At 70.5% G+C, this 112,143-nt stretch carries 111 protein-coding genes and 1 tRNA gene (2 of these 112 running past the window's edge); 67 read left to right on the top strand and 45 right to left on the bottom strand.

Annotation, left to right across the window (positions count from 1 at the left end; translation table 11 throughout):
- Positions 1-924, top strand: partial view of a GH1 family beta-glucosidase gene (locus tag CI785_RS16300; RefSeq protein ID WP_105033110.1) — the 3' portion only. Its footprint begins 543 nt before the window's first position; 924 of the gene's 1,467 nt are visible here — the last part of the coding sequence; the start codon falls outside the window, past its left edge; its stop codon occupies positions 922-924.
- A complete protein-coding gene (locus CI785_RS16295) occupies positions 924-2,003 on the top strand; it encodes a LacI family DNA-binding transcriptional regulator (protein ID WP_105033109.1) in 1,080 nt (359 codons plus the stop codon). Before CI785_RS16300 ends, CI785_RS16295 begins: the two co-directional genes overlap by 1 nt.
- On the opposite strand, the gene CI785_RS16290 is transcribed toward CI785_RS16295, so the two are convergent.
- Entirely contained in the window at positions 1,934-4,129 is a 2,196-nt protein-coding gene (locus CI785_RS16290; protein WP_105033108.1) for a S9 family peptidase, read from the bottom strand. The genes CI785_RS16295 and CI785_RS16290 overlap by 70 nt on opposite strands.
- A gap of 187 nt (positions 4,130-4,316) precedes the next feature.
- On the opposite strand from CI785_RS16290, the gene CI785_RS16285 reads away from it, so the two are divergent.
- The 4 genes from CI785_RS16285 to paaZ are packed head-to-tail and all read left to right on the top strand — an operon-like array spanning position 4,317 to position 9,294.
- A complete protein-coding gene (locus CI785_RS16285) occupies positions 4,317-5,525 on the top strand; it encodes a thiolase family protein (protein WP_105033107.1) in 1,209 nt (402 codons plus the stop codon).
- A complete protein-coding gene (locus CI785_RS16280) occupies positions 5,525-6,271 on the top strand; it encodes an enoyl-CoA hydratase/isomerase family protein (RefSeq protein WP_105033106.1) in 747 nt (248 codons plus the stop codon). Before CI785_RS16285 ends, CI785_RS16280 begins: the two co-directional genes overlap by 1 nt.
- A complete protein-coding gene (locus CI785_RS16275; RefSeq protein WP_105033105.1) occupies positions 6,268-7,155 on the top strand; it encodes a 3-hydroxyacyl-CoA dehydrogenase family protein in 888 nt (295 codons plus the stop codon). The genes CI785_RS16280 and CI785_RS16275 overlap by 4 nt, the downstream gene beginning before the upstream one ends.
- Before the next feature lie 51 nt (positions 7,156-7,206).
- Entirely contained in the window at positions 7,207-9,294 is a 2,088-nt protein-coding gene (gene paaZ / locus CI785_RS16270) for a phenylacetic acid degradation bifunctional protein PaaZ (RefSeq protein WP_105033104.1), read from the top strand.
- A 26-nt stretch (positions 9,295-9,320) separates the two neighbouring features.
- On the opposite strand, the gene CI785_RS16265 is transcribed toward paaZ, so the two are convergent.
- Positions 9,321-9,932, bottom strand: coding sequence for a TetR/AcrR family transcriptional regulator (locus CI785_RS16265; RefSeq protein WP_105033103.1), 612 nt, complete (start codon positions 9,930-9,932; stop codon positions 9,321-9,323).
- Between the two features lie 119 nt (positions 9,933-10,051).
- On the opposite strand from CI785_RS16265, the gene paaA reads away from it, so the two are divergent.
- The 6 genes from paaA to CI785_RS16235 are packed head-to-tail and all read left to right on the top strand — an operon-like array spanning position 10,052 to position 14,671.
- Entirely contained in the window at positions 10,052-11,029 is a 978-nt protein-coding gene (gene paaA, locus CI785_RS16260) for a 1,2-phenylacetyl-CoA epoxidase subunit PaaA (RefSeq protein WP_105033102.1), read from the top strand.
- Positions 11,030-11,083: 54 nt separating this feature from the next.
- Positions 11,084-11,377 carry a 1,2-phenylacetyl-CoA epoxidase subunit PaaB gene (gene paaB, locus CI785_RS16255; RefSeq protein WP_105033248.1) on the top strand — a complete coding sequence of 98 codons (294 nt, stop codon included), beginning with the start codon at positions 11,084-11,086 and terminating at the stop codon, positions 11,375-11,377.
- On the top strand, positions 11,374-12,198 hold the full coding sequence (paaC, locus tag CI785_RS16250) for a 1,2-phenylacetyl-CoA epoxidase subunit PaaC (protein WP_105033101.1): 825 nt from the start codon (positions 11,374-11,376) through the stop codon (positions 12,196-12,198). Before paaB ends, paaC begins: the two co-directional genes overlap by 4 nt.
- Positions 12,198-12,704, top strand: coding sequence for a 1,2-phenylacetyl-CoA epoxidase subunit PaaD (paaD, locus tag CI785_RS16245; RefSeq protein ID WP_105033100.1), 507 nt, complete (start codon positions 12,198-12,200; stop codon positions 12,702-12,704). The genes paaC and paaD overlap by 1 nt, the downstream gene beginning before the upstream one ends.
- Positions 12,704-13,834, top strand: coding sequence for a 1,2-phenylacetyl-CoA epoxidase subunit PaaE (paaE, locus tag CI785_RS16240; protein WP_105033099.1), 1,131 nt, complete (start codon positions 12,704-12,706; stop codon positions 13,832-13,834). Before paaD ends, paaE begins: the two co-directional genes overlap by 1 nt.
- A 57-nt stretch (positions 13,835-13,891) precedes the next feature.
- Positions 13,892-14,671 (top strand): enoyl-CoA hydratase/isomerase family protein, encoded by a 780-nt coding sequence (locus CI785_RS16235; protein WP_105033247.1) that lies wholly within the window; start codon positions 13,892-13,894, stop codon positions 14,669-14,671.
- A 33-nt stretch (positions 14,672-14,704) separates the two neighbouring features.
- On the opposite strand, the gene CI785_RS16230 is transcribed toward CI785_RS16235, so the two are convergent.
- On the bottom strand, positions 14,705-15,148 hold the full coding sequence (locus tag CI785_RS16230; protein ID WP_240615249.1) for an Lrp/AsnC family transcriptional regulator: 444 nt from the start codon (positions 15,146-15,148) through the stop codon (positions 14,705-14,707).
- Positions 15,149-15,390: 242 nt separating this feature from the next.
- On the opposite strand from CI785_RS16230, the gene pdhA reads away from it, so the two are divergent.
- The 4 genes from pdhA (at position 15,391) to CI785_RS16210 (ending at position 20,688) form a co-directional block, all read left to right on the top strand.
- Positions 15,391-16,548, top strand: coding sequence for a pyruvate dehydrogenase (acetyl-transferring) E1 component subunit alpha (pdhA, locus tag CI785_RS16225; RefSeq protein ID WP_105033097.1), 1,158 nt, complete (start codon positions 15,391-15,393; stop codon positions 16,546-16,548).
- The gene (locus CI785_RS16220; protein ID WP_105033096.1) at positions 16,545-17,615 is read left to right on the top strand and encodes an alpha-ketoacid dehydrogenase subunit beta; all 1,071 of its coding nucleotides are present in this window, start codon (positions 16,545-16,547) and stop codon (positions 17,613-17,615) included. Before pdhA ends, CI785_RS16220 begins: the two co-directional genes overlap by 4 nt.
- Before the next feature lie 2 nt (positions 17,616-17,617).
- Positions 17,618-19,168, top strand: a complete 1,551-nt coding sequence (locus CI785_RS16215) for a dihydrolipoamide acetyltransferase family protein (RefSeq protein WP_105033095.1) — start codon at positions 17,618-17,620, stop codon at positions 19,166-19,168.
- Between the two features lie 746 nt (positions 19,169-19,914).
- Positions 19,915-20,688 carry a CHRD domain-containing protein gene (locus CI785_RS16210; RefSeq protein ID WP_105033094.1) on the top strand — a complete coding sequence of 258 codons (774 nt, stop codon included), beginning with the start codon at positions 19,915-19,917 and terminating at the stop codon, positions 20,686-20,688.
- A 128-nt stretch (positions 20,689-20,816) separates the two neighbouring features.
- On the opposite strand, the gene CI785_RS16205 is transcribed toward CI785_RS16210, so the two are convergent.
- Entirely contained in the window at positions 20,817-21,641 is an 825-nt protein-coding gene (locus CI785_RS16205; protein WP_105033246.1) for a polysaccharide deacetylase family protein, read from the bottom strand.
- 259 nt (positions 21,642-21,900) lie between these two features.
- Between CI785_RS16205 and CI785_RS16200 the strand changes: the two genes are divergently transcribed.
- The gene (locus CI785_RS16200; RefSeq protein WP_105033245.1) at positions 21,901-24,423 is read left to right on the top strand and encodes an excinuclease ABC subunit UvrA; all 2,523 of its coding nucleotides are present in this window, start codon (positions 21,901-21,903) and stop codon (positions 24,421-24,423) included.
- Between the two features lie 99 nt (positions 24,424-24,522).
- On the opposite strand, the gene yczR is transcribed toward CI785_RS16200, so the two are convergent.
- Positions 24,523-25,935: a MocR-like transcription factor YczR gene (gene yczR, locus CI785_RS16195; protein WP_105033093.1), complete on the bottom strand. Its 1,413-nt coding sequence runs from the start codon at positions 25,933-25,935 to the stop codon at positions 24,523-24,525.
- A gap of 61 nt (positions 25,936-25,996) precedes the next feature.
- Between yczR and yczE the strand changes: the two genes are divergently transcribed.
- Together yczE and CI785_RS16185 are read left to right on the top strand one after the other, a co-directional pair.
- Positions 25,997-26,581, top strand: coding sequence for a membrane protein YczE (gene yczE / locus CI785_RS16190; protein WP_105033092.1), 585 nt, complete (start codon positions 25,997-25,999; stop codon positions 26,579-26,581).
- Positions 26,582-26,728: 147 nt separating this feature from the next.
- Entirely contained in the window at positions 26,729-27,592 is an 864-nt protein-coding gene (locus tag CI785_RS16185) for an MBL fold metallo-hydrolase (protein ID WP_105033091.1), read from the top strand.
- Positions 27,593-27,668: 76 nt separating this feature from the next.
- Here CI785_RS16185 and CI785_RS16180 read toward each other — a convergent pair whose 3' ends face one another.
- Entirely contained in the window at positions 27,669-28,943 is a 1,275-nt protein-coding gene (locus tag CI785_RS16180; protein WP_105033090.1) for an FAD-binding protein, read from the bottom strand.
- A 143-nt stretch (positions 28,944-29,086) separates the two neighbouring features.
- On the opposite strand from CI785_RS16180, the gene CI785_RS16175 reads away from it, so the two are divergent.
- The 6 genes from CI785_RS16175 to CI785_RS16150 all read left to right on the top strand — a co-directional run bounded on the left by CI785_RS16175 (position 29,087) and on the right by CI785_RS16150 (position 36,194).
- The gene (locus CI785_RS16175) at positions 29,087-30,103 is read left to right on the top strand and encodes a LacI family DNA-binding transcriptional regulator (RefSeq protein ID WP_105033089.1); all 1,017 of its coding nucleotides are present in this window, start codon (positions 29,087-29,089) and stop codon (positions 30,101-30,103) included.
- A 287-nt stretch (positions 30,104-30,390) separates the two neighbouring features.
- Entirely contained in the window at positions 30,391-31,743 is a 1,353-nt protein-coding gene (locus CI785_RS16170) for an ABC transporter substrate-binding protein (protein WP_105033088.1), read from the top strand.
- A 102-nt stretch (positions 31,744-31,845) separates the two neighbouring features.
- A complete protein-coding gene (locus CI785_RS16165; RefSeq protein WP_105033087.1) occupies positions 31,846-32,796 on the top strand; it encodes a carbohydrate ABC transporter permease in 951 nt (316 codons plus the stop codon).
- 3 nt (positions 32,797-32,799) lie between these two features.
- Positions 32,800-33,729 (top strand): carbohydrate ABC transporter permease, encoded by a 930-nt coding sequence (locus CI785_RS16160; RefSeq protein WP_105033086.1) that lies wholly within the window; start codon positions 32,800-32,802, stop codon positions 33,727-33,729.
- Positions 33,730-33,777: 48 nt separating this feature from the next.
- Positions 33,778-35,289, top strand: coding sequence for an arabinosylfuranosidase ArfA (arfA, locus tag CI785_RS16155; RefSeq protein WP_105033085.1), 1,512 nt, complete (start codon positions 33,778-33,780; stop codon positions 35,287-35,289).
- Positions 35,286-36,194 (top strand): aldose 1-epimerase family protein, encoded by a 909-nt coding sequence (locus CI785_RS16150; protein ID WP_105033084.1) that lies wholly within the window; start codon positions 35,286-35,288, stop codon positions 36,192-36,194. The genes arfA and CI785_RS16150 overlap by 4 nt, the downstream gene beginning before the upstream one ends.
- Here the strand turns inward: CI785_RS16150 and CI785_RS16145 are convergent.
- From CI785_RS16145 to CI785_RS16135, 3 genes are all read right to left on the bottom strand, one after another.
- Positions 36,181-36,828: an AAA family ATPase gene (locus tag CI785_RS16145; protein ID WP_240615248.1), complete on the bottom strand. Its 648-nt coding sequence runs from the start codon at positions 36,826-36,828 to the stop codon at positions 36,181-36,183. The genes CI785_RS16150 and CI785_RS16145 overlap by 14 nt on opposite strands.
- 214 nt (positions 36,829-37,042) lie before the next feature.
- Positions 37,043-37,351: a hypothetical protein gene (locus CI785_RS16140; RefSeq protein WP_105033083.1), complete on the bottom strand. Its 309-nt coding sequence runs from the start codon at positions 37,349-37,351 to the stop codon at positions 37,043-37,045.
- A 123-nt stretch (positions 37,352-37,474) separates the two neighbouring features.
- A complete protein-coding gene (locus CI785_RS16135) occupies positions 37,475-38,029 on the bottom strand; it encodes a GNAT family N-acetyltransferase (RefSeq protein WP_240615247.1) in 555 nt (184 codons plus the stop codon).
- Positions 38,030-38,096: 67 nt separating this feature from the next.
- Between CI785_RS16135 and CI785_RS16130 the strand changes: the two genes are divergently transcribed.
- The 5 genes from CI785_RS16130 to CI785_RS16110 all read left to right on the top strand — a co-directional run bounded on the left by CI785_RS16130 (position 38,097) and on the right by CI785_RS16110 (position 40,010).
- Positions 38,097-38,504 (top strand): DUF1801 domain-containing protein, encoded by a 408-nt coding sequence (locus CI785_RS16130; RefSeq protein ID WP_105033081.1) that lies wholly within the window; start codon positions 38,097-38,099, stop codon positions 38,502-38,504.
- Positions 38,501-38,737: a dienelactone hydrolase family protein gene (locus CI785_RS16125; protein WP_105033080.1), complete on the top strand. Its 237-nt coding sequence runs from the start codon at positions 38,501-38,503 to the stop codon at positions 38,735-38,737. The genes CI785_RS16130 and CI785_RS16125 overlap by 4 nt, the downstream gene beginning before the upstream one ends.
- Positions 38,727-39,215, top strand: coding sequence for a fluoride efflux transporter FluC (locus CI785_RS16120; RefSeq protein WP_105033079.1), 489 nt, complete (start codon positions 38,727-38,729; stop codon positions 39,213-39,215). Before CI785_RS16125 ends, CI785_RS16120 begins: the two co-directional genes overlap by 11 nt.
- The gene (gene crcB / locus CI785_RS16115) at positions 39,212-39,592 is read left to right on the top strand and encodes a fluoride efflux transporter CrcB (protein WP_105033078.1); all 381 of its coding nucleotides are present in this window, start codon (positions 39,212-39,214) and stop codon (positions 39,590-39,592) included. Before CI785_RS16120 ends, crcB begins: the two co-directional genes overlap by 4 nt.
- 124 nt (positions 39,593-39,716) lie before the next feature.
- Complete coding sequence (locus CI785_RS16110) at positions 39,717-40,010, top strand: hypothetical protein (protein WP_105033077.1); 294 nt, start codon at positions 39,717-39,719, stop codon at positions 40,008-40,010.
- Between the two features lie 4 nt (positions 40,011-40,014).
- Here CI785_RS16110 and CI785_RS16105 read toward each other — a convergent pair whose 3' ends face one another.
- Genes CI785_RS16105 through CI785_RS16095 form a run of 3 tightly spaced genes read right to left on the bottom strand, consistent with a single transcriptional unit; the run spans position 40,015 to position 41,618 of the window.
- The gene (locus CI785_RS16105; protein WP_105033076.1) at positions 40,015-40,299 is read right to left on the bottom strand and encodes a DUF6510 family protein; all 285 of its coding nucleotides are present in this window, start codon (positions 40,297-40,299) and stop codon (positions 40,015-40,017) included.
- A gap of 12 nt (positions 40,300-40,311) precedes the next feature.
- The gene (locus tag CI785_RS16100; RefSeq protein ID WP_205753653.1) at positions 40,312-41,028 is read right to left on the bottom strand and encodes an FAD-binding oxidoreductase; all 717 of its coding nucleotides are present in this window, start codon (positions 41,026-41,028) and stop codon (positions 40,312-40,314) included.
- Positions 41,025-41,618, bottom strand: coding sequence for a sulfite oxidase-like oxidoreductase (locus CI785_RS16095; protein WP_105033074.1), 594 nt, complete (start codon positions 41,616-41,618; stop codon positions 41,025-41,027). The genes CI785_RS16100 and CI785_RS16095 overlap by 4 nt, the downstream gene beginning before the upstream one ends.
- A 181-nt stretch (positions 41,619-41,799) precedes the next feature.
- Between CI785_RS16095 and CI785_RS16090 the strand changes: the two genes are divergently transcribed.
- Positions 41,800-43,029 carry an MFS transporter gene (locus CI785_RS16090; protein WP_105033073.1) on the top strand — a complete coding sequence of 410 codons (1,230 nt, stop codon included), beginning with the start codon at positions 41,800-41,802 and terminating at the stop codon, positions 43,027-43,029.
- A gap of 16 nt (positions 43,030-43,045) precedes the next feature.
- Here CI785_RS16090 and CI785_RS16085 read toward each other — a convergent pair whose 3' ends face one another.
- The 3 genes from CI785_RS16085 to CI785_RS16075 all read right to left on the bottom strand — a co-directional run bounded on the left by CI785_RS16085 (position 43,046) and on the right by CI785_RS16075 (position 45,822).
- Positions 43,046-43,639, bottom strand: coding sequence for a hypothetical protein (locus tag CI785_RS16085; protein WP_105033072.1), 594 nt, complete (start codon positions 43,637-43,639; stop codon positions 43,046-43,048).
- Between the two features lie 9 nt (positions 43,640-43,648).
- Positions 43,649-44,797, bottom strand: coding sequence for a zinc-dependent alcohol dehydrogenase (locus CI785_RS16080; RefSeq protein WP_105033071.1), 1,149 nt, complete (start codon positions 44,795-44,797; stop codon positions 43,649-43,651).
- 107 nt (positions 44,798-44,904) lie between these two features.
- Positions 44,905-45,822, bottom strand: coding sequence for a phosphatase PAP2 family protein (locus CI785_RS16075; protein WP_105033070.1), 918 nt, complete (start codon positions 45,820-45,822; stop codon positions 44,905-44,907).
- 90 nt (positions 45,823-45,912) lie between these two features.
- Here CI785_RS16075 and CI785_RS16070 point away from each other — a divergent pair, with 90 nt between their 5' ends.
- The 3 genes from CI785_RS16070 (at position 45,913) to menD (ending at position 51,084) form a co-directional block, all read left to right on the top strand.
- Complete coding sequence (locus CI785_RS16070) at positions 45,913-46,911, top strand: o-succinylbenzoate synthase (protein ID WP_105033069.1); 999 nt, start codon at positions 45,913-45,915, stop codon at positions 46,909-46,911.
- 205 nt (positions 46,912-47,116) lie between these two features.
- Positions 47,117-49,177, top strand: a complete 2,061-nt coding sequence (locus CI785_RS16065; RefSeq protein WP_105033068.1) for a PhoX family protein — start codon at positions 47,117-47,119, stop codon at positions 49,175-49,177.
- Between the two features lie 119 nt (positions 49,178-49,296).
- The gene (gene menD / locus CI785_RS16060) at positions 49,297-51,084 is read left to right on the top strand and encodes a 2-succinyl-5-enolpyruvyl-6-hydroxy-3-cyclohexene-1-carboxylic-acid synthase (protein WP_205753652.1); all 1,788 of its coding nucleotides are present in this window, start codon (positions 49,297-49,299) and stop codon (positions 51,082-51,084) included.
- A 4-nt stretch (positions 51,085-51,088) separates the two neighbouring features.
- Here the strand turns inward: menD and CI785_RS16055 are convergent, their stop codons facing one another.
- The 4 genes from CI785_RS16055 to CI785_RS16040 form a co-directional block, all read right to left on the bottom strand.
- Positions 51,089-51,847, bottom strand: coding sequence for an amino acid ABC transporter ATP-binding protein (locus tag CI785_RS16055; protein ID WP_170068258.1), 759 nt, complete (start codon positions 51,845-51,847; stop codon positions 51,089-51,091).
- A gap of 5 nt (positions 51,848-51,852) precedes the next feature.
- Entirely contained in the window at positions 51,853-52,638 is a 786-nt protein-coding gene (locus CI785_RS16050; RefSeq protein WP_105033066.1) for an amino acid ABC transporter permease, read from the bottom strand.
- Positions 52,639-52,723: 85 nt separating this feature from the next.
- Complete coding sequence (locus CI785_RS16045; protein WP_240615246.1) at positions 52,724-53,491, bottom strand: transporter substrate-binding domain-containing protein; 768 nt, start codon at positions 53,489-53,491, stop codon at positions 52,724-52,726.
- 123 nt (positions 53,492-53,614) lie between these two features.
- Positions 53,615-54,973, bottom strand: coding sequence for an isochorismate synthase (locus CI785_RS16040; protein ID WP_105033064.1), 1,359 nt, complete (start codon positions 54,971-54,973; stop codon positions 53,615-53,617).
- An 80-nt stretch (positions 54,974-55,053) separates the two neighbouring features.
- On the opposite strand from CI785_RS16040, the gene CI785_RS16035 reads away from it, so the two are divergent.
- From CI785_RS16035 to CI785_RS16025, 3 genes are read left to right on the top strand one after another with little or no spacing between them, the layout of a single operon-like run.
- Positions 55,054-55,815 carry a demethylmenaquinone methyltransferase gene (locus tag CI785_RS16035; protein WP_105033063.1) on the top strand — a complete coding sequence of 254 codons (762 nt, stop codon included), beginning with the start codon at positions 55,054-55,056 and terminating at the stop codon, positions 55,813-55,815.
- On the top strand, positions 55,816-57,132 hold the full coding sequence (locus CI785_RS16030) for a geranylgeranyl reductase family protein (protein WP_105033062.1): 1,317 nt from the start codon (positions 55,816-55,818) through the stop codon (positions 57,130-57,132).
- A gap of 9 nt (positions 57,133-57,141) precedes the next feature.
- Positions 57,142-58,236: a polyprenyl synthetase family protein gene (locus tag CI785_RS16025; RefSeq protein ID WP_105033061.1), complete on the top strand. Its 1,095-nt coding sequence runs from the start codon at positions 57,142-57,144 to the stop codon at positions 58,234-58,236.
- Positions 58,237-58,351: 115 nt separating this feature from the next.
- On the opposite strand, the gene CI785_RS16020 is transcribed toward CI785_RS16025, so the two are convergent.
- The 3 genes from CI785_RS16020 to CI785_RS16010 all read right to left on the bottom strand — a co-directional run bounded on the left by CI785_RS16020 (position 58,352) and on the right by CI785_RS16010 (position 59,949).
- Positions 58,352-58,825, bottom strand: a complete 474-nt coding sequence (locus CI785_RS16020) for an HIT family protein (protein ID WP_105033060.1) — start codon at positions 58,823-58,825, stop codon at positions 58,352-58,354.
- A complete protein-coding gene (locus tag CI785_RS16015) occupies positions 58,825-59,250 on the bottom strand; it encodes a hypothetical protein (protein WP_105033059.1) in 426 nt (141 codons plus the stop codon). Before CI785_RS16015 ends, CI785_RS16020 begins: the two co-directional genes overlap by 1 nt.
- 63 nt (positions 59,251-59,313) lie before the next feature.
- A complete protein-coding gene (locus CI785_RS16010; protein WP_105033058.1) occupies positions 59,314-59,949 on the bottom strand; it encodes a trimeric intracellular cation channel family protein in 636 nt (211 codons plus the stop codon).
- A 150-nt stretch (positions 59,950-60,099) separates the two neighbouring features.
- On the opposite strand from CI785_RS16010, the gene CI785_RS16005 reads away from it, so the two are divergent.
- Positions 60,100-61,068 (top strand): alpha/beta hydrolase, encoded by a 969-nt coding sequence (locus CI785_RS16005; RefSeq protein WP_105033057.1) that lies wholly within the window; start codon positions 60,100-60,102, stop codon positions 61,066-61,068.
- A gap of 46 nt (positions 61,069-61,114) precedes the next feature.
- Here the strand turns inward: CI785_RS16005 and CI785_RS17605 are convergent, their stop codons facing one another.
- The gene (locus CI785_RS17605; protein ID WP_240615245.1) at positions 61,115-61,324 is read right to left on the bottom strand and encodes an ATP-binding protein; all 210 of its coding nucleotides are present in this window, start codon (positions 61,322-61,324) and stop codon (positions 61,115-61,117) included.
- 28 nt (positions 61,325-61,352) lie between these two features.
- On the bottom strand, positions 61,353-62,453 hold the full coding sequence (locus tag CI785_RS15995) for a SpoIIE family protein phosphatase (RefSeq protein WP_105033056.1): 1,101 nt from the start codon (positions 62,451-62,453) through the stop codon (positions 61,353-61,355).
- 224 nt (positions 62,454-62,677) lie between these two features.
- On the opposite strand from CI785_RS15995, the gene CI785_RS15990 reads away from it, so the two are divergent.
- Positions 62,678-64,357: a sensor histidine kinase gene (locus tag CI785_RS15990; protein ID WP_105033055.1), complete on the top strand. Its 1,680-nt coding sequence runs from the start codon at positions 62,678-62,680 to the stop codon at positions 64,355-64,357.
- A gap of 2 nt (positions 64,358-64,359) precedes the next feature.
- Here CI785_RS15990 and CI785_RS15985 read toward each other — a convergent pair whose 3' ends face one another.
- On the bottom strand, positions 64,360-65,604 hold the full coding sequence (locus tag CI785_RS15985) for a sensor histidine kinase (protein ID WP_105033054.1): 1,245 nt from the start codon (positions 65,602-65,604) through the stop codon (positions 64,360-64,362).
- Positions 65,605-65,729: 125 nt separating this feature from the next.
- On the bottom strand, positions 65,730-67,148 hold the full coding sequence (locus CI785_RS15980; protein WP_105033053.1) for a PucR family transcriptional regulator: 1,419 nt from the start codon (positions 67,146-67,148) through the stop codon (positions 65,730-65,732).
- A gap of 163 nt (positions 67,149-67,311) precedes the next feature.
- On the opposite strand from CI785_RS15980, the gene CI785_RS15975 reads away from it, so the two are divergent.
- Positions 67,312-68,742, top strand: a complete 1,431-nt coding sequence (locus CI785_RS15975) for a gamma-aminobutyraldehyde dehydrogenase (protein WP_105033052.1) — start codon at positions 67,312-67,314, stop codon at positions 68,740-68,742.
- Between the two features lie 26 nt (positions 68,743-68,768).
- Positions 68,769-70,154, top strand: coding sequence for a 4-aminobutyrate--2-oxoglutarate transaminase (gene gabT / locus CI785_RS15970; protein ID WP_105033051.1), 1,386 nt, complete (start codon positions 68,769-68,771; stop codon positions 70,152-70,154).
- A gap of 81 nt (positions 70,155-70,235) precedes the next feature.
- Here gabT and CI785_RS15965 read toward each other — a convergent pair whose 3' ends face one another.
- A complete protein-coding gene (locus CI785_RS15965; RefSeq protein ID WP_105033050.1) occupies positions 70,236-70,838 on the bottom strand; it encodes a GNAT family N-acetyltransferase in 603 nt (200 codons plus the stop codon).
- A 96-nt stretch (positions 70,839-70,934) separates the two neighbouring features.
- The gene (locus CI785_RS15960) at positions 70,935-71,639 is read right to left on the bottom strand and encodes a TetR/AcrR family transcriptional regulator (protein ID WP_105033242.1); all 705 of its coding nucleotides are present in this window, start codon (positions 71,637-71,639) and stop codon (positions 70,935-70,937) included.
- Here CI785_RS15960 and CI785_RS15955 point away from each other — a divergent pair.
- From CI785_RS15955 to CI785_RS15940, 4 genes are all read left to right on the top strand, one after another.
- Complete coding sequence (locus CI785_RS15955) at positions 71,545-73,185, top strand: FAD-dependent oxidoreductase (protein WP_338064924.1); 1,641 nt, start codon at positions 71,545-71,547, stop codon at positions 73,183-73,185. The genes CI785_RS15960 and CI785_RS15955 overlap by 95 nt on opposite strands.
- Positions 73,182-74,081 carry a universal stress protein gene (locus CI785_RS15950; RefSeq protein ID WP_338064923.1) on the top strand — a complete coding sequence of 300 codons (900 nt, stop codon included), beginning with the start codon at positions 73,182-73,184 and terminating at the stop codon, positions 74,079-74,081. Before CI785_RS15955 ends, CI785_RS15950 begins: the two co-directional genes overlap by 4 nt.
- Complete coding sequence (locus CI785_RS15945) at positions 74,078-75,598, top strand: APC family permease (RefSeq protein WP_105033047.1); 1,521 nt, start codon at positions 74,078-74,080, stop codon at positions 75,596-75,598. Before CI785_RS15950 ends, CI785_RS15945 begins: the two co-directional genes overlap by 4 nt.
- Positions 75,599-75,700: 102 nt before the next feature.
- Positions 75,701-76,243, top strand: coding sequence for a MarR family winged helix-turn-helix transcriptional regulator (locus CI785_RS15940; protein ID WP_157940304.1), 543 nt, complete (start codon positions 75,701-75,703; stop codon positions 76,241-76,243).
- Positions 76,244-76,253: 10 nt separating this feature from the next.
- Here CI785_RS15940 and rarD read toward each other — a convergent pair whose 3' ends face one another.
- Positions 76,254-77,216 carry an EamA family transporter RarD gene (gene rarD, locus CI785_RS15935; RefSeq protein ID WP_240615244.1) on the bottom strand — a complete coding sequence of 321 codons (963 nt, stop codon included), beginning with the start codon at positions 77,214-77,216 and terminating at the stop codon, positions 76,254-76,256.
- A 168-nt stretch (positions 77,217-77,384) separates the two neighbouring features.
- Between rarD and CI785_RS15930 the strand changes: the two genes are divergently transcribed.
- The 5 genes from CI785_RS15930 (at position 77,385) to CI785_RS15910 (ending at position 84,628) form a co-directional block, all read left to right on the top strand.
- Positions 77,385-78,806, top strand: a complete 1,422-nt coding sequence (locus tag CI785_RS15930; protein ID WP_105033044.1) for an FAD-dependent oxidoreductase — start codon at positions 77,385-77,387, stop codon at positions 78,804-78,806.
- 62 nt (positions 78,807-78,868) lie between these two features.
- Positions 78,869-80,227 (top strand): GAF domain-containing protein, encoded by a 1,359-nt coding sequence (locus CI785_RS15925; protein ID WP_105033043.1) that lies wholly within the window; start codon positions 78,869-78,871, stop codon positions 80,225-80,227.
- Positions 80,228-80,358: 131 nt separating this feature from the next.
- Positions 80,359-82,470, top strand: a complete 2,112-nt coding sequence (locus CI785_RS17240) for a M23 family metallopeptidase (protein ID WP_240615243.1) — start codon at positions 80,359-80,361, stop codon at positions 82,468-82,470.
- 182 nt (positions 82,471-82,652) lie between these two features.
- Entirely contained in the window at positions 82,653-84,176 is a 1,524-nt protein-coding gene (exaC, locus tag CI785_RS15915) for an acetaldehyde dehydrogenase ExaC (protein WP_105033042.1), read from the top strand.
- A gap of 8 nt (positions 84,177-84,184) precedes the next feature.
- Positions 84,185-84,628, top strand: a complete 444-nt coding sequence (locus CI785_RS15910) for a DUF779 domain-containing protein (RefSeq protein ID WP_105033041.1) — start codon at positions 84,185-84,187, stop codon at positions 84,626-84,628.
- Here the strand turns inward: CI785_RS15910 and CI785_RS15905 are convergent.
- Positions 84,625-85,011 carry an ArsR/SmtB family transcription factor gene (locus CI785_RS15905; RefSeq protein ID WP_205753651.1) on the bottom strand — a complete coding sequence of 129 codons (387 nt, stop codon included), beginning with the start codon at positions 85,009-85,011 and terminating at the stop codon, positions 84,625-84,627. The two genes, CI785_RS15910 and CI785_RS15905, sit on opposite strands and share 4 nt — an antisense overlap.
- Positions 85,011-85,925 carry a cation diffusion facilitator family transporter gene (locus CI785_RS15900; protein ID WP_105033040.1) on the bottom strand — a complete coding sequence of 305 codons (915 nt, stop codon included), beginning with the start codon at positions 85,923-85,925 and terminating at the stop codon, positions 85,011-85,013. Before CI785_RS15900 ends, CI785_RS15905 begins: the two co-directional genes overlap by 1 nt.
- Before the next feature lie 127 nt (positions 85,926-86,052).
- Here CI785_RS15900 and CI785_RS15895 point away from each other — a divergent pair, with 127 nt between their 5' ends.
- Complete coding sequence (locus tag CI785_RS15895; RefSeq protein WP_240615242.1) at positions 86,053-86,799, top strand: GAF and ANTAR domain-containing protein; 747 nt, start codon at positions 86,053-86,055, stop codon at positions 86,797-86,799.
- A 147-nt stretch (positions 86,800-86,946) separates the two neighbouring features.
- On the opposite strand, the gene CI785_RS15890 is transcribed toward CI785_RS15895, so the two are convergent.
- The gene (locus CI785_RS15890; protein WP_105033039.1) at positions 86,947-87,921 is read right to left on the bottom strand and encodes an aldo/keto reductase; all 975 of its coding nucleotides are present in this window, start codon (positions 87,919-87,921) and stop codon (positions 86,947-86,949) included.
- Between the two features lie 124 nt (positions 87,922-88,045).
- Between CI785_RS15890 and CI785_RS15885 the strand changes: the two genes are divergently transcribed.
- Positions 88,046-88,690: a TetR/AcrR family transcriptional regulator gene (locus CI785_RS15885; RefSeq protein WP_105033038.1), complete on the top strand. Its 645-nt coding sequence runs from the start codon at positions 88,046-88,048 to the stop codon at positions 88,688-88,690.
- Positions 88,691-88,722: 32 nt separating this feature from the next.
- Positions 88,723-91,326 (top strand): MMPL family transporter, encoded by a 2,604-nt coding sequence (locus CI785_RS15880; protein WP_105033037.1) that lies wholly within the window; start codon positions 88,723-88,725, stop codon positions 91,324-91,326.
- A 12-nt stretch (positions 91,327-91,338) separates the two neighbouring features.
- On the opposite strand, the gene CI785_RS15875 is transcribed toward CI785_RS15880, so the two are convergent.
- The 3 genes from CI785_RS15875 to CI785_RS15865 form a co-directional block, all read right to left on the bottom strand.
- Positions 91,339-91,785, bottom strand: coding sequence for an NUDIX domain-containing protein (locus tag CI785_RS15875; RefSeq protein WP_105033239.1), 447 nt, complete (start codon positions 91,783-91,785; stop codon positions 91,339-91,341).
- A 96-nt stretch (positions 91,786-91,881) separates the two neighbouring features.
- Complete coding sequence (locus CI785_RS15870; RefSeq protein WP_105033036.1) at positions 91,882-92,271, bottom strand: DUF7793 family protein; 390 nt, start codon at positions 92,269-92,271, stop codon at positions 91,882-91,884.
- Between the two features lie 68 nt (positions 92,272-92,339).
- Positions 92,340-92,978, bottom strand: a complete 639-nt coding sequence (locus tag CI785_RS15865) for a YitT family protein (protein WP_105033035.1) — start codon at positions 92,976-92,978, stop codon at positions 92,340-92,342.
- 310 nt (positions 92,979-93,288) lie between these two features.
- Here CI785_RS15865 and CI785_RS15860 point away from each other — a divergent pair, with 310 nt between their 5' ends.
- The 4 genes from CI785_RS15860 to CI785_RS15845 are packed head-to-tail and all read left to right on the top strand — an operon-like array spanning position 93,289 to position 97,042.
- Complete coding sequence (locus tag CI785_RS15860; RefSeq protein ID WP_420808265.1) at positions 93,289-93,927, top strand: ABC transporter permease; 639 nt, start codon at positions 93,289-93,291, stop codon at positions 93,925-93,927.
- A complete protein-coding gene (locus tag CI785_RS15855) occupies positions 93,920-95,212 on the top strand; it encodes an ABC transporter ATP-binding protein (RefSeq protein ID WP_105033033.1) in 1,293 nt (430 codons plus the stop codon). The genes CI785_RS15860 and CI785_RS15855 overlap by 8 nt, the downstream gene beginning before the upstream one ends.
- Positions 95,196-96,038, top strand: coding sequence for an ABC transporter permease (locus CI785_RS15850; RefSeq protein WP_420808257.1), 843 nt, complete (start codon positions 95,196-95,198; stop codon positions 96,036-96,038). Before CI785_RS15855 ends, CI785_RS15850 begins: the two co-directional genes overlap by 17 nt.
- A complete protein-coding gene (locus CI785_RS15845) occupies positions 96,035-97,042 on the top strand; it encodes a glycine betaine ABC transporter substrate-binding protein (RefSeq protein ID WP_105033031.1) in 1,008 nt (335 codons plus the stop codon). Before CI785_RS15850 ends, CI785_RS15845 begins: the two co-directional genes overlap by 4 nt.
- A 2-nt stretch (positions 97,043-97,044) precedes the next feature.
- On the opposite strand, the gene CI785_RS15840 is transcribed toward CI785_RS15845, so the two are convergent.
- Complete coding sequence (locus CI785_RS15840; protein WP_157940303.1) at positions 97,045-97,416, bottom strand: hypothetical protein; 372 nt, start codon at positions 97,414-97,416, stop codon at positions 97,045-97,047.
- Between the two features lie 189 nt (positions 97,417-97,605).
- Here CI785_RS15840 and CI785_RS15835 point away from each other — a divergent pair, with 189 nt between their 5' ends.
- Positions 97,606-98,481: an AraC family transcriptional regulator gene (locus CI785_RS15835; protein ID WP_105033029.1), complete on the top strand. Its 876-nt coding sequence runs from the start codon at positions 97,606-97,608 to the stop codon at positions 98,479-98,481.
- A gap of 73 nt (positions 98,482-98,554) precedes the next feature.
- Here the strand turns inward: CI785_RS15835 and CI785_RS15830 are convergent, their stop codons facing one another.
- Positions 98,555-100,042: a catalase gene (locus CI785_RS15830; protein ID WP_105033028.1), complete on the bottom strand. Its 1,488-nt coding sequence runs from the start codon at positions 100,040-100,042 to the stop codon at positions 98,555-98,557.
- Between the two features lie 7 nt (positions 100,043-100,049).
- The gene (locus tag CI785_RS15825; protein ID WP_105033027.1) at positions 100,050-100,538 is read right to left on the bottom strand and encodes a Fur family transcriptional regulator; all 489 of its coding nucleotides are present in this window, start codon (positions 100,536-100,538) and stop codon (positions 100,050-100,052) included.
- Between the two features lie 92 nt (positions 100,539-100,630).
- On the opposite strand from CI785_RS15825, the gene CI785_RS15820 reads away from it, so the two are divergent.
- From CI785_RS15820 to htpX, 3 genes are all read left to right on the top strand, one after another.
- On the top strand, positions 100,631-101,344 hold the full coding sequence (locus CI785_RS15820; protein ID WP_105033026.1) for an esterase/lipase family protein: 714 nt from the start codon (positions 100,631-100,633) through the stop codon (positions 101,342-101,344).
- 115 nt (positions 101,345-101,459) lie between these two features.
- Positions 101,460-102,746, top strand: coding sequence for an MFS transporter (locus CI785_RS15815; RefSeq protein ID WP_105033025.1), 1,287 nt, complete (start codon positions 101,460-101,462; stop codon positions 102,744-102,746).
- Between the two features lie 113 nt (positions 102,747-102,859).
- On the top strand, positions 102,860-103,738 hold the full coding sequence (gene htpX / locus CI785_RS15810) for a zinc metalloprotease HtpX (RefSeq protein ID WP_105033024.1): 879 nt from the start codon (positions 102,860-102,862) through the stop codon (positions 103,736-103,738).
- A 76-nt stretch (positions 103,739-103,814) separates the two neighbouring features.
- Here the strand turns inward: htpX and CI785_RS15805 are convergent, their stop codons facing one another.
- A complete protein-coding gene (locus tag CI785_RS15805) occupies positions 103,815-104,303 on the bottom strand; it encodes a YajQ family cyclic di-GMP-binding protein (protein WP_105033023.1) in 489 nt (162 codons plus the stop codon).
- A 160-nt stretch (positions 104,304-104,463) separates the two neighbouring features.
- Between CI785_RS15805 and CI785_RS15800 the strand changes: the two genes are divergently transcribed.
- Positions 104,464-104,841, top strand: a complete 378-nt coding sequence (locus CI785_RS15800) for a hypothetical protein (protein WP_105033022.1) — start codon at positions 104,464-104,466, stop codon at positions 104,839-104,841.
- A gap of 88 nt (positions 104,842-104,929) precedes the next feature.
- A tRNA-Tyr gene (locus CI785_RS15795) sits at positions 104,930-105,011 on the top strand.
- A gap of 207 nt (positions 105,012-105,218) precedes the next feature.
- Here CI785_RS15795 and CI785_RS15790 read toward each other — a convergent pair.
- Complete coding sequence (locus CI785_RS15790; protein ID WP_105033021.1) at positions 105,219-105,443, bottom strand: hypothetical protein; 225 nt, start codon at positions 105,441-105,443, stop codon at positions 105,219-105,221.
- An 86-nt stretch (positions 105,444-105,529) separates the two neighbouring features.
- On the opposite strand from CI785_RS15790, the gene CI785_RS15785 reads away from it, so the two are divergent.
- Positions 105,530-106,534: an acyltransferase family protein gene (locus CI785_RS15785; RefSeq protein ID WP_105033020.1), complete on the top strand. Its 1,005-nt coding sequence runs from the start codon at positions 105,530-105,532 to the stop codon at positions 106,532-106,534.
- 27 nt (positions 106,535-106,561) lie between these two features.
- On the opposite strand, the gene CI785_RS15780 is transcribed toward CI785_RS15785, so the two are convergent.
- A complete protein-coding gene (locus tag CI785_RS15780) occupies positions 106,562-107,002 on the bottom strand; it encodes a DUF6314 family protein (protein WP_105033019.1) in 441 nt (146 codons plus the stop codon).
- 91 nt (positions 107,003-107,093) lie between these two features.
- On the opposite strand from CI785_RS15780, the gene CI785_RS15775 reads away from it, so the two are divergent.
- Positions 107,094-107,534, top strand: a complete 441-nt coding sequence (locus tag CI785_RS15775; RefSeq protein ID WP_105033018.1) for a MarR family winged helix-turn-helix transcriptional regulator — start codon at positions 107,094-107,096, stop codon at positions 107,532-107,534.
- Between the two features lie 55 nt (positions 107,535-107,589).
- Here CI785_RS15775 and CI785_RS15770 read toward each other — a convergent pair whose 3' ends face one another.
- Positions 107,590-108,021 (bottom strand): DUF1810 domain-containing protein, encoded by a 432-nt coding sequence (locus CI785_RS15770; protein WP_105033017.1) that lies wholly within the window; start codon positions 108,019-108,021, stop codon positions 107,590-107,592.
- 91 nt (positions 108,022-108,112) lie between these two features.
- Between CI785_RS15770 and trxA the strand changes: the two genes are divergently transcribed.
- Positions 108,113-108,499, top strand: coding sequence for a thioredoxin (gene trxA / locus CI785_RS15765; RefSeq protein ID WP_105033016.1), 387 nt, complete (start codon positions 108,113-108,115; stop codon positions 108,497-108,499).
- A gap of 82 nt (positions 108,500-108,581) precedes the next feature.
- Here trxA and CI785_RS15760 read toward each other — a convergent pair whose 3' ends face one another.
- Both CI785_RS15760 and CI785_RS15755 read right to left on the bottom strand, forming a co-directional pair.
- A complete protein-coding gene (locus tag CI785_RS15760; protein WP_105033015.1) occupies positions 108,582-108,872 on the bottom strand; it encodes a putative quinol monooxygenase in 291 nt (96 codons plus the stop codon).
- A 9-nt stretch (positions 108,873-108,881) separates the two neighbouring features.
- Complete coding sequence (locus CI785_RS15755; RefSeq protein WP_105033014.1) at positions 108,882-109,856, bottom strand: DNA-3-methyladenine glycosylase family protein; 975 nt, start codon at positions 109,854-109,856, stop codon at positions 108,882-108,884.
- A 110-nt stretch (positions 109,857-109,966) separates the two neighbouring features.
- Here CI785_RS15755 and CI785_RS15750 point away from each other — a divergent pair, with 110 nt between their 5' ends.
- Positions 109,967-111,247: a CapA family protein gene (locus CI785_RS15750; protein WP_105033013.1), complete on the top strand. Its 1,281-nt coding sequence runs from the start codon at positions 109,967-109,969 to the stop codon at positions 111,245-111,247.
- On the opposite strand, the gene CI785_RS15745 is transcribed toward CI785_RS15750, so the two are convergent.
- Positions 111,244-112,143 carry the 3' portion of a tartrate dehydrogenase gene (locus CI785_RS15745; RefSeq protein ID WP_105033012.1) on the bottom strand. The gene runs 183 nt beyond the window's last position, so only the last 900 of its 1,083 coding nucleotides appear in the window; the start codon falls outside the window, past its right edge; it ends in the stop codon at positions 111,244-111,246. The two genes, CI785_RS15750 and CI785_RS15745, sit on opposite strands and share 4 nt — an antisense overlap.

Below are 112,143 nucleotides of genomic sequence, written 5' to 3'. Positions count from 1 at the left end.
GCCCCCGGGCGGCAGGAGCCGACGGCGGCCCTCGCCGCGGCGCACCACCTCCTGCTCGGGCACGGGCTGGCGACGCAGGAGCTGCGCCGCCGGGACGCGGACGCCACGCTCGGCATCACGCTGAACCTCACCGTGCCGGATCCCCTGGACCCGGCCAGCGAGGAGGACCGCGATGCCGCCCGCCGCATCGACGGGCAGTTCAACCGCATCTTCCTCGATCCCGTGCTGCGCGGCGCCTACCCGGAGGACGTCCTCCGGGACGTCGAGCACCTGGGCATGGCCGACTACATCCGCGAGGGCGATCTCGAGATCATCGGCACGCCGATCGACGTGCTGGGCGTGAACTACTACCACGGTGAAGCCGTCACCACGACGCCGTCCGGGGAGGCGACACCGCAGGAGGGCCACGCGCCGCTCGAGCGTGCCGTCTCCTCGCCCTACGTGGCGGCGCACGGCGTCCGCTCGGTGCCGCGCGGCCTGCCCGTCACGGCCATGGACTGGGAGGTGCAGCCCGACGGGCTCCGCCGCCTGCTCAACCGGCTGCAGGACGAGTACACCGGGCCCGCGGGCATCCCGATCTACATCACGGAGAACGGTGCCGCCTACAACGACGTCGCCGACGAGACCGGCTTCGTGGACGATCAGGACCGCCTGGGCTTCTTCGACGTCCACGTGCGGGCCATGAAGGACGCCATCGACGACGGCGTGGACCTCCGTGGCTACCTGGCGTGGTCGCTCCTCGACAACTTCGAGTGGGCCTGGGGCTACCACCAGCGCTTCGGGCTCGTCCGTGTGGACTACGAGACGCAGGAACGCACCCCGAAGGCGAGCGCCCTCTGGTACTCCCGCCTGGCGGCCACGAACACGGTGCCGGGCGTCTCCTCGCCGGACGCCGAGCAGGCGGGTGTCGTATTGTCGGTGTGATGAAGACGTCCTCACCCCGGCCGCTGCGTCAGGTCGCACCACGCTCGAGCCCCACCCTCGAGGACCTCGCCGTGGCCGCCGGGGTGTCGCGGTCCACCGCCTCCCGCGCCATCAACGGAGGCGACCGCGTCAGCCCGGAGGCCCAGGCGGCGGTGGACCGCGCCGTCCTCGACCTCGGGTACATCCCCAACCGGGCGGCCCGCAGCCTCGTGACGCGGCGGACGTCGTCGATCGCCCTGGTCATCCCGGAGCCGGACGTCCGCGTCATGATGGATCCCTTCTTCGCCGTCGTCATCACCGGCATCACGGAGGCACTCCGGGAGACCGACGTGCAGCTGGTGCTGCTGATGTCGCGGACCGACGACGACTCGTCCCGCACGCTGCGCTACCTGCGCGGCGGGCACGTGGACGGGGCGATCGTGGTCTCGCACCACGAGGCCGACTCGTGGGCGAGATCGCTGGCCGAGACCGGCCTCCCCACCATCTTCATCGGGCGGCCGTGGGACGCGGGCTCCGAGGTGACGTATGTGGACACCGACAACCTGGGCGGCGGACGCCTGGCGGCACAGCATCTCGCGGGGATCGGCCGCCGCCGCCTGGCGACGGTGGCGGGGCCGGCCGACATGACCGCCGCCGTCGACCGCCTCCGCGGCTGGAGGACGGGCCTGGCCGAGGCGGGACTCCCCGAGGGGCCCGTGGTCCACGCCGACTTCACCACGGACGGGGCGGCCGCCGCGGCGCGCCGGCTGATCGCCGAGCACCCGGACATCGACGGCATCTTCGCGGCCTCCGACCTCATGGCGCTCGGCGTGCTGGAGGCGCTGCAGGCCGCCGGCAGGACCGTGCCCGGGGACGTCGCGCTGGTCGGCTACGACAACCACGCCGTCGCGGAGACCGCGCCGACGCCGCTCACCACCATCACGCAGCCCATGGTCGAGATGGCCGTGAAGGCCGGCGCGATGCTCCTCGAGGAGATCGAGGCCCCGGGCTCGCACCCGGAGCCCGTCATCTACTCCACGGAACTGGTGGAACGCGCGAGCACCTCCGTGGCGCCCACGGCGTCCGCGGCGAACGCGTAGTCCCACGCGACATCGCGCCAGCGGGAGTAGCGCCCGCTGGCGCCTCCGTGGCCGCCGTCCATCTCGGTCTTCAGCACGATCGGCTCCGTCCCCGTGGCCGTCTCGCGCAGCTGCGCGACCCACTTCGCGGGTTCCACGTACAGCACGCGCGTGTCGTTGTAGCTCGTGACCGCGGCGATCCGCGGGTACGCCACGGGACGCACGTTCTCGTACGGGGTGTAGTCCTTCATGTACCGGTACACCTCGGGGTCGGTGATCGGGTTGCCCCACTCCTCCCACTCGAGCGCCGAGAGCGGCAGCTCCGGGTCGAGGATGGTGGTCAGGGCGTCCACGAAGGGCACCTGCGCCACGATCGCGCGGTACTTCTCCGGCGCAAGGTTCGCGACGGCGCCCATGAGCAGGCCTCCCGCGGAACCGCCCATCGCGGCGATCCGGCCGGCGTCGGCCCAGCCCGAGTCGGCGAGGTAGGTCGTGGCGTCGACGAAGTCCGTGAACGTGTTCTTCTTCGCGAGCTTCTTGCCCTGCTCGTACCAGCTGCGCCCCATCTCCCCGCCGCCGCGGATGTGCGCGACGACGAAGACGACGCCGCGGTCCAGGAGGGAGAGGCGGGCCACCGAGAACGCCGGATCCATGCTGACCTCGTAGCTGCCGTACGCGTAGATCACCGCGGGGTTGGTGCCGTCCGGGCCGAGCTCCGCCCGGCGCACCACCGAGAGGGGGACCAGCGTCCCGTCGGCGGCGGGGGCCCAGTGGCGCTCGGCCACGTACGCGCCAGGATCGTAGCCGCCGCGCACCTCGGTCTCCTTGCGCAGCTCCAGCGAGCCGTCCGCGAGCACGTAGTCGTAGACGCGCGGCGGCCTGAGGTAGGACGTGTAGGACAGCCGGATGATCGGGGAGTCGAACTCGGCGTTGGCGAGGTTGCTCGTGAACAGCTCCTCGTCGAAGTCCGGTTCGGCCGGCAGCGCCTGGTCGGGCGTGCCGAGGCCGGCCAGCGGGAGGACCTGGACTCGCTCGATGGTGTCCTTCCGGACCGAGAGCACCAGGTGGGTCCGCGTGACGGAGATGCCGTTGATGCGCACGGCGTCGTCGTGGGGGATGACCGTCGTCCAGTTCTGGTCGGCGAGCGGCCTGGAGAACTCGCCCGCCGCGACGAGGCTCACCATGGAGTTCTTCGCGTCGCGGTCGTGGGTCAGCAGGTAGTGCGGTACGCCGTCGATGGTGAGCGGTTCGGCGTCGTACAGGACGCGTTCGTCGCGGGAGATCAACAGCGTGAGGCCGGCTTCGGGGTGCGCGAGGTCCAGGACGCGGTACTCGCTGTACTCGGAGCAGCCGATGCTGATGAGGAGCTGCGTGCGGTCGGCGGAGACCTCGAAACCCGTCCACATGGCGACGTCGTCCTCCTGGTACACGACGACGTCGTCGGCCACCGGGGTGCCGAGGGTGTGCGAGCGCACCTGGTAGGGGCGCCACGAGTCGTCGACGACGGTGTAGTAGACGCGGGTCCCGTCGGGGGAGAAGGACAGCCCGTAGAAGACGTCCGGGATCTCGTCCGGGAGGAGGTCGCCGGTCGCGAGGTCCTTGATACGCAGGGTGAAGCGCTCGTCGCCCGCGTTGTCCTCGCAGTAGGCGAGCAGTGTGCCGTCCTCGGTCACGGACAGCCCGCCCAGGGAGAAGAACGGCTTGCCCTCGGCGAGCTCGTTGCCGTCGAGCATGACCTGCTCGCCCGCCACGGGACGCCCGGGCACCACCTCGGGCGGCGTCCAGTCGCGTGCCAGGTCGCCGGTGTCCTGCGCGGCCACGCGGCACTGGATGCCGTACTGCTTGCCCTCCTCGGTACGCGAGTAGTACCACCAGCCCTTCTTGCGGGCGGGGACGGAGAGGTCGGTCTCCTGCGTCCGGCTCTTGATCTCGGTGAAGATGGCCTCGCGCAGCGGTTTCTGGTGCTGCGTGACCGCCTCCGTGTACTCGTTCTCGCGCTTCAGGTACCCGATCAGCTCGGGGCTCTCCTTGTCGCGCATCCACTCGTAGGAGTCCACGAAGGTGTCGCCGTGGTGGGTGCGTTCGAAGGGCACCTTCTGTGCGGGAGCAGGTACCGGGATACGTATGCGGGCGGTGTCAGCGGTCATGGCTCCCATCTTGCCACCGCCCGTCCGGGCTCCAGCGACTCCGCGGGTCCTCGTCCCCGCTTGCGCGGGCGGGCGGTTGACCGTGCCGGGGAGCCGTGCAATTCTGGAGCGGGCCTTTACAGAACGAACGTTCGGTAATTCGTCCGGCTCAGTGCGGACAGGACCTGCGACGACGAGGGAGACGACCATGGCCGAGGCTTTCCTGGTGGGAGGTGTCCGCACCCCGGTGGGCCGGTACGGCGGAGCGCTCTCGAGCGTGCGGCCGGACGACCTCGCGGCGCTCGTGCTCACCTCCGTGGTCCAGCGCGCGGGCCTCGACCCGGCCGCCGTGGACGAGGTGATCCTCGGCAACGCCAACGGCGCCGGCGAGGAGAACCGGAACGTCGCACGGCTCGCAGCACTGCTCGCGGACTTCCCGGACACCGTCCCCGGTATCACGGTGAACCGGCTCTGCGCCTCCGGGCTCTCGGCCATCATCATGGCCTCCCACATGGTGAAGGCCGGCGCCGCGGACATCGTGATCGCGGGCGGCGTCGAGTCGATGAGCCGCGCGCCCTGGGTCATGGAGAAGCCCGAGAAGGCCTTCGCCAAGCCCGGCGCCGTGGTCGACACCTCGATCGGCTGGCGCTTCACCAATCCGAAGCTCGCCGCGCGGGACAAGGTCACCTACTCCATGCCCGAGACGGCGGAGGAGCTCGCGGCACTGGACAGGATCACGCGCGACGACGCCGACGCCTTCGCGCTCCGCTCCCACCAGCGCGCGCTCGCCGCCATCGGGGCCGGTCGCTTCGCCGACGAGATCGTGGCCGTGCAGGTGAACCGCGGCAGGACGTCGTCCTCCGTCGACACCGACGAGGGGCCCCGCGCCGACACGACCCTCGAGGTCCTGGCGGGGCTCCGCCCCGTCGTCCGGCCGGACGGGATCGTCACGGCCGGCAACTCGAGCTCGCTCAACGACGGCGCCTCGGCCGTCATCGTCGCCTCGGAGGCCGCCCTCGAGCGCCACGGGCTGACGCCGCGTGCGCGCATCCTGGACGGGGCGTCGGCGGGCGTCCCGCCGGAGATCATGGGCATCGGCCCCGTGCCCGCGACGCATAAGGTCCTCGAGCGGGCCGGCCTGTCGGTCGCCGACCTCGGCGCCGTCGAGCTCAACGAGGCCTTCGCCACGCAGTCCCTCGCGTGCATCCGGCGCCTCGGGCTCGACGAAGGCATGGTCAACCGCGACGGCGGGGCGATCGCCCTCGGCCATCCCCTCGGCTCGTCGGGGGCACGGATCGCCGTCACCCTGCTCGGCCGGATGGAGCGCGAGCTCGCCGGACCCTCGCGCCGCCTCGGCCTCGCGACCATGTGCGTCGGCGTGGGCCAGGGCACAGCGATGCTCCTCGAGGGTGTCTGATGCCGTCCTCGCTGAAAGTCACCGAGGGCACCGGCTCGAATGTCCTCGTCGTGGAACTGCACCGGCCGGAGGCCCGCAACGCCATCGACCGGCAGATGGTCGACGACCTGCACGCCGTCTGCGCGGACCTCGAGCAGTCGCCCCGCATCCTGATCCTCACCGGGTCCGACGGCGTCTTCGCCTCGGGCGCCGACATCGCCGAACTGCGCGAGCGGCGGCGCGACGACGCCCTCGCGGGCATCAACTCCACGCTCTTCGCGCGCATCGCGGATCTGCCCATGCCGGTCGTCGCCGCCCTCGACGGGTACGCGCTCGGCGGTGGGGCGGAGCTCGCCTTCGCCGCGGACTTCCGGATCGGGACGCCACGCCTGAAGATCGGCAACCCCGAGACGGGCCTCGGCATCCTCCCGGCCGCCGGAGCCACCTGGCGGCTGAAGGAGCTCGTGGGGGAGCCGCTCGCCAAGGAGATCCTGCTCGCCGGGCGCATCCTCACGGCCGAGGAGGCTCTCGAGGCGAGGCTCATCACGGCGATCCACGCGCCCGAGGACCTTCTGCAGGCGGCCCACGACCTCGCGGACCGCATCGGCCGGCAGGACCCTCTCGCGGTCCGCATCACCAAGAGCGTGTTCCATGCACCCAGGGAGGCCCATCCGATGATCGACCAGCTCGCGCAGGCCGTCCTCTTCGAGTCCGAGGCCAAGTTCGACCGCATGCAGCGGTTCCTGGACCGGAGGAAGAGCTCATGAGCACCGACCTCGGCCGGAATGTCCCCGCGCGCGTCGGCGTCCTCGGCGGCGGCCGGATGGGCGCCGGCATCGCGCACGCGTTCTGCCTCGCCGGGTCGGGCGTCGTCGTCGTCGAGCGCGACGACGCCTCGGCGGACGCCGGCCTCGCCCGCGTCACGCAGGCCCTCGCGCGCAGCGTGGACCGGGGCACGACCGCGGAACCGCTGGCGGGCCTCACCCGCCGCGTGGCGGTGTCCACGGACTACGCCGAGTTCTCCTCGTGCGGCCTCGTCGTCGAGGCCGTGCCCGAGGACCTCGCCCTGAAGCGGCAGGCGCTGCGTGCGGTCGAGGACGTGCTCGACGACGCCGCATGGCTTGCGACGAACACGTCCTCCCTCTCGGTGGACGCGCTCGCCGACGCCCTGCAGCGTCCCGACCGGTTCTGCGGTCTGCACTTCTTCAATCCCGTGCCGGCGTCGACCCTCATCGAGGTGGTCCTCGGGGGCCGGACGTCCGGGGAGCTCGAGTCGGCGGCGCGGTCCTGGGTGGCGACGCTCGGCAAGACGCCCGTCGTCGTACGCGACACCCCGGGATTCGCGAGTTCGAGACTCGGGGTCGCCATCGCCCTCGAGGCCATGCGGATGCTCGAGGAGGGCGTGGCGAGCGCGGAGGACATCGACGCCGCGATGGTCCTCGGCTACAAGCACCCCGTCGGGCCGCTCCGCACCACCGACATCGTGGGGCTCGACGTCCGCCTCGGCATCGCCGAGTACCTCGCGTCGACCCTCGGCCCGCGCTTCACCCCGCCCGCGATCCTGCGCGAGAAGGTGGCCTGCGGCGACCTCGGGCGCAAGAGCGGCAGGGGCTTCTTCGACTGGGACGACGCCCCGCCGTCCGCCCCCTGACCCGACTCCTCCCACCCTCATCCCAGCAGCACCAGTGAAAGGCGAGCGGACATGACCACCGCCCCGGAACGAGTACAGATCGACGTCGTCCCCAGCTTCATCGAGGATGCCTGGTGGACGCCCGAGCGGACGGCCGCGGATGCCGACGGCACGGTGGTCCGCGACGCCAGTACCGGTGAGGAGCTCGCCGTCGTCAGTACGGCCGGTATCGACACCGCCGTCGCCGTCCGCTTCGCGCGGACCACGGGTCAGGCGGAGCTCGGGCGCTTCACGTTCCATGAGCGAGCCCTGAAGCTCAAGGAGCTGGCCCAGTACCTGAATGCGCACCGCGAACCCCTGTACGAGCTGTCCGCCAAGACCGGCGCCACGAAGGTGGACTCCATGGTGGACATCGACGGCGGCATCGGCGTACTTTTCACGTTCGGCTCGAAGGGGCGCCGCGAACTGCCCAACTCCCACGTGATCGTCGACGGACCGCCCGAGGTGCTCTCCAGGGACGGCTCCTTCCTCGGCACGCACATCCACACGCGCATCCCCGGCGTCGCCGTCCAGATCAACGCCTTCAACTTCCCCGTGTGGGGCATGCTCGAGAAGCTCGCGCCCGCGTTCCTCGCCGGGGTGCCGACCATCGTGAAGCCGGCCACGCCCACCGGATTCCTGACCGCCGCCGTCGTGAAGCTCGTCGTCGAGTCCGCGATCCTGCCGGCGGGCGCGCTGCAGCTCGTGTCCGGGCCCGCACGGGACATCCTCGACCACCTCGACTACCGGGACCTCGTGTCCTTCACCGGCTCGGCGTCGACCGCCAACCACCTGAAGTCCCACCCCTCCGTGGAGCGCGGCGGGGTGCGCTTCACCTGCGAGACCGACTCCCTGAACGCCGCGATCCTCGGTCCCGACGCCGTCCCCGGCACGCCCGAGTTCGACGCTTTCGTGAAGTCCCTGGTCACGGAGATGACCGTGAAGGCGGGCCAGAAGTGCACGAGCATCCGCCGGTCCATCGTGCCCGAGGCGCTGGTCGACGACGTCGTCCGGGCAGCCGGCGAGCGGATCCGCTCCCGGGTGACGCTCGGTGATCCGCGGGCCGAGGGCGTGACGATGGGCGCGCTCGCGTCGCTCGCGCAGCTCGAGGGCGTGCAGGAAGCCGTGCGGGAGCTGATCTCCGGCGGCGCGTCCGTGGCCTTCGGGTCCCTGGACGCGCCCGACGTCGTGCTCGCGGACAACACCACCGGCAAGGCGCCGGGAGGAGCCTTCATGGAGCCCGTCCTGCTCACCTGGAAGGACGTCGAAGCGGGAGCCCTGCACTCGGTGGAGGCCTTCGGGCCGGTAGCGTCCGTCATCGGCTACGACGACCTCCCCCACGCCGTCCGCCTCGCGGCCCTCGGCTCGGGGTCCCTCGTGGCCACCGTCTGCACCAATGATCCCGCGGTGGCGCAGGAACTCGTACTCGGGATCGCGGCGCACCACGGCCGGGTCCTGATCCTCAACCGTGAGGACGCGCGGACGTCCACGGGCCACGGCTCGCCCGTCCCGCACCTCGTGCACGGCGGACCCGGGCGCGCAGGCGGGGGCGAGGAGCTCGGCGGCATGCGCTCGGTGGTGCACCACATGCAGCGCACCGCGGTGCAGGGCTCGCCGAACATGCTCACGAGCATCACGGGGGAGTGGCACACGGGCGCGGACCGCCGGTTCGACGACGTCCACCCGTTCCGCAAGGACCTCGCGACGCTGCGCATCGGTGACGCCGTCCGCTCCGAGCTGCGCCAGGTGACCCTCGAGGACATCAGTGCGTTCGCCGAGACGACGGGCGACACCTTCTACGCCCACACCGACGAGGAGGCCGCGGCGGCCAACCCGTTCTTCCCTGGCATCGTGGCGCACGGGTACCTGCTGCTGTCGTGGGGCGCCGGGCTGTTCGTGGATCCCGCGCCCGGGCCCGTCCTGGCGAACTACGGCCTGGAGAACCTGCGCTTCATCACGCCGGTCGCCGCAGGGGACTCGATCCGTGTGACCCTGACCGCCAAGCGCATCACGCCGCGCGAGACGGACGAGTACGGCGAGGTGGCCTGGGACGCCGTGCTCCACAACCAGGACGACGAGATCGTGGCGACCTACGACGTCCTGACCCTCGTGCAGAAGTAGCGACTGCCCCTCCGACACCGGCGCCGCTAGCGGCGGTGCAGCCCGTCGAACACCATGAGGATGACGTCGTCGGCGAGCTTCTCCGCGGTCAGCGGTCCGCCCGGCCGGTACCACTCGACGATCGAATTGATGGTCCCGAAGATGAGGCGCGCAGTGGTGCGCGGGTCGATGTCGCTGCGGATGGAACCCTCGCGGCGTGCGGCGTCGACCAGCGCGGCCACCTCGCGGTCGAACGCACGCCGTCGCTCCAGGGCCTCGCGCTCCACCTCCGTGTTCCCCCGCAGCCGCAGGAGCAGGGTCACGAAGGGGAGCCGCTCGGTCAGGACGGCGATGGTGCCGCGCAGGACGAACTCCAGGCGCGCGTCGGCGGCTCCGGCGGAGGCCCGGGGTGCGGAGAGCACCGCCTCCAGCCCGCCGAGCGCGTGGTCGAGCGCGAGCCGCAGGAGGTCGCCCTTGGACGGGACGTGGTGGTAGATGGCCGACTTGCTGAGGCCGAGGTCCTCGGCCAGCATCCCCATCGACGTCGCCTCGTACCCGTGCCGGTTGAAGGCCGTGACGGCCACGGCGAGGACCGACCGCTGGTCGTAGCCCGGGCGCCCCCGGCGCGTGGGGGGCGGCGTGGGGTCGGCGACGGTCATGCTGCCATTTTTGCACGACCGTTCGGTCGGCCGACCGTTGACCGTCCCGAGCAGCACTCCCTATACTGAACGAACGGTCGGTAATTAAACCGGAAGTCCAGACGAGCGAGGCAGGCACGATGACGAGTACGGCCATTGACGCGGAAGCCCCCACGGATCACGAGGTCGGTGAGCGGCTCTTCGACGAGCTCATCGCCCGGGACTCCCGGATCGAGCCGCGGGATTGGATGCCCGCGGACTACCGCAAGTCGCTCACGCGCCAGATCTCCCAGCACGCGCACTCTGAGATCATCGGAATGCAGCCCGAGGCCAACTGGATCACCCGGGCGCCCTCGCTCAAGCGCAAGGCCGTCCTGATGGCCAAAGTGCAGGACGAGGCGGGCCACGGCCTCTACCTCTATTCCGCCGCCGAGACGCTCGGGACGCCGCGCGACAAGATGACCGAGGACCTCATCGCGGGCAAGGCCCGCTACTCGAGCATCTTCAACTACCCCGTCCTGACGTGGGCGGACATCGGAGCCATCGGCTGGCTCGTCGACGGGGCCGCGATCTGCAACCAGGTGCCCCTCTGCCGTGCCTCCTACGGGCCCTACGGACGCGCGATGGTCCGCATCTGCAAGGAGGAGTCGTTCCACCAGCGGCAGGGCTTCGAGATCCTGCTCGAACTGGCGAACGGCACCCCCGAGCAGCGCGCCATGGCGCAGGACGCCGTGAACCGCTGGTACGCGCCGTCGCTCATGATGTTCGGCCCCCCGGACGAGGAATCCCCCAACTCGCAGAAGTCCATGGAGTGGAAGATCAAGCGCTTCTCCAACGACGAGCTGCGCTCCCGCTTCGTGGGCATGATGGTCGAGCAGATCAGGGTCCTCGGGCTCGACCTGCCGGACGAGGACGTCCGCTACAACGAGGAGGCCGGCCGCTGGGAGCACGGGCCGCTGGACTGGAACGAGTTCAGGGAGGTCCTCGCCGGCCGCGGGCCGTGCAACGCCCAGCGCCTCGAACGACGCCGGGAGGCCCACGAGGAGGGCGCCTGGGTCCGCGAGGCCGCGGCAGCCTACGCGCGGAAGCAGGCCCTCAAGACCGCGCAGGCGGCCTAGGTGACCGGCGGATCGACGACGGGCGATGACGGCGCGACCGCACCGTCGAGCGGCCTGCAGGAAGAACGCGTCGCATGGCCGCTCTGGGAGGTCTTCGTACGGTCCTCGCGCGGTCTCTCGCACGTCCACGCGGGCTCGCTGCACGCGCCGGACGCCGAGATGGCGGTCCGCAACGCCCGTGACCTGTACACGCGACGCAACGAGGGCGTGAGCCTGTGGGTGGTGCCGGCGTCGTCGATCATCACGAGTGATCCCGATGCGAAGGACAGCTTCTTCGAGTCGCCGCAGGGCAAGGACTACCGCCACGCCACGTACTACACGAAGAGCGAAGGGGTGAAGCACCTGTGAGCGAGGCCAACGCCAGCGCCACACGCATCACGCCGGGCAACGCGCTGCGACCCGAGGACATCGCGCTCCAGGAGGCGGCGCCGGACCACGCCGTCGCGCAGTACGCGCTGTGGCTCGGCGACGACGCCCTCATCCTCGCGCAGCGCCTCGGCTGGTGGATCTCCCGCGCGCCCGAGCTCGAGGAGGACGTGGCGCTCGCCAACATCGCCCTCGACCAGATCGGTCACGCGCGGTCCTTCCTGACCTACGCCGGACGCGCCTGGGGAAGGACCGAGGACGACCTCGCCTACTTCCGCCGCGAGCCGGAGTTCCGCTCCGTGCACCTCGTGGAGCAGCCCAACGGCGACTTCGCGCGGACGATCGCGCGGCAGCTCATCGTCGCCCTGTACCAGTGGGAGCTGTACTCGCGGCTCGTCCACTCGACCGATGCGACGCTCGCCGCGATCGCCGCGAAGGCGGTCAAGGAGGTCGACTACCACCGGGACCACAGCATCCAGTGGGTGCTCCGCCTCGCGCTCGGCACCGACGAATCGCGCCGCCGGATGATCGCCGGACTCACCCTGACCGGGCCCTACATCGACGAGCTGTTCACCGACTACCCGCTGATCGACGAGCTCGGCGACGCCGGCGTCCGCCCGAGCAGCCTCCGTGCGCCGTTCGACGCCGCGCTGCAGGCCGTCCTCGGCGAGGCCGAACTCGAACTCCCTGCCGTGCCCGGTGCGGTGGGTGGCGGACGGCTCGGCCGGCACAGCGAGCACCTCGGCTACATCCTGGCCGAGCTGCAGGTGCTCGCGCGCGAGCATCCCGGAGCCTCCTGGTGATGGTCGCCGACCTGCGCCCCGCCGCGGGCCCCGACGCCGCCGTCTGGGACATCGCGGCAACGGTCTGCGACCCCGAGATCCCGGTGCTCACCATCGAGGACCTCGGCGTGCTGCGTGAGGCACACGTGGCCGAGACGGGCCAGGTGCAGGTGACCATCACGCCCACCTACTCGGGTTGCCCCGCGATGGACGCCATCCGCGACGACGTCACCGCAGCGCTCCGGAGCGCCGGGTACGACGACGTCGCCGTCCGCCTCACGCTCTCGCCCGCCTGGACCACCGACTGGCTCAGCGACGACGGCAGGGCCAAGCTGGCGCGGTACGGCATCGCGCCGCCCACGGGGAAGGCCGCTGCCGGGCCCGTGCGCATCGGGCTGAGCGTGAAGTGCCCCCAGTGCTCGTCGCTGGACACCCGTGAGATGACGCGCTTCGGATCCACCTCCTGCAAGGCCCTGTACGTCTGCAATGCCTGCAGGGAACCCTTCGACTACTTCAAGGTGCACTGATGGCCGTCGTCCTCGCCCCCTCGACCAAGCGGCGGAGCTCCTTCCACACCCTCACCGTGCGCGACGTCCGCCGCCTGACGGAGGACGCCGTCGAGGTCGTGCTCGACGTCCCCCCGGACCTGCAGGACGAGTACGACTATCTCCCCGGGCAGTACGTGGCCCTGCGGACCACGCTCGAGGTCGACGGTGAGCCGAAGGACGTGAGGCGCAGCTACTCGATCTGCGCCGACCCGCGGCCGGGCGAACTGCGCGTCGCGGTCAAGCGTGACCTCGGCGGGGTCTTCTCCACCTGGGTCAACGAGTCCCTGAAGGCCGGGGACACGCTGCAGGTCATGAGCCCGCTCGGACAGTTCACCCCGCGCACGACGCCGGGGCAGCAGGCCGCCTCCCTCGTCGCCGTCGCGGCGGGGTCCGGTATCACCCCGGTCATCTCCATCGCCCGGTCCATGCTCGCGAGCGGCCCGAACGTTCGCTTCGACCTCGTCTACGCGAACCGGGCCGCGATGGACGTCATGTTCCTCGAGGAACTCGCGGACCTGAAGGACCGCTACCCCTCCCGCTTCGCGGTCCACCACGTCCTGTCCCGTGAACAGCGCATCTCGCCGCTGCTCTCGGGGAGGATCGACGCCGAGAAGCTGGAGAAGCTGCTCGGCACCGTCATCGCGCCGGACCGCGTGGACGAATGGTTCCTCTGCGGGCCCTTCGAGCTCGTGCAGCTGTGCCGGGACTTCCTGGCCGAGCGGGGCGTGGCTGCGGACGCTGTGCGGTTCGAGCTGTTCACCACAGGGGAGCCCACCCGGCCCGAAGGAAGCATCGGCCGGCCCGTGGTGCCGGACGCCGCCGGGCAGAACTACACCATCTCCTTCAACCTCGACGGACTCCAGGGCTCCGTGCAGAGCCCCACCCATGCGCGCGAGTCGATCCTCAACGCGGCGCTGAGGGTGCGCCCCGACGTCCCCTTCGCCTGCGCAGGCGGAGTGTGCGGGACGTGCCGTGCGAAGGTCGTCGAGGGGACGGTGGCCATGGAGGAGAACTACGCCCTCGAGCCCGACGAGGTCGCCGCCGGCTTCGTCCTCACGTGCCAGGCCCACCCCACCAGCGACGCCGTCGCGGTCGACTACGACGCCTAGGAGCGCTCCATGTCTGCACAGCCCGGGATCCCAGCGTCGACCGGCTCCGCCGCGGGCATGGTCCGGTTGACCATCGCGGACGGCATCGCCGAGGTGGTGCTGGACGCCCCGTACCGGCTCAACGCCGTGGACGAGCAGGCGCTCGCCGACCTCGCCGGCGCCTACGACGCCGCCGCCGCCGGGGTGCGCGAGGGGACCGTCCGGGCCCTCGTGCTCCGCGGGGAGGGACGGGCGTTCTGCGCGGGCCGGAATCTCGGGTCGATCGAGCCCGGGTCCGATGACGCCTACGGCTTCCTCGACGCCACGCTGACCCCTTTGCTGCGGACGATGGCGGACTTCCCGGCACCGACCTTCGCCGCCGCGCAGGGCGCGTGCCTCGGCGTCGGCCTGGGTCTGCTCATCGCCACGGACGTGGTGTACGTCGCGGAGGACGCGAAGATCGGCTCCCCGTTCGCCAACCTGGGGCTCGTCCTCGACTCCGGCGGGCACTGGCTGTTCACGGAGCGGCTCGGCGCGCACCGGGCCCTCGACCTCATGTACACGGGAGACCTCATGACCGGGGCCGAGGCCGTTGTCGGAGGCCTCTTCAGCCGGGCCGTCCCCGCGGCCGACCTGCTCGAGCTGACGCGGACCAAGGCGGCGAGGGCGGCCAACGGCCCGCTGCAGGCGCTCGTCGCCTCCAAGCAGCTCGTGGGGAGGATCCGTGACGAGCGGCTCGGGCTGTGGGAAGCCATCCGCGGGGAGAACGACGTCCAGGGGGTGCTCGGCGCCTCGGACGACTACCGTGAGGGCCTCGAGGCGTTCCGGGAGAAGCGGGCACCGCGCTTCGGCGGCTGAGTCCGTCGCTTCAGCCGGTGTCCGCAGGGCGCGTCACCGCGTGTCGAGGTCCTCGAAGACCAGGAACGTCTGGGTGTCGAGCACGCCCGGCATGGACTGCAGCTGATCGAAGATGACGCGCCGCAGCCCCACGTTGTCCTCCGCGCGCACCAGGAGGATGACGTCGAAGTCACCGCCCACGAGCGCGATGTGGTGGATCTCCGGCACGCTCCGGAGGTTCTCCCGGAGCTCCCGCCAGGAATGCTGCCGCACCTTCAGGGTCACGTAGGCGGAGGACCGCAGGCCGGCCTTCAGGGGATCGATGATCGCCGTGAACCGTGTCAGGACGCCGTCCTCGGTGAGCTTCGCGATGCGCGAGTACGCGTGCGCGCGGGAGATGTGGACCCGCTCCGCCACCGAGGTGACGGACTGCCGGCCGTCCCTCGTCAGCTCCGCCAGGATCTTCCGATCGACGTCGTCGAGGTTCCCGTCCACCACGTGTCCACGCTCCTTCGCGTAATGCAGGTCACATTCAACAATTCGTCCACAGAATACCGCGTGTGGAACGTTCTGATCCAGAATTTCCGGACGCCGTGGATACAAAAGGCGCCCGCTGACCATACTGGACCTACACAGCATCCAGCGTCGGAGCTACCGCTCCAACTGGGACAGGTGCCGCTCCCGCGGCCCGTGATGGAGGCGGAATGAGTACGGCAACAAACGAAGGACGCGGGCGCCGCATGGGCGGGGCGGCCGGTGGCACGCCCTCGACGGCGGCGCACGCCCTGCTTCCCTCACCGGAACCCGTGCAGCTGGTGGACCCGGAGGGGCACCCGCACCCGGACGACCGCTACCCCCTCCCCGACGGCGACCGCCTGCTCGGTGCCTACGGTCGTCTGATCGCCGGCCGCCGCATCAACGACCAGGCCAACGCCCTCGTCCGGCAGGGACGCCTGGCGGTCTATCCGTCCTCCCACGGGCAGGAGGCGTGCCAGGTCGCCGCCGCCGTCGTCCTCGGGGACGAGGACTGGCTGTTCCCCACGTACCGCGACACCGTCGCCGTCATCACGCGCGGTGTCGATCCCCTCGAGGTCCTGACGCTGCTGCGCGGCGACTGGCACGCAGGCTACGACCCCCACGAACACCGCGTGGCGACGCAGGCCACGCCGCTCGCCACGCAGCTGCTGCACGCGGTCGGCGTCGCCCATGCGGCGAAGCTCCGCGGCGAGTCCACGGTGGTCCTGGCCATGTGCGGTGACGGCGCGACGAGCGAGGGCGACTTCCACGAGGCCCTGAACTTCGCCGCCGTGTTCCACGTCCCCGTGGTCTTCTTCGTCCAGAACAACGAGTTCGCGATCTCCGTGCCGCTGAAGAACCAGACCGTGGCTCCCTCGCTGGCGCACAAGGCCATCGGCTACGGCATGCCGGGGGAGCGCGTGGACGGCAACGACCTCGCGGCTCTTCTCGCCGTGCTCGGAGCCGCCGTGGACAGGGCACGCGACGGAGGCGGGCCCTCGCTGGTCGAGGCCCACACCTACCGCATGCAGGCGCACACCAACGCCGACGACGCCACGCGCTACCGCTCCGCCGACGACGTCGAGCGGTGGGTGCTGAAGGACCCGATCCTGCGGATGCGCACGTACCTGAAGACGCTGGACCTGCTGACGGAGGAGAGCGAGCAGGCGTTCGCCGCCGACGCGGACGCGACCGCGGCGGTCATCCGCAAGGGACTCAACACGGAGGTCGAAGTGAACCCGACAGAGCTCTTCGAGTACGTGTACACGGAGAAGACATCGCAGTTGCGCGAACAGGCAGCACTGCTGCGCGAGGAACTGGCACGGGACGCGGACGCAGCAGCGGCCGGGACCGACGGTTCGATGGAGGGGGACCAGCGATGACGCAGACCACGGAAGCTCCCGCGCCCGGCACCACCCTGCCCGACGCCGGTGCGGCACCCGCACCCAGGGCCACGACGTTCGCGAAGGCGCTGAACGCGGCCCTCGCAGACGCCATGGAGGCCGACGCGGCCGTCCTCATGTTCGGGGAGGACGTGGGCCCGCTGGGCGGCGTCTTCCGCATCACCGACGGTCTGACCGCCCGCTTCGGCGAGGAGCGCTGCTTCGACACGCCGCTCGCGGAGTCCGGCATCATGGGCATGGCCGTGGGCATGGCGATGAACGGCATGAAGCCCGTCGTCGAGATGCAGTTCGACGCGTTCGCCTACCCGGCGTTCGAGCAGGTGGTCAGCCACGTCGCCAAGATGCCGAACCGGACCAAGGGCAAGGTGCGCCTGCCGATCGTCATCCGCATCCCCTATGCCGGTGGCATCGGTGGTGTGGAGCACCACTGCGACTCGTCCGAGGCCTACTACGCCCACACGCCGGGCCTCACGGTGCTCGCCCCCGCGACGGTCCGCGACGCCTACTTCATGCTGCGCGAGGCCATCGCGTCCCCGGACCCGGTGGTGTTCCTCGAGCCCAAGAAGCTCTACTGGTCCAAGGAGGAGGTGGACCTCGCCGAGCTCCGCCGCACCTACGACGATGGGGAGGCCCCGCGCCGGATCGGACGCGCCGTCGTCGCCCGCCCCGGGACCGACGCGACCCTGATCAGCTACGGACCATCCGTCCCGACGGCGCTCGCGGCTGCTGCTGCGGCCGCCGAGGAGGGTCGCTCCATCGAGGTCATCGACCTCCGGTCGATCGTCCCGTTCGACGACGAGACCGTCTGCGCGAGCGTCCGCAGGACCGGGCGCGCCGTGGTGGTCGCGGAGGCTCCCGGCTTCGCGTCCGTGGCCTCGGAGATCGTCGCCCGCGTCCAGGAGCGCTGCTTCCACTCGCTCGCAGCGCCGGTGCTGCGGGTCACCGGCTTCGACATCCCGTATCCCTCGCCCAAGCTCGAGCACTTCTACCTGCCGAGCGTGGATCGCATCCTCGATGCGGTGGACAGCCTGCAGTGGGAGGACTGACCATGAGCGCCCCTGCCGTGAATGCGGCCCTCCTCGTGTTCGCCCTGCCCGACCTCGGTGAAGGTCTGACCGAGGCCGAACTCGTGTCCTGGCTCGTCGCCGAGGGTGATGCCGTGGCCGTCGACCAGCCGGTTGCCGAAGTGGAGACCGCCAAGTCCGTGGTGGAGGTCCCCTCGCCCTTCGCCGGCACCGTGGCCGTCCTGCACGGCCGGCCCGGTGAGGTGCTCGACGTCGGGGCGCCGTTCCTGTCCGTCCGGCCGGAAGGATCCGAGGCGCCACCTGCAGGTACTTCGTTCGGGCTCGCCTCGGATGCGGCACCTGCTGTCGCTGCCGCTGCGTCCGCGCTGCGTGAGGACGCCGGGGTGCCCACGGCGGCGACGCACGAAGGCGGTGAGCCGACGACGAGCGAGGGCTCCGGCAACGTACTGATCGGCTACGGCACGCCCGGAGGACTCACGGGCGGACGACGTCGTCCGCGCAAGGGTGCTGCGGTGCGTCCGGCGGGAACGACGCCGGAGACCGCCGTCGCGGCGCCCGCCGCTGCGCCGGCATCCGGGGAGCCTGCGTCGCCCGCATCCACCTCCGACGTCTCCCCGGCAGGCGCGGCGACCCTGTGCGTCTCGCCCCTGGTGCGGAAACTGGCACGTGAGCATGGACTGCGCCTGGAGGATGTGCGCGGATCGGGGGAGGAGGGGCTGATCCTGCGCCGGGACGTCGAAGCGGCGATCGCTGCGCGTCCGCAGGCCTCCGACGTCGCTTCGCAGGCGGCTTCCTCGTCGCCGCCCGCAGGGCGGCCCGGAGACGCTGCGGAACCCGGGTCCGCGGAGCGCGATGCCAGGTCCGGTCTTGCGGTCCTCGAGCGCACGCCCCTTCGTGGTGTCCGCCGGACGATCGCCGAGGCGATGTCCCGCAGCCGACGCGAGATCCCCGAGGCCACGGTCTGGGTGGATGTCGACGTGACAGCCCTCGTCGAGCTCCGCGCAGCGATGAAGCGGAGGACGTCCGACGCCGTACCCGGGATCCTGTCCTTCGTGGCGCGCTTCGTGGTCGCAGGCCTGGCCCGGTACCCGGAACTCAACAGCAGGATCGAGACCGGCGACGGCGGGAGCCAGGAACTGGTACGCGTGGACGGCGTCAACCTCGGCATCGCGGCGCAGACGGACCGCGGCCTCGTGGTGCCCAGTGTCCGCCGTGCGGACACGATGTCCGCGCGGGAGCTCGACGCCGAGATCCGCCGGCTGGCGGGCCTCGCCAGGGAGGGCAAGGCGACGCCGTCGGACCTGTCCTCCGGTACGTTCACGCTGAACAACTACGGGGTGTTCGGCGTGGATGGCAGTGCGGCGATCATCAACTACCCCGAGTCGGCGATCCTCGGCATGGGCCGGATCATCGACCGCCCGTGGGTGGTCGACGGGCAGCTCGCGGTGCGGAAGGTCACGGAGCTGACGCTCGCGTTCGATCACCGTGTCTGTGACGGTGGCACTGCAGGGGGCTTCCTGAGGTTCGTCGCCGACGCGATGGAGGATCCGGGCGCCATGCTCGCGGATCTCTGACAGCTGGATCCTCGCCGGCGGGCCATTGCTCGCGGACCGTGTCGGCATGGAATGCGTCCTGCAGGCCCGCGGCGGTTGCTGACAAAGGCCCGTCATGAGGTTTCGCAAGGTGTGGCGCGCGCCCTCCGTGATCATCCTGCCGGTCCGCGGCTACGCAACGGGCATGGGTGATGACCACCTGGAGTCATGTCGAGCGTAGGTGTACCACGTTGCTGTGCCCGATAGCTCGGGCGATGCATACGATTCGACGGGCATTGATCCGAGATCGGTCCGATACTCGCGTAGATGGCCCCGTGCAGCCCATTGTCACCGGGCCGTCTGAACCAGGGATCCGGCATGGGTCGGCGACGACGGTCCGCCTGCGCGCACTGCGGGCGTACTGCCGTCGGCGGTGCTGGGACGTCGTGGGGAGCAGGCGCCTTCGCCTCGAGCGACGGCCGGAGCGGCGGCACTCTTCACCCACTGTCGCATTGCTCGAGACCGGTCGATGAGCAAGGGGTGGAAGGCACGGGAGTGGGAAGGAGCGAGCGCGCAAGGATTGTAGAGTGCGGGCGCTTGAGCGGCAACCTCTGTCCCGGTGGACACTCCTGGGGGGAGGATGGAACACGAGGAAGCTGCGCCGCGGCGACATCAGAATCAGTATCTGCTGGATGGACAGTGCAAGTTCGCGACGAAGCGCTCGAGTAGCACCACGGTGGATCCGACGACGGATCCGCCCTCACCGCACAGTGAAGGATACGAATCCCATGAACAAGATGCGCCTCCTAGCAGCACCCGCCCTCGCCATCAGCGCCGTCGCACTGGCAGGGGCTCCGGCCATGGCCGCCGATGGCAGCTACTCCTCGACCCTCGGTCAGCTCAACGGGACAACGGGCACGGGCACCGTCACCGTGGACGTCGTGGGTGACCAGGCCACGGTCAACCTGCAGGTGTCCGGTCTGGCCGAGACGTTCCAGGGTGCCCCGTACCCCCACGTGCAGCACATCCACGGTGGCGCGGCCGGGGTCTGCCCGACCCCCGCTGCTGATACGAACGCCGACGGGATCATCAGCGTCACCGAGAGTGCCCCCGGCTACGGTGGGATCCTGGCGACGGTGACAACCTCCGGGCCGACGACTCCTGCGGAGGCCCTGAACCTCCAGCTCGCCGGGCAGGGCGGGTCCTACGTCATCCAGCGCACCTTCACCGTCGATGCCACGACGCTGGCGGAACTCGAGGCCGGCCGGGCGGTCTTCAACGTCCACGGTCTGGATCCCGCCACCACCCCGTCGACGGCGGAAGCCTTCAATGCGCCCAGCGACCTGGACCCGGCACTACCAGCCGGGGCCACCGCGCCCGCACTGTGTGGCACGCTCCTGAAGACCCAGGTGGGCGCGCTGCCCTCCGGTGGGGCGAACACCGGTGCCGTCGTCGAGACGTCCTCGACGTCGGTGGGCATGATCGCCCTCGGTGGAGGTCTGGTGCTCGCGGCCGCAGCGGGCGGGACCTACGCGGTCCGGCGTCACCACGCGAAGGTGTAGCGGCGCCGCCACGCCAGGGTGTAGCGGATGTCGCTGTAGGGCGTAGGTCCCACCCGCCGCGATGCCGAGCGTGAGCGATGCGGCGCTGAGCGGCCGTCGTGGGTACCTCCAGTGCCTGCGACGGCCGTTCAGTGCTCGAAGACGTCGTCGAGGGTCACCGGGATCAGTCCGCGATCGGCGATGAGCTGCTGAAGCTGCGGGAAGACCCTCGTGACCGGGAGGAAGTTCAGGTGCCCGATCACGATGTGGGCGGGCAGGAACCACCGGTCGGCGAGGCCGAGGATCTCCTGCTCGGAGCGGAGGTCCGAATCGGCCAGGGATCCGTACCACATGGCGGGACAGGTGTAGCCGATCGAGGCTGCCGCTGCGTCGGTCCGCCGGTCGCGGTATCCGAAGGGGGGCCGGTAGTAGGGGCGCGGATCGACGCCGTAGGTCGAGACGATGAAGTCATGGTTCCGCTGGAGTTCGGCGACGATGCCCGCGTCATCGAGGTGGGTGAGGGCGGCATGGGACCAGGTGTGGTTGCCCAGTTGCACCTGACCGGAGGCCACCAGCGGTTTGAGCAGCTCGGCGTGCTCGGTCCACCCGGGGTAGGACCCGTTGAGGAAGAAGGTCAGGCGCGTTCCGCTCGTCCGGGCGAACTCGATGTAGAGCCGGACCACCTCGGCGTCGGACCCGTCGTCGACCGTCCACGCGAGGACCGGCTCGGAGGTGGGCAGGCCCGTGATCACGCCTGCGGGCAGCGGCACCTTCGTCACGGCGGGCGACGGCGGAACGGGCGGTGGTACGGGTGCCGGTGCCGCTGGAGAGGGAGTGGGCGCCGGATGCGGAGGGCCCGTCGGTCCTGCCGCCCGCGGAGCTTCGGTGAGGATGCGCGAGGGTGGCGTGCAGCCGGCCAGCCCGATGCTCATACCGCCCGCGACGATCGCTGCGACGAACGTTCGGCGCTCCATGAAGGTCCCTTCCCCCGAGGTGACGGCCACACATGACACATCGCTCCTTCCGGTCGGAGGGAGCGACGCAGAGCCGAGTGCCCGCCGTGAAGGACGAGCGGTTCGGCATTCGGAGCCTACAGGGCCGGACCGTCCGTGCACCCTCGACGCGTATCCGTCCCGGTTGCGGGTCCGCGCACCCGGGCGTCGTCGGGCCGGTCCGGAACCTGCGCCCTTCCCCGGGCCGCCGGACCGTAGGGTGGGGACGGTGACCGAAACGATGAACGACGCCCTCGGCGAGACCGGTATCCGCGACGGGTTCGTCCAGGTACGTGGTGCCAGCGAGAACAATCTGCGCGGAGTCGACGTGGACTGCCCGCGTGACGCCGTGGTGGCCTTCACCGGTGTGTCCGGGTCAGGGAAGTCCTCGCTGGCCTTCGGGACGATCTATGCGGAGGCCCAGCGCCGCTACCTGGAATCGGTGGCTCCCTACGCCCGCCGGCTCATCCAGCAGGGCCACACACCCCACGTCGGATCGATCACCGGACTCCCTCCCGCCGTCGCCCTGCAGCAGCGCCGCGGTACCCCGAGCGTGCGTTCCACCGTCGGCACGCTCACGACGCTCTCGAACTCGCTGCGGATGCTGTACTCACGTGCCGGGACGTATCCGGCCGACGCCGCCGACAGGCTGGAGTCCGACGCCTTCTCGCCCAATACGGCCGCCGGTGCGTGTCCCCGCTGCCACGGGCTCGGTGTGGCACGCGACGTCACCGAGCAGACCCTCGTCCCGGACCCGTCGCTGACCATCCGGGAGGGTGCCATCGCCGCCTGGCCCGGTGCCTGGCAGGGCAAGAACCTCCGCGACGTCGTCAGCGAACTCGGCCACGACATCGACGTCCCGTGGCGGGATCTCCCCCAGGAGGCTCGCACCTGGCTCCTGTTCACCGAGGAGCAGCCCGTCGTCCAAGTCACGCCGCAGCGCGACCGCGTGGCCAAGCCCTACAAGGGGCGATTCTGGAGCGCCAAGAGCTATGTGATGCACACCCTCCATGACTCCAAGAGCCAGCAGATGCGCGACCGTGTGCTGCCGTTCATGGAGTCCGGTCCCTGCGGACTGTGCGGCGGCAGCGGACTGCGCCCGGAAGCGCTCGCCGTGACGTTCGCCGGGCTCTCGATCGCCGAGACGAATGCCCTGCCACTGGAGGACCTGGCCGCCCATCTCCGACCTGCGGCGAGCATCGAGCGGCCGACGGCGGCACACCGGTCGTCCACCTCGGGCGAGGGTACCGAGGTGTCCGTGACCATCACGAGGGACCTCGTCCAGCGGCTCGGCGTCCTGGTGGACCTCGGGCTGGGGTACCTCAGCCTGAACCGTTCGACGCCGACGCTCTCACCCGGTGAGATGCAGCGCCTGCGCATCGCGACACAGCTCCGTTCCGGCCTGTTCGGCGTGGTCTACGTGCTCGACGAACCGTCGGCAGGCCTGCACCCGGCCGATGTCGAGCCGCTCCTCGCCGTCCTCGAGGCCCTGAAGGACGCGGGCAACACCGTCTTCGTGGTCGAGCACAACATGGACGTCGTCCGGCGCTCGGACTGGATCGTCGATGTCGGGCCGGCGGCAGGGGAGGGCGGTGGCAGGATCGTCTACAGCGGTCCGGCCGACGGGCTCGCCGATGTGCCCGCATCCGTGACGGCACCCTTCCTGGCCCGGACCGCCCCGGCCGGTACTGGACAGGATGAGCCGCGGGAACCGGCGGGCTGGCTGCGGCTCGAAGGCATCCACCGCCACAACCTCCGGGGGCTCGACGCCGACATCCCGGTGGGAGTCCTGACAGCGGTGACCGGCGTCTCCGGCTCGGGCAAGTCCACGCTGGTGGGCAGGGTCCTCGCCGAGGCGGTGGGAGCCCGCGTGCGCGACGAGACACCCACGGACGGGACGCCCGACGACGGCGATGCCCCGCCCACCGTCGTCGGGCGCGTCCGCGGACTGGAGAGCATCGACCGGCTGGTCAGTGTGGACCAGAAACCGATCGGTCGGACACCGCGCTCCAACCTCGCGACCTACACCGGGCTCTTCGACGCGGTGCGGAAGGCCTTCGCAGCCACACCCGAGGCGAGGTCGAAGGGGTTCGGCGCCGGCCGCTTCTCCTTCAACGTGCAGGGCGGCCGGTGCGAGACCTGCCAGGGTGAGGGCTTCGTGGCGGTCGAGCTCCTGTTCCTCCCCGGGAGCTACGGGCCCTGCCCGGCCTGCCACGGTGCCCGCTACAACGAGGAGACGCTGACGGTCCTGCTCCGGGGGCGCACCGTAGCGGACGTCCTCGGGATGACGGTCGACGACGCCGCCCTGTTCCTCACGGACCTCCCGGCCGCGGCGCGTTCTCTCGCCACGCTGCAGGAGGTGGGGCTCGGGTACCTGCGGCTGGGCCAGCCGGCCACCGAACTGTCCGGGGGAGAGGCGCAGCGCATCAAGCTCGCCACCGAGCTGCAGCGTGCTCGGCGCGGGCACGCCCTGTACCTGCTGGACGAGCCGACCACGGGCCTGCATCCCGCGGACGTCGTCCTGCTCCTCGCACAGCTGCGGAAGCTGGTGGAGGCCGGCAACACGGTGGTCGTGGTGGAGCACACGATGGCGGTCGTGGCGGCCGCGGACTGGGTGATCGACCTCGGCCCCGGCGGCGGGTCGGCGGGCGGGCTGATCGTCGCGACCGGCACCCCGCGCGAGGTCGCCGCTCTCGGAGCGGGTACCAGCGTCACGGCCCGCTACCTGGCGGCACACCTCGACGGCGGGCGCCCGGCGGCCTGATGCCGGTCCGGCCACACGGGTGCACGCGCGAGGCCGTCGCGCACAGGCGCCGTCCCCCCGAGGGACAGCCACGCGGAGGCGAGGTTGTCCACGGCCCGGTCACACGAGTGCCGGCGCGAAGTCGTCGCGCACAGGCGCCATCCCCTCGAGGGACAGCCACGCGGAGGCGAGGATGCCCACGGCCCGCCGCGTGTCCTCCAACGGGTAGCTGAACGGCACCCGCAGGAACCGCTCGAAGACCCCGCCCGGGCCGAAGCGGGGCCCTGCGCCCAGCAGCAGGCCGCGGTCGCGGGCGGCCAGGGCCAGCTGCGAGCTGACCGGCGCACCGAGGTCGACCCACGTGCAGAGCCCGCCCCGGACGTGTGGCACCTCCCAGCCCGGCAGGGCCTCCCGGAGCAGTGCGGCGAGGTCCCTGCGGCCCTCGGCGAGCTGCCTGGCGCGGAACCGCAGCAGCTCGTCGTAGGTCCCCAGCATCTCGAGCGCGATGAGCTGCTCGAGGATGGGCGTCCCGAGGTCGTGCGCGTACCTGGACTGCACGAGCCGGCGGATCATGTCCTCGTCCGCCCGGATCCAGCCGATGCGCAGTCCGCCCCACACGGTCTTGCCCATGGACCCGATCAGTACGGCGGGCCCGAAGGCAGCCAACGGGAGATCGGCGTCACCGTCGATCCTCAGTTCGGCCATCGTCTCGTCGGCGACGACCACCGTGCCCTCACGGCCCGCAGCCGCCATCAGGCGCTCGCGCTGCTGCACGGGCATGACGGCACCGGTGGGGTTGTGGAAGTCGGGCATCAGGTAGGCCAGCGCCGGGTGTCCGCGCCGGAACGCCTGCTCGAGGCCGTCGTCGTCCCAGCCCTGCGCGGCGTCGACGGACACGGGGACCAGGCGGCGCCCGGCCGAGCGGAGGGCCTCGTACGCGTGCGGGTAGCTCGGTGCCTCGACCAGCGCGGTGCCGGTGCGGGGCAGGACCATGCGCGCCACGAGCGAGATGGCGTGCTGCGCTCCGAGGGTCACCATGACCTGGTCCGGCGACGTCGGGACCCCGCGTCCCGCGTACCGGTCCGCGAGGGCCTGGCGCAGCCGGGGGAGCCCGAGGGGGTCGTAGCCGTTGCCGTTGAGGTACGCGGGCAGTTCGGCGGCCGCCCTCGCAGCCGCCTCTCCGACCTGCGGAGCGGCCGGGAGGGCCGCCTTGCTGAAGTCGAGCACGACGCCGGCGCCGCCGTCGTCGTGCTCCGGCGCGCCCCGTCCCGGCATGGCGATCACGCTGCCGGAGCCACGCGTGCTCTCGAGGTAGCCGGCAGCCCTCAGGCGGGCGTAGGCCGCGGCCACGGTGGTCCTGCTGACGGCGAGCTGCGTCGCGAGTTCCCGCTCGGCCGGGAGGCGGGTGCCCAGGGGGACGCGGCCGTCGAGGGTGAGGAGCCGGATGCGGTCGGCGAGGGCGGCATAGGCGGGCCCCGCGGTGCGCCAGGTACCCAGTTCGACGGCGAGACGACGGGCGGGAAGGACCAGCATGAGGCCACGATGCCACAATTGGCACCTTGAAGTAAGGCCAATCCACGGCTCTACTGGAGGAATGACGTTCCTCGGTGCCCGGCGCGGCCTGCAGCTCCTCCTCGGCCTGTTCCTCTACGGCTTCTCGCTCGCGATGATGATCCGCGCCACCCTCGGGGTGTCCCCGTGGGACGTCCTCGCCCAGGGCGGATCGCTGCAGACCGGTATCCCGTTCGGGTTCATGACCAACATCATCGGGGTGATCGTGCTGCTCCTGTGGATCCCGCTGCGGCAGCGGCCGGGGATCGGGACCGTCCTCAACGTCCTGCTCGTGGGTCCGAGCGCCGAGGTGGGGCTCACGCTCCTGAGCGAGCCCACGCAGCTGTGGGCGCGGATCCTGCTGTTCACGGGCGGGCTCGTGCTGCTGGCCGTTGCGAGCGGCCTCTACATCGGGGCCCGCCTCGGCCCGGGTCCGCGCGACGGTCTCATGACCGGCGTCCACGCGCGGTTCGGCCTGCCGGTCTGGCTCGTCCGCACGGCCATCGAGGGAACCGTGCTGCTGCTCGGCTGGCTGCTGGGCGGGTCCGTGGGCCTCGGCACCGTGGCGTTCGCGCTCCTCATCGGACCGCTGGTCAACATCGCATTGCCGCTGTTCCGCGTGCCCTAGCGCCCGGGGCGCCGGCCGGACGCCGTCGTCGCCTGACCCGCTCCGATACACGCCTGCGCCTCCCGGCTCGCGGGCGCATGCCGCGTCCCACCCGGCCCCCTCCGTGCCGACCTAGACTGGAACCCCTGCAGTCCGCGAGAGGAATCCATGACCACCGACGTCCCCCGTGCCGAGACCCGCAGCCCCTGGCGTGAACTCGCGCCGGGCATCCATATGCTGCCCACCGCCGGGTTCCGGCTGAACGTCGGTCTGGTGGTCGGTACGGAGCGGGCCCTCGTCGTGGACACCGGAGCCGGGCCCGTGAGTGCAGCCGAGATCTACTCCCATGTGCGGGACGTGACCGGGCTTCCGCTCATCGTCGTCACCACGCATGCCCATGCCGACCACTTCTTCGGCAACAGCTACTTCGCCGCCCAGGGTGTCGAGGAGTTCTGGGCGACGTCGCGGTGCAGCGAGGTGCAGGCCGAGAACGGCGAGGAGCAGCGGGCACTGGTCACCGCCGTCGAACCCGCCATGGGCGCCGGCGACGGCGCGCACGCCGCGATCCTCCCCGCCAACCGGCTGGTGGAGGGCAAACCCGTGGACCTCGACCTCGGTGTCCTGTCCGTCACGCTGTTCCACCTCGGGCGCGGCCACACCGACCACGACCTCCTGGTCGGAGCGGGCAGCGTCCTGTTCGCCGGGGACCTCGTGGAGGAGGGCGCCGATCCGGCCTTCGAGGACTCGTTCCCCACGGACTGGGTGCGTACCCTCGGCAAGATGGCGGCCCTGGAGGACCTCTATGACGTCTTCGTGCCCGGTCACGGCGAGCCCATGACCGTCGAGGAGGTGGTCACGCAGATGAACAAGATGCGCAGCGCCATCCGGGTGACGAGGCTCGCGATGGACGAGGCGTCGGTGGACATGACAAAGGCCATCCCGCTCCTGCCGTACGGCCCCGAGCAGTCGCGGGTACTGCTCACCCGCCTGCGCACCCTCGCGCACTGGAGCTGGCTGAAGCGCAAGCACTAGCACGCGCCGCTGGAGGCGCGGTGTGCCACGGCACCCTGCGGAGCCGGTCGTGGCGGCGCCGGTCAGGCGGTCGTCCTCAGGCGGTCGTCCCGAACACCGTGCGGTCGAGGAAGTCGTTGCGGAACTTCCCCTCGGGGTCTAGGCGGCGGGCGAGGGTTCGGAAGTCCTCGAACCGCGGGTACAGCGGTGCCAGCTGCGCGGCGTCCGCCGCGAACAGCTTGCCCCAGTGCGGCCGGGCGGCGAACGGCGCGAGGGCGGCCTCGAGCTCGGGCAGGAGTGCTTCGACCTCCGGCTGCAGCGGCTTCCACGTGAAGTGGAGCCCGATCCCGTCCCGGCCGTAGTTGTTGCTGAGCCACAGCCCGTCGGCCGCCATGGAGCGCACCTCGGACACCTGCAGCAGGGGGGAGATCCGCGGCGCGAGGGACCGCATGGCCTGGATCGCGGCGACGGCGTGCTCCCGGCCCACGAGGTACTCGCTCTGCAGCTCCTCGCCGTTGCTGGGAGTGAAAGCGAGCCTGAAGTGTGCGAGCCGGTCCGACCACGGTCCGGGCACGCCGAGCTGCTGCGTGCAGTGGTCGGCCGCCACGCCGGGTACCGGGTGGTACGCACGGTCCGCCGCCTTCCCGCCGTAGAACGAGGACGGAGCGGGTGAGTCGCTGTCGACACGGCTCTTCAGCCAGGCCTGGCCGATGGTGTCGCCGGACCAGTCGGTGAACAGGCTGACGCTGTAGGCGGAGGAGGTCGCGGCGTCGTAGTCCGCCAGCACCGCGTCCCACGGGACGTCCAGGAAGACGTCCTGGCGTACCTCGAAGGTCGGTTCGATGCGCAGCGTCACGCGGTGGACGACCCCCAGCGCGCCGAGACCCACCACCATGCCGTCGAAGCCGTCGTCGCCCTCGGCCACGGCCAGGACGTCGCCGGAGGCGGTGACGATCTCCAGCCCGACGACGGCGGTGGCGAGATTGCCGTTCGCGTTCCCCGAGCCGTGGGTGGCGGTCGCGACGGCTCCGCCGATCGAGATGTGGGGGAGCGACGCCAGGTTGTGCAGCGCGAATCCACGGCGCTGCAGGTGCCCTGCCAGGACGCCGTACCGGACGCCCGCACCGACCGTGACGGTGAGCGCCGCCTCGTCGATCCCGACCGCGGGATCGAGGACGTCGAGTGACACGAGCGTCCCGGGGGTGTCGGCGATATCGTTGAAGGAGTGGCGCGAGCCGAGCGCGCGAACGCGCGTGGATCCTGACACCGCCCGCTGGAGGTCGGCGAGCGAGGTGGGGTGCTCGATCGCGCTGGCTCGGTACTCGTAGTTACCCGCCCAGTTGAGCGTGTCCCTTACCTGTTCCTCGATCATGGTGGTCCCTGTCTGGCCGGTGCCGGATGGCGGAATCGGAGGCTGCGGCAACACTGCCGGCAGATGCCCGCCCATCCTACAACGTTGTAGACTCACCTCACCCGTGAGGTGCAGGACAGCACGGCAGGACCCGAGGGAGCGGCATGGCGGCCACACTGAAGGACGTCGCACTGGTGGCCGGCGTCTCCATCAAGACCGTCTCGAACGTCATCAACGACTACGAGCACATCCGCGCGGAGACGAAGCAGCGCGTCATGGACGCCATCTCCGAACTCGGCTACAGCCCCAACCTCTCCGCGCGCAGCCTGCGCTCGGGCCGCACCGGCGTGATCGGCCTCGCCGTCCCCGAGCTCTCGCTGAGCTACTTCGCGGAACTGGCAGACTCGATCATCAAGGCCGCGGAGCGGCGGGGGCTCAAGGTCCTGATCGAGCAGACAGGGGGGGATCGCGACCACGAGCTCGAGATCCTCTCGAGCCCCCGGCTCCAGATGACGGACGGCCTGCTGTTCAGTCCGCTCGGCATGTCCAACGAGGACGCACACCACCTCAGGGTGAACTTCCCGCTCGTGCTGCTCGGCGAACGCATCTTCGGCGGGCCCACGGACCACGTGACGATGAGCAATGTGGAGTCCGCACGTGCCGCCACCGCCCACCTGCTGTCGAAGGGCCGGCGCCGCATCGCCGTCGTCGGCGGACACCGCGGGGAGGTCATCGGCTCGGCCGGGCTCCGGCTCCGCGGCTATCAGCAGGCGCTCGAGGAGGCGAACATCCCGTTCGACCCCGACCTCGTGGCCTACACGACGTTCTGGCACCGCTCCAACGGTGCCACCTCCATGCGGGAGCTGCTCGAGACGGGCGTGGAGTTCGACGCCATGTTCGGCATGAACGACACCCTGGCGCTCGGCGCCATGCGCGTGCTGCAGGAGGCCGGACGGCGTATCCCCGACGACGTCGCCGTCATCGGCTTCGACGACCTCGACGAGGGCAGGTACTCCCTGCCCACGCTCTCCACCATCGATCCGGGCCGCGACGAGATCGCCGATACCGCCGTCCGGGTGCTGCAGGAGCGGATCTCCGGACGCGACGCGGACCTCCCGCCGCGCGAACTCGAGGCCCGCTTCGAGGTCATCGAGCGTGAGTCCTCGGCCCTGCCCGGGTGACGTTCCCATCGGCGGCGCAATTTTCGCCACGACCGCTTGACAGTGTCATGGGTCACTCGGCATGCTTCTTCTACAACGTTTACCTACAACGATGTAAATGACGGAACCGGCACTTGCGGAACCTCTCGCCCGGCGAGACGGCCCTGCAGGAGGACGGGCCCGGATCAAGGAAGATTCGAGCGGGCGCACGACGTTGCGCCCCGGTGATCCTCCTCCCTGCAGCACCCGGACCGGCCGCCCTCGGGGCGGACCACGGTGGAAGATCACCGCGAGAGGAAGCAAGAGATATGAAAGCCAAGTTCCTGGCATCGGCAGGCATCGTCGCCGCCACTGCCGTAGCACTGACCGGCTGCTCCGGAGGAAACGGAAGTGGCGGGGGAAGCGGCTCGGAGGCCGCCTCCTGCACCAACACCATCGTCAACGCCGAGGCACCCCAGGTGACCGTGTGGGCCTGGTACCCCGCATTCAACGAGGTCGTCGACCAGTTCAACAATGCCAACGACGACGTCCAGATCTGCTGGACGAACGCCGGCCAGGGCAATGACGAGTACACCAAGTTCTCGACGTCCATCGAGTCCGGTTCGGGCGCTCCCGACGTCATCCAGCTCGAGTCCGAGGTGCTCTCCAGCTTCACGATCCGTGACGCGCTCGTGGACCTGACGGAGTTCGGCGCGAACGACGTCAAGGCCGACTACGCCGAGGGTGCATGGGAGGACGCCTCCAGCGGCGACGCCGTGTACGCGATCCCCGTCGACGGCGGACCCATGGGCATGCTCTACCGCCAGGACATCTTCGACGCCGCGGGTATCGCCGTACCCACCACGTGGGAGGAGTTCCAGGCCGCAGCCGAGAAGCTGAAGGCATCGGGCAACGGCGCGGTGATCGCCGACTTCCCGACCAACGGACGCGCCTTCAATCAGGCCCTGTTCGCGCAGGCAGGCTCCGTTCCCTTCGAATACGACTCCGCGAACCCGCAGGAGATCGGCATCAAGGTCAACGACGAGGGCGCCAAGAAGGTCCTGGAGTACTGGGACGGCCTCGTGAAGGACGGACTCGTCGCGACGGATGACGCCTTCACCGCGGACTACAACACCAAGCTCGTCGACGGCTCCTATGCGGTCTACCTCGCCGCCGCCTGGGGCCCCGGTTACCTGCAGGGTCTGTCCGACGCCGATCCGGATGCCGTCTGGCGTGCGGCTCCGCTCCCGCAGTGGGACGCCGCCAACCCGGTCCAGGTGAACTGGGGCGGTTCCACGTTCGCCGTGACGGAACAGGCGAAGGACAAGGAACTCGCCGCGAAGGTCGCGATGGGCATCTTCGGTAACGAGGAAGGCATGAACCTCGGCGTCGACAAGGGAGCACTCTTCCCGTCCTATGCGCCGGTTCTGGACTCGCCCGAGTTCGCCGACAAGGAGTACGAGTTCTTCGGCGGACAGCAGATCAACAAGGACGTGTTCCTCGAGGCGGCCGCCGGCTACGAGGGCGCTACTTTCAGCCCCTTCCAGAACTACGCCTACGACCAGCTGACCGTCCAGATCTACGCGATGGTCCAGGGTGAGAAGGACGCGAGCCAGGCGCTCGACGACCTCCAGGCATCGCTCGAGCAGTACGCGACCGAGCAGGGCTTCACCATCAAGTAGCCGTCCGGGGTAGGGCGTCCGCCACAGCGCGGGCGCCCACCCGGACCGGTCCCGTGGACCCCGTCCACCGCACATCCGTCCCACAGCTCGAGGAAAGACACCATGGCCACGACCACCGCGCCGACGTCGTCACACAGCGCCGAGGCATCCCAGCAGGTCAAGCACCGACCGGACAGAAGCTACCGGCGCAGGCAGCGTTGGGGCTGGCTGTTCGTGGCGCCCTTCGCCCTCATCTTCCTGACCTTCCTCATCCTGCCCCTGGTCTACGCCTTCAGGATGAGCCTCTTCACGAGCACGCTGGCCACCGGGAACAAGTTCGTGGGTGCCGACAACTACGTCAAGGCGTTCACGGACCCGATCTTCCTCCAGGGGCTCGGGACCGTCGCGAAGTTCGCACTCATCATGATCCCGGCGCAGATGATCGTGGCTCTGGTCGCGGCCCTGGTCCTCGACAACCTCGCCACCTGGGCTTCCAAGTTCTCGCGCCTGATGATCTTCATCCCGTACGCCGTACCGGTGGTCATCGGAGCGCTCATGTGGGGGTTCCTCTACAGTCCCCGCTTCGGCCCGGCGAGTGACATCTTCGCGATCTTCGGCCTGGCGGCGCCAGAGTTCCTGGCGCAGAGCAACATCTTCGGCAGCCTCGTGAACATCGTGACCTGGCAGTGGGCCGGCTACTACATGATCATCATCTACGCAGCGCTCAGGGGCATCGACCCGGGCATCTACGAGGCGGCCGTCCTCGACGGCGCTTCCGACCGGCAGATCGCGACGCGCATCAAGATCCCCATGATCTCGTCCTCGCTCGTCATGGTGGTGATCTTCGCCCTGATCGGGACACTGCAGTTCTTCACAGAACCACAGGTGCTGAGGGCCGTCGCCCAGGGCGCCATACCGACGTCGTACACGCCCAACATGTACGCCTTCTCCCTGGCGTTCTCCTACAGCCAGTTCAACTACGCCTCAGCGATCTCCTTCGCGCTCGGCATCGTGGTCTTCGTGTTCTCGTTCTTCTTCCTCTTCCTGACCCGCAAGCAGAGCGGACTGAAATAAGCCATGGCACTCGTCACAGACACCCCGAAGCAGCGCGACAGTGGCCGGAAGGTCCGCGGTTCCGGCGCACGCAACCGCGCCCGCAACGGAGGCCCGCGCATCGGGTCCCACATCTTCCTGCTCATCCTCGTCATCTACTTCGTCACCCCCATCTGGTGGCTGACCGTCGCGAGCACGAAGGATACCGCCGGTCTCTTCGGTGGCTCCGGCGGACCGCTCTGGTTCGACAACGAGTTCCACTTCTTCAGCAACGTGCAGGGACTGTTCGAACGCCAGGACGGGATCTACTGGCGCTGGCTCGGGAACTCGTTCCTGTACGCGATTTCGGGCGGAGTGGGTGCGACCATCCTCGCCGTCCTCGCCGGGTACGGCTTCGCGAAGTACAACTTCCGCGGCCGGACCGCCTTCTTCGGCATCCTGCTCGGCGCGGTCATGGTCCCGCTGACGGCCCTGGTCATCCCCACCTTCGTCCTGCTCAGCTCGGTGGGCCTGGTCAACACCATCTGGGCCGTCATCCTGCCCTCGCTCCTCAGCCCCTTCGGCGTGTACCTCATGAGGGTGTTCGCCCAGGAGGCGGTGCCGGACGAGCTGCTCGATGCCGCCCGGATCGACGGCGCGGGCGAGATCCGCACCTTCTTCCAGATCGCCCTGCCGCTGCTGCGCCCGGCCATCGTCACGGTGCTGCTCCTCTCCGTCGTCGGGACCTGGAACAACTTCTTCCTGCCGCTGGCGGTCCTCAGCGATCCGCTGCTGCTCCCGGTCACCGTGGGCCTCAACGGCTGGCAGGCACTCTCGAACGCCGGCAGCGGTGGCGAGGCCCTGTGGAACCTCATCACCACGGGAGCCTTCATCTCGATCATCCCGCTGATCATCGCGTTCCTCTCCCTCCAGAAGTACTGGCAGGGCGGTCTGTCGCTGGGCTCGCTCAAATAGCGCACACTCCGTCCCCGAGCCATGTCACCACGCAGAGAAAGTAGTTTGATGCAGAACGCACGCCTCACCCTCGACCCCTCCTTCACCGTAGGCCCGATCAACCGCAACGTCTTCGGCGGCTTCGTCGAGCACCTCGGCCGCCACGTGTACGACGGCATCTACGAGCCCGGCCACGCGACCGCCGACGACGAGGGCTTCCGCCAGGACGTCATCGAGCTCGTGAAGGAGATGGGCGTCTCCACCATCCGCTACCCCGGCGGCAACTTCGTCTCGGGCTTCCGCTGGGAGGACAGCGTGGGCCCGCGCGAGGAGCGCCCCACACGGCTGGACCTCGCCTGGCACTCCACGGAGACCAACCAGGTGGGCCTGCACGAGTTCGCCTCCTGGCTGCAGAAGGTGGACAGCGAGCTCATGCTCGCCGTGAACCTCGGCACCCGCGGCACCTCCGAGGCACTCGAGCTCCTGGAGTACTCGAACCTGCCCAAGGGCACGGCGCTGTCGGAGCAGCGCATGGCCAACGGGCGGCCCGATCCGTTCGCCGTGAAGATCTGGTGCCTCGGCAACGAGATGGACGGACCCTGGCAGCTCGGGCACCGCTCCGCGGACGACTACGGCAAGATCGCGTCCCGCACGGCGAAGGCCATGCGCCAGCTGGACCCGTCGATCGAGCTCGTGGCCTGCGGTTCCTCCAGCGCCCACATGCCGACCTTCGGGGAGTGGGAGCGCGTGGTCCTCTCACACACCTACGACGACGTCGACTACATCTCCTGCCACGCCTACTACGAGGAGAAGAACGGCGACCTCGGCTCGTTCCTCGCGTCCGCCGTCGACATGGACCACTTCATCGAGTCCGTGGTCGCCACCGCCGACCACGTGAAGGCCGTCCGTGGCAGCTCGAAGACCATCAACATCTCCTTCGACGAATGGAACGTCTGGTACATCAGCCGCTTCGAGAACGTCGACAAGATCCAGGGGCTCGACAACTGGCCCGTGGCACCGCGCCTGCTCGAGGACTGCTACTCCGTGGCGGACGCCGTCGTGTTCGGCAACCTCATGATCTCGCTGCTCAAGCACGCCGACCGTGTCACCTCGGCGTCGCTCGCGCAGCTCGTCAACGTGATCGCCCCCATCATGACGGAGCCGGGCGGACCGGCATGGCGCCAGACCACGTTCTTCCCCTTCGCCATCACCTCCGAGCTGGCGCAGGGTTCGGTGCTCGAACTCAAGCTCGACGCCGGCACCTACGAGACCGGCGAGTACGGCGAGGTGTCGCTCGTCGATGCCGTGGCCACGCACGACGACGCCACCGGCGCCGCAGCCGTGTTCCTCGTCAACCGCTCGCAGACCGAGGAGATCACCGTGACCATCGACATCGAGGCGCTCAGCGGTTTCAGTTCGGTGGATGCACAGTCCCTGTACGATACGGACGTGTATGCGAAGAACACCCTCGAGGAGCCGGAGCGCGTGACCATGAAGCCCAACACCTCGGCGACGCTCGACGGCGGCGCCGTCACCGTCACGCTGCCCCCTGTGTCATGGACGGCCCTGAGCCTCGTATGACCTCTCCCGACTACAGGATCGAGGGCGGCGGCTACACGGCCGTCGTCCTCGGTCTCGGTGCCGCCGTCCGGGAACTCACCTACGAGGGCCGGCCCCTGGTCGTCGGCTTCGGAGCCGACGAGGAGATGCCCAACTTCCGGGGCGCCTTCGTGGCCCCATGGCCCAACCGCATCGCCGACGGCCGCTACTCGTTCGACGGCTCCTCCTACGAACTGCCGATCAATGAACCCGAACGCGCGACGGCGCTCCACGGGCTCGTGTTCGACGTCCCCTGGACCCTCGTGGACCACACCGCCTCCGCGGTGACGCTCACGTGCGTCATCGCGCCGACGGACGCCTATCCCTTCGAGGTCTCCCTCGAGGCGCGGTTCAGCGTCGGCGCCGAGGGCTTCCGCACGGACGTCACGGCGGTCAACACCGGCGACCGGCGGGCCCCCTACGGTGTCTGCCCCCACCCGTACCTCGTCGCAGGGCCGTCGCCGCTGGACGAATGGGTGCTCGAACTCCCCGCCGCCACGGTCCTGACCGTCACGCCCGACCGCCTGCTGCCCGTGGCGAAGGAGCCCGTGGCCGGGACGCCCTTCGACTTCCGCACGGCGCATCCGCTCGCCGACGTCCAGATCGACCACGCCTTCACCGACCTCACGCGGGACGACTCCGGCCGGACCACCGTCCGGGTCACCGATCCCGCACACGGGACCGGGAGCGCCGTGGTGTGGGACGAGAGCTGCCCGTGGGTGCAGATCCACACCGCCGACCTCCCGCTGAAGCCCGAGAGCACGCGCCTGGGCCTCGCCGTCGAACCCATGACCTGCCCGCCCGGAGCCTTCACCACGGGTGAGGACCTCGTGGTCCTCGAACCGGGCGGGACGCACCGGACCGGCTGGACCATCACCGCGCTGTAGCCGCCGGGGCCCTTCCTGGTGGAGCATCTCCCGCGGCGCCGTCCGGGACCAGGCCCAGCAGGAAGCGCATGACCGATTCGCGGTCCGCCGAGGCATCGACCAGGGTGAAGGACCCGTATGCGGGCAGGCGCCGGTAGCCTGCGGCCAGGGACGCGAGTCCGGCAGGGCTCTCGTCGTCCGTGGCGCGCCGGCGGATCCGTTCCAGCGCGACGTCGACCGGGAGTTCGAAGTGCGCGACGACGTCGGCAGCGGGCAGTACGCGCTGCAGCCAGGGCACGATGACGCCGCGCGGAAGGCCGCGCGCCTCCCGCAGCGCGAGCTGGCACTCGAGCCCGCGATCGAGGACGACGACGCCATCGAAGTCGCGGAGCCGCACCTCGTTCACGAGCACATTGACCACGCGCGTCACGGTCTCCAGGGCGTCCTGCACGCGAGGTCCGGGCGTCCGGCCCAGTGCCGCCCACCAGGCAGCCATCGTCCGGCGACCGGCAGGATTCCTCAGCAGGATCGCGGAGCCGCCCCGGGCCTCGATGGTACGCGTGAGATCACGGGCTGCCGTGCTCTTGCCGGAGCCGTCGATGCCGGTGAGGACGATGCGCAGGGTAGGCCTTCCAGAAGGGGATACACGGTTCAACGGGAGGGGACCGGCTCCTGTTCCACGCCCGTGCGGCAGCACGGGCGGAGGGACGGGTGGATGGACGGGTGGTTGGTGCGGCCGCAGCCCGACGGGCCGCGGGACGTCATCCCTACGGCATCGCGAGCAGGTCGGGCTCGTCCTGCCGCGTCAGCCCGTGGCACCGAGAACGAGGACGCACCTCACCGGGCTCTCCGGACGGAGGCGGGCCCCGTCACCGTCGCTGCCGCCCGTGCGCTCCGGTGGTCGCCGAGGACTCGACCACGCGCGCGGCGAGTTCGCGGGCGTCGCGCAGCCGCTCGGGCGGGCAGGAGCCGACGGGAGGCATCGAGAACTCGACCGTCGCGGGATCCTCCGAGGGCCGGAGGGCTGCGGATCCTCCTCCGCGGTGGAAGCACGACACCCCGAGGACGATACCGCCGGCGGCGATCAGGAGCAGCGGGTAGCCGCGGGCGCCGGCGAACAGGGCCAGGAGGCCGAGGGAGATGCTGAGCATGCCGAGTGGGACAAGGAACCGGGTCATCACACGTCCGTCGTCGTTGACTGATGGTGGTGGCACCGATAGTACTCCCCGAGGCGCGGTGCGCCTCCCTCCGGCCGTGGCCGTGTCGGTTCCCGGCGCACGCGGTCGGTGCACCCGGGGCGGTCAGTGCAGGATGCGCTGGTACAGCAGGTGGTCCTCCCAGGCGCCGGCGATGCGCAGGTACGACGGCGCCAGACCGATCAGCGTGAAGCCGGCGCGATGCAGGACCGCCTGCGAGGGCGCGTTCCGGGGCATCACCGAGGCCTGGACGCGGTGCAGCCCGAGCTCTTCCCGGGCATGCTGCAGCACCGACGCGAGCGCCGCCGAACAGATGCCTCGGCCCTGGAACCGGGAGTCCACCCAGTAACCGACATGGCCGCTGAGGAGGGGACCCCTGACGATACCGTTCAGGGTGATGGTGCCGATGATGCGGTCCTCCACGACGATGACCCACGGGACGTCGGTACCCGCGGCCCGTGCCTCGAGCCGCCGTGCGACCACTGCAGCCTGGCCCTCGGGCGTGAAGAACGCGTCGTCGCGGGCCGGTTCCCAGGGCGCCGACTGCTCGCGGTCGTCCCGGTACGCGCGGGCGAGGGCGGGGGGATCCGCGGCCTCGAGCAGGCGCATACCGACACCGCCGGGCAGGGCGGGCAGGCTGGGCGGCGTGGGTAGGTGCACCCGCACACAGTAGCCCAGGTGCAGGTGCCCCCTTCCGACCAGCACCCGCCGCTGGCACACTGTCTGCATGCCAGCGGCGCCCGACCCCCGGATCGACGACTACATCGCAGCCCTGCCCCCGTGGCAGCAGGAGATCTGCCGCACCGTCCGACGCCTCGTGCACGAGGCGGACCCGGGGGTCGAGGAGACGATCAAGCGCACCCGCCAGCCCTACTTCGTCCTCGAGGGCAACGTCTGCGCGCTGCTCGCCGCGAAGGACCACGTCAACGTGTTCCTGTACGACGGCGGGCTGGCGCCGGACCCCCGGGGCATCATCACCGGTGGACATACCAACACGACGGGCCGGACGGTCGCACTGTACGAGAACGGCCCGCTCGACGAAGCCGCACTGCGGGAGATCCTCCGGTCGATCATCGCCACCAATCGTGCCGGTGGTTGGCGCAGCATCAGGAAGCGTGCCAGCCTAGGCGGATGAGCCCCTCCGTCGACCTCGGCCGCATCGAGGCGCCCGTCCTCACCTTTTACGGGAAGGACGACGAAGCGCTCATGACGGTAGTGCCGGCGGCGGGCGTCGACGTCACAGCCGAGAAGTACCGCGGTGCCGGGCGTGCCTTCTTCGACGACACCGACCGCGTCGCATACCCGCCCGCCGCGGCAGAGGACGCGCGGAACGGCACCCTGGACCTCCTCGCGCAGCATGTCGCCTGAGCCGGGGGAACGGCCGCGTCCGTCACCCGACAGCACGCCGCCGCATCTCCGGCCCGCCTACCTCCTGCTCGTGTTCTGCGGCGGCATGGCCGGGACGCTCGCCCGCTTCGGCCTCGCCGAGGCCCTTCCGGCACCGGCGGGACTTCCCCTCGGGATCCTCCTCATCAACATCGCCGGTGCCCTCGCCCTGGGCTTCCTGCTCGAGGCACTCGCGCTCGGCGGTCCCGATGCGGGGCGCCGTCGTGCGCTGCGCCTGCTGCTCGGCACGGGCTTCCTCGGCGGATTCACCACCTATAGCGCGCTCGCCGTCGACTCCGCGCTCCTGGCCGGCTCCGGCCGTGCGGCCGAGGGCGTGGCCTACCTCGCCGTGTCCGTGCTGATCGGGCTCGTGGCGACGGCGGCGGGCGTCGCCCTCGCGACCCGCCTCCGCCGTCGGCCGCGGAGCGGGCGGGGCACGCCGTCGGGAGCACAATCGTGAGCGTCGGTGTCGTGCTGATGATCGGTATCGCCGGCGGGCTCGGGGCGGTGGCGCGCTTCGTGCTCGACGGCGTCCTGCGCTCGTCGCTGCGCGGCGTGGTCCCGATCGGCACCATGACGGTGAACATCAGCGGGTCGCTGCTGCTCGGGCTGCTGACGGGGCTCGTCCTGGCCACGGCCCTTCCGCCCGCATGGACGCTGATCGGCGGGACGGGCTTCCTGGGCGGCTACACCACGTTCAGCACGGCGAGCAGCGAGACGGTACGCCTGCTCCGCACCGGTCACCCCGGGGCGGCGCTCCTTGCGGGTGCGGGGACCGCGGTGGCGGCCACGGTGGCGGCCGGACTCGGCCTCGCGATCGGACTCCTCGCCGGCTAGACCCGACCGGCCCCGGCGGAACGGGCCTTCTCCATGCAGCGGTCCGCACCCCTCTTGACAGGAACGTCGGAGCAGGGACGATCGGAACACGGGACACACGGGTGTCCCCGGTGAGGAGGATCCCATGGCGATGAGCGACGGCGTCGGGGCGGCCGTGCCCCTGCAGGTGTCCGTGGTCGCGGACGAGCCGCCCGGCGCGGATACCGCCGTCCGTGTGCCGCCCGTCGACGACGGACGCGCACCGGACCCGGGCGAGGCGGTGGCGTGGAGCCGACCCGACGACGCCCTGCCCGGCTACGAGGACCCCGCCATCCTGCGGGCCGGGGACTCGGGCCAGACCAACACCTGCGTGGCCGCCGGTGGGCCGCAAACGGACCTGTCCGGCTTCGACGGCGCGGGGGACGGCGGCGGGGAGTAGACCGTCAGGGCTTGCCGATGACGAGATGGCGGACGCCGTCGACGGTGAGGACCTGCCGCCCGCCCTGGTCGGTGAGGCAGAGGAGCACCCCGGTGCAGGTGGGACAGCGCAGGACCATTCCCGGTGCCTTCGCGTAGAGCAGGGCCGCGGCCAGGGGAGCCGAGGAGCCGCATCCCGCGCACGTGCACTCCGCACTGGTGAGATCGGAGACGAACTGCTCGAGGGCCCCGGCGAGGGCGTTGCCGTCGAGGTGTTCCTGGTCGAGGGGGTGGTGCCGGGTGTCGTCCATGGCTGTCCCTTCCTATCCTCCGTAGCGTTCGGTGCGGATCCGCCCGGCGTCGTGCCCGTCCTCCACGAGCCACGCAGCGACGGTCTCGACGAAGCCCGTCGAGCCGCAGATGTAGACCGACGGCGCGTCGGAGGGCGGGAAGCAGGACGCCGTCACGGCCTCGTGCGTGAGCCGACCGGCCGGCCGGCCGTCGGGCGCCTCACGGGAGTACGCGATGTCGATCATGACCTGGGTGTTCTCCTGGCCGATCACGGCGAGCTCGCCCCGGTAGAACACGGCATCGGGACTGCGCACCGAATACAGCAGGCGGACCGGCACCGCCGAACGTGCCTCGGAATGGGACCGGAGCATCGCCATCAGGGGAACCACCCCCGAGCCTCCGGCGATCAGCTGCAGCGGACCCGCCCGGTCCGGAGTCCAGGTGAACCACCCGCCCACCGGACCGCGGACCTCCAGCTGATCGCCCACGGACAGGACGCCGACCAGGAAGGGCGACACCTCGCCGTCGTCGAGCTCCTCGACCGTGAGTTCCAGCTCGCGCGGCGGCACCCACGCCGCCACGGAGTACGAGCGCACGGCCTGGTAGCCGTCCTCGGCCGTGAGCCGCAGGTCCACGTGCTGACCGGGGACACCGGTGACGACGTCGGGGAGACGCAGTCTCAGCGTCCGTGCACGGGCGGTCTCGGGGCGCGTGGAACTGACCTCGGCGGTCTGCCATGAGCGCCTCACCAGTAGCGTTCCTCACGCCAGGGGTCACCGTACATGTTGTATCCGTTGGTCTCCCAGAAGCCCGGCGAGTCCTGGTCCATGAGGTGGATCCCGCTGACCCACTTCGCGCTCTTCCAGAAGTACAGGTGAGGCACCAGCAGCCGGGCCGGGCCGCCGTGCGCGGGAGGGAGGGCCTCGCCGTCGAACTCGTGGACGATCCAGGCCCTGCCGTCGAGGAGATCGGCGAGCGGGACGTTGGTGGTGTAGCCGCCGTAGGAGTGCACCATGGAGTACTCGGCGTCGGACCCGACGTCCTCGAACAGGGTGTCGAGGGAAACGCCGCGCCAGGTGGTACCGACCTTCGACCAGTGCGTCACGCAGTGGATGTCCGTGGTGATGTCCTCCTGCGGCAGGGCCTGCAACTGCGGCCAGTTCCACAGGTGGGTCCGGCCGGGGCCCGCGGCGATCCGGAAGGTCCAGTCCGCGAGGGAGACCCGGGGCGTGGGGCCCGCGGACATCACGGGGAAGCTGCCGGTGAGGTACTGGCCCGGCGGGAGGTCCGTGTCCCGGTTCTGCCGCCTGCCGGTGAAGCCTGAGGTGGGTGTAGCCATGCGGTACTCCCGCGTAGGTGTCGCGCGCCGGATCGGCGGGAAGGAAGGTTCGTACGGGGGAGGTACGAGGAGGCCCGAGGAGAGCCGAGACGAAAGCACGGTACGAAGAAAGGTATTGCACCTGCCGGGCGCTGTCCAGAGCGGCCTCTCCGCGCTCCGTTCCTCGGACTAGGCTGGAACGGTGCCCAAGGAAACCTTCGATCTGCGCGCGATCGCGGTGGGAGCGTACGGTCCGTCGCTGTTCTACGGAGTGGCCACCGGGGCCATCCTGCCCGTCATAGCGCTCACCGCCCGTGACCTCGGCGCCGACGTGGCCACCGCGGCACTGGTCATCACGCTGTCCGGTATCGGCTCCCTCGTCACGAACGTCCCCGCCACCCTGATCGCCACGCGCTTCGGGGAGCGGAAGGCGCTCGTGGGGGCGGCGCTCTGGTGTGCGGCGGCGATGTTCCTGGCGCTCGCAGCCCCCACCCTGCCGGTCTTCGCCGCAGCCGTCTTCATGGTGGGGATGGCGGGCGCGGTCTTCGGACTCGCGCGCCAGAGCTACCTGACCGAGGCCGTGCCCCCGCACTTCCGCGCACGGGCGCTCTCCACGCTCGGCGGGGTCACGCGGATCGGCGTCTTCGCCGGCCCCTTCGCCGCGGCGCTGGCCATGAGCGGCCTGGGGCTCGACGGCGCGTACTGGGTGGGAGGCGTCGCGAGCCTCGTCGCTGCCGCCCTCAGCTGGCGGGTCCCCGAACTCGACGTGCCGGCCCGGGGCGCATCCTCGAGGCCCGGCGGGGCCGCGCTGGAGGCCGTCCTCGCGCCGACGGTGCGTTCGGTCATGCGCAGCCATGTCCGGATCTTCGTGACCGTGGGGATCGGGGTGCTGCTCATCGCGGCCGTCCGTGCCACCCGCCAGGCCGTCCTGCCCCTCTGGGCGGAGGACATCGGGCTCGACGCCTCGGCCACCGCGGTGATCTACGGGCTGTCCGGCGCCATCGACATGCTGATCTTCTACCCCTCGGGCAAGGTCATGGACGTGAAGGGCCGCCGCTGGATCGCCGTGCCGTGCATGCTCATCATGGGAACGGCCCTCACACTGCTGCCCCTCACCGACGACGCCGTAGGACTGCTCCTGGTCGCGCTGCTCATCGGCTTCGGCAACGGGATCGGCTCGGGCATCGTCATGACGCTCGGCGCGGACCTGTCGCCCTCACCCGGACGCCCGCAGTTCCTCGGTATCTGGCGCCTGCTCACCGACTTCGGCACCATGGGCGGGCCGGCCCTGCTCGCCCTCGTAACGGCCCTCGCCACCCTCTCGGCAGGCATCTGGTCCACGGCGGTTCTCGGATTCCTCGGCGCCGGCGTGCTCTGGTACTGGATCCCACGGGCCGCCCCGGGTTCCGCGGAACCGGCGAGGACGCGCTGACCCGGGCGAACCCTCCTCAGCGCCGCCCGCGACGGGTGATGGCACGCACCGCCAGCACGGCTCCCGCGGACGCCGCCACCCAGGGCCCCGCCACGACGATCGGGTCGATCCACTGGTGGTTGACGTCCACCCGCTTCTTGCCGAGGCGCGATGCGATGCCGTGCCTCCGGCCCTCGGACAGGACGCCCGTCTCGGTGATCGGGTTGTCGGGGCGGAGCGTCACGAAGGAGCTCGCATGAGCGCCCCAGGCTTCCACGCGGTCGCCGAGCAGCAGCAGCAGCCAGTGTGCCGCGCGGCCCTCGCTGTAGCGGTAGGCGTAGCGCCGGATGCTGCCCGAGACGCCGTGGAGCGGAACGCTCGTCCCGAAGACGGGCGTGAGCTGACCGTGCTCGATGGACCGCTCCCGGCCCTCGCTGTCCGGCTGCTCGTCGGGGTAGTCCCAGTGGGCGCCGGTGCCCTCGGGGTCGTAGATCTCGCGGGGGTAGGACGGACGGTCCTTCCGGTCGAGGTCCACGCCCCACCCGGGGATCCGTGCGCGCAACGCCTCGGCGGTGGGGATGTCCTTGGGTTTGTTCGCGACGTAGGGCGTCGAAGGCCCGGATGCTGCCATGGTGGTCTCCTAGCTGGGGTTCGCGATGATGAGCGTCTTGATGCAGTTGTCGAGCTTCGCCGAGAACATGTGGTACCCCTCGGCGATGTCCTCGAGCGGGATCCGGTGCGTCACGATGTCGTTGGGCTTCAGGTAGCCGTTCTGGATGTGCTCGAAGAGGCGGGGCCACTGCCGCTTCACCGGTGTCTGGTTCATGCGCAGCGTGAGTCCCTTGTTGAGGGCGTCACCGAACTTGACCGCACTGAAGATGGGACCGTAGGCGCCGACGACGGACACCGTCCCTCCCTTGCGCGCGGAGTCGATGGCCCAGTTCAGGGCGATGGGCGAGCCGCCCTGGAGCTTGAGCTTGGTGCCCGTGACCTGCTGGATGAAGTTGCCGTCCGCCTCGGCGCCGACGGCGTCGATCACCACGTCGGCGCCGAGGAAGTCGGTGGTCCTCTTCATCTCGACGATGATGTCGTCGTACTCCGCGAAGTTGAAGGTCTCGGCGTGGGCGAAGGTGCGTGCCTTCTCGAGCCGGTACTCGAGATGGTCGATGACGATCACGCGGCCGGCCCCCATGAGCCAGGAGGACTTCGCGGCGTAGAGGCCCACGGGGCCTGCGCCGAACACGATCACCGTGTCACCCTCGGCGATGCTGCCGAGCTGCGCACCGAAGTACCCGGTGGCCAGGGCGTCCGTGAGCAGCACGGCGTCCTCGCTGTCCATCCAGTCCGGGATGATCGTGGGCCCGACGTCGGCGAACGGCACGCGCACGAACTCCGCCTGCCCGCCGTCGTACCCGCCGGTGGTGTGCGAGTAGCCGTAGATGCCGCCCACCGCCGTCGCGTTCGGGTTCACGTTGTGGCAGTTGGAGTAGAGGCCACGCGCGCAGAAGTAGCAGGAGCCGCAGTAGATGTTGAAGGGGACCATCACGCGGTCGCCGCGCTTCAGGTTCTGCACCGACGGCCCTACCTCCTCGACCACGCCGATGAACTCGTGGCCGAACGTGTGGCCGATCCGCGTGTCCGGCATGAGCCCGTGGTAGAGGTGCAGGTCTGAGCCGCAGATCGCCGCGGTCGTCACCTTGATGATGGCGTCGTTCGGGTGCTCGATCTTCGGCATCGGCTTGTCCTCGACCCGGATCTTGTAGGGCCCGCGGTACACCATGGCTTTCATCGGTCGCCTCTTTCCGTCGCTTGTCCGGTCAGCGTTGCACCGTCTCGCCGATGCTTCAACGGCAGGGCGCCGCAGGGAAAATTCCGTGCGGAGGGACCCGCGGGGTGTTAAGGGAGCTGCGCCCGGTCCGCGGTCCTGCCGGCCTGTGCTGCGAAGAGCCAGCCCGCGGCGGCCGAGAGGGTGAAACCGACCCCGACGATCCAGCCGAGGCCCCACCAGAAGAACAGGGGCACTGTCGCCGTCCCGGGCTCGGACGCCGGGCCGATCACATGCACGGAGGCGTAGAGTGCCGCGGACACGGCCAGGCTGCCGAGCCCTGCGCACCAGCACAGCACCAGCCAGCCACGGGACGACGCCCAGTGCCCGCCGAAGCCGTCCCAGCTGTTCCAGCCATGGCCTGTCCGCAGGATCACCAGGCCTCCCAGGAGCGTCCAGGCACCCACCACCAGGAGGGCGGCGACGACGTCTGCCGGGCGGTGCCACAGGTTGATGAAGGTCGCCGCCCCCGCGAGGACCGAGTACGCGCCGCCTGCCGCCGCGGTGACCGGTCGCCAGCGCGGCGGCGCGATGATGAAGACGGCCGCGGCAGCCGATGCCGCGAGGGTTGTATGTCCGGAGGGTAATGAATTGAAGGCCAGGGTCGCGACGCCGCGGTCCGGCCGGTCGAAGACCACGTTCTTGAGGAGCTGCGTGGTCAGGTTCGAGGCCAGGATGACCGCGACGGCGACCGCCGCCGCGCCGTACCGCCGGCGACGGAACGCGACGAAGAGGATCGCAGCGGCGGCGAGGACCACGGAGATGGCGGGCAGCGTGTCGAGGAACCGAAGGAACGGCCCCTGGCTCTCGGGTGCCGCCACCCCTGCCTCGCGCCACGCGGACTCGTCAGCGAACTGGCCCGTGGTGGTGCGGACGAACGCCCAGTACGTCCAGCCGAGGGCCGCCGCGCAGGCCACGGCCGCCAGCACGAACAGCAGCGGTGAGCGTGCTGCCCGGTCCGGTCCCGTGGAGGTTCGTTGCGACGACATATCCCTCCATGCTTCCACACGATCCTGCGCGTCCCGTCATCATCCCGTGACCCCCCGCTGACCGTTCCCGGCCTCCCGTAGCCTGAGGTCGTGCACCCGAACCCGCCCCTGCCTCCCCTCGAGGAACTCGCCGCATCCGCGCGCGTCGTCTCGGTCCCCATGCGCGTCCGCTTCCGCGGCGTCCTCGTGCGCGAGGCGCTCCTGCTGCGCGGACCCGCCGGCTGGGGGGAGTTCTGTCCCTTCCTGGAGTACGACGACGCCGAGTCAGCGCCCTGGCTCGCGTGCGCGGTGGAGGCGGCGTGGCAGGGGTTCCCGGACCCGGTCCGCACGTCCGTCCCCGTCAACGCGACGGTCCCCGCCGTCGGGCCGCGCGAGGTGGAGGATGTGCTGGCCCGTTTCGGGGCCGTGGACGCGGTCAAGGTCAAGGTCGCCGAGAAGGGGCAGGGACTGGCGGATGACGTCGCGCGGGTCGCGGAGGTGCGGAGGCTCCTGCCCGACGCCGGCATCAAGGTCGATGCCAACGGCGGCTGGACGCAGGACGGGGCGCTCGAGGCCCTCGAGGCCCTGGGCCCCTTCAACCTGCAGTACGTGGAGCAGCCCGTGGCGGACATCGCCGGGCTGCGGGCCGTCCGGCTCGAGCTGCGGCGCCGCGGCGAGGAGGTCCTCGTCGCCGCCGACGAGAGCGTGCGGCGGCAGGAGGACCCGCTGCTCGTCGCACGGGAGGACGCCGCGGACCTCCTCGTCATCAAGGCGCCACCCCTCGGCGGTGTCCGGAGGGCCCTCGGGATCATCGACGCCGCAGGGCTGCCCGCGGTGATCAGCTCGGCGCTGGACACCTCCGTGGGCATCCGGGCCGGCGTGGCCCTCGCCGCAACACTGCCCGACCTGCCCTTCGCCTGCGGGCTCGCCACGGTGTCCCTCATGGCGGGCGATGTCACCCACCACTCCCTCGTGCCCGAGGGCGGCCGGCTCCCGGTACGGGAGGTCGAGGTCTCCGAGGGCCTGCTGGAGCGCTTCGCGGCCGCACCGGACAGGGCGCAGTGGTGGCTCGAGCGGCTCGGGCGCGCCCACGCCGTCCTCGCGGACTGAGTCGGGCCGCTCCCTCGCACGGGAGGTCGCGGGATCGAAGGGGCCCCGGACGCGGGTCTGCCGGCGGGCCGGGTGGCCGCGGGGCGAGCGGGTCCTGTTCGGGCCGCGTTCACGCGGTGTTCACCGGGCGGCACCTCGGCTGTTCAGGTGCTCTCGGCAGGGTGGGGGCGAACGCCGTTCATCCTGTTGAGAGGTACCACCCCCCATGACTGACACCACGCGCCGCCTGCTGCCCATGCTCGGCCACACGAAGGGGAAGCGCAGTGCCGTCACCTGCGCGCTCAAGTGTGACAATGCGTGCTCCGATGCCGTCTGCAACACGTCGAGCAACAACTACTTCCGCGACATCGTCTCGCGTGAGTTCTCGCGCCGCAGTGCCCTCGGCGCAGGCGCCGTAGGCGCGCTGACGCTGCTCGTCACCTCCCAGACGGGTGCCGGCACGGCCGTGGCAGCACCGCCGCCCGGCAAGGGGTACCTGAAGAGCAACCTGCCCTTCGACCCGATCGCCCCCGTGGACGCCCTCGTGGACGACATGACCGTGCCCCAGGGCTACGACTGGAACCCGGTCATCCGCTGGGGTGACCCCCTCTTCCGCACCTCGCCGGCCTTCGATCCGAACAACCAGACCGCAGCGGCGCAGGCCCTGCAGTTCGGGTACAACTGCGACTACACGGACGTCATCGAGATCGAGGGCAGCAAGGGCCGCCGCGCGGTGCTGTTCGCCAACCACGAGTACACCAACGAGAACATCATGGTGCCGCCGACGCTGCCCGCCGCCGAGGTGCGGGGCATCGGCAAGGCCGCCCACGGCCTGTCCGTCGTCGAACTCGAGCGCAAGAACAAGAACAAGCCGTGGTCCTACGTGCAGGGCGCGCCGCTCAACCGCCGCTACCTGACCACCACCCCGTACGAGGTCACCGGCCCCGCCGCCGGATCGGACCTGCTGAAGACCAAGGACGACCCCGCCGGCCGCAGCATCCTCGGTACCCTGGGCAACTGCGCCGGCGGCACCACGCCGTGGGGCACCATCCTCTCCGGCGAGGAGAACTTCAACGGCTACTTCGTGGCAGCCGGCACCAGCGACGGCGACCGGCGCTACGGCATCACCAGCAAGCCGACGGCACGCGGCTGGGAGATCGACGAGGCACGCTGGGACACCCGCAACGCGGGGTACGAGAACGAGAAGCACCGCTTCGGGTACATCGTGGAGGTGGACCCCTTCGATCCGACGTCCACCCCGAAGAAGCACTCGGCGCTGGGACGCTTCAAGCACGAGGGCGCCAATGTGACCGTCGCCTCCGACGGCCGCGTGGTGGCGTACATGGGCGACGACGAGCGCTTCGACTACCTGTACAAGTTCGTGTCGAAGAACAGGGTCCAGCCGGGCACCAGCCCTGCCGCTCGCAGGGCCAACATGACGCTGCTGAGCGAGGGCTCCCTCTACGTGGCGCGTTTCCAGGGCAACTCGGTGGCCGAGATCGACGGCACCGGCACGCTCCCCTCGGACGGTGCCTTCGACGGCGTCGGCGAGTGGCTGCCGCTGCTCGTCGACAACAGGTCCGTGGTGGCGGGCATGAGCGCCGCCGAGGTCGCCGTCTTCACCCGCCTCGCGGCGGACAAGATGGGTGCCACGAAGATGGACCGCTGCGAGGACGTCGAGCCGAACCCCGCCACGGGCAAGGTCTATGTCGCCTGCACCAACAACACCAACCGCGGAGTCGGCACCGCAGCCGTGGCGGACGAGGCCAATCCGCGCACGGCCAACCGCGACGGCCACGTCGTGGAGCTCACCGAGGCGGGCGGCAACGCGACGGGGACCCGCTTCACCTGGAATCTGCTCCTGGTGTGCGGCGATCCGGCCCGCAACCCCGCCACCTACTTCGGCGGCTACCCGAAGGACAAGGTCTCGCCGATCTCCTGCCCGGACAATGTGGCCTTCGACTCCGAGGGCAACCTCTGGATCTCGACGGACGGCCAGCCGAGCACCATCGGGTTCAACGACGGGCTGTTCAAGGTGCAGCTCGAGGGCGCGGAGCGCGGCCGCGTCGAGCAGTTCCTCGCCGTCCCACGTGACGCCGAGACCTGCGGCCCGGTCATCCACGACCAGGACGGCACCGTCTTCGTCGCCGTGCAGCACCCCGGCGAGGACGGGAAGTGGGGGGCGCAGAACTCGCTCTTCCCCGACTACGTGCCGGCCGGCGCGGTTCCCGGCAAGGGCGAGGCCGCCCTTCCGCGCCCCTCCGTGGTGCAGGTCTTCCGCGCCTAGGACCGCCTGCCCGCCGTCCCGGGTCCGTACGGCCCGGACGGCGGAGGCACGGGACCCCACCTGATGCACCCCCGTCTCCGGCCGGGGGTGCATCCGTGTCCGGGTGGAAGGATGGACACGTGACAGAACCAGCAGCCACCCCGTCCGTGCCCCTCGATTCCGCCACCTCGGCCGCACGCGCCGTCCGCGCCCTCGTGGACGGGGGCGTCACCGACGTCGTCGTCGCGCCCGGATCCCGCAGCGCGCCCCTCGCGTACGCGCTGGCCGACGCCGAGGCGGCCGGCCTGGTGCGGCTGCACGTGCGCATCGACGAGCGCGCCGGTGCCTTCACCGCCCTGGGCCTGGCGCTCGGCGGGCAGCGCCCGGCCGCCGTCGTGACGACGTCGGGGACCGCGGTGGGCGAACTCCTGCCGGCCGTCATGGAGGCGAACCACGCGGCGGTGCCGCTGGTCGTCGTGTCCGCGGACCGGCCCGCCGAGCTCCGGGGGACCGGGGCCAACCAGACCACGGTGCAGCCGGGCCTGTTCGGTGTGCACGTCCGTGCCGGCATCGACGTCGCGGCCGGTGAGGACCCCGCGTTGCCCGTCGCGGCGGCACTGCGCGCCGCCGTCGGGCGGCCCGAGCAGGGCATGCCCTCGGGTGCACCCGGACCGGTGCACCTCAACCTCGCCTTCCGGGACCCGCTGGTGCCTGACGGTGCAGACCCCGACGCTGCCGGGGCGCAGGTGCACGGGGGAGGGCGCCACGGCGCCGCGGGGGACGGACGCCTCCGCACCATCGGTGCGTCCACCGCCGACGGGGCGGCGGGGGCCGAGGGGACGGCGGGCGGCGCCGGGGACAGCAGCACCGGCCCCACGGATGTCAGCACAGGCACGGCCGGCAGGACCGTCGTCGTCGCCGGACACGGGGCGGGGGAACTCGCGGCCGTCTTCGCTGCCCATCTCGACCTCCCGCTGCTCGCCGAGCCGTCGTCGAACGCCCGCTTCGGCAGCAGCGCCATCGCGCCCTACCGGCTGCTGCTCGAGCACCTCGGGCCCGCCGTCACGCGCGTGGTGGTGTTCGGCCGCCCCACGCTGTCCCGTCCCGTCACCGCGCTGCTGGCCCGGCCCGACGTCGAGCACGCCCTGTACCTGCCCGAGCCCGTGGCCTGGTTCGAGGAGGGCCGGCGCACCGAGCGCATCATCGACACCCTGCCCGAGCTGCTGGCGTTCGCGGGCCGCGGCGGGGACGGCTGGCTGCGGTCCTGGCGGGAGGCCGGCGCCGCCGCCGAGGCCGCCATCCAGTCCCTCCTCGCCGGCGAGGACGGCCTCACCGGGCTGCACGTGGCGGACGCCGTCTGGGAGCACACCGACGGCAACCTGGTGCTCGGCTCCTCCAATCCCATCCGCGACGTGGACCTCGTAGCCGCCGCCGACTGGCATCCGCTGGAGGTCTTCGCCAACCGCGGGCTCGCCGGGATCGACGGCACCGTCTCGACGGCCACCGGGGTGGCGCTCGCCGCGGGCATCCCGACCCGCGCCCTCCTGGGCGACGTGACGTTCCTGCACGACGCCGGCGGCCTGCTCCTCGGCAGCGGCGAGGCGCAGCCGGACCTGCAGATCGTGGTCCTCAACGACGCCGGCGGCGGGATCTTCGGTCTCCTGGAGCACGGGGCGGAGACGACGACGGCGCGCTACGGCGCCGTCGTCGAACGCCTCTTCGGCACCCCGCACTCCGTCGATCTGGCGGCGCTGGCAGGGGCGCACGGCGTGCCCTTCCAGCGGGTGACGACGCTCGAGGAGCTGGATACGGCGATGGAGCGGACCATCACGGGCCGCTCCATCGTCGAGGTGCGCGCCGAGCGCAGCACTCTCCGGGACCTGCATGCACGCATCCGCCGGGCGGTGGCGGACACGCTCACCCGGTAGGGCCTCAGAGCACCTTCGAGAGGAACAGCCTGGTGCGCTCGTGCTGCGGGTCGCCGAGGACGTCCTCGGGCCTGCCCTGCTCCACCACCACGCCGCCGTCCATGAAGACCACGCGGTCGCCGACCTCGCGGGCGAAGCCCATCTCGTGGGTGACGACCATCATCGTCATGCCCTCCCGGGCCAGCTGCTTCATGACCTCGAGCACGTCGCCCACGAGCTCGGGATCGAGGGCGCTGGTGGGCTCGTCGAAGAGCATCATGTCCGGGTCCATGGACAGTGCGCGGGCGATGGCGACGCGCTGCTGCTGGCCGCCGGATAGCTGGGCGGGGAAGGCGTCGGCCTTCTCCGCCAGTCCCACCTTCTCGAGGTTTCGCTGCGCGATCGTGGTGGCCTCGGCCCTGCCCCGCTTCTTGGCGCGCTGCTGTGCGAGGGTGAGGTTCCTCAGCACGGTCAGGTGGGGGAAGAGGTTGAACTGCTGGAAGACCATCCCGATGCGCGTCCGGACGCCGTCGAGATCGGTCTCACTGTCCGTGATGTCCACGCCCTCCACCATGACGGTGCCGCTGGTGGGCTCCTCGAGCCGGTTCACGCAGCGCAGCAGGGTGGACTTGCCCGAACCGGACGGGCCGATCACGCACACCACTTCGCCCTGGTCCACGTGGAAGTCGATGCCCTTGAGCACCTCGTTGCTGCCGAAGGACTTGTGCAGCGCCCGGATCTCGATCGCGGGGACTGCCGCAGCGCCTGTTGCCGGATGGGCCACAGGGATCACCGGCCTCTCTTGTTGTGTCGTTCGAGCTTCGCGACGAGCTGGGTCAGCGGCAGCGTGATGACCAGGTACAGCAGCGCGGCGACGACGAGCGGCGTCGCATTGGCCTGGTTGGTGAGTGCGTCGCGGGCGAACGTCGTCAGCTCGCGGTCGCCGATGGCCATGCCCGCGATGAACAGGAGGGAGGTGTCCTTGATGAGGATCACGAGCTCGTTGGTCAGCGGCGGGGTGATGATCCGGAAGGCCTGGGGCAGGACGACGGTCACCATGGTCCACGCGGAGTTCATGCCCAGGGACCGTGCAGCCTCCACCTGACCCTTGGGCACCGCTTCGATACCCGCGCGGATGGTCTCCGCGATGTAGGCGGCGGAGACGATGATCAGGGCGATCAGGCCCGCGCCCGCGTTGCCGCCGGGCGGGCGCCACTGGAACGCGATGGGGATGGCGTAGGCGAAGCCGAAGATGACCAGCAGGGCGGGAAGCCCCCGGAAGAGCTCGATGTAGCCGGTGGCGAGCCATCGGTACGGCAGGACCGGGGAGAGTTTCATGAGGGCGAGCAGGAGGCCCAGCAGGAGGCCGCCGACGAACGCGATGGCCGTGTAGATGACCGTGTTCCTCGCCGCGATCGTGAGGATCTCGGGGAACACGGCGGCGGCGATGTCCGGATTGAAGAAGTAGGGCTGGATGGTGCCCCAGTCGGCGGACAGGATGACGAACAGGACGACGGCAGCGAACACCGCGTAGAGGACGCCCTGGATGAGGCGTCTGCGTGTCGATCGTTTCACGCGGGGGGACTACCTTCCTTCGGGAGGTTGCACCCGTGCGGCACCGGCGTCGAGGACTGCCGGCGCCGCACGGGTAGGGGGCGTGTTACTCCGCGAAGTAGGAGTCGTAGATTTCCTGGTACTTGCCGTTGTCGCGCAGCGCGGTGAGCTGCTCGTTGACGGCGGCGACGAGCTCCTCGCTGCCCTCCTTGGACATGATGAACCCGTACTGCTCGTCGGTGGGGAGTTCCTCGGCGATCGTGAAGGCGCCGTCCTCGGTGTGGCCGAGGTTCACCGGCAGGTCCTGCAGCAGGGCGTCGACGTTGCCGGCCTGGATGGCGGCGTACATCTCGGCGTCGGAGGGGAACTGGACCAGTTCGGCCTCGGGGGCCTTCTCCGCCGCATGGGTTGCGCCGGTGGTGCCCTGCTGGACGCCCACCTGCTTGCCGGCGAGGTCGTCGATCGAGGCGATGTCGGAATCGGTCGGCACGAGGATCGACTGGAGCGAGTCGTAGTACGGGTCCGAGAACGCGAGGTTGGCCTGGCGTTCCTCGGTGATGGTGACGGCGCTGGCGCCGATGTCGCACTGGCGGGCACCGAGGACGGCGCCGCTCTGCAGGCCGTCGAAGCCGACATCCTGGACGGCGAGCTCGAGGCCCATGCCGGAGGCGATCTCCTTCATGAGATCCATGTCGAACCCGGTGTACTCGCCGTTCTCCTCGTACTCGAACGGCGGGTAGGGGATGTCCGAGCAGACGGTCAGGGTGCCCTCGGACACGAGGTCCAGGCCGCTCGCCTCAGCGGAGCCGGCGTCGTCGGAGCCTCCACCACACGCGCTCAGGGCAAGGGCGCCGGCGGCCAGGGCGGCCAGCATTGCGGGTTTCTTGGAAAGCATGGGTTCCTCACTAGGGCAGACGGGATGCAGGTGAAAAATGTCCTGCTGATTCTAACGACGAATGCAGGAAGTGCATCACGGGCTACGGCTGTTGCCCCCCGATCACCGCCGCGGCCCGTCTCCGCGGGACAGGCCGAGGGCCTCGATCATGGGCCGGAACTTGCTCCACGTCTCCGCCAGCTCGGCCTCGGGCTGGGAGCCCTCGACGATCCCGCACCCCGCGTACAGCCGTACCCGGGTGGGGGTCTCGACGACGGCGCCGCGCAGCGCGATGCCCCACTCGCCGTTGCCCCCGGCATCGATCCAGCCCACGGGTCCCGCGTAGGGGCCGCGCTGGAGGTGTTCGAGTTCGCGGATGAGCGCCCCGGCCACCGTGGTCGGCGTGCCGCACACCGCGGCGGTGGGATGCAGCGCCTGCACCAGGGCCAGCGACGTCGGCACCTGGCCGTCGTCGTCGACCGCCAGCCGCGCCGTGACGTCGGAGGCCAGGTGCCACACGTTGGGCAGCTGCAGGACGAAGGGCTCGCTGTGCGAGGTCATGGAGCTCGTGAAGGGCTCGAGCGTCTCGGTGAGCGAGTCGATGGCGATCTGGTGCTCGTGGAGCTGCTTCTCCGACCCGGCGAGCACCCGCGTGGGGTAGTCGGGGTCGCCCGCGGGTGCGTTGGCCCGGTCCAGGGTGCCGGCGAGCACGCGCGCCCGCGCGGTGCTGTTCTCCACCTTGATGAGCATCTCCGGCGTCGAGCCGATCAGGCCGTCCACGGCGTACGTCCAGCAGTCCTCGTACCGCACGGCGAGCTCGCGCAGCACCTGCGCGGTGGCCACGGGCGTGGCGAGGTTCGCCACGATGTCGCGCGCCAGCACGAGCTTGCTCAGCTCGCCCGCCCGCACGTGCTTGACGCCCTCGGCGACGGCCACCTTGTACTGGTCCTCGGTGAGCACGCCCGGGCCGAGGCTGTCATCGGGGCCGGGGGAGCGGTCGGCGTCGGGCTCCATGAGGTAGGCGGCGAGGGCGGCCTCGGCCGCCTCGGCGGTCAGCTCGGCCTCGGCGTCGTCCGTGATGTAGGTGAGCCAGCTCATCCCCTCGCTGCAGCCGACCACCACCTCCGGGACGATCAGGCGCGATTCGTGGAGGGAGGTCTTGGAGAAGGCGAAGGAGCCGAAGGCGATCAGGCCGGAGCCGGGGACGGCGAGCTCGTCCTGCACCTCCGCGCCGGCGAGCTCGCGGCGCCACCACTCCTGGGCCTGCGTGAAACGGTCGGGGCCGGTGACGGTGAAGCGTGCGGTCTCGCCGTAGGCGACCAGCCCGCCGCCGCGGCGGATCCAGGTATGGGCGTCGTTGCGGACCACGTACTCGAGGAGGCCCGCCTGGGGATCGATGGTGCCACGCGCCACCGTGATGCTGCGGAGGCCGCGGGAGTGTCCGGGCGCAGGCGGCAGCGCGGTGAGGGACGGTGTGCTCATGATGCTTCAAGCGTACTCCGCGGCATCGTGCCGAACCCGGGGTGATTAGGTGCATCCCCGTTGTTTGAGACAATGACGGGGTGAACCGTGCATCGCTGGAGAAGCGTCCTGACGAAGTGGCAGCCATGTTCGACGACGTGGCGCCCCGCTACGACGTCGTCAACGACGTCCTGTCGATGGGGCAGACGCGCCGCTGGCGCCGGATCGTCGTCGACGCCGTCGGTGCCGAGCCCGGCCAGCGCGTGCTGGATCTCGCCGCTGGCACCGGCACCTCGAGCGAGCCCTACGCCGACGCGGGGATCGACGTCGTCGCATGCGACTTCTCCCTCGGCATGCTGAAGGTGGGCAAGCGCAGGCGCCCGGACATCTCCTTCGTGGCCGGCGACGCGACGAACCTGCCGTTCGCGGACAACTCCTTCGACGCCTCGACCATCTCCTTCGGCCTCCGCAACGTCAACGAGCCGAAGAAGGCGCTCGCCGAGATGCTGCGCGTCACGCGGCCGGGCGGCCGCCTCGTCATCGCCGAGTTCTCGCAGCCCACGGTGGCGCTGTGGCGCACCACCTACACCGAGTACCTGATGCGGGCCCTGCCGGCGATCGCCCGGAAGGTCAGCTCCAACCCCGACGCCTACGTCTACCTGGCCGAGTCCATCCGTGCCTGGCCGAACCAGGACGAGCTCGCCGCGTGGCTGGGCGAGAGCGGCTGGAACGACGTCGAGTACCGGAATCTCAACGGAGGAATCGTCGCCGTGCACCGCGCCACCAAGGCGCCGGCAGCACCGGGCGAGGAGCCGTTGCTGCCCGGCCAGGTCCGCCTGCGCCGTACGTCTGCGGCCGCGTAGATGACCGTCCTGATCGTCGGTGCGGGCCCGGCGGGATCCACCGCGGCGTACTACCTCGCGAGCGCGGGCATCGAGGTCACGGTCCTCGAGAAGACCTGGTTCCCCCGCGAGAAGGTGTGCGGCGACGGCCTGACGCCCCGTGCCACCCGCGAGCTGCAGCTGCTCGGCCTGCCGCACGACGAGAGCGAGGGGTGGCGCCGCACCAGGGGCCTCCGCCTCATCGCCGGCCGGCGCACCGTGGAGGTGCCGTGGCCCGAGCTGAGCGACTTCCCCGACTACGGGCTCGTCCGTACCCGCCTCGGTTTCGACGACGCCCTCGCGCAGCACGCCCGCGCCGCCGGCGCCACGATCCTCGAGGGCCATTCCGTGACCACCGCGCTGCGCGACGACGCAGGCCGGGTCACCGGGGTGACGGCGAACCTGCTCGACGCCGACGGCCGCAGGACGGGCGAGACGCGCACGTTCACGGCCGACGTCGTGCTCGCGGCCGACGGCAACTCCACACGCACCGCCGTCAGCCTCGGGATGCAGAAGCGCGACGACCGGCCCCTCGGCGTCGCCGTCCGCACGTACTTCACGAGCCCGCGCACGGACGACGACTGGATGGAGGGCTGGCTGGAGCTGCCCGACGCCACCGGCAGGCCGCTGCCCGGCTACGGCTGGGTCTTCGGCGTGGGCGACGGCACGTCCAATGTGGGGCTGGGAATCCTCAACTCGTCGGCGGAGTTCGGCAAGCTGGACTACAAGCAGGTCCTGCGCGACTGGACGGCGGGCATGCCCGCCGAGTGGGGCTTCACGCCCGAGAACATGGTGGGCGAGATCCGGGGCGCGGCGCTGCCCATGGGCTTCAACCGCACACCGCACTACAGCCCCGGCCTGCTGCTGCTCGGCGACGCCGGCGGCATGGTGTCCCCGTTCAACGGCGAGGGGATCTCCTACGCCATGGAGTCCGCCCGCTACGCGGCCGAGTTCATCGAGCGGGCGCAGGGCGTGGGCTCGCAGCTCGGCCGGGACCAGGTCCTGTCCGGCTACGCCCCGTACGTGCGCGGGCAGTGGGGGAGCCATTTCACGCTCGGACGCGTGTTCGCCCAGCTGATCGGCAAGCCCGCGGTCATGTCGCTGGCGCTGCGCACGGGGATGCCGGTCCCGGTGCTCATGCGCTTCGTGGTCCGCATGCTCGCCAACCTGACGGACACCGGCGGCCGGGGCTTCGAGGACCGCGTCATCCATCTGCTCGAGTCCCTCGTCCCGCCCACGTCCAACCAGCCGTCGCTGGCGGCCTATCTGCGTGCGCAAAGCGCCGCCCCACTTCGTTAGGCTTAGACGGTGACACACTCCTTCAATCCCGGGTGGACCAGCGTGGGCCATGGCAGCGCGCTGGACACGGCGGACGTCCCGGACGACGCCGACGCGCTGCGTCTGCCTCCCGGCTTCGCCCTCATCGCCGAGGACCCGGAGCTGGGCCCGTCCGTCTCGTCCTGCCTCGCCGAGGTGGAGAAGCAGCTCCGCGGGGCCATCAGCAACTCCGATCCCCTCGCCGACGCCACGAGCCGGCATCTCGTCGAGGCCGGCGGCAAGCGCATCCGGCCCCTCCTGACGATCCTCGCCTCCCACCTCGGTAACCCGGCCGGCGCCAAGGTGGTCCAGGCCGCCGTCGTCGTCGAGCTGACGCACCTCGCCACGCTGTACCACGACGACGTCATGGACTCCGCGCCCTACCGCCGCGGTGCCCCGACGGCGCACGAGGTGTGGGGCAACTCCGTGGCCATCCTCACCGGCGACCTCATCTTCGCCCGGGCCTCGATCCTCGTGTCGGAGCTCGGCGGCGAGGCCCTCGGCATCCAGGCCCGCACCTTCGAGCGGCTGTGCCTCGGCCAGCTGCACGAGACCGTCGGGCCGCGCGAGGGCCAGGACGACCTCGAGCATTACCTGTCCGTGATCGCCGACAAGACCGGCTCGCTCGTGGCGGCCTCGGGTCAGCTCGGCGCGATCTTCGCGGACGCTCCGCGGGAGGTCGTGGACGTCATGGTGTCCTACGGCGAGAAGGTCGGCGTCGCGTTCCAGCTCGCCGACGACGTCATCGACGTCACGGGCCTGAAGGTGAAGTCGGGCAAGGCTCCCGGCACCGACCTCCGCGAGGGCGTCCCCACCCTGCCTGTCATCCTGCTGCGCCGCGCCGCCGCGGCCGGGGACCGGTCCGCGGCCGACGTCGTCGCGCTCGTGGACGGCGACCTCTCCAGCGACGAGGCCCTCGCGGAGGCGGTGGCCGCGGTGCGCTCGCACCCGCAGACGCAGGAGGCCTGGGCCGTGGCGCAGCAGTGGGCGGACGCCGCCGTCGCCGCCCTCGCGCCGCTGCCCGACAGCGTGGTGAAGCAGGCGCTGGAGAGTTTCGCGCAGGCCGTGGTCAGCAGGGACGTCTAGCCCCGCCCGCCGTCGTACCGGCTTCCCCGGCGTACCGCCCCTGTGCCCGGAGCGTCCCGGGACGTGGCGCGGCCGAGTCGTCGAGAACCAGGAACGACGACGGTGCCGGATGGGCCTACCGGGGGAGGAACGCCCTCAGCTCGTCGGCCTTCCGCGCCCGGACCGCGGGATCCACGATGGGCCGCTTCGGCGTGAAGTAGAAGCCGTCGTCGTGCCAGCGGGGCAGCACGTGCTGGTGGTAGTGCCAGACGTGCTGGCTGCCGGCGGGCTCGTTGTGCTGCCGCGTCGAGATGCCGTCCGGGGCCCAGGCGAGCTTGATCGCGATCGCGATGTCGCGGGTGAGGGTCATGATGCGGGCCGCGACGTCGTCGGGCAGTTCGTACAGCAGCTCGACGTGCTCCCGCGGTGTGACGAGCACGTGGCCGGGGTTGGGCTCGAAGCCGTGGGAGGCGATGAAGGCCAGTACCAGGTCGTCCGAGTGGATGACGTCGCCCGGGCGGCACAGGTTCCCGGCGTTGCTGAAGTCCCCGCGCGCCAGGTCGCAGAAGGGGCACCGGTAGCCCGCGGGCGCGTGGTGGGCGAACTCCATCAGTTCTCCTCGTCCTCCTCGAACACCCACTCGAACAGGTCGAGCACGTACTCGGTGAAGGTGCCCTCCTCGCTCTGCCATTCCCCGCGGGCGTTGTTGCGCCGCCACACGATCGGATCGGGGACGTCCAGCTGGTCGGCCCTCATGCCCCACGTGAACTGCTCGTCCTCGTCCTCGAGGAACAGCAGGAAGCCGTCCTCGATCTCGAGCTCGTCGGGGTCCCAGAAGAAGTGGAACGCCTCCATGATGTCCTCGGTAGCGCCGACGGCCCGGTAGAACTCGTGGAGGGCCAGCGGGAGCTCGAAGTCCTTGCCCTCGAGGAGGTCGGCGAGTTCCTCCTCGGACAATCCGTCCTCCTCGGCCCACTCGTCCTCGAAGTACTGGGGCACCAGGGCGCGGAATCTATCGGAAAACAGCTCGGTCACGGGTACTCCAGGAGTGGTGGTGGGGGGTCCTCCCATCCTAGCCCGACGCCCTCGGCACACGGGCTACTTCTGCGTCGCCGGACTCCGTGCTGCGAGCGGCGCATGCCATCCGTACCGCCAGGCGAGCACCCGGAAGGAGAACACGAGCGACGCGGCGATCGTGCCGGTGACGAGCGTGAAGGAGTCCGTCAGGTACAGGACGGTGACGATGACGGCACCGAGCATCGCGGGGAGGGCGTAGATGTCGCGTGGGTCGAAGAGCTGCGGGATCTCGTTCGCGACGACATCGCGCAGCAGGCCGCCGCCCACGGCGGTGGTGACACCCAGCAGGACGGCGGACACCGGGTTGAGGCCGACCTCGAGCGCCTTGATGGTGCCCGTGATGCAGAACAGGGCCAGTCCGGCGGCGTCGAAGACGACCAGCACGCGCTTGACCCGCTCCACGCCGGAGAAGACGAAGTAGACCAGGACGGTGGCCAGCAGCGGGGGCAGCAGGTACGCCGGATCGGTGAACGCGGCCGGCGGCACGTCGATGATGAGGTCGCGGGCCACACCACCCCCGAGCGAAGCGAGGGAGGCGAGGAGGAGCGATCCGACGATGTCGAAGCCCTTGCGAGCCGCCAGGAGCGAGCCGGAGACGGCGAAGAAGAAGACGCCGAGGAGATCGGCGGCGAGGGCGATGTGCGAAGCGGTATCCATCTCTTCCTTCGGCGGGCGGTCGTGCCGCGAGCCGGCGCGCGGCCGCGTCCGGGCATCGGGGCCCCGACCAGCATGACAGAGGCTGCCCGGACCCCGTGCCGACGCCGCACGACCGGGCGGCGACGCGACGCCCGGCACTAGGCTGGCCCCATGACGAGCGGACACGCAGCAGGCACGGAGACGGTGGGACCGAGCGCGCAGGACGGCTCGCGGGCGATGCGCGTGGCCTCACGCCTGATCGGCCTCCTGCCGACCAAGAAGCACCTCAGCGGCACCGACTGGGTGAACGCCAGATACCCGGACCGCACGTACCCCTCGGTGGCCGCGATCCCCTGGACGTTCAAGCAGACGCACACCATCCAGGAGAAGCGGATCGACGGCGTCCGCACCATCACCGTCCGGCCCCTGCTCGGTGCCACGCGCTCGCACATCATCTACACGCACGGCGGCATCTACATCAACGAACTGGCCCGCCCGCACTGGTGGATCATCGCGCAGCTCACCAAGCGCACCGGCGCGGCCGTGACGGTGCCCCTCTACCGCCTGGCACCCGAGAGCACCTACCGTGAGGCGTTCCCCTACCTGGTCTCGGTCTACCGGGACGTCCTCGCCACGGCCGAGCCGCAGGACGTCACGCTGATGGGGGATTCCGCGGGCGGGGCACTCGCCGTCGCCCAGACCTGGGCCTTCCGTGACGCCGGGCTGCCCGCACCCGGCCGCGTCGTCGCCTTCTCGCCCTGGCTCGACGTCACGGGCACCAACCCCGAGATCCCCCGGTACGACGCCGTGGATCCCATGCTCTCCGTGCCCGGCGGGGTGCGGGCCGGGCTCTGGTGGTCCGGCGGTGACGACCCCAGGACGCCGCTCGTGAGCCCGGCCTGCGCGCCCGCGGACCTGCTCGCCGCGGTCCCGGCCACGCGGATCTACCAGGGGACGCGCGACGTGTGCATGGCCGACGCCACGGTGTTCCGCGACCGCGCGGTAGCGGCGGGGGCGGACGTCACCCTGAGGGTCTACCCGGGCGGCTTCCACGTCTTCCCGGCGTTCCCCCGCCTCCCGGAGTCCCGGGAGGTCTACGCCGATATCGCCGCGTTCCTCGGGCGACCGGCGCTGCCCTAGGCGCCGGCAGCGCCGCCCGAAGCACGTCCCAGGAGCCGGGTGGCGGTCAGGCTGCGCCGGAGTCCCGGGACAGGACCCATACATTGGTGTCGTCCTGGCGTTCGACCGTGACGGTGGTGACGAGTGCACGGATCATGGCGAGTCCCCGGCCCGACTCGTCGTCCTGCAGCGTCCCGTCGTCCGGGAAGGCCGGCCCCGACGGCGGATCGAGGTCGGGGAGCGGGTCGATCGGTTCGGCGCCGATCTCACTGATCACGGCACTCAGCCGCCCGGGTGCATGCTGGTCAGTCCGCGGAACGCCTCAGGATGACGACGGTCACGTCATCGGCGACCTCCGGGACATCGGCCCGGTCCAGCAGGGCTGCGCAGGCAGCCTCGGCGCTGGCAGCCGCCGTCACCACGTCCGCCACCGCCTCCGTGAACTGCTCGACCGTCTCGTAGATATCCAGGAGGCCGTCGCTGACGATGGCCAACTGGTCCCCGGGTCCGAGACGGACCACCCCTGCGCGCCACTTCTGGTCAGGCCATGCTCCGACCGGCGGCCCGGCCGAGGGCAGCCGTGTCGCACTACCGTCCGCTGCGACGTGCAGCGCGAGTCCGTGGCCGGCATCGACGTAGTCGACGACACCGGTCGCCGCATCGAGGCGGCCGTGGAAGAGCGTGACGAAGGAGTTCGTCTGTTCGAGATCGGCTTCCGTCGCGCGAGCCGCCGTGGCGAACGCGGTCTCGATGCCCGGCTGCCTCGCGACGGACCGGAGGGTCGCCCGCACCGTCGCCGCGACCAGTGCTGCCCCCATGCCCTTGCCCATGGCGTCGGCGACCGTCAGGTGCAACCCCTCCGGTGTGCTGTACCAGTCGTAGAAGTCCCCACCGACGCTCCTCGATGGCCGGAACCGCCCCGCGAGCACGTAGTCGCGGAGTGTGAGCTTGTCGCGGGGAAGCAGATTCTGCTGCACCTCCGCGGCCCGCAGCCGATCATCCGCGTTGGCGATGTCCACCGCGGCCTGCCGACTCTGGCGACGGAACAGCGTGTTCACGCGAGCCACGAGCTCGCGCGGGCTGAAGGGCTTGGAGATGTAGTCGTCCGCGCCGGTCTCGAGGCCCGTGAGGCGCTCGATCTCATCGGTGCGCGCCGTGATCATGAGGATGTATGCATCGGAGAAGGTGCGCACCTCCCGGCACAGATCCACTCCGTCGCCGTCCGGGAGGTTGAGGTCGAGCGTGATGAGGTCGGTACCGGCCCGCGCCTTCTCCAGACCCTCGCGCGCGGTCGCCGCCTCACTCACCTGGAAGCCCTCCCGCTTCAGGACCTGGACGAGCAATCCCCGGATGTCGCCGTCGTCCTCGACAACCAGTGCACGGCGAACCTCTGGGGCGACAGTCATGATGCTCATTAAACGCTACTCGGCAGCATGCCCCGGACCCGTGGCGGTCGCCGGCCGGAACCACCGGTCCGTTGCGCTGAACTTGATGCGATCTTGAGGGGCGGAGCGCTGCTTCCCCCCGGGAACAAGGGGCTGCCGCGTTATCCTGTGGCTGGGGGGCCGGGGCTCGCAGCCCGTCAGGCAGGGGTGGAGCAACTCGACGACGGACAGGGAAACAGCCGCAGATGGACAAGGTGCTCTCTTACCTGACGCTCAACACGCGACAGTTCCACGAGCTGTCCCTCCGGGCGCGCGTCATCCTGTCCCAGCTCCCGCTCTCCCTGACGGTGGTGCTGATCATCGCGGGCGGCGCACTGTTCCACCCCGACCTGTTCGAGAGCCGCTCCTTCCTCATCGGCGTGGCCCTGCAGGCCGTCCTGCTGGCCGTGTGCGTGCTCGTTCCCTGGGACCGCCTCCCGCATGCGAGCTTCCTCGTCATCCCGCTGCTGGATTTCATCCCCATCGGGCTCATGCGCTACGGCGCCGGGACCGTCATCACGGGCGTGGGGCTCCTCACCGTGTTCCCGGTGATCTGGCTGGCCGCCTCCGGCCTCTTCCCGCGGGCTGCCCTCACGGCCGGGTTCCTGGGAGCGCTCAGCGTGGTCTGGGTACCCGTGTTCGTCACCGATGCGGAGGTCAATTCGTCGTCGCTCACGCAGTCCATCCTGCTGCCCTTCATCATGCTCGCGATCGGCGTGACCATCCGCGTGATGACGGCGAGCATGATGGCCCAGCAGGAGGTGGTCGAGGAGAAGGACCGCGCCCTGCAGGTGCTCCTCGAGGACAGCGCGCGCCGCGAACGACTCCTGGACACCGTGGTCAACAGCCTCGACGTCGGCCTGATCGCCGTGGACGAGACGGGCCGGCCGGTCCTCGCCAACCGGAAGCTCGAGGCGTTCCGGGCCCTCGCAGGCGGGTCCGGGGACACGGCCGAGGAGGACCTCCACATCTACCTGCAGGACGGGGAGACGGTCATGCCCGCAGTCCGGCGCCCCACCCGGCGAGCCGCGGAGGGGCAGGTGTTCTCCGACTACCTGCTGTGGTGGGGGGAGCAGCCGGGACAGCGTGTCCTCTCGACGTCGTCGCGCCTGATGACCAACCAGGCGGGCACGCGCGAGGGGTCCGTGGTGACCTTCAGCGACGTCACCGAGCTCGTCGCCGCCCTCAACGCCAAGGACGAGTTCATGGCGACGGTGTCCCACGAGCTGCGGACACCGCTCACCGCGATCCGCGGCTACCTGGAGCTGCTGACCACCACGCCGGACCTCGACCCGGAAGTGGCCTCCGGGCTGGAGGTCGTCTCGCGCAATTCCGAGCGCCTGCACAAGCTGGTGGTGGACCTGCTGACCACGGCGGAGGGTCCGCCCGAGATCGTGCCGGTGCCCACCGACTTCTCCGACCTCGTGGGCCGGCGGGTGGCCACGGCGCAGGAGCGCAACAGCAACCCGCTGGTGCGCCTCGACGACCTGACGGCTCCGGGCCTCGTGGCGCTGTGCGACTCGTCGCGGATCGGTCAGGTGCTCGACAACCTGCTCTCGAACGCCATCAAGTACTCACCCGCAGGGGGGCGCGTGACGGTCCGCGCCGCGGAGGTCGACGGCGAGGTGGAGTGCAGCGTCACGGACGAGGGCACCGGTATGTCGCCGGAGGAGCTGAAGGGTGTGTTCTCGAAGTTCTTCCGGACCTCCGCGGCCCGCAACGCCGCCATCCCGGGGGTGGGGCTCGGGCTCGCCATCTCGAAGGCGATCGTGGAGCGGCACGGGGGGACCATCACCTGCCGCAGTGCCGAGGGGCAGGGCTCCATCTTCACGTTCCGGCTCCCGGTCGCGCACATCGACCAGGACCGGCAGCTCCAGGCCCGGTAGGGTCAGGCGGCCGGCCCGAGGTGCACCGTCACCGTGGTCCCGCCACCCGGGGTCTCCGACACGGTGATCGAGCCCTCGTGGGCGTCCGCGATCCGGGCGCACGTCGCCAGGCCGATCCCGTTGCCGGCAGGATCCCCCTCGCGGTACAGGCGCACGAGCGGCTCGAGCACCCGCTGGCGGTCGGCGGGATCGATGCCCTTGCCGTGGTCGATCACGCGCAGCATCTGGGCCTCGCCCACGCTCGCCACGACCTCGATGCGCGGAGGGCTTCCGGGCGTGGAGTACTTGATGGCGTTGGACACGAGGTTCTGCAGGAGGGCGGTGACCTGCGCCCGGTCCACGGACAGGAGCGCGTCCTGCACCGTGATGACGGCGTCGGAGGCGCTGGTGAGCGGAAGGACATCCTGCAGCACGGCGTTCATGAGCGTGCTCAGGCGTACCTCGCGCCGGCTGATCGCCCCGCCGATGCGCGAGAACTCGAGGACGTCCTCCACCGTGGACAGCATGCGGCTGGCGCTGCCGCGGATGATGCTGAGGTAGCGCGCCGCCGGACCGGAGGGCTCGACCTCGTCGTCCTGTTCGCTGAGTTCGGCGTACCCGAGGATCGCGGTCAGGGGGTTCTTCAGGTCATGGCTCACGCGGGCCGCGAAGCTCGCGAGGTCCTCGTTGCTGCGGCGCACCACCTCGAGGGCCTCGACGAGCCGGCGCGTCGTGAACTGCAGTTCGAGGACCTCCACGACCTGCCGTGCGAGGATCTCGAGGCCCTCGTGCTGCCCGGCGTCGAAGGCGAGCACCCGGGGGGAGAACACGCACAGCGAGCCCAGGGCGTGGCCCTCCCGCGTGACGAGGGGGACCGACGCGTAGGACCGGACGCGGGCGATCCCTCCGTTGACGAAGGGGTTGTCGGCGAAGCGCGGATCGCAGGACGCGTCCGCGAGGGCGGTGATGGACCCCGACGTGAACACCCTGGAGCACATGGAGTCGTCCCGCGAGCACACCGCCGGGTCCACGCCGACGGCGGCGATCTGGTGCTGCTGGTCGGCCGTGATGATGTTGATGACGCCCGCGTCCATGCCGCTGACCCGGACGGCGAGCTTCACCAGGTTGAGCAGTTCCGGAGGCGTCTCGTACTCGAGCCTGTCCACGGGGGTGCCGTCGGCCTCCCCGTAGGGGAGACGGTACTCCTGCAGGACCGCCTGGCGGGCGAGCTCGTGCAGCTCCGCCGCGTCGGCATGGAGCAGTGACATGGAAACCCCCGAAGAACTGTGAGACCGGTGCGTGGTGATCAAACTATTCCATGCAGCGGTCGGGTGTCGTGGTTCACCTCGTTCGGAGTCGCCACCTCCGGGAGATGGGTCGCGGAGCAGGGGCATCAGCCGAGGGCGCGGATGCGCAGCGCGAGGTAGAGGTGCACGCGGTCCGCGGTGACCGCGGGGTCGTACCCGGTGAGTGTGACGACCTGCTGCAGGCGGTAGCGGACGGTGTTGCGGTGGAGCCCCAGTCCAGCGGCGACGGCGGCCACCGAGCCGTCGAGGTCGAGGTACCGCTCCAGGGTGGGCAGGAGGTTCGTGCCGTGGGCCGCGTCGAAGGCCTCCAGCGGCTGCAGGGTCTCCGTCGCGAGGTCGGAGAGGGGTACGTCGGCGCTGGTCATGAGCAGGGAGGTCAGGCTCAGGCGGTCGGCCACGTTGAGCGACTGCCCCCGCTGCAGCGCCTCGCGAGCCTCGAAGTAGCTCCACCGCAACCCGTTGGGCTGGGCGTACGCTCCGCCGACGCCGATGCGGGCCGTGAGGCCGGCTCCGTGGAGGTAACGGCCGAGCCGGGCCGGATCGGGTGCGCCCGTGGCAGGGGGCACGAGTACCAGGCGGTCGTCGACGAGGCCGGCCGACGCCCCGTCCCAGCCGTCGGGCAGGGGCAGCGTCCGAAGCGCCCGCCGCTGGCCGGAGGCGACGTCGACGATCAGCACGCTGTGCCTCAGCGCGGTGTCGATCCCGGCCCCCGCGAGCCGCGCGGCCGCCTCCGCTCCCGCGAGCGTGCCGCGCACCACGTCCTCGAGGAGCTGGCCGACGGCGGTCCGGGTGCCTGTCCGGTTCCGGGCCTGGTTCGTCAGCTCCACGGAGATGAGATTCTGCGCGTAGTCCACCACGGCGGCGCGTCCGTAGGGCTCCGCGATGGCGAGGATGCAGCGGTCCTTCAGCCCGGTGGCGACCGGCAGCCGGTGCCAGTCCCCCTCCGGGTCGGCGGTGCCGGGACCGGAGGCGCCCGCGATGCGCGCCCCGTACTGGAACAGCGCGACGTCGGTGCCGAGCATACGGGCGAGCTCCCCGAGCAGGGCCCCGAGGCCGCCCGGTCCGAGCAGGGCCGAGGCCAGGACGGCGTGCCCCCGGAGGAGGTCCTCCAGCCCCGCGTAGCGGTCGGCGGACAGGGCGTCGGCCACCGTCTTGCCGATGGCGATGAAGGGAACCTCGTAGGGCACGCTGAAGGCGGGCAGGCCGACGTCGTCCGCCTCGGCGAGCAGTGCGGCGGGGATCCGCCGGTGCGTGAGGCCGACACCGAAACCGATGGCGAGCGCCCCCGCCTCATGTGCCCGTCGCACGAAGGCCCGCTGCGCGGCGCCCGTGGTGAGCCGTACCCCGGTGGTCAGGACCACCTCGGCGCCATTGAGGAACGGTCGCGGATCGGCCAGCTCCGTCACCGCGACCCACTGGATGGGCTGGGGAGGAGCCTCCGACCGGCCCTCCGGGACGAGCCCGAGCGCCGCGTCGGAGAGGAGATCCGTGAGAGTGATGGCCATACGACAAGCCTAGGGTGCTGTGCTCCTGCACGGCGGACCCTCGGGTCGCCTGTGCAGGTATCCGTGGCCCGGTGTGCGTTCCCCCGGTACCGTTCTACCGATACCCGCGTGCCGGATGCGTCCGGTCCCTCCGCGGGTCCGACCTCGTGAAAGGCACTGCAGCGTGGCTGAGACCCTTCAGAACTACATCGACGGCGCATTCGTGACGCCCGCCGGCACCGAGCTCCTGGACATCGTGAACCCGACCAATGGCGAAGTGGTCGCGCAGTCGCCCGTGTCCTCGCCCGCCGACGTCGACGACGCCATGAAGGCTGCAGCGCGTGCCTTCACCACCTGGAAGCGGACCACCCCGAGCCAGCGCCAGCTCATGCTGCTCAAGCTCGCCGACGCCGTTGAGGCCGCGAGCGACGAGCTCGTCGAGGCGCAGCACCGCAACACGGGCCAGGTGCGGGAGATGATCGCCGCCGAGGAGGTGGCCGTCGGTGCCGACCAGCTGCGGTTCTTCGCCGGCGCCGCGCGCGTCCTCGAGGGCAAGTCCGCCGGCGAGTACCTCGAGGGCCACACCTCGTACGTGCGGCGGGAGCCCATCGGCGTCGTCGCGCAGGTGGCGCCGTGGAACTACCCGTTCCTCATGGCCATCTGGAAGATCGGGCCGGCACTCGCCGCCGGCAACACCGTGGTCCTGAAGCCCAGCGACACCACCCCCGAGTCCACCCTCGTGCTCGCGCGGCTCACGCAGGGCATCCTGCCCGACGGCGTCCTGAACGTGGTGCTGGGCACGGGGGAGACCGGTGCCGCCATGATCGAGCACCCCGTCCCGGGCCTCGTGTCCATCACGGGCTCCGTCCGGGCCGGCATCGCCGTCGCCACCACTGCCGCGAAGGGCCTCAAGCGCGCGCACCTCGAGCTCGGGGGCAAGGCGCCCGCCGTCGTCTTCGCGGATGCCGACCTGAAGAAGAGCGCCGCGGCGATCGCGGAGTTCGCGTTCTTCAACGCGGGCCAGGACTGCACGGCCATCACGCGGATCCTCGTGCAGGAGCAGGCCCACGACGAGTTCGTCGCCGCGATGGTGGAGCACACGGCCACGCTGAGGACGGGCAGCGCCGACGACTCCGAGAACTACTTCGGCCCGCTCAACAACATCAACCACTTCAACGCCGTCAACGCCGTCATCGAGGCGCTGCCGGCCCACTGCAGCATCGCGACCGGGGGCAGGCGCGCCGGTGACAAGGGCTACTTCTTCGAGCCCACGATCATCACCGGTGCCCGCCAGGACGACCCGGTGGTGCAGCAGGAGACGTTCGGCCCGATCGTCACGGTGCAGACCTTCGCCACCGAGGAGGAGGCCGTGGAGCTGGCCAACGGGGTGGACTACGCCCTCGCCTCCAGCGTCTGGACCACCGATCACGGCACCGCGATGCGGGTCTCCCGCGACCTCGACTTCGGCGCCGTGTGGATCAACACGCACATCATGCTCACCGCCGAGATGCCCCACGGCGGCTTCAAGAACTCCGGCTACGGCAAGGACCTCTCCATGTACGGCGTGGAGGACTACACCCGCATCAAGCACGTCATGAGCGTGCTGGACGCCTAGCGTCCCCTCCAGACAAGGAACCCCACATGACCACTTTCGCAACCTCCTCCGGCATCTCCGCACCGGGCTTCCGGCTCGAGCAGAAGCGCCGTATCACCGGAGACTTCCCGGGCCCCAGGTCCACCGAGCTGGCCGCGCGCCGCGCCGCCGTCGTCGCCAAGGGCGTCGCCTCCGGCGTGCCCGTCTACGTGGCGGACGCCGACGGCGGCATCATCCACGACGTCGACGGCAACTCCTTCATCGACCTCGGATCAGGCATCGCCGTGACGAGCGTCGGCGCCTCGGACCCGGCCGTCGTCGGCGCCGTCAAGGAGCAGGTGGAGCACTTCACCCACACGTGCTTCATGGTGACGCCCTACGAGGGCTACGTGGCCGTCGCCGAGCAGCTCGCGGAGCTGACGCCCGGGGACTTCGAGAAGCGGACCGTCCTGTTCAACTCGGGCGCGGAGGCCGTGGAGAATGCCGTGAAGGTGGCACGCCTCGCCACCGGCAGGGACGCCGTCGTCGCCTTCGACCACGCCTACCATGGCCGCACGAACCTGACCATGGCGCTCACCGCGAAGGCCATGCCCTACAAGACGAACTTCGGCCCCTTCGCGCCGGAGATCTACCGCGTGCCGATGAGCTATCCGTTCCGCGAGGAGAACCCGGCCATCACGGGTCCCGAGGCGGCCCGGCGGGCCATCACCATGATCGAGAAGCAGATCGGTGCCGAATCGGTCGCCGCGATCATCATCGAGCCCGTGCAGGGCGAGGGCGGCTTCATTGTGCCCGCCGACGGGTTCCTCCCGGCCCTCGCCGAGTGGGCCACCGCCAACGGCGTGGTGTTCATCGCCGACGAGGTGCAGTCGGGTTTCTGCCGCACGGGTGAGTGGTTCGCCGTGAACCATGAGGGTGTGGTGCCCGACATCATCACCATGGCGAAGGGCATCGCCGGCGGCATGCCGCTCTCGGCCATCACGGGCCGGGCGGATCTGCTCGACGCCGTCCACGCCGGCGGGCTCGGCGGCACCTACGGCGGCAATCCCGTGGCCTGCGCGGCCGCACTCGGCGCGATCCGTACGATGAAGGAGCAGGACCTCGCCGGACGCGCCCGCCACATCGAGGAGCTGGTGACGAAGCGCTTCGCCGCCCTCCAGGCCGATCTGGGGGAGCACAGCATCATCGGCGAGCTCCGTGGGCGCGGTGCCATGCTCGCGATCGAGTTCGTGGAGCAGGGCGGCAAGGCGCCCAACGCCGAGGCCACGAAGGCCATCGCCGCGCAGTGCCTGCGCGAGGGTGTCATCATCCTGACCTGCGGCACCTACGGCAACGTGATCCGCCTGCTGCCGCCGCTGGTCATCACCGACGAACTGCTGGCCGACGGCCTCGACGTGCTCGAGCGCGCGATCCGCTCGGTCGATGCCGGCTGACCGTCCGTACGCGCGACGAGGACGACGGAGGCCCCGCAGCGATGCTGCGGGGCCTCCGTCGTCGTGTCGGAACGGGCGAGGTCAGCCGACCGGGATGAGCGCGCGGAACTGCGGGTTCTCCGCCAGGAAGGCCTGGGCGTGCCTGCAGTAGGGGACGGGGGCGAGGCGGCGGCGGTGGGCGCTGAGCAGGGCCTCGCGGACGAGGACGGGTTCCAGGCCTGACCGGGAATGATCGGGCCCCACCACGGTCTCCAGCAGGCGGATACGGCCGGCCCGCATGTCGTACTTCACGTAGCCGACCATGGTGCCGTCGTGGAACAGCTCGAAGCGCGAGCTCGCCGGGTTGTCGCGGAACTTCTCGCGCAGCTTCCCGCTCTCGGTCTGCTCCGCGGCGCGCGCCCGGCGGCTGTCGAGCACGGCGACCACGGTCTCGTAGTCGTCCTGGACGCCGTAGGGCGGGTAGTCGGTGTCGAGCACCCGGTAGAGCTGGTTGCAGAGGATGCGCAGTTCGCGGGTGGAGACCGCGGAGAGGTCGAACGGAAGGTCGGGGACCTCGGGGGTGAGCGGTTCGGCGACGCCGGTCGCCGGGGCGAAATCCACGGCGTGCAGGTCAGGCGTGGTGCTCGTGGCGGCACGCTCTTCGTCCTGATGGGTGCCGGTCAGGGAAAGCGGAGCAACAGTCATGGATAGCCTCGGGTGATCAGAAGTGGGGGCCGTTGCTTGACCGTCCACTGACCGTAACAGCTACTTTGTGATCCGTAAAGCTAGGCCGTTTAGCAATCAGCAGGATGGCGATCCTCCCGGCTCGGTCCCCGCCCGCGAGCAGGCCGCCAGCTGCTGGCGGAGCCCCGCGATCATGCCGTCGAGGCCCGTGCGGAACGCGGCGTCGGCGGCACCCTCCGCTCCGGAGGTCTCCGCTGCACGGCGGACCGCAGCGGTGAACACGGGGAACCGGTCCGCCAGGGCGCCTGAGTCGAAGATGTCGCCCGGTGCCGTGACATCGAGGGCCGAGCCGTAGATGAACGACTCCAGGGCCACGATCGCGGGCACGATCCGGTCCTCGGGCCACCCCGCCCCCAGGAATCCGCGGGCCACCTCCTCGTACATCCGCAGGGTCGCCGGGGCATCGGTGACGGGCAGCACGGCGATGACGGGGACGAGCGGTGCGTGCCGGGCGAAGATCCCCCGGTACGACCACGCCCACTGCCGCACGGCCTCGTCCCACGGTTCGTCGGCGAAGGCGCCGACGTCGACCATGGTCATGACGTGGTCCTGCACCCAGCCGAGCACCTCCCGCTTGGAGCCCGCGTGGTTGTACAGCGCGGACGGGGCCACGCGCAGCCGTCGCGCGACGGCGGACATCGTGAGGCCCTCGTAGCCCTCGGCTGCGATGAGGTCGAGGGCCGCCGTGGTGATGCGCTCCTTCGAGAGGAGGCTTCGAGGGGGTCGCCCTGCACGCCGCGGTGCTGGGGTTGCTGCGGTCATCGATCCTGCTTCCCGGTGCTGTGCCGTCGTGGCGGCCGTTCCCTTCCCTCCGGGAGCGCCCATGGCTATGATAAAGCCAAATAATGAACGTCATTCATTTTGTGGCCCGTGTCACCGGGCCGAGGAGGATTCCATGGACATCATCGAGCGGGACGTCGTCATCATCGGAGCGGGCCCCTCGGGCCTGACCGCAGCACGCGAGCTCACGAAGGCGGGCCATTCGGTCGCCGTCCTCGAGGCACGGGACCGCGTGGGCGGTCGGACCCACACGGACGTCGTCGACGGCGCCGTCCTCGAGGTCGGCGGCCAGTGGGTGTCGCCGGACCAGACGGCCCTCATCGGACTCCTCGACGAACTGGGTCTCGACACGTTCCCGCGCTATCGCGACGGTGACTCCGTGTACATCGGCCCGGACGGCAGGCCGGTGCGGTACTCGGGGGAGATGTTCCCCGTCGGTGACTACACCCGCGAGGAGATGACGCGGCTCATCGGTATCCTTGACCGCCTCGTGGAAGAGGCGGGCCCGGAGGATCCCTGGAACCACCCGGACGCGCGTGCCCTCGACACGATCTCCTTTCACCACTGGTTGCGCCGCCAGTCCGACGACGAGGAGGCCTGCGACAACATCGGCCTCTTCATCGCCGGCGGGATGCTCACCAAACCGGCGCACTCCTTCTCCGCGCTGCAGGCGATCCTCATGGCGGCGACCGCCGGGTCCTTTTCCAACCTCGTGGACGAGGACTTCATCCTCGACCGCCGCGTGGTCGGCGGCATGCAGTCCGTCTCCGAGCGCATGGCGGCCGATCTGGGGGAGGACGTGATCCTCTCGAGCCCTGTGCGGACCCTCCGCTGGAGCGGCATGGACGGGCAGGACACCGTCGAGGGGGTCACCGTCGTCTCCGACACGACGACGGTGCACGCGCGCTACGCCGTCGTCGCCGTCCCGCCCAACCTGTACTCGCGCATCAGCTACGAGCCGCCGCTGCCGCGCCGCCAGCACCAGATGCACCAGCACCAGTCGCTGGGGCTCGTGATCAAGGTGCACGCCGTCTACGCCACGCCGTTCTGGCGCGAGGAGGGCCTCTCGGGCACGGGCTTCAGCGCCGATTCGATCGTGCAGGAGGTCTACGACAACTCCAACTTCGAGGACCCGCGCGGCACCCTCGTGGCCTTCGTCTCCGACGAGAAGGCGGACGCCATGTTCGAGCTCGCACCGCACGAGCGCCGGGAGCGCATCCTGGCCTCGATCGCGGGTTTCCTCGGTCCGCAGGCTCTCGAGCCCGAGGTGTACTACGAGTCGGACTGGGCGTCCGAGGAGTGGACCCGCGGCGCCTACGCCTCCAGCTACGATCTCGGCGGGCTGCACCGCTACGGCCGCGACCAGCGAAGGCCCGTCGGTCCCATCCACTGGTCGTGCTCGGACATCGCGGCCGAGGGCTACCAGCACGTGGACGGCGCCATCCGCATGGGGCAGCGCACCGCCGACCAGCTGCACCGTGCGCTCGCCTCCGGCCTCCAGTCCACCGGCACGGCCAAGGAGGCATGACCATGCGTTACATCGTCGGCTACACGGCGGACGCGCGCGGCCACGACGCCGTCTGCCTCGCCGTCGCCCTCGCCCGGCGCCAGGAGGCGAGCCTGGACCTCGTCCTCGTGACACCCGAGCACTCGCTCTACGCGGGCACGTACCCGCCGGACAAGGGCTTCGACACCCTCCTGTCCGAGCAGATGCGGGAATGGATGGACGAGGGGCTCGCCCTCGTGCCCGACGACGTCACGGCCCGCGGCGTCGTGATGCGGGCCGAATCGAACGCGGAGGGCCTCATCCGCGCCGCCGAGGACACCGAGGCGTCCCTGATCGTGATCGGCGCCAGCTCGCGCGGACTCGCCGGCCGGTTCAGCGTGGGCAACGTGGCGCGCAGCCTGCTCCACGCATCCCCCGTGCCCATGGCCCTCGCGCCGAGCGACTACCGCCGGACCGACCCCGTCACGCGCCTGACCTGCGCGGTGGGCCGCCGGGCGGGGGCCGACGCCGTCATTTCCGTCGCCGTGTCCTCCGCCCGCCGCCGGGGCCTGCCGCTGCGCCTCGTGTCCCTCATCGCGCTCGACGCCGGCCAGTCCGATGCCGGGAACGCGGAGGAGGAGGCGAACCGGCGGCTGGCGGAGGCGGCGTCGTCACTCGCGGCCGGCGGGCGTGTGAGCGTCGAGACCGCCCGGGGCTCCTCCATCGAGGACGCCATCGAGACCATGGCGTGGGACGAGGGGGAGGTGCTGCTGGTCGGTTCCAGCCGCCTCGCGCAACATGCGCGGATCTTCCTCGGGTCCACCGCGGCGAAGATCCTGCGTACGCTGACCATCCCCATGGTCGTCGTCCCGCGTACGTACGCAACGCCCGGCACCACCTCAGGTCCGGGCGCCTTACCCACGGAGGCGGACGTATGAGTATCGACGAGACAACACAGAGGGGAACCGGACTCAGCAGGAAGGGCCTCGATTCGGGGACCGTCGGGCTGCTGGGCGCCGTGGTCATCGGGGTGTCCTGTGTGGCCCCCGCCTACACCCTGACCGCGGCCCTCGGGCCCACGGTCGCCGAGGTGGGGGTCAACCTCCCGGCGATCTTCCTTATCGGCTTCATCCCCATGCTGCTCGTGGCCCTCGGCTACCGGGAGCTGAACAGCGCCATGCCCGACTCCGGGACCTCCTTCACCTGGGCCACGCGCGCCTTCGGCCCCTGGGTCGGCTGGATGGGCGGATGGGGGCTCATCGCCGCAACCGTCATCGTGCTGTCCAACCTCGCCGCCGTGGCCGTCGACTTCTTCTACCTGCTGATCTCGCAGGTCCTGGGCGATCCCGCGATCGCGGACCTCACACTGAACCTGCCGGTGAACATCGCGACGACGCTCGTGTTCATCGCCCTCGCCTGCTACATCTCCTACCGCGGGATGCAGGCCACGAAGACGGTCCAGTACGTGCTCGTGACCTTCCAGCTCGTGGTCCTCGCATGGTTCGCCATCGCCGCCTTCATCCACGTGGCCAACGGCACCGCCTTCGACGCCACGAGCATCAGCGCCGAGTGGTTCAATCCCTTCGCCGTCGGCTCCTTCTCCGCCTTCGCCGCCGGCGTCTCGCTCTCGATCTTCATCTACTGGGGCTGGGACGTGACGCTCACGATGAACGAGGAGACCACCGACCCCGGCCGGACGCCGGGCCGCGCAGGGGCCCTGACCGTCGTCGTGATCGTGGTCATCTACCTCACCGTCGCGCTCGCCACCCTCGCCTACGCCGGCGTGGGCGACGGCGAACTCGGCGCGGGCAACCCGGACAACCAGGAGAGCATCTTCGCGACGCTCGCCGGCCCGGTCATGGGCCCCTTCGCCATCCTGATGTCCATGGCGGTCCTCAGCTCCTCGGCGGCCTCCCTGCAGTCCACCTTCGTCTCGCCCGCACGCACGCTCCTCGCCATGGGCCACTACAGCGCCCTGCCGAAGGGGTACGGGCGCATCAGCCCGCAGCACAAGTCGCCCAGCTACGCGACCGTCGCCGCGGCGCTCGCGGCCGCCGGGTTCTACGTGTTCACGCGCCTCGTGTCCGAGAACGCGCTGTGGGACACCATCACCGCGCTCGGCCTGATGATCTGCTTCTACTACGGCATCACCGCCCTGGCGTGCGTGTGGTACTTCCGGGCACAGGCCTTCGCGGGCGTCCGGAACATCCTCCTCAAGTTCCTGGCGCCGCTGCTGGGAGGGGTGATCCTGCTCGTGATGTTCGTCAAGACGGCCATCGACTCGATGGACCCGGAGTACGGGTCCGGGTCCGAGCTGTTCGGGGTCGGCATGGTGTTCGTCCTCGGGATCGGCGTGATCCTCCTGGGCGCGGTGCTCATGCTGGTGTGGTCGCGCATCAACCCGGCGTTCTTCCGGCAGGAGATCCTGACGCGCGGGTACGCCCCGCGCCGGTAGCGGATGTCCCGGTGCGCCGGTCCGGGCCTGCCGGGGACGTCACAGTAGGTCATGCTGCGGGTCCGGAGCCCGTCCGTGCCCGTGCATGCCTACTATTCGGCCATGGGTAGATCCCGCGGGGTGCCGGGCCGGGTGCGACGGACCGCGCTCGACGCCGTCGAGCGCGAGGCCGCAGCCGTGTGCCGCAGCGAGCAGCGGGTCTGCCGTGCGCTCGCCCGCGGGGTGGATCCGTCCATGGAACCCGCGGCCTACAGCGTGCTGTGCGCGGTGCGCGCGCTCGGCCCGAGCAGGGTGACCGATCTCGCGGCGACACTCGGCATGGGCACGCCGGCCGTCAGCGGCCACGTCGCGGCACTGCAGCGCCTCGGCCTGATCGAGCGCGGGGAGGCGATGGGCGACGAGCGGTCACGCCCGGTCTCCCTGACCCAGGAGGGGAGGCGCCGGGTGGACCGGGCTCGGCAGGAGCGGCAGCGGCACTTCCGAGCGCAACTGGAGGGCTGGGACAGCGCCGACGTCGTCGGGCTGGTCGGTCTGCTCTCACGGCTCAATTCGGCCTACCTGACGGCGGCGGTGCCGGACGCACCCCTGCCGACCGCCGACGGGCTGGAGGGGTACGGGCGGCCCTGGGGCGTGGACGAACGCTGATCCGGCGACGTCAGGCCGGGGCGTCGACCGCGTCCGCGGGCTTCGCGACCTTCGGCTGGCGGTGCACCGTCCGGAGCATGTCGATCGTGAGGAGGATGAGGGCCACCCACACGAGGCTGAAGCCGATCCACCGCTCGAACGGCATCTCCTCGCCGAGGACCAGCAGCGCGAGGAGGAACTGGAGCACGGGGGCCAGGTACTGCAGGAGCCCGATGGTGGTCAGCGGCAGGCGGCGGGCGGCGGCCCCGAAGAAGATGAGGGGTACGGCGGTGATGACGCCCGACGCGACCATGATCCAGAAGTGGCCCGCCCCCTCCGTCACGAGTGTCGCCTTGCCGGCAGATCCGAGCCACAGCATGACCGCCGCGGCTATCGGCGCCAGGACCGCGGTCTCGATGCTGAGGCTCGACACCGCATCGACGCGCGAGCCGACCTTCTTCTTCACGAATCCGTACAGGCCGAAGGAGAACGCCAGGGTCAGGGCGATCCACGGCACGGAGCCGTAGCCGACGGCCAGCACGACCACCGCCAGCACTCCCATGCCGATCGCGATCCACTGCAGGGGCCGCAGCCTCTCGCGCAGCACGATCACGCCCAGCAGGACCGAGACGATCGGGTTGATGAAGTAGCCGAGCGCGGCCTCGATGGCCTGGCCGGAGGTGACGCCGTAGGTGTAGACCAGCCAGTTCACGGCGATCAGCAGCGCCGCGACCGTGAGGGTCCCGGTGATCCTCGGAGAGCGCAGGGCGGTGATCACCGGCCGCCAGGACCGCAGGACGGTGAGCAGGATGGCACAGAAGACGAGCGACCAGACCACGCGGTTGGCCACGATCTCCACCGGACCGGCCGGCGCGAGGACGAGGAAGTACAGCGGGAGGAGCCCCCACAACCCGTAGGCGCCGATGCCGAAGAGGATGCCGACGGAGTTCTCGCTCCGCACCGGCCGACTGGGGGTCACGCCTGGTCCGCTCACGACGTGAGGCAACGGGTTGGATGGCCCCTTTATTCCCGCTCGCGGGTCCGTAGGAGATCCCCGCCACAGGTTTGGACCGGGCTGCCCGTCGGCATTTAGAATAGAGAAGTGTGCGCTTATTCCGCGCCACCGTATCCACCAGGATCATCCCGGGAAGAAGGCTCATCAGTGTCTACCTCAGCTGCGGCACGACCGCTGCGGGTCGCGATCATCGGCGCCGGTCCGGCAGGCGTCTACGCCGCCGACATCCTGACGAAGTCGAACGAGGTCCAGGGCGGCGACTTCGCCGTCAGCATCGACCTGTTCGACCAGTACCCGGCACCCTACGGCCTGATCCGCTACGGGGTGGCACCTGATCACCCGCGGATCAAGGGCATCGTCAACGCCCTGCACAAGGTGCTCGACCGCGGCGACATCCGCTTCCTGGGCAACGTCAACTACGGCCGGGACCTCACGCTCTCGGACTTCCGCCGCTTCTACGACGCCGTCATCTTCGCGACCGGCGCCATCAGGGATGCGGACCTGCCCATCCCGGGCGTCGAACTCGAAGGGTCCTTCGGGGGCGCCGACTTCGTCTCCTGGTACGACGGACACCCCGACGTCAGCCGCGACTGGCCGCTGGATGCCAGGGAGATCGCGGTGATCGGCAACGGCAACGTGGCCCTCGACGTCGCGCGCATCCTGTCCAAGCACGCCGACGACCTCCTGTCGACCGAGATCCCGGACAACGTCTACCAGGGGCTGAAGGCCTCGCCCGTCACCGACGTGCACGTCTTCGGGCGCCGGGGCCCCGCGCAGGTCAAGTTCACTCCGCTGGAGCTTCGCGAGCTCTCCCACTCGCGGGACGTCGACATCGTCCTGTACCCCGAGGACTTCGACTTCGACGCCGGCTCCGAGGAGCAGATCGCGTCGAACAACCAGACCAAGACCATGGTCAAGACGCTCACCAACTGGCTGGTCGAGGACGAGCCGACGGGTGCGTCGCGGCGGCTGCACCTCCATTTCCTCCACTCGCCCGTGGAGATCCACGACTCGCCCGAGACGCCCGGCAGGGTCGCCGGCATGAAGTTCGAGCGCACCGAGCTCACCGGTGACGGCAGCGTCCGCGGCACCGGGGAGATCATCGACTACCCGGTCCAGGCGGTTTATCGGGCCATCGGCTACTTCGGCTCCGAGCTGCCCGAGGTCGGCTTCGACGAGCAGCGGGGTGTCATCCCCAACGAGGGCGGGCGCGTGATCGACGAGGAGGGGCAGCCCGTGCCCGGCATCTACGCGACCGGCTGGATCAAGCGCGGGCCGGTCGGCCTCATCGGGCACACCAAGGGCGATGCTCTCGAGACCATCGGGTTCCTGCTCGAGGACCGGCTCAACCTGCCTCCCGCCGAGGACCCGTCCGAGGGTGCCATCATCGCGCTCCTCGAGGAGCGCGGCGTCCGCTACACCACCTGGGACGGCTGGCTGAGGCTGGACGGGCACGAGCTGAAGCTCGGTGCGAACTTCGTCAACACCTCGGGCAACGCCGAACTCGTCCGCGAGCGCGTGAAACTCGTACCGCGTGAGGACATGGTGACCATTTCTCGGGGAGAGTAGTCCCGCTACACTGTGACCTGTCCCACGCTGCCATGCGGGACAGCCCACGAAGCGGAGTGCCGATGACGTCGTCCCGTTCCATCCCCGTAGCGGAGCTGTCCTCCGTCGTCGTGCAGCGGAAGGCACGGGCCGCCCACGAGGCACTGAGCCAGGGCGAGGGCCTCGACGGCAACCTGCGAGGGATGGTGCGTGAATCGTGGCTCCGGTCCCTGACCTTCCTGCCCAACCCGGCCACTGCGAGCGCACGCCTGTTCTGCTCCGAGGAGGAACTCGAGGCCTACCGGCAGGCTCACCCACTGGCAGCGATCATGCCCGTCATCCACCGCCTGCTCGTCCAGCCCAGCCTCGATTCAGGCATGCTCGTGGCGGTCGGTGACGAGAACGGCAGGCTCCTGTGGGTCGACGGCGACCGCGAACTGCGGCGCCGGGCGGAGGGGATGCTGTTCGTCCCCGGAGCGGACTGGTCGGAGGCCACCGTGGGCACGAGTGCCCCGGGCACTGCGCTGGCCCTGGAGCGCAGCGTGCAGATCGCGGGGGCCGAGCACTTCAGCCCCCAGGTCCATCCGTGGAGCTGCACCGCGGTACCGCTGCACGATCCGGACTCGGGCACGGTCCTCGGCGTCGTCGACATCACCGGGACCGCCGATGCCGTGGCCACCCACACGCTGTCCCTCGTCGAGGCCACCGTCGCGGCGGCAGAGGCGCAACTGAGCATCCACCGGCTGCAGGGTCGCCTGCCGAGGACGAGGACGAGGCGTGGCAGGGCTGCACGTACGCCGACCGCCCTGTACCGCAACAGCCTGCAGATCCTCGGCGCGGACCACGGAGTGGTGCACGCGGGGGGAGCGGCGCTCGAGCTCAGCCTCCGGCACGCGGAACTGCTGACGCTGCTGGCCCTGCACCCCGAGGGCCTCACCGCGGACCAGCTGGCCACCATGGCGTATCCCGAGGATGCGTCGGGCACCACGGTCCGTGCCGAGATGCTGCGGCTCCGCAAGGTCCTCGCGGAGCACGGGACGGCGATCGTGCCGCAGTCCCGCCCCTACCGTCTGCCGGCGGAGCTGGTCGTGGACGCGGTGCAGGTGCTGAACTACCTGCACCGGGGCGCGCACCGCATGGCGCTCGCCATCTACCGCGGCCCCGTCCTTCCCCGGTCGCAGGCCCCGGCCATCACGCGCCTGCGGAGCGAGGTGTCCACACTCCTGCGGGACGCCGTCCTGACCGACGGCGCGCCGGACACGGTGCTGGACTACCTCGCGCTCCCCGAAGCGGAGTACGACGCCGAGGCCTGGCAGCTCGCGCTGCGGGTCCTGCCCGGACGGTCCCCGCGCCGTGCCGCCGTCGTCGCGCACACCGAGTGGCTCGAGGCCGAACTCGGGGCTCCACCATCGTTAGCCTCAAGTTCTCCGAAGTTTCGTTAGCGAATCGCAATGATCCGTCGAAAAGGTGCCGTGACCGGGCTAACGTTGTCCGTGGTGCCTCGGTACCGGGGACGGCGCGACATCCGCCGGACCAGCGGCACCGTCCGCGACAGATCTACAAGGGGAATCTCGTGACGCAGGCAGGACAGCACCGGGGCAGCACAAGGGTGCCAGGACCGGGTGCCCGTACCTCGCGCACGAAGAGGAACGCGAGCCTGGCGATGGTCGTGTGTTTCGTCGGCTTTCAGGGCATCGTCCCGCAATCGTGGGAAGCTGCCGCGGCCTCGGTCCCCGAGGACGTGCGGGGCTCCGGAGCGTTCGCGTCGGCTGATGCACGACCCACAGGGATCGTCGGCTCCTCGCTGCTCCTGCCACTGGACCGGTCCGACGCGCTGGACCCGTTCGATCCCGCAGGGCCCAGGGTGTCGGGTGACGCCGCGGCCGACGGCGGAAGGGCGGCAGGCATGGCCGCGCGCCCGGAGGTCGGTGCACTCTTCGCACCGCTCGAGGGTCTCGTCCCCACCTCCGCGTTCGGTCTGCGGACAAGCCCCATCACCGGGGAGGCCGGGGAGTTCCATACGGGCCAGGACTACTCCGCGCCCTGCGGCACGCCGGTGTACGCGGCCGACGCCGGCACCGTCCGCGCCGTGGGCTGGCACCTGTGGGGCGGCGGCAACCGTGTGGAGGTGGACCACGGCAACGGCCTGATCACGAGCTACAACCACCTGCAGGGCATCTCGGTGGCGCAGGGCGACACCGTGAACGGGGGAGAGGCGATCGCCGAGATCGGCACCTCCGGATCCTCGACCGGATGCCACCTGCACTTCGAGACCATCCTCAACGGCGAGCACGTCGACCCCCTGCGATGGAAGCTGGTCCCCTCGCAGCACACAGCCCGCAAGGGCGAGCTGAAGGACTTCACCCCCGGCGGTATCGCCGCCGCCGACATCCCCTCCTGGGCGCAGTCCTCCACCCGTTCGGACCTGCCGGCGCCTTCGTGGGGCGACCTCCCTTCGGCGTCCGGGTTCTCGGGAAGCGCCGACGCCTCCGCGGACGAGCACGACGACGAGCCCGCGACGCGTGAGGGAGCAGCGGGCCAGGAATCGCCTCGCGGTGATGGTCCGTCCGTTCCCGATACGGTGGGGAGGCCCCACGTCCCGGAGACACCGGCCGCACCGCAGACGCCCAAGGTCCCGGCGACGGTCCAGCCTGATCGGCAGAAGCCGACGACGCCGGACGCGGGCATCACGGGTGGCACGACCGGCACGACGGGCAGCACCAACGGTGGCGCGACGGGTGGCGCGACGGGTGGCACGACGACGGGCGGCAGCCCTGGCTCGACGCCGACGGACCCCACGAAGGGCACCACGGCGGGCGGCACCACGGGCGGCAGCCCTGGCTCGACGCCGACGGACCCCACGAAGGGCACCACGACGGGCGGCACCACGGGCGGCACCGGTTCGACGCCGACGGACCCCACGAAGGGCACCACGGGCGGCACCGGTTCGACGCCGACGGACCCCACGAAGGGCACCACGGGCGGCACCGGTTCGACGCCGACGGACCCCACGAAGGGCACCACGGGCGGCACCGGTTCGACGCCGACGGACCCCACGAAGGGCACCACGGCGGGCGGCACGACGGGCGGCACCACGGGCACCATGGGCGGCACGACCGGTTCGACACCGGCGGAGCCCGCGAAGGAGACCACGCCTCCCGGATCCACACCGGCCGACACCCCGCCCGGCCAGACTCCGCCTGCGCCGCCAGCCGACGTTCCTTCAGGCGAGGCCCCGTCCGCGCCGCCGGTCGACGCAGATCCGGCCGCCCCCACTCCGGACCCCGCCCCGAAGCCTTCCTGCGACACAGATCCTTCGGAGCCGGAGCCCGACGGGTCGACGCCGGACGTACCGGGTGACGGCGCTGCAGCGAAGCCGGGCACGGAGCCCGCACCCGGCGCCGAGCCCGTACGGGTCGCGGATGCCGCGTCTGCACCGGCAGGGTTGCCTGCCGACGCCGCCGTCGAGCCCGCGCCGGGTACGGAGCCCGCCCCCGGGGAGACCGATCCCGCGGACCCCGCCTGCGAGGACCCCGAGACGCCGACCACCCCGGAGACCACGCCGGAACCTGCTCCTGTCGACACAGCACCAGCGATGCCTGCAGGCCCGGCGGTGCCGGCCGTCCCCGCCTCGCCGGTGCAGCCGACAGAGGAGATCGCAGCGCCCGCCGGCGGCCAGGGGTAGCTGAACCGCGACTGCACGGCGCAGGGCCGGTCCGTGGCCCTCCGGTGCGGATCGGAACGGCCCCGGCAGTCCTGCCTGCCCGACCCCTGGACCATGCAACGTCGATGCAACCTTCGCCCTCCTACGCTGTCCAGCAGGGACGACGACGTCCTGCATCCACGGAGTTCAAGGAGTTGCACACGATGACTGTTTACGCCCAGCCAGGCCAGGACGGATCGAAGGTCAGTTTCAAGCCGCGGTACGAGAACTGGATCGGCGGCGAGTGGGCTCCACCCATCAAGGGCCAGTATTTCGAGAACATCTCGCCGGTGACGGGCAAGGCGTTCTGCGAGGTGGCGCGGGGCACGGCCGAGGACATCGAACTGGCACTCGACGCGGCGCACAAGGCCGCCCCGGCATGGGGCAAGACCCCTGCCGCAGAGAGGGCGCTGGTCCTCAACCGGATCGCGGACCGCATGGAGGAGAACCTCGAGATGCTCGCGGTGGCCGAGACCTGGGAGAACGGCAAGCCCGTCCGGGAGACCCTCGCGGCGGACCTGCCCCTGGCCGTCGACCACTTCCGCTACTTCGCCGGCGCCATCCGCGCCCAGGAGGGTCACCTGTCCCAGCTCGACGAGGACATGACGGCCTACCACTACCACGAGCCGCTCGGTGTCGTCGGGCAGATCATCCCGTGGAACTTCCCCATCCTCATGGCGGTCTGGAAGCTCGCCCCCGCCATCGCCGCAGGCAACGCCGTCGTGCTGAAGCCTGCCGAGCAGACGCCGTCGTCCATCCTCGTGCTCATGGAGCTGATCAGCGACCTCCTTCCCGCGGGCGTGGTGAACGTGGTCAACGGCTTCGGTGTGGAGGCCGGCAAGCCCCTGGCGTCGAGCAAGCGCATCCGCAAGATCGCCTTCACCGGCGAGACCACCACGGGCCGCCTGATCAGCCAGTACGCGAGCCAGAACCTGATCCCGGTCACCCTGGAGCTCGGCGGCAAGAGCCCCAACATCTTCTTCTCGGACGTCGCGGACAGCAACGACTCCTTCTACGACAAGGCGCTCGAGGGCTTCGCGCTCTTCGCCCTCAACCAGGGCGAGGTGTGCACGTGCCCGTCGCGTGCGCTGGTGCAGGGCTCCATCTACGACTCGTTCATGAGCGATGCGATCGCACGCGTGGAGAAGATGGTGCAGGGCAACCCGCTCGACACCGACACGCAGGTGGGAGCCCAGGCCTCGAACGACCAGCTCGAGAAGATCCTCTCCTACATGGACATCGGCCGGCAGGAGGGCGCGAAGGTGCTCATCGGCGGCGAGCGCAACGTGCTCGACGGCGACCTCGCCGAGGGCTACTACGTGAAGCCCACGGTGTTCGAGGGCACCAACAGCATGCGCGTGTTCCAGGAGGAGATCTTCGGCCCGGTGGTCTCGGTCACGCGCTTCAACGACTACGCGGAAGCCCTGGAGATCGCCAACGACACCCTCTACGGTCTCGGTGCCGGCGTGTGGTCGAGGAACGGCAACATCGCCTACCGTGCAGGGCGCGAGATCCAGGCCGGCCGGGTATGGGTGAACAACTACCACGCCTACCCCGCGGGAGCGGCGTTCGGCGGGTACAAGTCCTCGGGCATCGGCCGCGAGAACCACGCCATGATGCTCGACCACTACCAGCAGACCAAGAACCTGCTGGTGAGCTACTCCGAATCCAAGCTCGGGTTCTTCTAGGAGGCACGATGACCGTCGAAGCCTCGGTGACCATCCAGGGGGAGACCTTCTCCCGGGTGGCGCTCACCGACAGCGCCGTCGAACTGCTGGACAAGCTGTGGCTGATCCATGGGCCGCTGATGTTCCACCAGTCCGGCGGCTGCTGTGACGGCTCGTCACCGATGTGCTACCCGGCGGGCGAGTTCCTCACCGCCGAGGCGGACGTGCTGCTGGGAGTCCTCGACATCTCGTCCGGTGCTGGAGGCCCCGGCGCGGTCGCCCAGCCGGGGACGGCCGATGACGGGCCGCGACTCATCGAGTTCTGGATGTCGCGGGAGCAGTTCGAGTACTGGCGCCACACGCACCTCACGGTCGACGTCGTCCCGGGCAGGGGGAGCGGCTTCTCGGTCGAGGCCCCGGAGGGGAAGAGGTTCCTGATCCGCTCACGCCTCATGGGGCAGCCGGAGGGCTAGGGCGCCGGCGCGGTCGAAGGGGCCGGCGCAGGGTGCGCCGGCTCCTTCGCGTACGTGCGGTGATCGTGCCCGGCGGAGCCGTCGTGGTCGGGGTCCACCGCGAGCACGATCCCCAGGAGGTCGGTCAGCGCGTGGCCGAGCTTGGGGTCGACGAGCTCGTAGCGGGAGCGCCGGCCCTCCGCGACCGACACCACGAGGCCGCACCCGCGCAGGCACGCGAGGTGGTTGGACAGGCTCTGGCGGCTGACCCCGAGCATCCCGGCGAGCTCGCTCGGATAGGCCGGCGCGTCCCGCAGCGCCACCAGGATGCGCACGCGCGTCGGATCGGAGAGCGCGGTACCCACCCGCTGCAGCACCGGGGTGGAGGTCAGGGTCTGCAGCATCAGTGGCTCAGCTCCGTCTCGTGCGGGACATGGGCAAGGGGCTCGATCTGGAAGGTGCAGTGGTCGATGCTGACCTCGAAGTGCCCCATCACGCACTCCTGGAGCTGGTCGAGGACGGCGTGCGCCGATCCGTCGCGGTAGCAGGCGTCGTCCACCACGATGTGCGCCGTCAGCACGGGCAGGCCGGTGGCGATCTGCGTGATGTGCAGGTCGTGGACGTCCCGCACCTGCGGCAGGCGTGCGATGTGCGCGCGCACCTCCTCGAGGTCGATACCGGCCGGGGTGGACTCCAGCAGGACATCGATGGTCTCGCGCAGCAGCTTCACGGTCCGAGGGACGATCAGGGCGCCGATCAGGATGGCCACGACGGCATCGGCCCGCATCCAGCCCGTCAGCGTGATGACGACGGCCGCGACGATGACGGCCACGGAGCCCAGGGCGTCGTTGAGCACCTCGAGGAAAGCGGCCCGCAGGTTGAAGCCGGCCGAGCGGTGCCGGGACAGGACCGCGAGAGCGGCGAGGTTGCCGACCAGGCCGACGGCCCCGAACACGATCATCCCCGGAGCGGCGACGTCCTCCGGCGTGACCAGCCGCCGCACACCCTCGATCAGCACGTAGGCCCCGACGGCCAGCAGGAACGCTGCCTGCAGCAGGGCGGCGATCACCTCGGCACGCCGGAACCCCCAGGACCGCCTGGGGGTCGCGGGACGGACCGAGAGCGTGGCCGCGCCCAGGGCCATGGCGAGACCGGCCGCATCGGTCAGGACATGAACGGAGTCGAAGAGCAGCGCGAGGCTGCCGGTCCACCACGCCCCTACGATCTGGAGCACGAAGACGGCGAGCGTGATGGCGAGGGCAGTGGCCAGGGGGCCACGGCCCGCCGTCCCTGGTGGTACGTGGTGATGCGAACCCATCCTCCGATAGTACAGCCCCCAGTGAACCTTAGGTGCTGGACGGGAGTCGCTGGTACGGTTGCGGTCTCTGACAGACCGGGCGTCCGACCGCCCCGGGCGCGTCGCGGCGTGAAGCAGGAGGGCCGTCATGGCCATGGAGGACGGGCACGACCTGCACGACGACAACTGGGTCATACCGCAGGACGACATCGCGGGCCGACTGAGCGACCTCGCCCGATCCCTGCAGCGGGAGACCTCCGAGGACGCTGTCCTCGAGCAGCTGGTGCGCACCGCGGTCACCCTGGTGCCGGGCGCCGACGAGGCTTCGATCACCCTGGTGGCGGGACGCCACAGGGTGCAGTCCCGGGCGCCCTCGGGAGAGCTCGCACGGACCCTCGACCAGCTCCAGGAGCGCACGAGGGAAGGCCCGTGCATGAGCGCGGTCTACGACGAACAGACGGTCTCCGTGCCGGACATGCGCGCCGAGAGCCGATGGCCCAGGTTCTCGGCAGGAGCCGCGGCGGCCGGCGCCGGCAGCATGCTGTGCTTCCAGCTCTTCGTCGAGGGGGACAACCTCGGGGCGCTGAACCTGGTGGGGCGCTCCGCCCATGCGTTCACCGAGGAGTCCGACTACGTGGGCTGGCTGATCGCGAGCCACGCCGCCGTCGCCTTCGCCGATGCGCAGAAGCTCCACCAGTTCAAGGATGCCGTGGCGACCCGGGACCTGATCGGTCAGGCCAAGGGCATCCTCATGGAGCGGTACGGCATCACGGCCAGTCAGGCCTTCATCATGCTGGTGCAGGTGTCCACCAGGATGAACCTGAAGCTCCTGGTGGTCGCCGACGAACTGGCGACCACGGGCAGCTTCCCGATGCGGCGGCGGAGCAAGGACTGACAGGACGGCACCCCACCCGGTGATCCCGTGCTGCTGCAGCCTGAGCGTGTCACGGACCGCCGTGACGAGCGGGTCCGCGAGGAACCGCCACGGGCGGCACCACCGGAGGAGCGGGAGGACAGCGGTCGCGGCGCCCGTGCCGCTCCGCTAACGGTCGACTCCGGACATGTCCTCGTAGCGGTCACCTACGGGGGCGGCGACGGCGGCGAGCTGTGCGAGGTGCTCCTCCGAGAGTTCGAGCGCATCCGCGGCCACGTTCTCCTCGAGGTAGCGCACCTGCTTGGTGCCCGGGATCGGGGCGATGTCCGGGCCCTGAGCCAGGAGCCATGCGAGGGCCACCTGGCCCGGGGTGGCGTCCAAGTGCCGGGCGACGTCGTCCACCTGCTCCACGATGCGGATGTTGGCCTGCAGGTTCTCGCCCGCGAAGCGGGGGTTGTTGCGGCGGAAGTCGGACTCGTCGAGCTGGTCGACCGAGCGGATGGTCCCGGTGAGGAAGCCGCGGCCGAGCGGTGAGTAGGGCACGAAGCCGATGCCGAGTTCGCGCACGAGGGGGAGGAGTTCGCGCTCCGGGTCCCGGCTCCACAGCGAGTACTCGGTCTGCAGCGCCGTGACCGGGTGCACGGCATGTGCCCTGCGGATCGTGGCGGGCGCCGCCTCGGACAGGCCGATGTGCCGGATCTTGCCCTCCTGCACGAGCTCGGCCAGGGCGCCCATGGTGTCCTCGACGGGTACGGACGGGTCCATGCGGTGCTGGTAGTAGAGGTCGACGTAGTCGGTCCCCAGCCGCCGCAGCGAGCCCTCGAGGGAGAGGCGCACGTTCTCCGGGCTTCCGTCGAGGCCCCGGGCGTCGTCCGCGGTGTGGCGGATGGTGCCGAACTTCGTCGCCAGCACGACGTCGTCGCGCCTGCCCCTGAACGCCCGGCCGAGCAGTTCCTCATTGGTGTAGGGGCCGTAGATCTCCGCGGTGTCGAAGAAGGTGACGCCGAGGTCGAGGGCCCGGTGGAGGGTGGCGATCGAACCGGCGTCGTCCGTGCCGCTGCCCGTGTAGAACGCCGACATGCCCATGCAGCCGAGCCCGAGTCGTGAGACGTCGAGGCCGGAGCCGAGGGTGATGGTCTTCATGGGGTCGCCTTTCGGAGAGGGGAGCGTGCCCCGGCAAGAGTACGCCGCACCGGCGGCGCATGGGGAGGGGGCCTGGACCGACGCTTTGTTGCACGGTGTGCAAGATTCTGCCTAGGCTGGGACCGTGCTGGAAACGACCGACAACGCCGAGCCGCTGGGCCGCCGCGAGCAGAACAAGATCGACACGCGGCGCGCCATCGTGGACGCGGCCTTCGACCTCGCCCTGTCCGTGGGGCCGGGGTCGTTCACCGTGGACCAGATCGCCGAACGGGCCGGCGTCTCCCGCCGCACGTTCTTCAACTACTTCCACAGCGCCGAGGACGCCCTGACCGTGCGCACGGACGGCTTCCTCGACCTCGCCCTCGAGGTCTTCGGTCGGATGCCGGAGGACGAACCCCTGTTCGACTCCATCATCCGTGCGTTCACCGAGACCACCCGCATGGAAGGGCTGTCCCAGCACGGCGAGCTCTTCCGCATGGCCAGCACCAACCCGGACCTCCTGCGCGCGCAGCTGCACTCGTGGGAGCGTGCCGAGACCCGGATCGCCGACGGGCTGCGCGCGCGCCTCGGTGCGGGCGCCTCCAGCCTGTACCTCACGGCGCTGGTCGGCAGTGTGCTGTCCTGCACCAAGGCGGCCATGCGCGACTGGGCCGCGAACACCCCCGAGTCCGCCGAGGACTCGGGGCAGCAGCTCGAGGGGCGGATCCTCTCGGCCCTGACCATGCTGCGCGACGGATTCTCCGACAGCCCTGTCGCGCCTGCAGCCTGAACCCCTCCACCCCTTCCCGCTAGGACTCTTCGATGGCTTTTCTGCTCTACCGTCTCGGCTCGTTCGCGTTTCGACGGCGCTGGTGGGTGGTCTCCGCGTGGCTTGCGATCATGCTCGCCGTGGGCGCTGCCGCCGTGGCGTTCTCCGGCACGCTGACGAACAACTTCACCATCCCGGGCACCGAGTCCCAGCGCATCTCCGACCGGCTGCGGCAGGAACTGCCGGAAGCCGTCGGCGGGACGGGCACGGTGGTCTTCACCACCGAGGACGGCGCCGCCTTCTCGGCGGACCAGCGCGAGGGCGTCGAGTCGGCGCTCGCAGCGATCGCCGAGCTCGACGGCGTGCGCGGTGTCGTCGATCCCTTCGCCGTCGCGGACCAGGTGGCGTCCGGCACCTCCGAGCTGGAAGCGGGCCGCGACCAGCTCGCAGCGAGCGAGCAGCAGCTGACCGCCGGCGAGGCGCAGCTCGAGCAGGGCCAGGCGCAGCTCGACGCCCAGCGCGCGCAGTTCGAGCAGGCCCGCTCGCAGCTCCCGCCGGCACAGGCCGCGGCCACGGAGCAGCAGCTCGCGCAGGGCCAGGCGCAGCTCGATGCCAGCAGGACCCAGCTCGAGGCAGGGCGTGAGCAGTTCGAATCCGGCAGCACCGAACTCGACCTCGCCGAGCGGCAGCTCGATGCCGGCTCCGGTGTACGCCTGGTGTCCGAGGACGGCACCACCGCGGTGGCCAGCGTCCAGTTCGAGCAGCAGATCAACGGGGTGTCGCCGGAACTGCGCGAGGCCGTGCAGGAGGAGGCCGCGGGTGCCGAGTCCTCCGGCGTGACGGTCGACTACAGCAAGGAGATCGTCGAGGACGTCTCCGGCATCGTCGGCGCCACCGAGGCGATCGGCCTGGCCGTCGCCGCCATCGTGCTCATCCTCATGCTCGGCACCCTCGTCGCTGCCGGGCTGCCGCTGCTCATGGCGATCATCGGCGTCGGCGTGGGCGTGGGCCTCACCTTCGCGCTGTCCGGCCTGATCGAGATGAACAGCATCTCGCCGGTCCTCGCCCTGATGCTCGGCCTCGCCGTGGGCATCGACTACTCGCTGTTCATCGTGAACCGGCACCGCACTCAACTACTCCGTGGCATGGGGATGCAGGAGTCGATCGCCCGGGCCACCGGCACTGCGGGCAACGCCGTCCTCTTCGCCGGCATCACGGTGATCGTGGCGCTGGCGGCACTGGCGGTGCCCGGGCTGCCGTTCCTGACCGTCATGGGCCTGTCCGCGGCCGGTACCGTCGCGGTGTCCGTGCTCGTGGCACTGACCCTCACGCCCGCCCTGCTCGCCCTCATGGGGCCCCGCATCATCTCGAAGCGCCGCTGGGCGAAGGCCCACGGCCCCAAGCACTCGGCCGCCGCTCCCATCGACACGGAGACGGGCGCGTCCCTGGCCGACGCCCGCGCGGCGGCCGGCGCCGGCTGGGGTGGCCTCGTCACCCGGAAGCCCGTGCTGACGGTCCTTGCCGGCGTGGTCCTGCTCGGGGTCATCGCCATCCCCGCGGCGCAACTGCGCGTGGGCCTGCCCGACGGCGGCACCGAGCCGGCCGACTCGACGGCGTTCCAGGCCTACAGTGCCATCGGTGAGAAGTTCGGCGCCGGCACCAACGGGCCGCTGATCGTCGTCGGATCCCTGCCCGAGACCTCCGACGAGGCCGAGCTCACCGCGCTGCGGCTGGACGTCAACGACCTCCTGCGCGAGGTGCCGGACGTCGCCGCCTCGGTGCCCGCGACCGTGAGCGAGGACGGCCGCACGGCCATCTTCCAGGTCATCCCGGAGGAGGGCCCGGCGAGCGAGACCACGGAGAACCTCGTCCGGGACCTCCGCGCCGCGACGGGTGAGATCGAGGAGCAGACGGGCGTCCCGATCGCCGTGACCGGGCAGACAGCGGCGAACATCGACGTCTCCGCCAAGCTCATGGAGGCGCTGCCGCTGTATCTCGGGATCGTGGTCGGGCTGTCCCTGATCCTGCTCCTGCTGGTCTTCCGCTCCATCCTGGTGCCTGTCATCGCGACGGCAGGGTTCCTGCTGTCGCTGCTGGCCAGCTTCGGCGCGACGGTCGCGATCTACCAGTGGGGCTGGCTGGGCGGAATCTTCGGGGTGACCAATCCCGGGCCCATCCTGAGTTTCCTGCCGATCATCCTGATCGGTGTGCTGTTCGGCCTGGCCATGGACTACCAGATGTTCCTGGTCTCCGGCATGCGGGAGGCGTACGTCCACGGCGACGACCCGAAGGCTGCGGTCCGGATCGGCTTCAGCCATGGTGCGCGGGTGGTCACGGCCGCGGCGATCATCATGGTCTCCGTGTTCGCCGGCTTCGTGTTCTCGCACCTGGCCATGGTGCGGCCGATCGGTTTCGGGCTCGCGTTCGGCGTGCTGCTCGATGCCTTCGTGGTGCGCATGACGCTGGTCCCGGCGGCCATGTACCTGCTGGGCAGGCGTGCCTGGTGGCTGCCTGCCTGGCTGGAGCGGATCCTGCCGGACGTCGACGTCGAAGGGGCCAAGCTGCTCCGCGGCGAGGGCGGGGGGACCGGGGACGGCGCCGGTCACGGCGGGCGCGACGGGCGCGACGAGGAGGAGAAGGCCGCCGTCCCCGTCTAGCGTGGACCGGCATCATCCCAGCAGGTGCACGCAGCTGAAGTGGTGGTTGTCCCTGGCACCCGCGGCCAGGGACAGCGGCACGAAGTAGCAGCGGAACAGGAGCCCGGTGTCAGCGCCGGGCTCCGGGGTCCCGCCCGTGCCGCCGGTGACCCGGTGCTCCCAGGAGGCCCGGGGTTCGTCCGTCTCCGACGCGAAGAACACGGTGATGGAACCGGGGCCGATGTCCGCCGTCGACTGCACGACGCCGACCGCGGTCAGGGGTCCGGCGAGGACGAGGCCGGTCTCCTCGAGCACCTCGCGCCGGGCGGCGGCGTCGAGCGTCTCGCCGGGGTCCACCCCGCCCCCGGGTACCTGCGTCCCGGCCTCGGGATGGTGGACGTGGTCGAACACCAGGACCTCGCGCGCGGCACCCTGCCCCCGCAGCACGTACGTCGCAGCCCGGACACGCGGTCCCGCCATCGATTCCTCCACGGATTCCTCCTGTCGCCCAGGTGATGCTTCGGTCCATGCCGTCCGCTTCGGGTATCCCATGCACGGCGCGGCAGCACGAGGACCTCAGTGCCGCTGGGCCCGGGCCTCGAGGGGCGGCTGGCACGCGAGCCACGCACGTGCCGCTGCCCCGTGGTCGAAATAGCCCACCGGGAACGGGGGCCGGTAGACCTCCAGGTACAGCTCGACCAGCGGCTGGTCCAGGACCGACGGTCCCACGAGCGCGACGGCGGACAGCGGCGCGCGCCGCGCGAAGTAGGACAGTGCGTCCTGGCTCAGTGCCGTCATGCCGTTGAGGAACATCAGGAGGTGGACGCGGCGCCCGGGCACGGCGCGGACGATCTGCGCCGTCAGCAGTTCGCCGTCGGAGTCGTGGAGCACGAGCGACGGCGCCCAGTGCACCTGGAGGAGGGACTTCTCATGCCGCAGGGAGAACCGTGCCTGTGGTGCCTCCATACCTTCCCCCATTCCTTTCGTGAGTCTAGTGACTCCACGGCGGGAACAGCAGCCCCTTCGAGCGTGCGCTACGCGCCGAGGTAGCGACCGGGCCGGTGGTTCAGGGCCACCACGAGGTTCAGCACCACGGCACCGACGGCGGACAGCAGGACGCTCGCGGGCGCCACGACGGTGAGGGCGGCGAGGACCACGGTGGTGTCGAGTGCCATCTGGATGTAGCCCGCACGCCAGCCGAGCCGCTCCTGCAGGATCAGGGCCAGGATGTTGAAGCCCCCGAGGCTCGCCTTGTGGCGGAAGAGGATGAGGAGCCCGACGCCGGCCAGCAGGTTCCCGCCGAGGGCCGCGTAGAGCGGATCGAGGGTCAGGGTGCCGAGGGCGATCGGGCGGAGGTCGGACAGCCCCGCGACGAGCGCGACCGCGGCCATGGTGCGCAGCGTGAAGTCCCACCCCTTCTTCCACACCGCCAGGGCGAAGAACGGGATGTTGACGGCGAAGAACAGCAGACCGAAGGGCAGCCCGCCCATGTAGCTCAGGAGCAGGGCGAGGCCCGCCGTCCCACCGGTGACTGCGCCGCTGGCCTTGAGCAGGAACAGGCCGAGGGACACCGTGAACGTACCCGTGACCATCCCCAAGACGTCCTCCAGGACCGAGTGCCGGACGATGCCGTCGTCGACGTCCGGGTCCGCGCGGGGTGCTCGTGTGTCCATGGCCGCAAGCTATCACCGGCGGATCGGGCGGATCGGCGGGGGCCCGGTGGATGTGAAGGAAAGCACAGAAACCCGGCGGAGTGAAGGCCCGGAAGGCGCTGTGTTACGGACGTCGATGCGTCGTGCGGCCCGTGCCCGACTCCGTCGGCGCGTGGTCGTCGTGCCCGGGAGGCGGGACGACTTCGTCCCCCATTCGTCTCCGCCGTCCGGTACCGTTGGATCATCAGTGTGCTTACGGTCCGGCCTGCCAGGTCCGATCCGGAGTGTGACAGGGCAGTCGGTACGGCCGCGACGAGGGGGGTGCACGGTGATCGAGTACGTGAGCAGCAGGTTCGGCCAGATCCTCTTCGCCAGCTGGCAGCACTTCTCCCTCGTGGTGCAGAGCCTCATCCTTGCCACCGTCCTGGCGGTCGTGATCGCCGCGCTCGTCTATCGCAGCCCTGCACTCACCGCCGTCGCGAACAGCGTCTCCGCAACCGGCCTGACCATCCCCGGCTTCGCCCTCGTGGGACTCCTGATCCCGCTGTTCGGCTTCGGTGTGGCACCGGCCGTGATCGTGGTGGTGTTCTTCGCCGTGCTGCCGATCCTGCGCAACGCCGTCGTCGGCCTGACCGGCATCGACGGCGCGGTGATCGAGTCGGCGCGCGGCGTCGGCCTGAGCCGCTTCCAGACCTTCCGGCGCGTCGAGCTCCCCATGGCCTGGCCGGTCATCCTGGCCGGGGTGCGCGTCTCGGCGCAGATGGTCATGGGCATCGCCGCGATCACCGCGTACGCCCTCGGGCCGGGCCTCGGCGGGTTCATCTTCACGGGGCTCGCACGGCTCGGCGGTGCCAACGCCCTCGAGTCGGTGGCCACCGGCATCATCGCGGTCATCATCCTTGCCGTGGTGCTCGATCTCCTCCTCGTCGGCCTCGGCCGGCTCACGATCCCGCGAGGTATCCGTGTCTGACAACATCCCCGCCACGGCATCCACCGATCCGGCATCCGTCATCACCGGGGCGAGCATCCTGCTCGACCAGGTCAGCAAGCGGTATCCCGGCCAGGCGAAGGCTGCGGTGGACGGCCTCACGATGGAGATCCCGGCCGGCAAGATCGTCATGCTGGTGGGTCCCTCGGGCTGCGGCAAGACCACCACCCTGAAGATGATCAACCGCCTGATCGAGCCCACCGAGGGCCGCATCGTGCTCGACGGCGACGACGTCACCGGGATCAACGGCGACGACCTGCGGCGACGGATCGGGTACGTCATCCAGGCCGGCGGCCTGTTCCCCCACATGACCGTCGCGACCAACATCGCGATCGTCCCGAAGATGCTCGGCTGGAGCAAGGACCGCGTCGCGGCCCGCGTGGACGAACTCCTGGAACTCGTCTCCCTCGATCCGGCCCAGTACCGCGACAGGTTCCCCCGGGAGCTCTCCGGCGGGCAGCAGCAGCGCGTCGGCGTGGCCCGAGCGCTCGCGGCGGACCCGCCCGTGCTGCTCATGGACGAGCCCTTCGGTGCCGTGGACCCCATCACCCGGGTGCGTCTCCAGGACGAGCTCATCAGCATCCAGAAGGAACTGCAGAAGACGATCGTCTGCGTCACCCATGACTTCGACGAGGCCGTCAAGCTCGGGGACTGGATCGCCATCTTCACCGAGGGTGCGCAGCTGGTGCAGTACGACACCCCCGAACGCATCCTCGCCGAGCCGGCCAACGAGTTCGTCGAGAACTTCATCGGCGCCGGCGCCGGCCTGAAGCAACTGACCCTGACGCGCGTCAACGAGGTCGAGCTGCAATCCGCCGTCACCGCGTCGCCGGGCGACCTCAGCTCCGACGTCCTCTCGCGCCTCGACCAGCAGGGCCACGACCACGCCGTCATCATCGACGGCCGCAACCGGCCGCTTCAGTGGCTGTCGCGACGTCAGCTCGCGCGGCTCGAGCGCATCGGCAGCACCAGGGATCCACGCCTGCCCGTGGTCGGCGAGCGCGCCACCCTGAACGACGCCCTGGACATCATGCTCGTCTCGAGTGTCGGGGCGGCGCTCGTCACCGGCGGGCGGGACAGCTTCCGCGGCGTCGTGGATGTCGAGACGATCATGGTGGCCATGAGCCAGGCCCATGCCCGGGCGCGGACCTCCCACGCCGAGGGCAAGCCCGTCGGTATCAACACCGGAGCGCTCACCGCGCTCGACGGACCGCACGACGGGACGGCGCCCCTGCGGTCCGCGGACAGGGGTGCCGGCGGTGAGTGAGCGACCGGGCGTCGTCGCTGCCGGCACGGCACAAGGCCCGACGGCGTCGGCCGGCACTGATGCCCTGCCCGGCGGAACGGCCGATACGCTCGTCAGTCGCGATCGCAGCTGGCTCCCGCTGCTCCGGCAACTCGCAGGCATCATCCTGGCCGGCCTCGTGCTGGCCGCCTGGCTCCTCTCGGCCGAGCTGACGGCCACGGAGCAGATCACCCTCAACCCCGCCTCACTGCTCGTCTACACGGGCGAGCACCTGGCGCTGACACTGCTGGCTGCGGCGATCGTACTGGTGGTCGCCGTGCCGCTCGGCATCCTCCTCACCCGCCGGCCGTTCCGGCGGGTCGCCGGGCCCGTGCTCGCCGTCGTGAACCTGGGGCAGTCGGCGCCCGCGATCGGGCTCGTCGTCCTGCTCGCCGCCTGGCTCGGCTTCGGCTTCCGCACGGCCGTGGTGGCACTCGTGGTCTACGCGCTCCTGCCGGTCCTCCGGAACACCATGGTGGGGATCGGCCAGGTCGATCCCCGTCTCGTCGAGGCCGGACGGGGGATGGGCATGAGCGCCGCAGCGGTCCTCCTGCGCGTGGAGCTCCCGCTGGCGGTGCCCATCATGCTCGCCGGGATCCGCACCGCGCTGGTCCTGCTCGTCGGAACCGCGGCCCTCTCGACGTTCATCAACGGCGGTGGGCTGGGCATCCTCATCACCACCGGGGTGAACCTCAATCTGTCCCGCGTCCTCATCGCGGGCGCCGTGATCGTCGCGCTCCTGGCCCTGCTCGTGGACTGGGTGGGCCGCGTGGTCGAACTCCTGGCCCGGCCCAAGGGGCTCGCGTGAGGCCCGTCCGCACCGGATGCCGTCCGCGCCGCGCGGCCGCCCTGGTCGGCGCTGCCGTCGCCGGTCTTCTCCTGGCCGGGTGCGGCCTGCAACCCGCCACGTCCTACGTGCCGGACGCCGGCCCTGGCTCCATCCAGCCGATCGACGGCGTGGACGGCGCCCCGCTCACCGTGACCTCCAAGAACTTCTCGGAGCAGCTGATCCTCGGGAAGATCTCCGTCCTGGCCGCCCAGGCCGCCGGCTTCGAGGTCACCGATCTGACCAACGCGCCGGGCTCACAGCCTGCCCGCGACCTCGTCCTCTCGGGCGAGGCCGACCTGACGTGGGAGTACACCGGCACGGCGTGGCTCGCGTTCCTGGGGAAGGAAGCGGGTATCCCGGACCAGCGGGAGCAGTGGACGGCGGTGCGCGATGCCGACGTACCCAACGGCCTCGTCTGGGGCGAACCGGCGCCGCTGAACAACACGTACGCCATGGCCGTGCGGACCGAGGCGATCCCGGAGCTCGGCGGCATCACCACCATGTCGGGACTGGCGCAGCTGCCGCCCGAGCAGAGGACGTTCTGCGTGGAGGCGGAGTTCAATTCACGCGCCGACGGCATGACGCCCATGCTGGAGCATTACGGGCTCGAACGCGGCGCGCCGACGGGCGTGCCCGACGGCAACATCGGCATCTACGACACCGGGGCCATCTACGGGGCCACCGACACCGGGGCGTGCAACTTCGGCGAGGTCTTCGCGACCGATGGACGCATCGATGCCCTGGGGCTGACCCTCCTCGAGGACGATCGCGGGTTCTTCCCCGCCTACAACGCCGCCCCCGTGTACTTCGGGGAGACGCTCGAGGAGTTCCCGGAACTCCAGGAGGTGATGGGCTCGATCGCGCCGGTCCTCACGGACGAGGCGCTGCGCCGCATGAACCTGCAGGTCGACGTCGAGGGCGAGGAGCCCGCCGACGTCGCCTTCGACTTCATGGTGGACAACGGCTTCATCACCAGGCCCTGACCTCACGAGGGCGCGGGCTGGAGTCCTGCCGACATACCCACGGAGAAGAGCCAGATCCGGGCGTCCTCGGTATCGGGGAAGTAGCGGGTCCGGCTGCGGGACTGAGCGATGAAGGCCGCGAGGACCCGGTCCACCGGATCGCTCCCGGTCAGCGCGATGGGTCCCAGGTGGCGGTAGGCGACGAGCATCTGCCGCGCGGGCGGCGTGATGTGCCGGATGAGGTCGAGGTGGACGAGCATCGGCGCCCAATGCCAGCGCGGGACGTGCGTGATCGTGTTCGCGAGGACGTCGAGCTCCGCCGGACCGATGCTGATGCCCGGCCGCCAGAGGACCTCCAGGATCCCTGCGTCGTGCAGGAGTGTGAAGTCATCCACGGTGGTGCCCCCTTGATCAGCGCCCACCCGTGTCGGCGCTCCCGTGTGCAGTCTCGCACTGCCGGGCACCGTTCCCCAACCGAGGGCAGGGACCGTGACGGTCGTCGGACGGATCGGGCACGGATCGTCGGGCGGGAACCGGCCGGGGCCTCCTACGCTGGGGACATCCGGAGAACAGGAAGGGGCAGGATGCTCACCCGCTGGAACGAGGCCATCGCCCTCATCGACGAGCAACTGACCCAGCAGGTCGACGTCGTCGAACTCGCACGGCTCACGCTCACCTCGGAGTACCACTTCCGCCGGGTGTTCTCCGTGCTCGCGGGCATGCCGGTATCGGAGTACATCCGTCGCCGCCGGATGAGCGTAGCGGCGGCCGACGTGCTCGGCGGTTTGCCGCTCGAGGAGGTGGCCCTGCGCTACGCCTACGGATCCGTGGACGGCTTCCGGCGCGCGTTCACCGCGGTGCACGGGCTGACCCCGGAGCAGGCACGGCAGCCCGGAGCCACTCTCCGCTCGCAGCCCCGCCTGCGGTTCCATCCCATCGAAGGGAGCACACTCATGCGCCACCGCGTCACCGCACTCGACCCGTTCCGCCTCGTCGGCGCCGGGACGAGGATCCCCCTGGTGTACCGAGGCCCCAACCCGGCCATGATCGCCTTCCACCGGGCACTGCCGCCGTCGCTCGCCGACCGGCTCGCGGGGCTCGGCGACATGCCAGAACCCGGCGGGCCGTTCTCGGCGTCGAGCGACTTCACCGAGGACCGGGCCGACGGCAGCGAGTTCCACTACCTGTACGGGGTCGCGACCCGCCGGTCGGCGGCGGACCTGCCCGGGGACCTCGACGTGGTCGAGGTCCCCGGACACACCTGGGTGGTGTTCGAGATCGAGGCGGAATCCGGGTTCCACGCTGCGTTGCAGCAGGCCTGGGCCGACGCCTTCGGAGAGTGGTTCCCGTCCAACCCGTACCGCGTGGTGCCGGCCCCCGAGATCCTCGCCGTCACGGAGACGTCCGACGACGGCGAGGCCGGCAGGGGTGCGCTCTGGATCGCCGTCGAGCGCGGCTGATCCCGCCGCCGGACGCAGGAAGGGCGGACCCGCGGGTCCGCCCTTCCCGTGTGCACCGGTGACCCGGGCCGCTCTAGTAGAGCGCGGCCTCGGACTCCGTGGCGGGCGCGATGCCGCGGCCGAGGTTCGCGGCCAGCTTCGCGCCGAGCTCGGCATCGACGTTCGCCCAGTACTGGATGGCCCGCGCGCGGATCTCGTCGCTCTGCACACCGCCGACGGCGCCCGTGATGGTCTCGAGGAAGCGTGCACGCTGCGCGTCGTCGAACACCTCGCGGTACAGCGTCCCGGCCTGGCCGAAGTCGTCGTCCTCGGTATGCAGCGAATGGGCCGCGCGGACGAGGTCGCCGTCGTTCTCCCAGCCGCCGTGCGCGCCGTACCGGGCGGGATCCGCGGCGGGGCCGCCGACGGAGTTCGGGGCGTACACGGGTGTGGACGCCGCGTTGAAGTGGTAGCGCGCCGCGCCGTCCTTGGAGTAGTTGCGCACCTCGTTCTTCGGCATGTTCACGGGCAGCTGTGCATGGTTGGTGCCCACGCGGTAGCGGTGTGCGTCCGCGTAGGAGAAGATGCGTGCCTGCAGCATGCGGTCGGGGCTGGCGGCGATGCCCGGCACGAAGTTCGACGGCGCGAACGTGGCCTGCTCGATCTGCGCGAAGTAGTTCTCCGGGTTGCGGTTCAGCGTGAGCCGGCCGACTGGAATCAGCGGGTAGTCACCCTGCGGCCACACCTTCGTGAGGTCGAACGGGTTGAATCGATACGTCTTGGCGTCGTCGTAGGGCATGATCTGGACCTTCAGGTCCCAGCTCGGGTGGTTGCCCCTGGCGATGTTCTCCGAGAGGTCGCGCAGGTGGTGGTCGGCGTCCGAGCCCGCGAGCGACTCGGCCTCGTCGACCGTCAGCACCTCGTGGCCCTGGTTGGACTTGAAGTGGTACTTCACCCAGAACTTCTCGTCGGACTCGTTGATCCACATATAGGTGTGCGAGCCGTAGCCGTTCATGGTGCGCCACGAGTTCGGCAGGCCGCGGTCACCCATGAGCCAGGTCACCTGGTGGGCCGACTCGGGGCTGAGGGTCCAGAAGTCCCACTGCATGTCGGCGTCCCGCAGGTTGGTGCCGGGCAGGCGCTTCTGCGAGTGGATGAAGTCCGGGAACTTGATGCCGTCGCGGATGAAGAACACCGGGGTGTTGTTGCCCACGAGATCGTAGTTGCCCTCGGAGGTGTAGAACTTGAGCGCGAAGCCGCGGGGGTCGCGCCATGTGTCGGGGGAGCCCTGCTCGCCCGCCACGGAGGAGAAGCGGAGGAGGGTCTCCGTCGTCGTGCCCTTCTGGAAGAGCGCGGCGCGCGTGTACATGCTGACGTCCTCGGTGGTCTCGAAGACACCGAACGCTCCGCCGCCCTTGGCGTGGACCACACGCTCGGGGACGCGCTCCCGGTTGAACTGCGCGAGCTTCTCGATGAGGTAGTGATCGGTCAACGGGATGGCGCCGTCGGGGCCGAGGGCCGACGAGTTGCTGTCATCGACGACGGGGGCGCCGGACTGCGTGGTGCTGAAGCTGGCGGACATGCTGCTCCTATTCCTGGGGTTCGGATGGTTGGTGGCTGGGGGCTGCCGGACGGCAGTCGTCGCAGAGGCCCTGATACAGGACCTCCGCGATCCGGATGGTCATGCGGGAGGCGCCGGGCGCCCACTCGGGGGTCAGGCAGGGTGCGTGCCCGACGGCGCAGTCCACGTCCTCGATCCGGCCGCACCCGGTGCAGACGGCGTGGTGGTGGTTGTCGCCCACGCGCGTCTCGTACCGGGCGGGGGAGTGGGGCGTCGCGATGCGGCGCAGCAGGTCGATGTCGGTGAGGTCGGCCAGGATCACGTAGACGGATTGCACGGTGATGTGCGGCAGGTCGGCGCGGACGGCGCTCGCGGCGTCGTCGGCCGTGGCGTGCGGCAACCGCTCGACGGCGGCGAGGACGGCGAGGCGCTGGCGCGTCACGCGCCGGTCGGCGGCATGCAGGGCGGCGGTCCAGCGGGCCTCCCGGGCCTCGGGTGTCGCGGCGGTGTACATCATTGCTTCAGTCAATCAGTAGTTGTGAGGAACTCATAACAAGGCGCTGCTAACTTGCGCCCCACGCCGCGCATGCGGTCGGTACCGTGGACAGGGTGGATCTCTTCAGACGCGCCCGGGCCTGGGTGCTGGACTATGCGTACGTCGGCTTCTGGCAGGTGCACGGCTTCCTGTTCAGGGTGGACCCTGCGCGATACCTGACCCCCGCCCCGGGGGCGCCCGAAGGCAAGGTGCCCGTGCTCCTGATCCCCGGGATCTACGAGACCTGGCAGTTCATGCGGCCGGTCGCCGACCACCTGTACCGGGCCGGGCACCCGGTCCATGTCGTGCGGAAGCTCGGCTACAACCGCGGCACCGTGGCCGCGATGGCGCAGCTCGCCGCCGGCTACCTCGAGGAGCACGAGCTGACCGACGTCGTCGTCGTCGCGCACAGCAAGGGCGGCCTGATCGGCAAGTTCCTCATGACCATGTCCAGTGTCTCGCCGCGGATCAGCCGCCTCGTGGCCGTGAACACGCCCTTCTCCGGGTCCGTCTACGCGAACTTCTTCTTCCTGCCGAGCATCCGTGCGTTCTCGCCGCAGAACCGGACCCTGCAGTCCCTGCTGGGGCACCTCGAGCTGAACGAGCACATCACGTCCATCTACGGCCGGTTCGATCCGCACATCCCGGGTGGCAGCTTCGTGCAGGGCGCCCGCAACGTGCAGCTCGAGACCATGGGTCACTTCCGGCCGATCGCGGACAAGCGCGTGCTGCAGGAGATCGACCGCGCGATCGCGGCGGGGGAGCGCGACGCCGTCGAAGGAGCCTGACCCGCGGGGCTGTCCCTGCGGCCGCTCATGGGCGTGCTTCTCCCGACGGCGGGTTGGCCCCCCGGGTACCCCGACTCGTTGCCAGGGCGAATCACTCCGGAGCTAGACTCGTGCCGTGCCACGACTCCTCGCCGACATCACCCCGCTGAAGGAGTCCCCGGCGTTCCGGAGGCTGTACATCGGCACGGCGCTCTCGGCCATCGGGACGCAGCTCACGATCGTGGCCGTCAGCCTGCAGATCTACTCCCTCACGCAGTCCACGTTCAGCGTGGGCCTGCTCAGCCTCTTCGCCCTCGTGCCCCTCGTGGTCGCGGGCCTGTACGGCGGGGCGATCGCCGACGCCCAGGACCGCCGAACGGTCGCGCTGTACTCGGGGTTCGCACTGTGGGCCACCACCATGGCCATCGCGGCGCAGGCATGGATCGGCGTGGACAGCGTCTGGCTGCTCTACATCCTCGTCGCCATCCAGTCGGGCGCGGCCGGCATCAACCAGCCCACGAGGAGCTCGATCATCCCGCGGCTCGTCCGGCCGGAACTGCTGCCCGCGGCCAATGCCCTGAGCATGATCACGTTCGGCCTCGCATTCACCGTGGGTCCGTTGCTCGCGGGAGTGCTCGTGGCTCAGGTGGGCTACGCCTGGACCTACACGGTCGACGTCGTCACCTTCACCTTCGCGCTGTGGGCCGTCTACCGCCTGCCGGCCCTGCCACCCGAGGGACCCACCCGACGGGCGGGCCTCGCGACGGTGCTCGAGGGCTTCCGCTTCCTCGGCACGCGGCCGAACATCCGCATGACCTTCATCGTGGACCTCGTCGCCATGGTCCTGGCCCAGCCGCGGGCCCTGCTTCCCGCGGTCGGCGCGGTGCTCATCGGCGGAGGTGAGCTGACCGTCGGCATCCTGCTGGCCTCCGCGGCCTTCGGGTCGGTACTGGCCGGGCTGTTCTCCGGCCCGCTGGGCCGCATCCACAAGCACGGCCAGGCCGTGATCTGGTCGATCGTGGGCTGGGGTGCGTCGGTGGCCGGTTTCGGGCTCGTCGTCGTGATGGCCGGCTCGTCCTCCCTGCCGGCACCCGGCGAGGGCGAGCTATCGGTCTGGGTGCTGCCCGCCGCGGTCTGCCTCGTCCTGGCGGGCATCGCGGACTCCATCAGCAGCGTCTTCCGGAACACCATCCTGCAGTCCGCCACCCCGGACGCCATGCGCGGACGGCTGCAGGGCGTGTTCATCGTCGTCGTCGCGGGTGGTCCGCGGCTGGGCGACATGGTGGCCGGTGGCCAGGCCTCCTGGCTGGGGGAGGGGTGGACCGCCGTCGTCGGAGGGATCGCCTGTGCCGTCCTGGTTCTCGTCGTCGCCCGCCGGCAGCCGCGCTTCCTGCAGTACGACTCCCGCACGCCCGAGCCCTGAGCCTGCGCGCCCGCCAGGGCTCTTACCTGTCCCCGTACGATGAAGGGAACAGGCACCTGCGACCCTCCGTTGTACTGACGGGCCGCACGGCCTCCACCAGCAAGGAGATCTCAGTGCACAACCATTTCAACGGTGCCAAGACGGCGTTGTTGTTCGGCGCCCTCATGGGCATCTTCCTCGTGTTCGGCGCCGTCATCGCGGGGGCCACCGGCAGCTCGATGTTCATCTGGGTCTTCGCCCTGCTCGGCGTCGGGTCGATCGCCTACAGCTACTGGAACAGCGACAAGATCGCGATCCGCAGCATGCGCGCCGTCGAGGTGACGGAGCAGCAGGCGCCGGCCATGTACCGGATCGTGAGGGAGCTCAGCACGCGGGCCGGCAAGCCCATGCCCCGGCTCTACATCTCCCCGACGATGGCTCCGAACGCCTTCGCGACGGGCCGTAACCCCGAGAACTCGGCGGTCTGCTGCACGCAGGGCATCCTCGAGCTGCTCGACGAGCGCGAGCTGCGCGGCGTCCTCGGGCACGAGCTCATGCACGTCTACAACCGCGACATCCTCACCGGGTCCATCGCCGCCGCCGTGGCCGGCGTCATCACCTCGGTGGCGCAGATGTTCGCCTTCACGGGCATGATGGGCGGCAACCGGGGCCAGGGCGGCAACCCCATCGCAGCACTGCTGCTCGCCTTCCTCGCACCGCTGGCCGCGGGCCTCATCCAGACCGCGATCGGCCGCACCCGCGAGTTCGACGCCGACGAGGACGGCGCGATCCTCACGGACGACCCCCTGGCACTCGCCTCCGCCCTCCGCAAGCTCGCGAGCGGCACGCAGCGTGCACCGCTGCCGCAGGACCAGCGCCTCGTGAACACCTCGCACCTCATGATCGCGAACCCGTTCAAGGGAGGCGGCATGAACCGCCTCTTCGCGACCCACCCGCCGATGGACCAGCGCATCGCGCGCCTCGAGGGCATGGCCGGACGCCCGACCGGCTGAGCACCCCGACGACGACGGCGGCCCCACCTCGCACAGGTGGGGCCGCCGTCGTCATGTCCGGGTGTCTCCGAACGGGTCAGCGCATGTTCACGAACTGGAGGTCCGCCTCGTCGAAGTTCCGGAGCAGCGCCATCGTCTCCTGGAGGTCGTCGCGGGACTTCGAGCTGACGCGCAGCTCATCGCCCTGGATCTGCGACTTGACGCCCTTGGGCCCCTCGTCGCGGATGAGCTTGTTGATCTTCTTCGCGATGTCCTGAGCGATCCCCTCCTTGATGGAGGTCTCGAGGCGGAATTCCTTGCCCGAGGGGTAGGGCTCGCCGGTGTCCAGCGACTTCAGCGAGATGCCGCGCTTGATCATCTTGGACTGCAGGACGTCGAGCACGGCCATCACGCGCTCCTCCGAGTTCGCCTTCATGAGGATCTTCTCGCCGCTGAAGTCCACCTCGGCGCCGACGCCCTTGAAGTCGTACCGCTGCGCGATCTCCTTCTGCGCCTGGTTCAGCGCATTGGCGACCTCCTGCTTGTCCACTTTGCTTACGACGTCGAACGTGGATTCGCTCGCCACGATGCCTCCTAGGGGTGGTTGGGTTTCTTGCCATCAAGACTATCCGTAACGCCTCTGCGGCGGCGCGGGCTGTTCACAGCCGGCGCTCAGGGAGCGCCGGGGACGCGCACACACTCGGGTGGCACGGTGGGAATCACGCCACCGCCCTCGAAGGAGCTCCATGTCCGAGATGCCACGCCGCCGCTATCAGGTCCGACTCCGGAAGGCCGTGGCGGGGTCGTTCCTCGCCGCCGCCGGCGCGGCGTCCCTGACGGGGTTCACGGCCGCCCCGGCGCTCGCCGTGCCACCGCGGGTGGTGGCCACGGGCACGGACACGGCCGACTACGAGGCGGGCGACATCATCCTCGGGCTCGACTCGGCGGCGGCCGTGACGGTCGCCTCGCCCGTCGCCGTCACGAGCTCCACGCCGTCGGCGGAGGAGCGGCTCGCGGGCGTCCGGGCGGACCTCGATCAGGCTGTCCTGCTGCGGATGGTCACCCCGGAACAGGCGGACGGCTTCTACGCGCAGATCGAGCGCCGGGTGGCCGCAGGCCTGTGACCCGTGGCCCGATTCGTGTCCGGGGCGGTTTGTGGGTAAAGTTGTCTTGCCCGCGCTTGCTGCGGGCGGTCTTCCTGTGAAGACGTTCGGCAGATTACCCGAGCGGCCAAAGGGGGCTGACTGTAAATCAGCTGGCAACGCCTACGGGGGTTCGAATCCCTCATCTGCCACAGCAAGGAACGGCCGGTACTTCCACTGGGAATCAGGGGAGGTGCCGGCCGTTCGTATTCCCGGCCCGGCCCGCTGGAGGGAAGGCATCGGACGCCGCCTCCTCACCGGCACGCGCCTTCTGCCGTCGATGCTCCGGTACCGGGTACTGCAGGAGGTGGCGGGATGCCCTGCCCACGACGGCACCTCCAGGGGCGCAGGCGGGTCCGTCAGCCGGTGAGGACGAGTCTCGGCGTGACAGGTAGGCGCTGCCGCAGGAACAGGTGCGCCGCTCCGGTGTCGCGACGACGGACGGCCGCGTGTTCCGGAGGCCGCTCGAGCAGGTGCGTCCACACCGAGGAGTAGGCGAAGGCCGGCTCACATGACCGTCGGACGGGCACGGCGAACGGATCGAGCCGCGTCGACGGTGCGGGGACGGTCGGCGCTGCCGTCAACTACTCGACCTCCGGCCCATCCGCACGGGGGCGCTCAACGAAATGTCGGTAAGCCTGCTTAGAGTGGACAGGATGGCTGGGAGGTCGTGATCGTCGTTTCGGGGAGTACACGGGTCGGATGGCTCGACAGCCTGCGCGGCGTCGCCATCCTGCTCGTCGTCGTGCTCCACGCGGGGGAGGCCCTCCGCGTCGCCGTCGGACCCACTCCCGGGCTGGACCAGGTCAACCTGTTCCTGGAACCCTTCCGCATGCCCGTGCTCATGTTCCTCTCGGGGTTCCTGCTGCCGCAGTCGCTCGCCAAGTCCGGGCGGACGTACTTCGCCGGCAAGGTCTCGATGGTCGCATGGCCGTACGTCCTCTGGTCGGTGATCCTGCTCGCGGCGAGCGGCGACTTCGGCCCCGAGGGGATCGCGCAGATCTTCTACCTCTCGCCGACCTACCTCTGGTACCTGTGGTTCATCCTCGTGTTCTATGCGGTCGCCTACCCGCTGCGGCGCGTTCCACCGCTGGTCCCCGCCGGTGTGGGCCTTCTGCTCTCCTTCCTGCTGCCCGACGGCGGCAGGCCCGAGACCCTGGCCTTCCTCGCGGCGTTCTTCTTCTTCGGGGCATGGTGTGCCGGGCATGCGCAGCTCGTGGAGCGGTTCATCGGGAGGCCCTGGGTACTGGCGCTGGCGGCGGCGTCCGCGGTCACCGTGGGAGCCCTCAACGTGGCCGGCCGGGAGGTGCTGTACCGGGGCGAGTTCGCCTGGGGCGTGGTGGGGGCACTCGGCGTCGTGTGCTGGGTCTTCCCTCGGCTCGGCACGCACCGTGCGACGGCGGTCCTCGAGTTCGTGGGGCGCTATTCGCTCGTCTTCTACGTGGCGCACCTCGGCCCGATCATGCTCACGCTCGCCCTCGCCGACGCCCTCGGGATCGCCGGTACCTGGCTCGTGCCGGTGCTGCTGGTGGTCGGCGTCGGTGTGCCGCTGGGCTTGGCGTGGGTGTACTCGACGAGGGAGCACGCCTCCGTCAATCTGCTGTTCGAACTGCCGGCCCTCAAGCGCCGGCCGCTGGAGGCGGCACGCAGCACCAGCCGGCGGTCGAGGGCCTGAGCGTAGCCGGCACCGGGACCTGCCGTATCACTGCCGCGTCAGCGCCGTCGTGAGCAACTGGTCCTTCGACGGGCCGGTGACATCCCAGGTGTAGTCGATGGTGCTGGGGGAGGTGACCGTGAACTGCACGCGGTAGGTGTCGGGAGGGCAGGCGTGTTCGTCCCGGCTCGTGCCGCTGCGGAGGTCGAGCCGGCAGAGGACACGGCCGTCGACGAAGTGCACGGTCGCCACGGCGCCCGCTGCGCTGATCCGATAGGAGCGCGACGCCGGGCCCTCGAAGTGCGGCCACGCGACGGTGCCCTCCTCGTCCCACCGCAGTCCGTCGCCGTCGGGGGTGAAGGCGGTGATGCCGGTGAAGATGCCCGTCACGCCCGTGGTGCGGTCGAGCAGTTCGCGGCGCGTGGACCATCTCCCGGCGAGGAAGGCGAGGGTGTCGCCCACGCCGACGCCGCTTGCCCCGTCCTGCATGGTCCCCTCCCGTCGCTCCACCCCACGCTAGCTCCGACGCGGCGACATCGCACCTTGCCGTCACGACCCCAAAATGTTAGGCTGCCTAACTATGAACTCTTCCGCGACGGACGTCCGACTGCTGGCCCTCGCGCAGGCCTTCCGCACGACGCTGCGCCACGCCGTCTACCTCAGCCGTTCCATGGACGGCGACGGGGAGCTGACGACCATGCAGATGAGCACGCTCAGCATGGCGGCGGAGGAGCCCCTCCGCGTGAGCCGCGTCGCCGCGAACCTCGGGATCCGGGTGCCGTCCGCCACCGAGCAGATCATCAAGCTCGAGCAGGCAGGACTGGTCAGCCGGGAGGCGGACCCCACCGACTCGCGCGCCGTCCTCGTGCAGCTCACGGAGAGGGGCCGCGAGGCGTGGGAGGCGGCGAGCCAACGGCGCAACGAGCGCGTGGCCGCTCTGCTCGACCAGCTCGACGACGACGACCGCGCCATGCTCGCCGCGGCCCTGCCGATCATCGACAGGCTCAACGCCAGGGGCTGAACCGTCGCGCGGCGCCCGCGGGCCACTGACGCCGCGGGCCTGCCACGCTTCCGCGTCACCCTGCCAGGATCGACGTCGTCGCCCCGTCCTCCTCGCCGGCGAAGTAGCGGTCCAGGACGGCCGTGAACCACGGCTCCTGGGGTGCGGCCCGGCCGAAGAGCGTCATGGAGGACTGCAGTTTACGGGCGTCGATCCCGCCGAGCACTGCGACCGGATCGCTGCCGTCCAGATTGAGGAGCGCGTGGACGCTCTCCATCAGCCGGGGCCCGAGCACCGGGTGCGAGAGGTAGGCGCGTGCCTCGTCGAGGGACGCCACGGCGTACCGTACGGATGTCGGGCTGCTCCCGAGCCCGGCGATCTGGGGGAAGACGAACCACATCCAGTGGCTCGTCTTGCGGCCGCGCTGCAGCTCGGCCAGGGCCTGGTCGTAGGTGCCGTGCGCGTCCTGCGCCTCGACGAATCGTGCCAGATCGTGCGGGTCCTCCACATGTGCCTCCGGGTATCTCTCGAGCGTGCGTATTCTTCATCGGTAGCGAACAGGCCTGACAAGGGCATGGTGGGGTCGCTAGCGTTAAGGGATGTCGACAATCAATATCACCGAGGCAAGCTTCCCGGAAACCATCGAGGGCAACGACATCGTGTTCGTTGACTTCTGGGCCGACTGGTGTGGGCCGTGCAAGCAGTTCGCGCCGGTGTACGACGCCGTGTCGCAGCAGCACGAGGACGTCACCTTCGCGAAGGTGGACACCGAGGCCGAGCAGTCGCTCGCCGCGGCCGCCGGGATCACCTCGATCCCCACGCTCATGGCGTTCCGCGAGAAGGTCCTCGTCTTCTCGCAGCCCGGTGCCCTCAACGCGACCCAGTTCGGCGAACTCGTCGATGCCGTCAAGGGCCTGGACATGAAGGCCGTCCACGAGCAGATCGCCCAGCAGCAGGAGGGCGCCTCCGCCCGCGACGCGCAGTAGAGGCGCTGTAGACGCGCTCAGGCCGTCCCTGGAACCGAAAAGCCCCGCACTCGCCGAGTGCGGGGCTTCTTCCGTGCTGCCGTCAGGCCGCCTGGTCCGAGCGGACCACCTCTGCGGGCCGGGCAAGCAGTGCGCTGAGGGATTCGCCGAGGTCCTGGACGGCGGGTCCGCGCAGGTGTGTGTCGAGCAGCTCGGTGGACTCCCACTGCTCGGTGAGGACGATGCGGTCCTGCTGTGCGTCGGTGATCTCGTAGCGGATGCACCCGGGCTCCTGCACCACCTGCTCGATGGCGATGTCCAGGGCGAGCTTCACGCGGAAGAACTCGCCGTCGAGCGGGGTGAACACTGCGGTGACGTCTACTGGTCGGCTCATGCTCCAACCCTAGCGGTGGCGATGATCCTCCGGGGTCAGGCGCGGCCCGTAGGCCTGCTTGCGGAACCCGCTCGCGTACAGGGAGCGGACCACGCGCTGCCGCTGTCCCTTCCACGGCCTGAGCAGCTCGATCATCCCGGCGTCGTCGGTGCGGCGTCCCGTGAGCGCCGCGCCCACGTAGGCCGCCAGGTGGTAGTCACCCACGGAGATGGAATCGGGGCAGCCGTGCGTCCGCTGCACCACCTCCGCGACGGTCCACACGCCGATGCCGGGAACCGACCGCAGGCCCGCCCGCACCGTGTCACCGCCGGGCTGGGAGCCGAGGCGTTCGAGGCCGCTGGCCACGAGGGCAGCCTTGAGGATGGTGGTGGAGCGTTTCGCGTCGACGCCGGCCTTGTGCCACTCCCAGGAGGGGATGCGGCGCCACTGCTCGGGCGTCGGGGGGAGGCGGAGTCCCGCGGGCGCGCATTCACCGGCACCGGGAGCGGGATCCCCGTAGCGGGTCAGCAGGTAACGCCACGAGCGCTTCGCCTCGAGGTTGGTGACCTTCTGCTCGAGGATCGCCCTGACGATCGTGTCCAGCATGCGGCCCGACGCGGGCAGGCGCAGTCCCGGGTTGAGGTACCGGCCCTTGCGGGCGAGGTCGGGCAGTGTCGACGCGAACGCGGCACTGTCGAACGCGCTCCAGTCGTCGTCCGCGCCGAGCAGGCGCGGCACCGACTCGAGGGCGCGCGCCGCCCCGGGTCCCCACGCCGTCGCCTGCACCCGGCAGTCGTTGAGCGGGCCGCGCTGCCGCAGGGCCAGGGTGACGGGCCCGTCCGCGGTGCGGTACGCGAGCCAGTGGTCGGGGCCCTGGACTATGAAGGAGGGGTCGTACGGCCCGCACTGCAGGGTGCCGACCGTTCCTGCGAGGTTGTACGGGCCGTCGGGGGTCCACTCCGCGGCCTCGGCACCCGACGGCACGACGGCGGGGGCGATGGTCATGCGTCCAATGGTGTCACGGTGCGCGGGTCCGGCAGAGCGCCCACGGCGTGTCCCGCCTCGCCTTCCCGGGAGTAGCATCGGGCATCCGGTGGAATCGTGAGGACCAGCAGATGGCCGAGTCACGCAGGGGTGGAGCGAGTGGCTCCTCCCTGCCTGCGGCCGGGCAGCGGCGTCACCTCCCGGGGACGGGCATACGTGTTGTCGTCCTCCTGTGGTCGGTCCTGCTGTGCGGCGGGTGCACGGGGAACGGGGCCGAGGACGCCCGACAGAGCCCGGCACCACCGGCGGAGGCCCGGGACCTGGCGTCGCCGGCGCCCACGCCGACCCCGATGCCGTCTCCCGTCGCCTGCACGGACTGCGTCAGTGTCGTCCTCACGGGCGACCTCCTCGTGCATCCCCAGCTGTGGGACCAGGCCGCAGTGGACGCGGCCGCGACGGGTGGGTATCCGCTCGATTTCGAGCCGCTGCTCGCGGGGCAGCGCCCCTACCTCTCGGCCGCCACCCTGGGCATCTGCCACCTCGAGACGCCCGTGGCCTCGGCCGGAGGACCGTTCGCGGGGTACCCGCGGTTCAACGTCCCCCCGCAGATCGTCGGCGCCGCCAGGGAGGTCGGCTACGACGCCTGCACCACGGCCAGCAACCACTCCCTGGACCAGGGCACGGAGGGCGTGGAGCGGACGCTTGTCGCCCTGGAGGCGGCGGGCCTCGACCACACAGGGTCCTACGCCGGCGCCGCGGACGCGCAGGAGATCCTGATCCTCGACCTGCCGGAGGCACGGGTGGCGGTCATCGCAGCCACCTACGGACTGAACGGGCTCGTCGCCGACCAGCCCTGGCGGGTGGACATGCTCGACGCACCGGCGATGATCGCGAAGGCCCGGGCCGCCAGGGCCCAGGGCGCGGACATCGTGCTCGCGGCACTGCACGCCGGGGACGAATACGCCTCGGTCCCCAACGCACAGCAGACCGAGGTGGCACGTGCGCTCGCCGACAGCGAGCAGGTGGACTTCGTCTACGGACACCACACCCACTCGGTCCTGCCCATCGAGAGGTACAACGGCAGGTGGATCGTGTACGGGCTGGGGAACGGGGTGACGGAGCTGTCCCCGACCTACGCGGTCAACAACGAGGGCCTGATGGTCAGGGCCCGCTTCAGCCGGGACGACGGGGGGACCTGGACGGTCTCCGGGCTCGACTGGTTGCCGTCCCTCATCGTCGCCGGGCCCTATCGCTGGTGTTCGCTCGCCCCCGACCGGCCCGTCGGCGCGTGCTCGTCACCCGAGCACGAGGCAGCCGTCCGGGAGCGCACGCGCAGCGTGGTCGAGTCCCTCGGCGCAGCCGGGGCGGGAGCCCGCCAGTGGGAGCTCTCCGCCGAGGGCACGGGGCGCTAGGAGGTGCCCGCGACGGCGGACGCGATCGTCGCACCCAGCGACGCCGTCGTGCCCGTTCCTCCGAGGTCCCGGGTCAGTGCCCGGCCGCCGGTGGCGAGCACCGACTCGATCGCCGCGAGGATCCCGGCCGCGGCCTCCGTCTCGCCGAGGTGCTCCAGCATCATGGAGGCGCTCCAGATCTGTCCCACCGGATTCGCGATGCCCTGGCCCGCGATGTCCGGGGCGGACCCGTGGACCGGCTCGAACAGGCTCGGGAAGGTGCGGTCGGGGTTGATGTTGCCGCTGGGTGCCACGCCGATGGTCCCGGTGCAGGCGGGCCCGAGGTCGGAGAGGATGTCGCCGAAGAGATTGCTGGCCACGACGACATCGAACCAATCGGGGTGGAGCACGAAGTTCGCGCACAGGATGTCGATGTGGAACTTGTCGGTGCGGACGTCGTCGTACCCCGCCGCCATCGCCTCCACCCGCTCGTCCCAGTAGGGCATGGTGATGGAGATGCCGTTGCTCTTCGTCGCCGAGGTCAGGTGCTTCTTCTCCCGCTTCCGCGCGAGGTCGAAGGCGTACCGGAGGATCCTGTCCACCCCCGTGCGCGTCATGACGGTGTCCTGGATCACCGTCTCGCGGTCGGTACCCTCGAACATCCTGCCGCCCACGCTCGAGTACTCGCCCTCGGTGTTCTCGCGGACCACGTAGAAGTCCACGTCGCCAGGCTCCCGGCCCGCCAGCGGGCTGGTGATCCCCGGCAGCAGGCGCACGGGGCGCAGGTTGACGTACTGGTCGAAGTGGCGCCGGAACTGCAGCAGGCTGCCCCACAGGGACACGTGGTCCGGGACCACATCGGGCCATCCCACCGCACCGAAGAAGATCGCGTCGAAGCCCCGTAGCTCCTCGAACCA

Origin of the sequence: Arthrobacter ruber (assembly GCF_002954225.1) — a bacterium.
Lineage (GTDB): Bacteria > Actinomycetota > Actinomycetes > Actinomycetales > Micrococcaceae > Arthrobacter_D > Arthrobacter_D ruber.
This window is presented reverse-complemented; position numbering and strand designations above follow the sequence as displayed.

Excerpts from the sequence above, each read along its gene's own strand:
- CI785_RS16220 (WP_105033096.1), top strand. The coding sequence starts at position 16,545 with ATGACGCAGACCACGGAAGCTCCCGCGCCCGGCACCACCCTGCCCGAC.
- CI785_RS15870 (WP_105033036.1), bottom strand. The coding sequence starts at position 92,271 with ATGGAGGCACCACAGGCACGGTTCTCCCTGCGGCATGAGAAGTCCCTC.
- CI785_RS15955 (WP_338064924.1), top strand. The coding sequence starts at position 71,545 with ATGAGGTCGAGGGCCGCCGTGGTGATGCGCTCCTTCGAGAGGAGGCTT.
- CI785_RS15800 (WP_105033022.1), top strand. The coding sequence starts at position 104,464 with ATGTCCGAGATGCCACGCCGCCGCTATCAGGTCCGACTCCGGAAGGCC.
- CI785_RS16185 (WP_105033091.1), top strand. The coding sequence starts at position 26,729 with ATGACCACCGACGTCCCCCGTGCCGAGACCCGCAGCCCCTGGCGTGAA.
- yczE (WP_105033092.1), top strand. The coding sequence starts at position 25,997 with ATGACGTTCCTCGGTGCCCGGCGCGGCCTGCAGCTCCTCCTCGGCCTG.
- CI785_RS16265 (WP_105033103.1), bottom strand. The coding sequence starts at position 9,932 with ATGACCGTCGCCGACCCCACGCCGCCCCCCACGCGCCGGGGGCGCCCG.
- CI785_RS16020 (WP_105033060.1), bottom strand. The coding sequence starts at position 58,825 with ATGGAGTTCGCCCACCACGCGCCCGCGGGCTACCGGTGCCCCTTCTGC.
- CI785_RS16120 (WP_105033079.1), top strand. The coding sequence starts at position 38,727 with ATGTCGCCTGAGCCGGGGGAACGGCCGCGTCCGTCACCCGACAGCACG.
- CI785_RS15890 (WP_105033039.1), bottom strand. The coding sequence starts at position 87,921 with ATGAAGACCATCACCCTCGGCTCCGGCCTCGACGTCTCACGACTCGGG.
- CI785_RS16280 (WP_105033106.1), top strand. The coding sequence starts at position 5,525 with ATGCCGTCCTCGCTGAAAGTCACCGAGGGCACCGGCTCGAATGTCCTC.
- CI785_RS16105 (WP_105033076.1), bottom strand. The coding sequence starts at position 40,299 with ATGGACGACACCCGGCACCACCCCCTCGACCAGGAACACCTCGACGGC.
- CI785_RS16125 (WP_105033080.1), top strand. The coding sequence starts at position 38,501 with ATGAGCCCCTCCGTCGACCTCGGCCGCATCGAGGCGCCCGTCCTCACC.
- paaE (WP_105033099.1), top strand. The coding sequence starts at position 12,704 with ATGGCCGTCGTCCTCGCCCCCTCGACCAAGCGGCGGAGCTCCTTCCAC.
- CI785_RS15825 (WP_105033027.1), bottom strand. The coding sequence starts at position 100,538 with ATGATGTACACCGCCGCGACACCCGAGGCCCGGGAGGCCCGCTGGACC.
- CI785_RS16005 (WP_105033057.1), top strand. The coding sequence starts at position 60,100 with ATGACGAGCGGACACGCAGCAGGCACGGAGACGGTGGGACCGAGCGCG.
- arfA (WP_105033085.1), top strand. The coding sequence starts at position 33,778 with ATGCAGAACGCACGCCTCACCCTCGACCCCTCCTTCACCGTAGGCCCG.
- CI785_RS15895 (WP_240615242.1), top strand. The coding sequence starts at position 86,053 with ATGGCCATGGAGGACGGGCACGACCTGCACGACGACAACTGGGTCATA.
- CI785_RS16200 (WP_105033245.1), top strand. The coding sequence starts at position 21,901 with ATGAACGACGCCCTCGGCGAGACCGGTATCCGCGACGGGTTCGTCCAG.
- CI785_RS16165 (WP_105033087.1), top strand. The coding sequence starts at position 31,846 with ATGGCCACGACCACCGCGCCGACGTCGTCACACAGCGCCGAGGCATCC.
- CI785_RS15865 (WP_105033035.1), bottom strand. The coding sequence starts at position 92,978 with ATGGACACACGAGCACCCCGCGCGGACCCGGACGTCGACGACGGCATC.
- CI785_RS16130 (WP_105033081.1), top strand. The coding sequence starts at position 38,097 with ATGCCAGCGGCGCCCGACCCCCGGATCGACGACTACATCGCAGCCCTG.
- CI785_RS15900 (WP_105033040.1), bottom strand. The coding sequence starts at position 85,925 with ATGGGTTCGCATCACCACGTACCACCAGGGACGGCGGGCCGTGGCCCC.
- pdhA (WP_105033097.1), top strand. The coding sequence starts at position 15,391 with ATGGGCGGGGCGGCCGGTGGCACGCCCTCGACGGCGGCGCACGCCCTG.
- CI785_RS16175 (WP_105033089.1), top strand. The coding sequence starts at position 29,087 with ATGGCGGCCACACTGAAGGACGTCGCACTGGTGGCCGGCGTCTCCATC.
- CI785_RS16150 (WP_105033084.1), top strand. The coding sequence starts at position 35,286 with ATGACCTCTCCCGACTACAGGATCGAGGGCGGCGGCTACACGGCCGTC.
- CI785_RS16010 (WP_105033058.1), bottom strand. The coding sequence starts at position 59,949 with ATGGATACCGCTTCGCACATCGCCCTCGCCGCCGATCTCCTCGGCGTC.
- CI785_RS16295 (WP_105033109.1), top strand. The coding sequence starts at position 924 with ATGAAGACGTCCTCACCCCGGCCGCTGCGTCAGGTCGCACCACGCTCG.
- CI785_RS16075 (WP_105033070.1), bottom strand. The coding sequence starts at position 45,822 with ATGTCGTCGCAACGAACCTCCACGGGACCGGACCGGGCAGCACGCTCA.
- CI785_RS16205 (WP_105033246.1), bottom strand. The coding sequence starts at position 21,641 with ATGGAGCGCCGAACGTTCGTCGCAGCGATCGTCGCGGGCGGTATGAGC.
- CI785_RS16045 (WP_240615246.1), bottom strand. The coding sequence starts at position 53,491 with ATGCTGGCCGCCCTGGCCGCCGGCGCCCTTGCCCTGAGCGCGTGTGGT.
- CI785_RS15980 (WP_105033053.1), bottom strand. The coding sequence starts at position 67,148 with ATGGCCATCACTCTCACGGATCTCCTCTCCGACGCGGCGCTCGGGCTC.
- CI785_RS15925 (WP_105033043.1), top strand. The coding sequence starts at position 78,869 with ATGACGTCGTCCCGTTCCATCCCCGTAGCGGAGCTGTCCTCCGTCGTC.
- CI785_RS16085 (WP_105033072.1), bottom strand. The coding sequence starts at position 43,639 with ATGGCAGCATCCGGGCCTTCGACGCCCTACGTCGCGAACAAACCCAAG.
- gabT (WP_105033051.1), top strand. The coding sequence starts at position 68,769 with ATGACCACTTTCGCAACCTCCTCCGGCATCTCCGCACCGGGCTTCCGG.
- paaZ (WP_105033104.1), top strand. The coding sequence starts at position 7,207 with ATGACCACCGCCCCGGAACGAGTACAGATCGACGTCGTCCCCAGCTTC.
- CI785_RS15775 (WP_105033018.1), top strand. The coding sequence starts at position 107,094 with ATGAACTCTTCCGCGACGGACGTCCGACTGCTGGCCCTCGCGCAGGCC.
- CI785_RS16080 (WP_105033071.1), bottom strand. The coding sequence starts at position 44,797 with ATGAAAGCCATGGTGTACCGCGGGCCCTACAAGATCCGGGTCGAGGAC.
- CI785_RS16235 (WP_105033247.1), top strand. The coding sequence starts at position 13,892 with ATGGTCCGGTTGACCATCGCGGACGGCATCGCCGAGGTGGTGCTGGAC.
- exaC (WP_105033042.1), top strand. The coding sequence starts at position 82,653 with ATGACTGTTTACGCCCAGCCAGGCCAGGACGGATCGAAGGTCAGTTTC.
- CI785_RS16215 (WP_105033095.1), top strand. The coding sequence starts at position 17,618 with ATGAGCGCCCCTGCCGTGAATGCGGCCCTCCTCGTGTTCGCCCTGCCC.
- CI785_RS16210 (WP_105033094.1), top strand. The coding sequence starts at position 19,915 with ATGAACAAGATGCGCCTCCTAGCAGCACCCGCCCTCGCCATCAGCGCC.
- CI785_RS16040 (WP_105033064.1), bottom strand. The coding sequence starts at position 54,973 with ATGAGCACACCGTCCCTCACCGCGCTGCCGCCTGCGCCCGGACACTCC.
- CI785_RS16110 (WP_105033077.1), top strand. The coding sequence starts at position 39,717 with ATGGCGATGAGCGACGGCGTCGGGGCGGCCGTGCCCCTGCAGGTGTCC.
- CI785_RS15960 (WP_105033242.1), bottom strand. The coding sequence starts at position 71,639 with ATGACCGCAGCAACCCCAGCACCGCGGCGTGCAGGGCGACCCCCTCGA.
- trxA (WP_105033016.1), top strand. The coding sequence starts at position 108,113 with ATGTCGACAATCAATATCACCGAGGCAAGCTTCCCGGAAACCATCGAG.
- CI785_RS15985 (WP_105033054.1), bottom strand. The coding sequence starts at position 65,604 with ATGTCACTGCTCCATGCCGACGCGGCGGAGCTGCACGAGCTCGCCCGC.
- yczR (WP_105033093.1), bottom strand. The coding sequence starts at position 25,935 with ATGCTGGTCCTTCCCGCCCGTCGTCTCGCCGTCGAACTGGGTACCTGG.
- CI785_RS15760 (WP_105033015.1), bottom strand. The coding sequence starts at position 108,872 with ATGAGCCGACCAGTAGACGTCACCGCAGTGTTCACCCCGCTCGACGGC.
- CI785_RS16285 (WP_105033107.1), top strand. The coding sequence starts at position 4,317 with ATGGCCGAGGCTTTCCTGGTGGGAGGTGTCCGCACCCCGGTGGGCCGG.
- CI785_RS16065 (WP_105033068.1), top strand. The coding sequence starts at position 47,117 with ATGACTGACACCACGCGCCGCCTGCTGCCCATGCTCGGCCACACGAAG.
- CI785_RS16180 (WP_105033090.1), bottom strand. The coding sequence starts at position 28,943 with ATGATCGAGGAACAGGTAAGGGACACGCTCAACTGGGCGGGTAACTAC.
- paaA (WP_105033102.1), top strand. The coding sequence starts at position 10,052 with ATGACGAGTACGGCCATTGACGCGGAAGCCCCCACGGATCACGAGGTC.
- paaD (WP_105033100.1), top strand. The coding sequence starts at position 12,198 with ATGGTCGCCGACCTGCGCCCCGCCGCGGGCCCCGACGCCGCCGTCTGG.
- CI785_RS15910 (WP_105033041.1), top strand. The coding sequence starts at position 84,185 with ATGACCGTCGAAGCCTCGGTGACCATCCAGGGGGAGACCTTCTCCCGG.
- CI785_RS16170 (WP_105033088.1), top strand. The coding sequence starts at position 30,391 with ATGAAAGCCAAGTTCCTGGCATCGGCAGGCATCGTCGCCGCCACTGCC.
- CI785_RS15755 (WP_105033014.1), bottom strand. The coding sequence starts at position 109,856 with ATGACCATCGCCCCCGCCGTCGTGCCGTCGGGTGCCGAGGCCGCGGAG.
- CI785_RS15905 (WP_205753651.1), bottom strand. The coding sequence starts at position 85,011 with ATGCTGCAGACCCTGACCTCCACCCCGGTGCTGCAGCGGGTGGGTACC.
- CI785_RS15950 (WP_338064923.1), top strand. The coding sequence starts at position 73,182 with ATGACCATGCGTTACATCGTCGGCTACACGGCGGACGCGCGCGGCCAC.
- CI785_RS15750 (WP_105033013.1), top strand. The coding sequence starts at position 109,967 with ATGGCCGAGTCACGCAGGGGTGGAGCGAGTGGCTCCTCCCTGCCTGCG.
- CI785_RS15990 (WP_105033055.1), top strand. The coding sequence starts at position 62,678 with ATGGACAAGGTGCTCTCTTACCTGACGCTCAACACGCGACAGTTCCAC.
- CI785_RS15965 (WP_105033050.1), bottom strand. The coding sequence starts at position 70,838 with ATGACTGTTGCTCCGCTTTCCCTGACCGGCACCCATCAGGACGAAGAG.
- CI785_RS15940 (WP_157940304.1), top strand. The coding sequence starts at position 75,701 with ATGGGTAGATCCCGCGGGGTGCCGGGCCGGGTGCGACGGACCGCGCTC.
- CI785_RS16160 (WP_105033086.1), top strand. The coding sequence starts at position 32,800 with ATGGCACTCGTCACAGACACCCCGAAGCAGCGCGACAGTGGCCGGAAG.
- CI785_RS16095 (WP_105033074.1), bottom strand. The coding sequence starts at position 41,618 with ATGGCTACACCCACCTCAGGCTTCACCGGCAGGCGGCAGAACCGGGAC.
- CI785_RS15875 (WP_105033239.1), bottom strand. The coding sequence starts at position 91,785 with ATGGCGGGACCGCGTGTCCGGGCTGCGACGTACGTGCTGCGGGGGCAG.
- CI785_RS15780 (WP_105033019.1), bottom strand. The coding sequence starts at position 107,002 with ATGCAGGACGGGGCAAGCGGCGTCGGCGTGGGCGACACCCTCGCCTTC.
- CI785_RS15830 (WP_105033028.1), bottom strand. The coding sequence starts at position 100,042 with ATGTCCGCCAGCTTCAGCACCACGCAGTCCGGCGCCCCCGTCGTCGAT.
- CI785_RS16030 (WP_105033062.1), top strand. The coding sequence starts at position 55,816 with ATGACCGTCCTGATCGTCGGTGCGGGCCCGGCGGGATCCACCGCGGCG.
- CI785_RS16290 (WP_105033108.1), bottom strand. The coding sequence starts at position 4,129 with ATGACCGCTGACACCGCCCGCATACGTATCCCGGTACCTGCTCCCGCA.
- CI785_RS15880 (WP_105033037.1), top strand. The coding sequence starts at position 88,723 with ATGGCTTTTCTGCTCTACCGTCTCGGCTCGTTCGCGTTTCGACGGCGC.
- CI785_RS16275 (WP_105033105.1), top strand. The coding sequence starts at position 6,268 with ATGAGCACCGACCTCGGCCGGAATGTCCCCGCGCGCGTCGGCGTCCTC.
- CI785_RS15945 (WP_105033047.1), top strand. The coding sequence starts at position 74,078 with ATGAGTATCGACGAGACAACACAGAGGGGAACCGGACTCAGCAGGAAG.
- CI785_RS15995 (WP_105033056.1), bottom strand. The coding sequence starts at position 62,453 with ATGACTGTCGCCCCAGAGGTTCGCCGTGCACTGGTTGTCGAGGACGAC.
- CI785_RS16140 (WP_105033083.1), bottom strand. The coding sequence starts at position 37,351 with ATGACCCGGTTCCTTGTCCCACTCGGCATGCTCAGCATCTCCCTCGGC.
- CI785_RS15835 (WP_105033029.1), top strand. The coding sequence starts at position 97,606 with ATGCTCACCCGCTGGAACGAGGCCATCGCCCTCATCGACGAGCAACTG.